This window comes from Kitasatospora sp. NPDC085879, from assembly GCF_040686255.1.
Taxonomy (GTDB): Bacteria; Actinomycetota; Actinomycetes; order Streptomycetales; family Streptomycetaceae; genus Kitasatospora.
In genome coordinates this window covers 1-114468 of sequence record NZ_JBFBJZ010000021.1, presented here as the reverse complement: position 1 = coordinate 114468, position 114468 = coordinate 1, and the positions used below count along the sequence as shown (strand labels likewise).

Here is a 114468-nt window from a genome sequence, read left to right as displayed (position 1 = left end):
CGGAGAGCGACTCGCTGCCGACGTAGCCGCCGGTGTCCGCGGCGGCCCTGCGGATCTCGGCCGCGGTGCCGCCCCGGTCGTCGGCCTTCAGCTCCAGCACCAGGCGGCCGGAGTAGGCGATGTACCGGTGGTCGGCCGCGTTCCCCGCGGGGGCGCCGGACGGGCTGCCGGTGGCCGCCGCGGTGGGCTGCCCGGCCGGCCGGTCCGCCGCACCGGCGCCGGCCGCAGGCCCGCCCGCGGTCGGCGCGGCCTTCGGCGCCACCGCCTCGGCGGGCGCCGCCGCCGCGTCCGAGGACGACCGGCCGCCGTCGGCGCCGCACCCGCTCAGCAGTAGGACCGCCGCCAGCGCGGTGCCCGCCAGCACCCGTCTGCCCGTGCTCCTCATGTGTCCGTCCTCCCCTGTCCGCTCCGGCGGGTCGTCCGCGCCGGTCGCACCATTGGACGCGCGATCGGCCCCGCCGGACCCGTCCCGGCGATCCCGAACCGGTCACGGTCCGGCCTCGCCCCGGTGTACACCGGCCGTCCGCCGTAACGGAGTTGACGGGCCGCCGACAGCCCGGGCGACCCGGCCGGGGTGCGGGGCGAGCGGGGCAGCCCCGGGCCCGCGGGTAAGGAGTGCGAGACTGCCGGACATGGCAGAACCTCATGTCGTGGTGATCGGCGGCGGCATCGCCGGACTCGCCGCAGCGGTGTCCCTGGCCGACGGCCCGTACCGGGTCACCGTGCTGGAGGCGTCCGACCGCTTCGGCGGGAAGCTGATGGCGGGGGAGGTCGGCGGCGTCCGGGTCGACCTCGGCGCCGAGTCGATGCTCGCCCGCCGCCCCGAGGCGGTGGAGTTGGCCCGCGCCGTCGGCCTGGCCGAGCAGCTGGAGCCGCCCACCGGGGCGAAGGCCGCGATCTGGACCCGCGGCGCGCTGCGCCCGCTGCCCGGCGGCCAGCTGATGGGCGTGCCCGGCGACCTCGACGCGCTGGCCGCCTCCGAGGTGCTCACCGCGGCCGGCCTCGACCGCGCCCGGCACGAGCGGCCCATTCAGGTCGGCGAGGACGTCCCGATCGGCGCCTACGTCGCGGCCCGGCTCGGCCGCGAGGTCGTCGACCGGCTCGTCGAACCGCTGCTCGGCGGCGTCTACGCCGGCCACGCCGACGAGATCTCGCTGCGCGCCGCCGTCCCGCAGCTGCTGCCGCTCGCCCGCGGCGGCGGCAGCCTGGTCGAGGGCGTCCGCGACCTCACCGGCCGGGCCCGACCCGACGGCGGGCCGGTCTTCCAGGGCATCCGCGGCGGGATCGGCACCCTGCCGGAGGCCGCCGAGGCCCACCTGCGCCGGGCCGACGCCGAGCTGCGCACCGCGAGCCCGGCCGACGAGCTGCGCCGCACCGCCGAGGGCTGGCGGGTGACCGTCCGCGGCGAGGTGCTGCACGCCGACGCGGTGGTGCTGGCCGTGCCCGCCCCGCGGGCGGCCGCGCTGCTGCGCGCCGACGTCCCGGCCGCCGCCGCGGAGTTGGACACCGTCGAGTACGCCGGCATGGCCCTGGTCACCATGGCCTTCGACCGCGCCGACACGGCCGCCCTCCCCTACGGCAGCGGCTTCCTGGTGCCGCCGGTGGACGGCCGCTCGATCAAGGCCTCCACCTTCTCCTCGCACAAGTGGGGCTGGCTGGACCGCGCCGCCCCCGACGCCTTCCTGCTGCGCACCTCGCTCGGCCGGCACCGCGAGGAGGCCGCCCTCGACCTGCCGGACGAGGAGCTCGTCGCCCGCTCGCTGGCCGACCTGGAGCAGGCCACCGGACTGCGCGCGACGCCCTACGCCACCGCGGTCACCCGCTGGCGGGCCGGCCTGCCGCAGTACCCGGTGGGCCACCTGGACCGGATGGCCCGGGTCCGCCGGCTGGTCGCGGACGCCGGACGGCTGGCGGTCTGCGGCGCCGCGTACGACGGCGTGGGCATCCCGGCCTGCATCGGCAGCGCCCGCCGCGCCGTCAACGAGTTGTTGACCCCGGCGGACGGCGCCGGCGGCCCGGAAGGGACAATGAGGACATGACTGAGAGCACTGAGCAGCAGCCCGCGAAGAAGAAGGCCCGCGACCTCAACCAGGTCATCCGCTACACCATGTGGTCGGTGTTCAAGCTCAAGGGCGAGCTGCCCGAGGACCGCGCCGCCCTCGCCGCCGAGGTGGACGAGCTCTTCGCCCAGCTCGCGGCCAAGGACGTCACCGTGCGCGGCACCTACGACGTGTCCGGCCTGCGCGCCGACGCCGACGTCATGATCTGGTGGCACGCCGAGAACTCGGACGACCTGCAGGAGGCGTACAACCGCTTCCGCCGCACCGCCGTCGGCCGCGCCCTGGAGCCGGTCTGGTCGAACATGGCGCTGCACCGCCCGGCCGAGTTCAACAAGTCGCACATCCCGGCCTTCCTCGCCGACGAGCGCGCCCGCGACTACGTGTGCGTCTACCCGTTCGTCCGCTCCTACGAGTGGTACCTGCTGCCCGACGAGGAGCGCCGCGCCATGCTCGCCGAGCACGGCAAGATGGCCCGCGGCTACCCGGACGTCCGGGCCAACACGGTCGCCTCCTTCGCCCTCGGCGACTACGAGTGGCTGCTCGCCTTCGAGGCCGACGAACTGCACCGGATCGTCGACCTGATGCGCGACCTGCGCCCGTCCCGGGCCCGGCTGCACGTCCGCGAGGAGGTGCCGTTCTTCACCGGCCGCCGCAAGCCGGTCGCCGAGCTGCTCGCCGGCCTGGTCTGAGCCCGCGCACGGCGCACCGGCACGGGCGGCGCGGCGGGCTCAGGTCCGCAGCGCCGCCCGCAGCCGTTCGTCGGTGAGGGCCGCCGGGCCCACCATGGCGACGGCGGTGAGCAGCGCCTGCTCAGGGTCGCGGGTGTGGCCGAGCTGGCGCGGCACCCGGGCCGTGCGCAGCACCTCCAGGCCGGCCGGGGCGGCGAAGCGGGTGTAGGTGTGCACGTCCACCCGGGCCATCAGCAGGGTGCCGCAGGTGAGGATCAGCGGCAGCGAGAACCAGGCGATCGCCGCGCCCGCGTCCCCGGTGCCGGGGGCCGCCAGGGCCAGGGAGGCGGCCAGCAGCAGCACGCACAGCAGCAGGGCCTGCCGCACGTGCCGCACCGCGCGCGAGGTGTCCCGCCGGACGCGCTCCGGTGTCGCCAGCCCGGCCAGGGCGAGGCGCTCGCCGATCTCCCGGACGGTCGGGTGCGCCGCCAGCGAGGCCCGCAGCGGTGCCGTCCGGCACTGGCCCTCCGGCCCTATCTGCGCGATCAGCGCCCGCTCCAGCCGGCTGCGGCCGCGCGGGTCGACCACGGTGGTCCAGCCGGTGTGCGCCAGGTGCAGCCGGCCGCGGCCGGCCATCAGGACCAGCGCCAGCTCCACCACCCGGGCCGGGCCGCCGGCCAGGTAGGCGGTCTCGTACAGGCCGATCCCCACCGCCTCGGAGGGCCGGGAGGGGCCGAGGCCGTCGAGGACGTCGGCCCTCGTGGCGACCCGGACCAGCTGCAGACAGGTGAGCGCGGCAGTCGCGCAGGCCGGGATGAGGAGGAGCACCCACATGGGCTTGTTCTAGCCCCGGCAGGGGCGGGCGGGGAACACGTGCCCCGCCCGCGATACGAAACTGTGACAAGCCGGGTCAGGACCCGCCGCACCCGCCGCCGCCGCAACTGGAGCCGCACGAGCTGCCGCCGCCGCAGGAGCTGCCGGAGGAGCAGGAGCTCCCCGAGGAGCCGCAGGAGCCGCTGGACGAGCCGCAGCTGGACGAACCGCAGGACGACGAGGAGCCGCCGTCCGAGGACGAGCCGCACCAGACCGCCGTGGAGCCGCTCGCCGAGTTGAGCGCGTAGGTGGCGGCGAGCTGCCGGGCCATCAGGGCCGCCCGCGTCTCCTCGTCCAGGATCTCGGTGCCGTCCAAGGCCAGTGCGCCGAGCACCGCCAGTGCCGCCGCCGGCGCCGCCACGTCCCACGGCCGCCAGGCGCCGCCCTCCTTCATCATCGACAGCTGCCGGCGGCCGGCCGGGGTGACCCGGCCCTTGTCCGGCCGGGTCGCCACCAGGAAGATCACGCCGACGATCAGCAGGATCGCGAACGGCAGGACCGGCGGCGCGCCGGTGTAGCGGTCCTCGAAGCTGCGGCCGGCCCAGTCCACCATCGCGAACACGCCGAGCACCACGGTGGCCAGCAGCGCCAGCCCGAACACGATGCGGGCCCGCACCAGGGCCCGGTGGCGGTCCGGGCGGCGCATCAGACCGCGCTCCGCCAGCCGGTCGCCGATCTCCTGGACGGCGGCGCTGCGGGCGACCGCCAGGCGCAGCACGTGCGCGTCCTGCTGCCGGCCGGGGCCGGCCGCCTCGATCAGGGCCGCCTCGACGGCGTCCCTCGGCTGCGGTTCGGTGACGGTGACCGTGCCGGCCCGCGACACGATCACCCGGCCCTCCTGCTGCATCCGGATCAGCGCGGTGACCGCGACCCGGGTCGGGCCGCCGGCCAGGAAGGCCGTCTCCAGCAGCTCCAGTCCGCGACCGGACAGGCCCCGCGGGTGCGGCACCCGGCGCAGCCGCGTGTTGGTGACGCTCACCGCCGCCCCGGTGGCCAGCACCAGGACGAGGGCCACAGTGAACTCGGTACTCCACATCGTCGTCTCCCCCGTGGATCGAACGGGTCCGAGGACCCGGGTGGTGCCGCCTCAGCCCCGGGACGGGACAGGGCGGTCGTGGGTGCCCGCGCCGCGGCGGCGCAGGCGGTCGGGCAGCGTGCGGGCGAGCACCGTCCGGGCCGTCCGCAGCGGGTTCGACGGCCGCGGCGCGCCCTCGGGCCGCAGCCAGTGCTCCAGCTCCGCCCGCCAGGGCGCGGCCGGCTCCGCGGTCAGCGCCCAGACGGCGAACTCCCGGGCGTCGGCCCGGTACCCGCCGCGCTGCGGGCCCTGCCGGGCGTACCGCTCGAACAGCGGCCGCCAGTCGGCGCCGAGGATGCGGGCCGGCTCCGGTGCGACCCTGGCAGTGGTGTCCCGCCGCTTGGCGAGCAGCCCGCGGGCCTGGGTGGCGACCTGCGCCGGGTCGAAGCCCTCCGGGACGGGGCCGCCCGCGACCAGCGCGGCCATCAGCGCGGTCTGCCGCCGGGCGAGCCGGGCCCGCGCCACGGCCAGCTCGGCGTCCTCCGCGCGCAGCAGGTACTCGTCGGGTTCAGCCACCGAGTGCCACCTCCTCCCGGGCGGGTGCGCGCTCCAGGACGACCCGGATCGCGTCGAGTTCGCCGGCCAGTTCGGCCGGCGGCGGGAAGGCGTCGTCCCGCTCCAGCAGGACGCCGGGCGGCACGGCGCGGCCGCAGAGCTCGGCGAGCACCTCCAGCACCGGCGCGGTGACCGGGTGGGCGTGCGTGTCGTGCCACACCCCGTCCCGCTCCACGCCGCCCGCGACGTGCACGTACGCCAGCGCCTCCAGCGGCAGCCGGGCGAGCTCCGCGGTGACGTCCAGGCCCAGGTTGACCCGGTTGGTGTGCAGGTTCGCGACGTCCACCAGCAGCCGCACCCCCGTGCGCTCCACCAGCTCGGCCAGGAACTCGCCCTCGGTCAGCTCGTCGTCCGGCCAGCGCAGATGCGCCGCGATGTTCTCCAGGGCGAGCGGCACCGGCAGCTGGTCCTGGGCGATCCGGACGTTCTCCGCGACCACCCGCAGCGCGTCCCGCGAGCGCGGCACCGGCAGCAGGTGGCCGGACTCCATCCCACCGGCCCGGACGAACGCGAGGTGCTCGGTGACCAGCGGCGCGTCCAGCGCCTCGGCCACCTCGGCCAACCGCGCCAGCCGGTGCGCGGCCGGCGGTTCGGCGCCGCCGAGGCCGAGCGAGACACCGTGCGGGACGACGGTCACGCCGCGCCCGCGCAGCACCTCCAGCGACCGGGGCAGGTGGCCGGCGCACACGTTCTCCGCGACCACCTCCACCCAGTCCACGCCGGACAGCCGCTCGACCGCGGTGTCGATCTCCGCCCGCCAGCCGATCCCCACCCCCAGCCGGGGCGGCTCCGTCGAGTGCGCCATGCGTGCTCCCCCCTCTCCACTTCCCGTGCTCAGGTCTTCCCGTGCTGAGGGTGTACCGGCCGGACACGGCTGCCAACCACCGGCAGCCGAACTCAGAGCTGAACTTGAGCTTTCTCCGCGGCGCCGCCCGCCGGGCAGGCAACTCCAGTCCCAGGGACCGATATTCGGCGGCGCCGGGGCGGCCGAGTCGTTAACGTGACGTGTCTATGACGCTCACGATCCGTGCCTTCCGGCCCGACGACGCGCCCGCGGCCTGCGCCGCGCTGCGCGCCGGCCGCCCGTATCTTGTCACCACCCCCGAGGCGGTCGCCTGGCAGGCCGCCGCCCAGCCCCACCTGCGGACCCTGCTCGCCGAGGCGGACGGCGAACTCCTCGGCGTCTCCCGGTTCGGCGCCTACCCGGACAGCGAGGAGCCCGGCCACGGCTTCGCCCGGGTCCACGTCGCCCCCGGGCACCGAGGCCGCGGCGCCGGCACCGCGCTGCTGGCCGCCACCGAGGAGGCGCTCGCCGCCGAGGACGTCCGGCACGCGCACTGCTGGGTGGACGACGAACCGGCGGCACACGCCTTCGCCGCCGCCCACGGCTACACCCGCGGCCGGATCGCCTACTTCGGCGCACGCGACCTCACCGCCCCGGTGCCGCCGCGGCCGGCCGGCCCGCCCGGCATCGAACTGCGCACCGGCGCCGACTACCTGGACGACCCGCACCCGCTCTACCTGGTGGACGTCGAGGGCACCCGGGACGAGCCCGGTGACGTCGACCTCGCCGACCAGGGCTACGCCTCCTGGCTCGACGAGATCTGGCACCGGCCCGACCTCGACCGCGAGCTCACCACCGTGGTGGTCGCCGACGGCCGGCCGGTCGGCTTCTCCGCCGCCCAGACCGACGGCGAGGGCCGCTACTGGTCCTCCTTCACCACCACCGTCCGCGCCCACCGCGGCCGGGGCCTCGCCAAACTCGCCAAGGCCGACTCGCTGCACCGCGCCCGGGCCGCCGGCATCACCGCGGCCTACACCCACAACGACGGCGACAACGCCCCGATGCTCGCGGTCAACGACTGGCTCGGCTACCGGCGCTTCGCCGCCGAATGGAAGTACAGCCGCGAGCTGGACTGCTGACGCACACGGGAGACTCATTCAGGGGCGCTGGGGCCCCTGATGCCCGTCCGAGAGCCTTCAGCCGACGTCGACGCCGTGGGCGCGGGCCAGCCCGGCCAGGCCGTCCGCCCAGCCCTGGCCGACCGCCCGGACCTTCCACACCTCCGGGCCGCCGGCCGGCCGGTGCCGGTACACCTCGGCGACCAGCATCGCCGAGACCGCAGGGTCGGACGGCGGGCGGAACGACCAGGCGGTGCCGTCCTCGGCGTGCAGCAGCAGTTCCGCGTCCGTGAGGTGGGCGCAGCTCAGCCCGGCGTCGGCGTCCATGTTGACGGAGACCGCGACCCGCCGGACGTCCGCCGGGAGGCCGGCCGGCCGCAGCACCGCGGACTCCGAGCGCCGCCCGTCCGCGGCGGCCGACTTGTCGCCGAGCAGCACCGCCCCGCCGGCCGCGCTCCGCTGGTGGTAGAAGACGAAGTCCGCGTCCGAGCGGACCAGGCCCTCGTCGGTGAGCAGCAGCAGCGTCAGATCCGCCTCCGCGCCCGCGGAGGAGAAGCGCACGGTCAGGCCGTCGAGGGCGCCCGGTGGCAGTACCGCGTTCTGCCCGGGCCCGAGCACCGCGGGCTCAGGGTCCGGTCGGCGGGCACCGCCGCCCCGGGCCTTCGGCCGCCCGTCGGCCGGGCCGAGCCGCCCCGCCAGGCCGTGTTCGCGCAGCAGCGCCACCAGCATCGGCCCGTCCACCAGCGTCAGCGGCCGGCCCTCCACCCAGCGCCGGGAGCCCGGGCCGAAGCCGGAGGTGGTGACGAGGATGCCGCGGTTCGCCCCGCAGCGGGCCATCGTCGCGTCCAGGTCGCGGACGGCCGTGGGCGGCACGGTGTGCCGGTAGCGCTTGGCCTGGATGACGATCTGCCCGCCGGTGATCGGGTCCGGGTCCTCCGCCAGCACGTCCACGCCCTCGTCGCCGCTGCGCGCGGTCGTCCGGGTGCGCAGGCCGCGGCGGCGGAACAGCTCGGCGATCAGCTCCTCGAAGGCGATCGGGTCCATGGTGAACAGGTCCGGGCCCTCGTCGTCCGCCGGCGCCGCCGCGGCCGGTGCGCCCGTCGCGTGCGGCCGGACGGCCTCCGGCCTGTCCGGGCGCGCCGACAGCCGGCCGTGCAGCGCCTCCTCCAGGCAGTCCACCGCGGCGACCCGTTCCAGGTCCAGCGCCAGGAAGTCCGCCTGCTCGGTGGCCACCGACACCAGGCAGCGGCTCTCCTCCCGCCCGGTCGCCGGATCGACCGCCTCCACCACGCCGTTCACCACCACCGAGGCGAGCAGGCCCTCGGTGTCCGCCCGGAACGCCTCCGCCAGCACCCGTAGCGCGCACTGCGCCACGACCTCCCGGTAGAGCGCGCGCCGTTCGCCGACCGGCCGGGCCACCTCGGCGTCCCGGTCGTCGGTCTTCACGTACCGGTGCCGGGCGACCGCCGGCACCACCGAGAAGTCCGGCAGCGGCCACTCCACCACCAGCTGCCGGGCGCCCGCGTCCCAGACCGCCTCCGCCGTGTGCGGGAAGCCCTCCGGCCAGTCGTCCCGCCAGCCGAGCGCCGTTTCGAAGTACTCCTCGACCGCCTCCGGCACGCCTGCCCGGAGCCCCGCCGCCAGCTGTGCCGCATTGGCCGCGAGCTGCCGGCGGGAGGCCAGCCAGGTATCGAACTCGGCCCGGTACTCGTCGAGTTGGCGCAGCCGCTGCTGTTCGGCGGCCTGCGCCGCGTACCAGTCCTGCTCGAACCGGGCGCGGGCCTGCGCCGCCTGCTCGTCCCACTGCCGGCGGGCCGCCGGGTCGAACGCCTGCGCGCCCGTCAGCGGCGGTATCAGGTACCAGGACTGGTCCGGCATCGGCACCGGCACCCCGAGCTGCCCCGGGTCGAAGGCGGCCGCCGGCGCCGCCAGGTCGGCGGGGGAGAAGCCCCGCCCGCGCAGGCCCGCGGTGAGTGTGTCGCGCAGCGCCGCGACCCGCTCCTCCAGCTCGGCCGTCCGCCGGGCCGCGTCCGCCTCCCGGCCCTGCCGGTACGCCCGCAGCGCCTCCCGCTGCCCCTGCGCCGCCGCCCGCTCGGCGTCCCGGCGGGCCCGCTCGTACTGCCGCTGCGCGGCGGCGTCGGCGCGCCGCTGCGCCTCCTCCCGGCGGTGCTGTTGGCGCTGTGCCTCCGCCAGCATGGCCAGTACTCCGGAAGTGCGACGCCCTGCCACCGTGGTCCTCTCGTGCCGTTCGACTGATGATCAGTCTGGCACGGTGTGGCGCCGTGGTGACAGGGCGTGCGGGAGTGCGCTGCTGGGGCCCCGGCCTACTCGGCGGGCCGGAGAGTCAGCGAGATGCTGTTGATGCAGTAGCGCTGGTCGGTCGGGGTGTCGTAGCCCTCGCCCTCGAAGACGTGCCCGAGGTGGCTGCCGCAGCTGGCGCAGCGGACCTCCACCCGGCGCATCCCGAAGGACGTGTCCTGGATGTACTCGACGCTGTCCCCGGCCAGCGGGGCGTAGTACGAGGGCCAGCCGCAGTGGCTCTCGAACTTCGTCTCACTGCTGAAGAGCTCGGCCCCGCAGGCCCGGCAGCCGTACACGCCGACCGTCTTGGTGTCGGTGTACTCGCCGGTGAAGGCGCGCTCGGTGCCGGCCTCGCGGAGCACGTGGTACTCCTCCGGGGACAGCTGGGCCCGCCACTCGGCGTCGGTCTTCTGGATCTCGTGGGTCACGACAGTCCTCCCATCAGGCACCGGGTGCAACGTCCGCGAGGCGGGCGAGAATTTCCGGGCCGAGGTTGGTCACGTCGCCGGCGCCCATGGTCAGCACCAGGTCGCCCGGCTTCGCCAGGGCGGCCAGCCGGTCGGGGGCGGCGGCGAACTCGTGCTCCGCGGCGACGTCGGCGCCGGCCCGGCGGGCGGCGTCGACGATCAGGGCGCTGGTGACGCCGGGGATCGGGTCCTCGCGGGCCGGGTAGATGTCGAGCACCACCGAGGCATCGGCGAGTGCCAGCGCACCGCCCATCTCCTCGGCGAGCTGCTGGGTGCGGCTGAACAGGTGCGGCTGGAAGACCACCAGCACCCGGCCGCCGCCCGCGGCCTCGCGGATCGCGTCCAGGTCGGCGGCCATCTCCGTCGGGTGGTGCGCGTAGGAGTCGATCACCTGCACCCCGGCGGCCTCGCCCTTGAGCTGCAGCCGGCGGCGCACGCCGGTGTAGCTGCCGAGCGCCTTCGCCAGGTCCGCGGCGGGCACGCCGAGCGCCACACCGGCGGCCAGCGCGGCGACCGCGTTGTGCGCGTAGTGGCGGCCGGGCACGGAGACCGTGAAGGACAGCTCCTCGCCGCCGAGCTCCACGGTGACCTCACTGGTCATGCCGCGCGCGGCGACCGAGAGCACCCGCACGTCGGCGTCCTCGGCGGCGCCGACCGTCACCACGTTCAGGCCCACCCGGCCGGACACCCGGCGGGTCAGCTCCCGGGCGCCCTCGTGGTCGGCGGAGACCACCAGGGTGCCGCCCGGCACGATCCGGCCGACGAAGGTCTCGAAGGACTGGTGGATCTCCTCGATCGAGGCGTAGTTGGCGTGGTGGTCCAGCTCCACGTTGAGCACGATCGCCACCTCGGGCGCGTACTTGTGGAAGCTGCGGTCGCTCTCGTCCGCCTCCGCGACGAAGATGTCGCCGGTGCCGTGGTGCGCGTTGGAGCCCGGCGCGTCCAGGTCGCCGCCGATCGCGTACGAGGGGTCGAGGCCGAGCTCGCCGAGGCTGACCGCGAGCATGCTGGTGGTGGTGGTCTTGCCGTGGGTGCCCGCGACGGCCAGCGCCCGGCGGCCGCCCATCAGCGCGGCGAGTGCGTCGGAGCGGTGCACGATCGAGATCCCGCGCTCCCGGGCCGCCACGAGCTCCGGGTTGTCCGCGCGGATCGCGCTGGAGACCACCACGCTGCTGGTGCCGGCCGGCAGGTTCTCCGCGGCGTGGCCGACCGCGACCGTGGCGCCGAGCGCGCGCAGCGCCAGGACCGTCTCCGACTCCTTCGCGTCGCTGCCCGAGACCTGGGCGCCCCGCACCGCGAGGATCTTCGCCAGTCCGGACATCCCGGCGCCGCCGATGCCGATGAAGTGCGGGGCGTGCAGGTCGTGCGCGGCGTCGTTCAAGGGATGCTCCGTACAGCCGGGGACTGGGAGGACGAGAATCGCCCTCGCGGTGGTTCCGCAAGGACGATTCTGCACCACCGGCGGGCCGGCCCCGCCCGCCCGAGGGCGGGCGGGGAGGGCGGCTCAGGAGTCGCTGGCGAACAGCTTCAGCACCGGCACGCCCACCTTGTGCCGCGCCCGGGACGCCCAGTCCCGGTGGAAGAACTCCTCGACGAAGTGCGGCGAGGTCAGCACCAGCACCTCGTCCGAGCCGTGCTCCTCGACCACGCTCCGCAGGCCGTCGAGCGGGTTCTCCTCCACCACCCGGCCGGTCGCCTCGGCACCGGCCTCGCGCAGGTGGCGCAGGCTGTACTCCAGGGACTCCTCGGCCACCGTGGGCACCGACTCGTCGTCGTGCTCGTGCACCGCCTTGTCGAGATGGCCCAGTGCGACGTCGTCGAGCGCTCTCAACAGCTCGTCCTGTTTTCCCCGCGGCTGCATCAGCACCACGAACGACACCTTCTCGTCGCCGTGCAGCGTGGTGACCAGCTCGACGTCCGCGTCGGACAGCGCCTTTTCGATCATCAGTACGGTCTTGAACACGTGAGTCCCTTCGACGGTGCAGGCCCCCGAGTCCGCTTGCCCTCATCTTGCCCGGCGGAAGCTTTCCTCACGCTGCACACGCACCACACAGGCCCCAGCGGTCCTTGCGGTCACTCCCCGCCCGGTCCGTCCTCCGCCCGCACGTAGCGGGTGAACAGGAAGCCGCCCTCCTCGATCAGCGACACCAGCCGCATCGGCCGCAGCCCCTCGACCGGTGCGCCGTGCGCGATCCTCGGCGCGTCGCCGGAGGTCAGCAGCGGCGCCAGCGACAGGCACAGCTCGTCCAGCAGGCCCGCCGCCGCCAGCCCGCCCAGCAGCCGCGGGCCGCCCTCCGTCAGCTGCCGGGTCCAGCCGCGGGCGGCCAGCGCCGCCACCGCCGCCGCCAGGTCCACCGACCGCTCGCCGGCCACCACCACGTCCGCCACCTCGGCCACCGCCCGGCGCGCCTCGGCCGGGGAGTCCTCCGTGGTCACCACCACCGTCCGCACCAGCGGCTCGGTGAACAGCGGCGCCGACAGGTCCAGCGTCAGCCGCCGGCTGACCACCGCGATCGCCGGCGCCGGGGCCTGGCCCGCCGCCGCGCGGGCCGCCGCGAACTCCTTCCGCGCCCGGCCCGGCCGGTACCCCTCCGCGCGGACCGTCTCCGCGCCCACCAGCACCACGTCCGCCAGCGCCCGCAGCACCCCGAAGATCCGCTTGTCGGCCACCCCCGACAGGCCCTCCGACAGGCCCGCCACCCGGGCCGAGCCGTCCAGACTGGACACCATGTTGCCGCGCAGCCACGGCCTCCCCTCCGCCACCTGCGCCGGGTAGGCGTAGAGGGCGGCCAGTGCCTCCAGCGAGGCCGGGTCGGCGACGGCGGCTGTGAGCGGATTCATCAAGAGCTGCATGGCTGCGAGTCTTCCACGGGGCGTACCCTCTACTACCGTGCCCGCAGCCCCCCACGCCGACGCGACCGCTTCCGAGACGGCCTCCGTGACAGCCCTCACCGACCGCCGACCGGTCGTCCCCGCCGAGCGCCTGGTGGCCGAGATGGTCCCGCCGCCGCGGTTCGCCGGCGTCAGCTTCGGCAGCTACATCCCGGACAGCACCCAGCCCAGCCAGTACGAGGCCGTCCAGGTCCTGGAGCAGTTCGCGGCCTCCCTCAACGGCAGCGGCGCAGCCCCGAAGCGCAGCTGGTTCCGCCGCGGCCCGGCCGCCCCGGCCGCACCCGCCGGCATCTACCTCGACGGCGGCTACGGCGTCGGCAAGACCCACCTGCTCGCCTCGCTCTGGCACGCCACCCCCGGCCCCAAGGCCTTCGGCACCTTCGTCGAACTGACCAACCTGGTCGGCGCACTCACCTTCAAGGGGGCCGTCGAGACCCTCTCCGGCCACCGGCTGCTCTGCATCGACGAATTCGAACTCGACGACCCGGGCGACACCGTCCTGGTCTCCACCCTGCTCAGCCGCCTCGTCGAGAACGGCGTCAAGCTCGCCGCCACCTCCAACACCCTCCCCGACAAGCTCGGCGAGGGGCGCTTCGCGGCCGCCGACTTCCTCCGCGAGATCCAGGGCCTCTCCGCGCACTTCCGGCCGGTCCGCATCGACGGCCAGGACTACCGCCACCGCGGCCTGCCCGAGGCCCCGCCGCCGTACACCGACGACGAGGTCACCGCCCGGGCGGCCGGCGCCCCCGGCGCCTCGCTGGACGACTTCGACGCGCTGCTCGACCACCTCAAGAACGTCCACCCCAGCCGCTACGGCGCCCTCCTCGACGACGTCCACGGCGTCTTCCTGCGGGGAGTGCGGCCGGTCGACGACCAGTCCACCGCCCTGCGGCTGGTCGTCCTCGCCGACCGCATGTACGACCGGGAACTCCCCGTCACCGCCTCCGGCGTGCCCTTCGACCAGGTCTTCCCCGAGGAGATGCTCCGCGGCGGCTACCGCAAGAAGTACCTCCGCGCGGTCTCCCGCCTCGTCGCCCTCGCCCGCGACAGCGCCCGCTAACCGGCCCCGGTGCGGATGCGCTGCGGATCCGGCCTCGGTTGTCGGTGGGGGGTCGTACGGTGGACCCGTGCGACCCATCACGAGTATCGAGCGGTCAGTGGCGCCCTTCGAGGTCGTCAGCCCCTACCAGCCGAACGGTGACCAGCCGGCGGCCATTGCCGAGCTGGAGCGCCGGATCCGGGCGGGCGAGAAGGACGTCGTCCTGCTCGGCGCCACCGGCACCGGCAAGTCCGCGACGACCGCGTGGATGATCGAGAAGCTCCAGCGCCCCACCTTGGTGATGGCGCCGAACAAGACGCTGGCCGCCCAGCTCGCCAACGAGTTCCGCGAGCTGCTGCCCAACAACGCGGTCGAGTACTTCGTCTCGTACTACGACTACTACCAGCCCGAGGCGTACGTCCCGCAGACGGACACCTACATCGAGAAGGACTCCTCGATCAACGAGGAGGTCGAGCGGCTGCGCCACTCCGCGACCAACTCGCTGCTCACCCGCCGCGACGTGATCGTGGTCGCCTCGGTCTCCTGCATCTACGGTCTCGGCACCCCGCAGGAGTACGTGGACCGGATGGTCCCGCTCAAGGTCGGCGAGGAGATCGACCGTGACGCGCTGCTGCGCCGCTTCGTCGACATCCAGTACACCCGCAACGACGTCGCCTTCAGCCGCGGCACCTTCCGCGTCCGCGGCGACACCATCGAGATCTTCCCGGTGTACGAGGAGCTCGCCGTCCGGATCGAGATGTTCGGCGACGAGATCGAGGCGCTGTACACGCTGCACCCGCTGACCGGCGAGATCATCAGCCAGGACGACTCGATCTACGTCTTCCCGGCCTCGCACTACGTGGCCGGCCCGGAGCGCATGGAGCGCGCCGTCAACGACATCGAGAAGGAGCTCGGCGAGCGCCTCGCGGTGCTGGAGAAGCAGGGCAAGCTGCTGGAGGCCCAGCGGCTGCGCATGCGCACCACCTACGACATCGAGATGCTCCGCCAGATCGGCACCTGCTCCGGCGTGGAGAACTACTCGATGCACTTCGACGGCCGCGAGCCCGGCACCGCGCCGAACACCCTGCTCGACTACTTCCCGGAGGACTTCCTCCTGGTCATCGACGAGTCGCACGTGACGGTGCCGCAGATCGGCGCGATGTACGAGGGCGACGCCTCCCGCAAGCGGACCTTGGTCGACCACGGCTTCCGGCTGCCGTCCGCGATGGACAACCGCCCGTTGAAGTGGGAGGAGTTCCTGGGGCGGGTCGGGCAGACGGTGTACCTGTCGGCGACCCCCGGCAAGTACGAGCTGTCCCGCGGTGACGGCGCCGTCGAGCAGATCATCCGTCCGACCGGCCTGATCGACCCCGAGGTGATCGTCAAGCCGACGGAGGGCCAGATCGACGACCTGGTGCACGAGGTCCGCACCCGGGTCGAGCGGAACGAGCGCGTCCTGGTCACCACCCTCACCAAGAAGATGGCGGAGGACCTCACCGACTACATGCTCGGCCTGGACATCCGGGTCCGGTACCTGCACAGCGACATCGACACGCTGCGCCGGGTCGAGCTGCTGCGCGAGCTGCGGGCCGGCGAGTACGACGTGCTGGTCGGCATCAACCTGCTCCGCGAGGGCCTCGACCTGCCCGAGGTGTCGCTGGTGGCGATCCTCGACGCGGACAAGGAGGGCTTCCTGCGGTCGGGCACCTCGCTGATCCAGACGATCGGCCGTGCGGCGCGCAACGTCTCCGGCCAGGTCCACATGTACGCGGACCGGATCACCCCGGCGATGGAGCTGGCGATCGAGGAGACCAACCGCCGCCGGGTGGTGCAGCAGGCGTACAACGAGGCGAACGGCATCGACCCGCAGCCGCTGCGCAAGAAGATCGGCGACATCCTGGACACCCTGGCCCGGGAGGACGTGGACACCGAGGAGCTGCTCTCCACCGGCTACCGGGGGGCGGGCGGCAAGACCCGCACACCGGTGCCGGCGCTCGGGGCCGACCGCAAGCCGGCCAAGAGCCTGCCCGCGGCCGAGCTGGCCCAGCTCATCCAGGACCTCACCGACCGGATGCACGCGGCCGCCGCCGAGCTGCAGTTCGAGGTGGCGGCGCGGCTGCGGGACGAGGTAGGCGAGCTGAAGAAGGAGCTCCGGCAGATGCGCGAGGCCGGAATGGCCTGAGCCCGGCCCGGCCGGGTGCGCTCCCACCGGGAGCGCCCTGCATGACGTGTGCCCGCAGGCCCTAGGCTGGCCTGCGGGCACCGTTCGTCGTTCGAATCCGGCCGCAGGACATGCGGCCGGGCGGCGGCGGTGCGGCCGCAGGGCACTGGGGGCCTCAGCCGGGGGACGGCAACGGGGTGTTCCGTCGGAGCGCGGTGGGACCGCTCCCGCCGGGCTGAGGAGAGAGAGGGAAGCACCGTGTCGGTGAATCTGGCCAAGGGGCAGAGCGTCAGCCTGCAGAAGAGCTCGGGGGAGTCGCTGACGGTCGTGCGGATGGGCCTCGGCTGGCGGGCCGCCGTCCGCAAGGGGCTGTTCGGCAGCCGCAGCCGCCAGGTCGACCTGGACGCCTCGGCCCTGCTGTACGCCGAGCGCACCCCCTCCGACGTGGTGTTCTTCCAGCACCTGGCGAGCAATGACGGCTCGGTGCAGCACACCGGGGACAACGTGACCGGCGGGGCCGGCCGCGGCGGCGACGACGAGGTGATCCTGGTGGACCTGCTGCGGGTGCCGGCGCACATCACCCAGATCGTGTTCACCGTCAGCTCGTACACCGGCCAGAGCTTCGCCGAGGTGCAGGACGCGCACTGCCGGCTGGTCGACGAGTCCACCGGGCAGGAACTGGCCCGCTACGAGCTGGCGGCCGGCGGCCGGCACACCGGGCAGATCATGGCCAAGGTCTACCGCGAGCCGGAGGGCGGCTGGGCGATGCAGGCGATCGGCGCACCGGCCCGGGCCAGGACCTTCCAGGACATGCTGCCGGCGATCGAGCCCTTCCTCTGAGCCCGGCGGCGCACCCCAGGCACACCCGTTGAGTGCCCCCGGTCGCCCCGGCACCTGACGTTTCTTTACCTTCTTTACCTTGTCTTGGGGATTCTGTTAGCCTCGGCGTAGAGCGGAGGGGAGTACTCCCCAGCGGCAGCCCCGTCATCACGGACACCCGCCCATCGGGTGTCCCGGGGTGCCGGCCCGCGTGCTCCTTCGGTGAGCCGCAGGGTGGAGGAGACCTCCGGCAGTGACGATGCCTGTTCGCCTACCTGCCGGAGGAGCAGACGTGGACGTTTCCCTGAGCCTGTGGATCGGCACGATCGGGGTGCTGATCGCCCTGATCACGGCCGACTTCTTCATCGGCGGCCGCAAACCGCACGAGGTCTCGATCAAGGAGGCCGGGATCTGGACGACCGTCTGGATCATCCTGGCGATCGGCTTCGGCGCCTTCCTGTGGAAGCAGTACGGATCGCAGCCGGCGAGCGAGTTCTTCGCCGGCTACATCACCGAGAAGTCGCTGAGCGTCGACAACCTCTTCGTCTTCATCCTGATCATGGGCAAGTTCGCCGTGCCGCGGATCTACCAGCAGCGCGTGCTGATGTTCGGCGTGATCATCGCGCTGGTGCTGCGGGCGGTCTTCATCGCCGGCGGCGCGGCCCTGGTCTCCACCTTCTCGTGGGTGTTCTACATCTTCGGCGCCTTCCTCATCTGGACGGCCTGGAAGCTCATCCAGGACGCCCGCTCCGACGAGGAGGAGGAGTTCGAGGAGAACCGCCTGCTCAAGTCGATCGAGCGGCGCTTCCCGGCGACCGACAAGTACCACGGCACCAAGCTCTTCATCGTGGAGAACGGCCGCCGGCTGATGACGCCGATGCTGATCGTCATGCTGGCGATCGGCACCACCGACGTGCTGTTCGCGCTGGACTCCATCCCGGCGATCTTCGGCCTGACCCAGGACCCGTACATCGTCTTCACCGCGAACGCCTTCGCGCTGATGGGTCTGCGCCAGCTGTACTTCCTGATCGGCGGCCTGCTGAAGAAGCTGGTCCACCTCGCCTACGGCCTGTCGGTGATCCTCGGTTTCATCGGCGTGAAGCTCGTGCTGCACGCGCTGCACGAGAGCGGCGTGCACGTGCCGGAGATCAGCATCGCCGCCTCGCTGGGCTTCATCGTGGTGGTCCTCGCCGTCACCACCGTCACCAGCCTGATCGCCTCGCGCCGCCAGGAGCGCGCGGCGCTGGAAGCGGCGGACGAGCGCGACGGCGCGGACGTCTGACCCACCCGATCCCGCAGCGGCGGGGTGCGACCGCGGGGACCGGTCACACCCCGCCGCTGCGTCGGCGCGCGGCGGCCACCGCGTCGGTGTACGCCTCGTCGGTGAGGTCCGCCGGCGGCACGCCGAGCTCGGCCAGCACGGCGCGGACGGCCGCCAGCGCCCCCGCCAGGTCCTCCTCGCCGCAGACCGTCTCCACCTCCAGGAAGACCCCGGCGAGCTCCGGGACCTCGACCAGGGTGGCCAGCAGCTCCCGGCCGGCCCGGTGCAGGGCGTGGTTGCGGCAGTGCTTCTCGAAGGCCAGCACCGGCCGGTAGCCGAGCCCGTGCAGCACGGCGGCGGCCGCGGCGGGGTCGGCGACGGCGGTCTCGGCCTCCGGCTTGGCGCCGGAGACCGGGTCGACGCGGGCGTCCTTGTACGTCAGCAGGGTGCGGGTGCCGGCCGGGCCGGCGACGGTGCGCAGCCGCAGCTCGCGGTCGCCGCGGGCCAGCGGGCCGTCCGCCAGGTCGTAGTAGGTGTCCCGGTACACCTCGGCCCGGCCGGGGCCGGCCAGCGCGTCCAGCCGGGCCCGGACGGCGGCCGGGTCGCGGACCACGGCCTTCAGCTCGGCCTCGACCGCGCGGCCCGGCCGCGCACCGTCACTCATCTGCGGCTCACCGGCCGGTCACCAGCCGCGCTCGCGCCACTCGTCGAGGTGCGGGCGCTCGGCGCCGAGCGTGGTGTCGTTGCCGTGGCCGGGGTACACCCAGGCCTCGTCCGGCAGCACGTCGAAGATCTTCTCGTTGACGTCGCGGAAGAGGCTGGCGAAGGCCTCCGGGTTCTTCCAGGTGTTGCCGACGCCGCCGGGGAAGAGGCAGTCGCCGGTGAACACGTGCGGGTGGCCCTGCGGGTCGTCGTAGATCAGCACGATCGCGCCGGGGGTGTGGCCGACCAGCGTGCGGACGGTGAGCTCGACCTGGCCGACCCGCAGCACGTCGCCGTCGTCGAGCAGCAGCTCGGTGGGGACGTCGACGGCCTCGGCGTCGATCCGGCCGGCCGCCGTCCGGGCGCCGGTGGCGGCCACCACCTCGGCCAGCGCCGCCCAGTGGTCGTGGTGCCGGTGGGTGGTGACGACCGTGGCCAGACGGTCGCCGACGGTCTCCATCAGGGTGGGGGCGTCGGCGGCCGCGTCGATCAGCAGCTGCTCGTCGGTGGCGCGGCAGCGCAGTAGATAGGCGTTGTTGTCGTACGGGCCGACCGCCACCTTGGTGACGATCAGGTGGGCGAGCTCCCGTACGTCCGGCGGGCCGCCGACCTTGACCGCTCCGTGGTAGGTCATCGCACTGCTCCTCGGTCGTCGTGGCCGGACACCGCGGCGGGGCCGGGTGCCGGCTGAAAGTCCGTCACCTGCATCATCGCCTGTTCAGTTCAGCGGCGGAAGCGGGGGCAGCGCGGTGCGCGGGTCGGGCAGCAGCACGCCGGACCGGTGCACCTGCAGGCCGTCGCCGTCGGAGCGGCCGGAGAGCCAGGCCGTGAGCGCCCGGACGGGGCCCTCCACGGCCAGCTCGGGGCCGGCCGTCCCGGGGTCGGCCGGCTCGCCGAGCCGCACCCGGGCGCCGGTGTCCTCGGCGGTGAGCACGACGGCGGGCAGGCCCTCGGCGCCGTCCAGCCGGGCGGCGAGCCGGGCCAGTTCGGCGCCCGCGAAGGCCTCCGGCCAGTGTGCGGGGGTGTACCCGGCGTCCAGGTCGACGTGGTGGTACTCGACCTCCATCAGCCGCTTCCACGGCACCTCGTACGCGGGGAAGACGTAGCCGGTGCGGTGCCGCAGCGGCACCGTCCAGGCGGCGTCCGGCAGGCTCTCGGCGGTGCGGGCGAGCCGCTCGGCGGTGTGCCGCAGGTCGGCGAGCTGCTCGTCGAGCGGGCGGCCGGCGCCGTCCCGGATGCCCTGCTCGCGGGCCTCCGGGCTCGCGTACTGCGGGATGTCGACCCCGGTGAGGGCGGTCTCCAGCAGGTTGACCAGCGAGTCGGCGTTGCGCGCCAGGTGGGCCAGCACGTGGCCGCGGGTCCAGCCGGGCAGTGCGGAGGGCCCGGCGACGGCCTCCGGATCGAGCTCGGCGACGGTGCGCAGCAGGTGCTCGGTGGCCCCGGCGACCGCCTTGAGGCTCTCGGCGGCCCTGGCAGCGGCCTCCTCGGACGTGACGCCGGACGGGATGCCGGTGGGGGTGCCGGTGGGCGCGGGGTCGGTCATGGCGGTCTCCCGGGTGGGCCGTGGTGCGGACCGGCGTTTCCCGCGGGGGCCGCCGGTCGTTGTCACGGCGACGCTATCGCCCGGCGACGGCGCCGAGCTGCCGGTTCTCCCGTCCTGGTGATCAACGTGTCGGGACCGCGTCACTCATTCGGGTGGTCTCCACTGGACAAGCTCGATATTCGAACGCCTGAGCTATAGGCTGGCAGTCCCGAGTCGGAAGAAATCGCCCATCCCGCTGGTTGCCTTCCCTGGGGCATGCTTGCGGTCGCCGCCGACGCGGCCGTGTGCCGCCAGGGGCCGGGCCGCGGTGGATCCGAGGACGCACCGATTCGCCTGTCGTAGCCCCGAAGCCGCCCCGAAGCCGCCCCGGAACCGTCCGAGGCCGGCCCTCAAGCCCCCGAAGCCCACCTCCCCGGAGAAAGGCGCCAGAAGCAGTGGCCGACCGCCTGATCGTCCGCGGTGCTCGCGAGCACAACCTCAAGAACGTCTCGCTCGACCTGCCCCGCGACTCCCTCATCGTCTTCACCGGCCTCTCCGGGTCCGGCAAGTCCTCGCTGGCCTTCGACACGATCTTCGCCGAGGGCCAGCGCCGCTACGTCGAGTCGCTGTCCTCCTACGCCCGGCAGTTCCTGGGCCAGATGGACAAGCCGGACGTGGACTTCATCGAGGGCCTCTCGCCCGCGGTCTCCATCGACCAGAAGTCCACCAGCCGCAACCCGCGGTCGACGGTCGGCACCATCACCGAGGTCTACGACTACCTCCGCCTGCTCTTCGCCCGGGTCGGCAAGCCGCACTGCCCGCACTGCTCCCGCCCGATCGCCAGGCAGTCCCCGCAGGCCATCGTCGACCGGGTGCTGGAGCTCGCCGAGGGCACCCGCTTCCAGGTGCTCAGCCCGGTGGTGCGCGAGCGCAAGGGCGAGTTCGTCGACCTCTTCGCCGACCTGCAGTCGAAGGGCTACGCCCGTGCCCGGGTGGACGGCGCGACCGTCCAGCTCACCGAGCCGCCCACGCTCAAGAAGCAGGAGAAGCACACCGTCGAGGTGGTCGTCGACCGCCTGACGGTCAAGGAGAGCGCCAAGCGCCGGCTGACCGACTCGGTCGAGACGGCCCTCAAGCTCTCCGGCGGCATGGTGGTGCTCGACTTCGTCGACCTCCCGGAGGACGACCCCGAGCGCGAGCGGATGTACTCCGAGCACCTCTACTGCCCGTACGACGACGTCTCCTTCGAGGAGCTGGAGCCCCGCTCCTTCTCCTTCAACTCGCCGTTCGGCGCCTGCCCGGAGTGCTCCGGCCTCGGCAACCGGATGGAGGTCGACCCGGAGCTGGTGATCCCGGACGAGGAGAAGTCGCTCGACGAGGGCGCCATCCACCCGTGGTCCCAGGGCCACACCAAGGAGTACTTCCAGCGCCTGATCGACGCGCTCGCCGGCGAGCTCGGCTTCCGCACCGACATCCCGTGGGCCGGGCTGCCCGCCCGGGCCCGCAAGGCCCTGCTGTACGGCCACCGCACCCAGGTCGAGGTCAAGTACCGCAACCGCTACGGCCGCGACCGCTCGTACACCACCTCCTTCGAGGGCGCGGTGCCGTTCGTGCAGCGCCGCCACTCCGAGGCCGAGAGCGACTCCAGCCGCGAGCGCTTCGAGGGGTACATGCGCGAGGTGCACTGCCCCGCCTGCAACGGCACGCGGCTCAAGCCCGTGGTGCTCGCCGTGACGATCCAGGACAGGTCGATCGCCGACATCGCCGCGATGTCGATCAGCGACTGCGCCGAGTTCCTGGGCGCGATGAAGCTCAGCGCCCGCGACAAGAAGATCGCCGAGCGGGTGCTCAAGGAGGTCAACGAGCGGCTGCGCTTCCTGGTCGACGTCGGCCTGGACTACCTCTCGCTCAACCGCGCCGCGGGCACCCTCTCCGGCGGCGAGGCCCAGCGCATCCGGCTCGCCACCCAGATCGGCTCCGGCCTGGTCGGCGTGCTCTACGTCCTCGACGAGCCCTCCATCGGCCTGCACCAGCGGGACAACCACCGGCTGATCGAGACGCTGGTGCGGCTGCGCGACATCGGCAACACCCTGATCGTCGTCGAGCACGACGAGGACACCATCAAGACCGCGGACTGGGTCGTCGACATCGGCCCCGGCGCCGGCGAGCACGGCGGCAGGGTGGTGCACTCCGGCTCGCTGAAGGAGCTGCTCGGCAACGAGGAGTCGCTGACCGGCCAGTACCTCTCCGGCCGGCGGTCCATCCCCACCCCGGCCGTCCGCCGACCGCGCGACAAGAAGCGCCAGCTCGTCGTGCACGGCGCCCGCGAGCACAACCTGCAGGACGTCACGGTCGGCTTCCCGCTGGGCACCTTCACCTCGGTCACCGGCGTCTCCGGCTCCGGCAAGTCCACGCTGGTCAACGACATCCTCTACACCCACCTGGCACGCGAGCTGAACGGCGCCCGCAGCGTGCCCGGCCGGCACACCCGGATCACCGGCACCGACCTGGTCGACAAGGTGGTGCACGTCGACCAGTCGCCGATCGGCCGCACCCCGCGCTCCAACCCGGCCACCTACACCGGCGTCTTCGACCACGTCCGGCGGCTCTTCGCGGAGACCCAGGAGGCGAAGGTCCGCGGCTACCTGCCCGGCCGGTTCTCCTTCAACGTCAAGGGCGGCCGCTGCGAGAACTGCTCCGGCGACGGCACCATCAAGATCGAGATGAACTTCCTGCCGGACGTCTACGTCCCCTGCGAGGTCTGCCACGGCGCCCGCTACAACCGGGAGACGCTGGAGGTCCACTACAAGGGCAAGTCCATCGCCGAGGTGCTGGACATGCCGATCGAGGAGGCGCTGGCCTTCTTCGAGGCCGTCCCCGCCATCGCCCGCCACCTGCGCACCCTCAACGACGTCGGCCTCGGCTACGTCCGGCTCGGCCAGTCCGCGCCGACCCTCTCCGGCGGCGAGGCCCAGCGCGTCAAGCTCGCCTCCGAGCTGCAGAAGCGCTCCACCGGCCGCACCGTGTACGTCCTCGACGAGCCGACCACCGGCCTGCACTTCGAGGACATCAGCAAGCTGATCAAGGTGCTGGAGGGCCTGGTCGACAAGGGCAACACGGTGATCGTCATCGAGCACAACCTCGATGTCATCAAGACCGCCGACTGGATCGTCGACATGGGCCCCGAGGGCGGCAGCGGGGGCGGCATGGTGGTCGCCGAGGGCACCCCGGAGGAGATCGCCGCGGTCCCCGCCAGCCACACCGGCAAGTTCCTGCGGGACATCCTCGGCGGGGTCTCCGACGCGGCCGTCCCCGCCGCCCGGCGCGGCGGCAGCCGCACCACCGCCGCCAAGGCGGCCTCGGGCACCGCCGCCAAGGCGTCGACCGGCACCGCCCGCAAGCGGGCCGCCGCCAAGAAGTAGCGAGGCGCACGCTCACCGAACCTCCCCGGCCCCGGGCCGGCCGGGGAGGTGGTGTGTCAGTACCGCTCGGCCGACCGGCATGCTCGGCTTCGAGACATAAACTGCGGTCGGTCCGCCCGTACCAGCGTCCGAGGAGCCGCCCGCATGATCGAGCCCGCCGTCACCGCGCCCGTCACCGAGCCCGTCACCGCCGAGCCCGGCCAGGGCCCCGCCGCCTCCCGCCGCACGCTGCTCTGCGGCGCCGCGGCCGTGCTCGCCGCGGGCGGGGCCGTCGCGGTCTCCGGCTGTTCCTCGTCGTCCTCCTCCGGCTCGGGCTCGTCCGGCTCGGGGTCCTCGGGCGGCTCCGGCGGCACCCAGGCGCAGACCGCCGCCCCGGTCGACCTCGGCCCGGCCGCGGACATCCCGGTCGGCGGCGGCAAGGTCTTCCGTGAGCAGAAGATCGTCGTCACCCAGCCCGCCGCGGGCGAGTACAAGGCCTTCAGCGCCAAGTGCACCCACGCCGGCTGCATCGTCGACGAGGTCAAGGACAAGCAGATCGACTGCCCCTGCCACGGCAGCCGGTTCTCGATCTCCGACGGCGCCGTCGAGGCCGGCCCGGCCCCCAAGCCGCTGCCCGCCTACAAGGTGGCCGTCGTCAACAACAACGTCCAGGTCACAACGGTCTGACCGGTTCCCGGCAGCACCCCGGGAAACGGCCACGGACGGTCATCGGCAGTCGGTACGGTAGGGGCATGGCAGACCCGTCCACCTACCGTCCGGCGCCCGGTGCGATCCCGCTCTCACCCGGGGTGTACCGGTTCCGCGACGAGCACGGCCGGGTCATCTACGTCGGCAAGGCGAAGAGCCTGCGCCCCCGCCTCTCCTCGTACTTCCAGGACCTCGCCGGCCTGCACCCGCGCACCGCCACGATGGTCACCACCGCCGCCTCCGTCGAGTGGACGGTGGTCGGCACCGAGGTCGAGGCGCTGCAGCTGGAGTACTCCTGGATCAAGGAGTTCGACCCGCGGTTCAACGTCAAGTACCGCGACGACAAGAGCTACCCCGAGCTCGCCGTCACCCTCAACGAGGAGTTCCCCCGCGTGCAGGTCATGCGGGGGGCGCACAAGAAGGGCGTGCGCTACTTCGGCCCGTACGGCCACGCCTGGGCCATCCGCGAGACGGTCGACCTGCTCCTGCGGGTCTTCCCCGTCCGCACCTGCTCCAACGGCGTCTTCAAGCGCGCGCAGCAGGTCGGCCGCCCCTGCCTGCTCGGCTACATCGGCAAGTGCGCCGCGCCCTGCGTCGGCAAGGTCTCCGCCGACGAGCACCGCGCCCTCGCCGAGGAGTTCTGCGACTTCATGGCCGGCCGCACCGGCGGGTACCTGCGCCGCCTGGAGCAGCAGATGCAGGACGCCGCCGCCGCCATGGAGTACGAGAAGGCGGCCCGGCTGCGCGACGACATCGGCGCCCTCAAGCGCGCCATGGAGAAGAACGCGGTCGTCCTCGCCGACGGCACCGACGCCGACGTGCTCGCCCTCGCCGAGGACGAGCTGGAGGCCGCCGTCCAGATCTTCCACGTCCGCGGCGGCCGGGTCCGCGGCCAGCGCGGCTGGGTCACCGACCGGGTCGAGGACGTCGACACCGCCTCCCTGGTCGAGCACGCCCTGCAGCAGCTCTACGGCTCCGGCACCGAGTCCGTGCCCCGCGAGGTGCTCGTCCCCGCCCTGCCGGAGCCGGCCGAGCCCGCCCGCGAGTGGCTCACCGGCCTGCGCGGCGCCCAGGTCGACCTGCGCGTCCCGCAGCGCGGCGACAAGAAGGACCTGATGGCCACCGTGCAGCGCAACGCCCAGCAGGCGCTCGCGCTGCACAAGACCAAGCGCGCCTCCGACCTCACCACCCGCAGCCGCGCACTCCAGGAGATCGCCGAGGCGCTGGAACTCGACTCCGTCCCGCTGCGCATCGAGTGCTTCGACATCTCCCACCTGCAGGGCGAGGACGTGGTCGCCTCCATGGTCGTCTTCGAGGACGGCCTGGCCCGCAAGAGCGAGTACCGGCGCTTCCAGATCAAGGGCTTCGCCGGGCAGGACGACGTCCGCTCGATGCACGAGGTGATCGGCCGCCGCTTCCGCCGCTACCTCCAGGAGCGCGAGCAGACCGGCGAGTGGGCCGTCCCCGAGGACACCACGGCCGACGGCACGGTCGACGGTGCCCTCGACGGGGCCGACTACGGCGCCGACGACCCGGCCGCCGCCGGCCCGGTCGACCCGGAGACCGGCCGCCCCCGCCGCTTCGCCTACCCGCCGCAGCTGCTGGTCGTCGACGGCGGCCAGCCGCAGGTCGCCGCCGCCCGCCGCGCCCTCGACGAGCTCGGCATCGACGACGTCGCGCTCTGCGGCCTCGCCAAGCGCCTGGAGGAGGTCTGGCTGCCCGGCCAGGACGACCCGGTCGTGCTGCCGCGCACCAGCGAGGGCCTCTACCTGCTGCAGCGCGTGCGCGACGAGGCGCACCGCTTCGCCATCACCTACCAGCGCGCCAAGCGCTCCAAGCGGCTCACCGCCGGTGGGCTGGACGCGGTGCCAGGCCTCGGCGAGACCCGCCGCCAGGCACTGCTCAAGCACTTCGGCTCCCTCAAGCGGCTGCGGGCCGCCACCGTGGACGAGCTGTGCTCGGTGCCCGGGATCGGCCGCCGCACCGCGGAGACTGTTGCGGCGGCGTTGGCCTCCCGGCCATCCGCCGCACCCGCGGTGAACACCGCCACCGGCGAGATCATTGATGACAGCGCCGACCCGGCCGGGGCCGGCGCGCCCCGGGAGACGCCATGACGGCCGATGACGCCCGTCGCTGCACGGCCCCCGGCACCGCCCTCGCCGGCGGCGCCGGGAAGCACCGCAGGGCCCGGGGCGTTCTTCCGAAGCGAACCAGCGAGAGCGGGGAACCGAAGTGACTGTGTCCGACGTGGGCGACAACGTACCGGAGCTGGTGATCATCTCCGGCATGTCCGGCGCCGGCCGGAGCACCGCGGCCAAGTGCCTGGAGGACCTGGGCTGGTTCGTGGTGGACAACCTGCCGCCCGCGCTGATCCCCACCATGGTGGACCTCGGCGCCCGCTCCCAGGGCTCGGTGCCGCGGATCGGCGCGGTGGTCGACGTCCGCGGCCGCAGCTTCTTCGACGACCTGCTCACCTCGCTGGAGGAGCTGGAGAAGCGCGGCGTGCGGCTGCGCGTCGTTTTCCTGGACTCCTCCGACGAGGCGCTCGTCCGCCGCTTCGAGTCCGTCCGCCGCCCGCACCCGCTGCAGGGCGACGGCCGCATCGTCGACGGCATCGCCCAGGAGCGCGAGCTGCTGCGCGACCTGCGCGGCGAGGCCGACCTGGTGATCGACACCTCCAACCTCAACGTCCACCAGCTCCGGGCCAAGCTCGACGCCCAGTTCGCCGACCACGACGAGCCCGAGCTGCGCGCCACCGTGATGTCCTTCGGCTTCAAGTACGGCCTGCCCGTCGACGCGGACCTCGTGGTGGACTGCCGCTTCCTGCCGAACCCGCACTGGGTGCCCGAGCTGCGGGCCCACACCGGCACGGACAGCGACGTCGCCGACTACGTCTTCAGGCAGCCCGGTGCCCAGGAGTTCCTGGACGGTTACGCAGAGCTGCTGCGGATCGTGACCGAAGGGTATCGCCGGGAGGGCAAGCGCTACATGACTCTTGCCGTAGGCTGCACCGGTGGCAAGCACCGGAGCGTCGCCATGTCCGAGCGGCTGACCAGGCGTCTGATCGCGGACGGCGTCGAAACGGTGCTCGTCCACCGCGACATGGGCAGGGAGTGACCGTCCGGGGCTGACCCGGCCGGCGGCCCCCGGCCCGCCCTAGGAGCACGAGACAGGAACATGGGGTCGGTGTGACGGGATACTCGCCAGCACGGCAGTTCCAGCAGAGGTCTGGCGAGCGAGCCCCGGCCGGAAGCAGTCCGGCTGCCCAGAAGTCGCGCCCCGGCGCCCCCAAGATCACAGCGCTCGGGGGCGGCCAGGGGCTGTCCGCCTCGCTGTCCGCGCTGCGCCGGCTCACCAACGAGCTCACCGCCGTGGTCACCGTGGCCGACGACGGCGGCTCCAGCGGGCGGCTGCGCGCCGAACTCGGCGTGCTGCCCCCCGGTGACCTGCGCAAGGCGCTGGCCGCGCTCTGCGGCGACGACGACTGGGGCCGCACCTGGTCCGAGGTCATCCAGCAGCGCTTCACCGGGGACGGCGACCTCGGCGGCCACGCCGTCGGCAACCTCCTGATCGTCGCCCTGTGGGAGAAGCTCCGCGACCCGGTCGAGGCGCTCAACTGGGTCGGCCGGCTGCTCAACGTCCAGGGCCGGGTGCTGCCGATGTCGGCCGTCCCACTGGACATCGAGGCCGAGGTCCGGGGGCACGACCCGGCCCGGCCGCACGAGCTCACCGCCGTCCGCGGCCAGGCCAGCGTCGCCGTCACCCCGGGCACCGTGCAGTCGGTGCGGCTGCTCCCCGAGGAGCCGCCCGCCGTGCCCGAGGCGGTCGCCGCCGTGCTGGAGGCGGACTGGGTGGTGCTCGGCCCCGGCTCCTGGTTCACCAGCGTGCTGCCGCACCTGCTGGTGCCCGAGCTCGCCAACGCGCTGGTGGACACCCGCGCGCGCCGGCTGCTCACCCTCAACCTCGCGCCGCAGCCCGGCGAGACCGAGGGCTTCAGCCCGCAGCGGCACCTCGACGTGATCGCCGACCACGCGCCCGACCTCGCCGTCGACGCGGTGCTGGTCGACGAGCGTGCGGTCACCGGCGGCGCGTTCGGCCTCGCCGACCTGGCCGGACTGGAGAAGGCCGCCGAGCGGATGGGCGCAGCCCTGGTGCTCGGCCGGGTCGCCCGCGCGGACGGTACTCCGCGACACGACCCGGAGCTCCTGGCGGCTGCGTACGACCGGATTTTCCGGACACATGGAAGGATCGGCCCATGGCGATGACTCCTGCGGTGAAGGACGAAATCTCCCGGCTCCCGGTCACCCGGGCCTGCTGCCGGAAGGCCGAGGTCTCGGCGATCCTCCGGTTCGCCGGCGGTCTGCACATCGTGAGCGGCCGGATCGTGATCGAGGCGGAGCTGGACACGGCCATCGCGGCCCGGCGTCTGCGCAAGGACCTGCTGGAGATCTTCGGGCACTCCTCCGACCTCGTGGTGATGGCTCCCGGCGGGCTGCGCCGCGGCAGCCGGTACGTGGTCCGGGTGGTCAAGGACGGCGAGCTGCTGGCCCGGCAGACCGGTCTGGTGGACGGCCGCGGTCGGCCCATCCGCGGCCTGCCGCCGGCGGTGGTGTCCGGGGCGACCTGCGATGCCGAGGCCGCCTGGCGCGGTGCCTTCCTGGCGCACGGTTCGCTCACCGAGCCCGGCCGGTCCTCCTCGCTGGAGATCACCTGCCCCGGTTCGGAGGCGGCGCTCGCCCTGGTCGGCGCGGCGCGCCGGCTCGGCATCCCGGCCAAGGCCCGCGAGGTGCGCGGCGTCGACCGGGTGGTCATCCGGGACGGTGACGCGATCGGCGCCCTGTTGACCCGGCTCGGTGCGCACGAGGCGGTGCTCGCCTGGGAGGAGCGCCGGATGCGGCGCGAGGTCCGGGCCACCGCCAACCGGCTCGCCAACTTCGACGACGCCAATCTGCGCCGGTCGGCGCGCGCGGCGGTCGCGGCGGGCGCGCGCGTGCAGCGCGCGCTGGAAATTCTCGGCGAGGAGGTGCCCGAGCACCTGGCGGCCGCCGGCCAGCTGCGGATGCAGCACAAGCAGGCCTCGCTGGAGGAACTCGGCGCGCTCGCCGACCCGCCGCTCACCAAGGACGCGGTCGCCGGCCGGATCCGCCGCCTGCTGGCGATGGCCGACAAGCGGGCCGCCGAACTGGGCCTGCCAAGCACGGAGGCCAACCTGACCGACGAGATGGCGCTCAGCTAGAGACGGCCGCCCCGGACACGGGCGGTTCACCGGCTTTTTCGCCGGACGGCGCGGGCGGGCAGAGGTGCACGGAGCACCTCTGCCCGCCCGCGCCGTCGTGTGCCCGGAGGCCGTGTGCGCCAAGGGTCGCCCGGAGAGGCGATGTGCCCAGCGGAGCCGCTGGGAGGTAGGGTCATGGGTGGTCGGGGACATCCCATTTCAACCCCCGTCGGAATCCTCAGTCCGGCGTACCTAAGAGGAGATCGGTTCGTGACGATCCGGGTAGGCATCAACGGATTCGGCCGCATCGGCCGCAACTTCTTCCGTGCGGTTCAGGCTCAGGGAGCGGACATCGACATCGTCGGTGTCAACGACCTGACCGACACGAAGACCCTCGCGCACCTGCTCAAGTACGACTCGATCCTCGGCACCCTGCAGTCCGAGGTCTCTCACACTGCCGACAGCATCACCGTGGACGGCAAGACCTTCAAGGTCATCGCCGAGCGCGACCCGGCCAACCTCCCCTGGGGCGAGCTGGGCGTGGACATCGTCATCGAGTCCACCGGCATCTTCACCAAGGCCGAGCTTGCAAAGAAGCACGTCACGGCCGGCGCGAAGAAGGTCATCATCTCGGCGCCCGCGACCGACGAAGACGTCACCATCGTCATGGGTGTCAACGACGACAAGTACGACGCCGCCAAGCACACCGTCATCTCCAACGCCTCCTGCACCACCAACTGCGTGGCGCCGCTGGCGAAGGTGCTGAACGAGAACTTCGGCATCGTCAAGGGTCTGATGACCACGGTGCACGCGTTCACCAACGACCAGGTCACGCTGGACTTCCCGCACAAGGACCTGCGCCGTGCCCGTGCCGCGTCGCTGAACATCATCCCGACCTCGACCGGTGCCGCCAAGGCCACCGCCCTGGTCCTCCCCGAGCTCAAGGGCAAGCTGGACGGCACCTCCCTGCGCGTGCCCGTCCCGACCGGCTCGATCACCGACCTGGTCGTCACCCTGGAGCGCGAGGTCACCGTCGAGGAGGTCAACGCGGCCTTCCAGAAGGCGGCCGAGGGCGACCTCAAGGGCATCCTGCAGTACACCGAGGACCCGATCGTCTCCTCCGACATCGTCAACTCGCCGTTCTCCACGATCTTCGACTCCCTGATGACCATGGCCCAGGGCAACCAGGTCAAGATCTTCGGCTGGTACGACAACGAGTGGGGCTACTCGAACCGTCTCGTCAACCTGACGACGCTCGTCGGCGGCCAGCTCTGACCTGCGCGGGAGCTGACGTGATGTGAGGTGCGGGGCCCGGAAGGCTGCGGCCGTCCGGGCCCCCGCTTCGCGTCTCCAACCCTCGCCCGTCGTGTTCCTGGTGGCCCGCCGCCGTGCCGCCGACACGCACCACCTCCTCGGGAGACCCAAGACCGTGAAGACGATCGAAGACCTCCAGGTCGCCGGCCAGCGGGTGTTCGTCCGCGCCGACCTGAACGTGCCGCTGTCCGGCGGCGAGATCACCGACGACGGCCGGATCCGTGCCGTCGCCCCGACCATCGCCAAGCTGGTGCAGGCCGGCGCCAAGGTGGTCGTCGCCTCCCACCTGGGCCGTCCGAAGGGCGAGCCCGACCCGCAGTTCTCCCTCGCGCCGGTGGCCGTCCGCCTCGGCGAGATCCTGGGCGTCCCGGTGGCCTTCGCCACCGACACCGTGGGCGAGAGCGCGAAGGCCACCGTCGCCGCCCTGGCCGACGGCGAGGTCACGCTGCTGGAGAACCTGCGCTTCAACGCCGGCGAGACCGCCAAGGACGACGCCGAGCGCGGCGCCTTCGCGGACGAGCTGGCCGCCCTGGCGGACCTGTACGTGGGCGACGGCTTCGGTGCGGTGCACCGCAAGCACGCCTCGGTGTACGACCTGCCGGCCCGGCTGCCGCACGCGGTCGGCGACCTGATCGCGACCGAGGTGGGCGTGCTCAAGCGCCTCACCGAGGAGGTCGCCCGCCCGTACGTGGTGGTGCTCGGCGGTTCGAAGGTCTCCGACAAGGTCGGCGTGATCGACAACCTGCTCGGCAAGGCCGACCGGATCCTCATCGGCGGCGGCATGGCGTTCACCTTCCTTGCGGCCCAGGGCCACGAGGTCGGCACCTCGCTGCTGCAGAAGGACCAGATCCCGACCGTGCTGGAGTACCTCGAGCGCGCGAAGGCGAACGGCGTCGAGTTCGTGATCCCGGTGGACGCCGTGGTCTCCGGGGGCTTCCCCGACCTGAAGACCAAGGCCCCGGTCGAGGACCGCCGGGTCGTCGACGCGGACAAGATCCCCGCCGACACCCTGGGTCTGGACATCGGCCCGAAGTCCGGGGAGCTGTTCGCATCCAAGATCGCGGACGCTGCGACGGTCTTCTGGAACGGCCCCATGGGCGTCTTCGAGCACCCGGCCTTCGCCGACGGCACCAAGGCCGTCGCCGCGGCGCTGCTCGACAGCGACGCGTTCACCGTGGTCGGTGGCGGCGACTCCGCCGCGGCCGTCCGCATCCTGGGCTTCGACGAGACGAAGTTCGGGCACATCTCGACCGGCGGTGGCGCAAGCCTGGAGTACCTGGAGGGCAAGACCCTCCCCGGACTCGACGCCCTGGAAGGCTGAGGAAGATGACTGAGCGCCTCCCGCTGATGGCGGGCAACTGGAAGATGAACCTCAACCACCTCGAGGCCATCCAGCACACCCAGAAGCTGGCCTTCGCGCTGGCCGACAAGGACTACGAGGCCGTCGAGGTCGCCGTCCTCGTCCCCTTCACCGACCTCCGCTCGGTGCAGACCCTGGTCGACGGCGACAAGCTGAAGATCAAGTACGGCTCGCAGGACATCTCGCAGTACGACTCCGGTGCCTACACCGGCGAGATCTCCGGCCCGATGCTGTCGAAGCTCAAGTGCACCTTCGCGGTGATCGGCCACTCGGAGCGCCGCCAGTACCACGGCGAGAACGAGGAGATCGTCAACGCCAAGGTGAAGGCCGCCTATCGCAGCGGGATCACCCCGATCCTGTGCATCGGCGAGCCGCTGGACATCCGCAAGGCGGGCACCCACGTCGAGTACACCCTGGCGCAGCTGGACGGCGCACTGGAGGGTGTGCCGGCCTCGGACGCGGAGACGGTCGTCGTCGCGTACGAGCCGGTCTGGGCGATCGGCACCGGCGAGGTGGCGACCCCGGAGGACGCGCAGGAGGTCTGCGGTGCGATCCGTGCCCGCCTGGCCGAGCTGTACGACGCCGAGCTGGCCGGCAAGGTCCGCATCCTGTACGGCGGTTCGGTGAAGTCCTCCAGCGCGGCAGGCCTGATGGCCAAGCCGGACGTCGACGGCGGTCTGATCGGCGGCGCCTCGCTGGACGCCGAGGAGTTCGTCAAGATCGTGCGCTACCGCGAGCAGGCAGTAGGCTAACGCCGCCGCAGCAACGTAGGCTTTGGGGCCGGACCGCTTTCACGCGGCCCGGCCCCTTCGCCGAAGATACGAGAGAGTTGGTCCCGCCGTGGTTCTCGGGTTCTCGATTGCCCTGATCATCTTCAGTCTGCTGATGGTCCTCCTGGTGCTGCTGCACAAGGGCAAGGGCGGCGGCCTGTCCGACATGTTCGGCGGTGGCGCGATGTCGACCGGCGGCGGTTCGGCGGTGGCCGAGCGGAACCTGGACCGCATCACGATCATCGTGGGCATCGCCTGGTTCGCCTGCATCATCGTGCTGAGCCTGCTGCTCAAGTACAACACCTGACGTCCCGTCCGGGGCCGGTCCTGGCCGGTCTGGGGCCGGTCCGGCAGGCGGTGGTGGCAGAGCCTTAACTGCCGCTTACACTAGGACGACTTCGCCACCGTCCGCACTGCCGCGGCCGGGCGGCACCAGCACGCAGGGAGTCCAACCGTGGCAAGTGGCAACGCCATCCGAGGAAGCAGAGTCGGCGCAGGCCCCATGGGCGAGGCGGAGCGCGGCGAGTCCGCCCCCCGTAACCGGATCTCCTTCTGGTGCGCGAACAAGCACGAGACGCGCCCCAGCTTCGCTGCCGAGGCGGCGATCCCGGAGACCTGGGACTGTCCGCGCTGCGGGTTTCCGGCCGGTCAGGACGAGCACAATCCCCCGGCCCCGGCCCGCAACGAGCCGTACAAGACCCACCTCGCGTACGTGCGCGAGCGCCGCACCGACGCGGACGGCGAGGCGATCCTCGCCGAGGCGCTGGCCAAGCTCCGCGGCGAGATCTGAGCGGTGCCGGGGCGCCGCGGGGGCATCCGTCCCCGCGGCGCCCCCGGCGTCTGCGGCACCATGCGTGAGGCCCGGCCCCCGAGCGGGGGCCGGGCCTCGTGCGCGTCCGTCTCAGGCCGAGGCGGGCGGGTACAGCTGGGGCGGAAGCTCGGCCGCCGCGGAGCGGTCGAGCAGCCAGAGGGTCCGCGCGGTGCCGTACGCGCCGGAGGCGGGCGCCTGGAGCTCCCCGGGGCCGCTCAGCGCGAGGGCGACGGCCCCGGCCTTGTCCTCGCCGGCGGCGAGCAGCCAGACCTCGCGGGCCGCCCGGATCGCCGGGAGGGTGAGCGAGATCCGGGTGGGCGGCGGCTTCGGCGCCCCGCGGACGCCGATCACGGTGCGCTCGGCCTCCCGGACACCGGGGTGCTCCGGGAAGAGCGAGGCGACGTGGGTGTCCGGGCCGACGCCGAGCAGCAGCACGTCGAAGGCGGGCACCCCGGCGTGCTCGCCGGGCCCGGCGGCCTTGGCGAGCTCCTCGGCGTACCGGTCGGCGGCCGCCTCGACGTCCGAGCCGTCCACGCCGTCCGAGGCCGGCATCTCGTGCACCCGGGCCGGGTCCACCGGGACCCGGTCGAGCAGCTCGGCGCGGGCCTGGACGGCGTTGCGCTCCGGGTCGTCCGCCGGGACGAAGCGCTCGTCGCCCCACCAGAGGTCGAGCCGCGCCCAGTCCACCGCGTCGCGCGCCGGGGAGGCGGCGATCGCGGCGAGCAGGGCGTTGCCGTTCCGCCCGCCCGTCAGCACCACCGAGGCGGTGCCGCGGGCGGACTGGGCGTCCACGATGCGGGTGATCAGCCGGGCCGCCGCGGCCTGCGCCATCAGCTCCTTGTCCCGGTGGACCACCAGCTGCGGGGTGGCCGCGGTCACGAGGCACTCCGCTTGCGCGGGGCGGCCTTCTTGGCGGTCGCCTTCTTCGTCGGCGGCTCCGCCTCGGCCGGCGCAGTGTCCGCCGGCGCAGTGTCCGCCGGTTCGGCGGCCGGCAGCTTGGCGGTGACCCGCGCCGGTGCGGCGACCTCGGCCGGGACGGCGTCGGCCGACGGGGCGGCGGGCTCCTCGGGCTGCGGCTCGCGCAGCCGGTCGACCGGGGTGCGGACGGCCGTCGCGTAGATGTCGTCCGGGTCGAGCCGGCGCAGCTCCTCCGCGATGAGCTCCGCGGTGTCGCGGCGCTTGAGCGCGACCATCCGGTCCGGCGAGCCGGGCATGGACAGCGTGCCCATCAGGCCGTCCGGGCGGTCGAGGACGATCTCGCCCTCCTTGGTGCGCAGCCGGACGGCGGTGATGCCGGGGCCGCCGGTGACGATCCGCTCGACCGGCACCCGCAGCCGGTTGGTCAGCCACAGGCCGAGCAGCTCGACGCTGGGGTTGTACGACTCGCCCTCGACGACCGCGCCGGTGATGGCGGTGGGCCGCTGGTCGAGGGCGGCGGCCAGCATGGAGCGCCAGCCGGTGATGCGGGTCCAGGCGAGGTCGGTGTCGCCGGGGGTGTAGCTGGCGGCCCGCTGGGCGAGCTGGCCGACCGGGGACTCGGCGGTGACCGCGTCGGTGATGCGGCGCTGGGCGAGCGCGCCGAGCGGGTCGTTGGCCGGGTGCAGCGGGGCGTTCTCCGGCCACCAGACCACCACCGGGGCGTCCGGCAGCAGCAGCGGCAGGACGACCGACTGGGCGTGCGCGGCGAGCTCGCCGTGCATGCGCAGGACGACCGTCTCGCCGGAGCCCGCGTCGCTGCCGACCAGGATCTCGGCGTCCAGCCGGGTCTCGGCGCGGGCGCGCGGCGAGCGCCCGGCCCGCTTGATGACCGCCAGGGTGCGCGACGGGTGCTCGCGGGAGGCGTCGTTGGCGGCCTTGAGGGCGTCGTACGCGCTGCCCTCGTCGGTCACGATCACCAGGGTGAGCACCATGCCGGCCGCGGTGGAGCCGCTGGCCCGGCGGGCGTCCATCAGCGCCGCGTTGATCCTGCTGGAGGTGGTGTGGGTCAGGTCGATCTTCATGGCCGGCGCCAGCTCCTGCCGTCTCGTGCGAGCATCTCGTCGGCCTCGATGGGCCCCCACGTCCCGGCCGCGTACTGGGCGGGCTTGCCGTGGGTGTCCCAGTACTGCTCGACCGGGTCGAGGATCTGCCAGGAGAGCTCGACCTCCTGGTGGCGGGGGAAGAGGTTGGCGTCGCCGAGCAGCACGTCGAGGATGAGCCGCTCGTACGCCTCCGGGCTGGACTCGGTGAAGGACTCGCCGTAGGCGAAGTCCATCGTGACGTCCCGGACCTCCAGTGCGGTGCCGGGCACCTTGGAGCCGAATCGCACGGTGACGCCCTCGTCCGGCTGCACCCGGATGACCAGGGCGTTCTGCCCCAGCTCCTCGGTGGCGTAGGAGTCGAACGGCAGGTACGGGGCGCGCTGGAAGACCACCGCGATCTCGGTCACCCGGCGGCCGAGGCGCTTGCCCGTCCGCAGGTAGAACGGGACGCCCGCCCAGCGGCGGTTGTTGATCTCCAGCTTGAGGGCCGCGTAGGTGTCGGTCTTGGAGTCGGGGTTGATGCCGTCCTCGTCCAGGTAGCCGACGACCTCCTCGCCGCCCTGCCAGCCGGACGCGTACTGGCCGCGGACGGTGTGGCTGCCGAGGTCGGCGGGCAGCCGGACGGCGCTGAACACCTTGAGCTTCTCGGCGACCAGGGCCTTGGGGTGGAAGGACGCGGGCTCCTCGATGGCGGTGAGCGCCATCAGCTGGAGCAGGTGGTTCTGGATGACGTCGCGGGCCGAGCCGATGCCGTCGTAGTAGCCGGCGCGGCCGCCGATGCCGATGTCCTCGGCCATGGTGATCTGCACGTGGTCGACGTACGACCGGTTCCAGATCGGCTCGAACATCTGGTTGGCGAAGCGGAGCGCCAGGATGTTCTGGACGGTCTCCTTGCCGAGGTAGTGGTCGATCCGGAAGACCTCGTCCCGCGGGAAGACCTCGTGGACGATCCGGTTCAGCTCCTGGGCGCTCTCCAGGTTGTGGCCGAACGGCTTCTCGATGACCGCGCGACGCCAGGAGCCCTTCGGCGGGTCGGTCAGACCGTGCTTCTTGAGCTGCTGGACGACGGTGGGGAAGAACTTCGGCGGCACCGAGAGGTAGAAGGCGAAGTTCCCGCCGGTGCCCTGGGCCTGGTCGAGATCCTCGATGGTCTTGCGCAGGGTGTCGAAGGCCTCGTCGTCGCCGAAGTCGCCCTGGACGAACCGCATGCCCTTGGCGAGCTGCTGCCAGACCTCTTCGCGGAACGGCGTACGCGCGTGCTCCTTGACCGCGTCGTGCACCTCGCGGGCGAAGTCCTCGTCCTCCCACTCCCTGCGGGCGAAGCCGACGAGCGAGAAGCCCGGCGGGAGCAGTCCGCGGTTGGCGAGGTCGTAGACGGCCGGCATCAGCTTCTTGCGCGACAGATCGCCGGTCACGCCGAAGATCACCAGGCCGGACGGCCCGGCGATCCTCGGCAGCCGGCGGTCGGCCGGATCGCGCAGCGGGTTGGAGGGCTGCAGGGGGTCACCCTGCCCGACCTCGGCCCCCTCGACATCGGGAAAAGCAGGGGTGTTGCTCACTGGTGTTGGCTCCGCTCTCCGTGCGCTTCGGTCGTGAGCAGTGATGTCAGTTCTGGTCGCCGTGCGCGGCGAGCGAGGCCGCGACCGTGTCCAGCAGTTCCTTCCAGGACACCTCGAACTTCTCGACGCCCTCGTCCTCGAGCACCTGGACGACGTCGTCGTAGTCGACGCCGGCCGCGGCGACGGCGTCCATCACGGCCTTGGCGTCGCCGTAGTTCGGGGTGATGGTGTCGCCGGTGACCACGCCGTGGTCGTCGGTGGCGTCGAGGGTGCCCTCGGGCATGGTGTTGACGGTGCCCGGGGCGACCAGCTCGGTCACGTACAGGGTGTCCGGCAGGTTCGGGTCCTTGACGCCGGTCGAGGCCCACAGCGGGCGCTGGGCCTTGGCGCCGGCGGCCTCCAGGGCCTTCCAGCGGTCCGAGGCGAAGACCCCCTCGTAGGCCTCGTAGGCGAGGCGGGCGTTGGCCACGCCGGCCTTGGAGCGGAGCTCCTTGGCGTCGCCGCCGATCTTGTCGAGGCGCTTGTCGATCTCGGTGTCCACGCGGGAGACGAAGAACGAGGCGACCGACTCGATCTGGGAGAGGTCGAGGCCGGCGGCCTTGGCCTTCTCCAGGCCGGACAGGAAGGCGTCCATCACGGCGCGGTACCGCTCGAGGGAGAAGATCAGCGTGACGTTGACGCTGATGCCCCTGCCGATGACCTCGGTGATCGCGGGCAGGCCGGCCTTGGTGGCGGGGATCTTGATGAACACGTTCGGGCGGTCCACCAGCCACCACAGCTGCTTGGCCTCGGCGATCGTGGCGGCGGTCTCGTGCGCCAGACGGGGGTCGACCTCGATGGAGACCCGGCCGTCGCGGCCGTTGGACGCGTCGTAGACCGGGCGCAGCACGTCGGCGGCGTCGCGCACGTCGGAGGTGGTGATCATGCGGACGGCCTCGTCCACGGTGACCTTGCGGACGGCCAGGTCGTTCAGCTGGCCGTCGTAGGCGACGCTGCCGGAGCCGATCGCCTTCTGGAAGATGGTCGGGTTGGTCGTGACACCGACGACGTGCTTCTCCTGCACCAGCTCGGCCAGGTTGCCGCTGTTGAGCCGCTCGCGGCTGAGGTCGTCCAGCCAGATCGCCACGCCTTCGTCGCTGAGGCGCTTCAGTGCGTCAGTCATGGTGCTACATCCTCTGTGTTTCGTACGTCTGCTGTGGGGTCGTCAGACAGGCCGGGTACCCGGTGTGCGGCCGAGTACCCGGCGGGGCTGCTGTCAGCGGGAGACGGCCTCGACCGTGCGGAGCGAGGCGCGGGCGGCGTTGGCCACGGCGTCGGCGGTCAGGCCGAACTCCTGGAACAGCACCTTGTAGTCGGCGGAGGCACCGAAGTGCTCCAGGCTGATGATCCGGCCGGCGTCGCCGACCAGCTCGCGCCAGCCCTGGGCGATGCCCGCCTCGACCGAGACCCGGGCACGGACGTTCGGCGGCAGCACGCTGTCGCGGTACGCCTGGTCCTGCTCGTTGAACCACTCGATCGACGGCATCGAGACGACGCGGGTCGGGATGCCGTCCGCCTCCAGGGCCGCGCGGGCCTGGACGGCCAGCTGGACCTCGGAGCCGGTGCCGATCAGGATGACCTTCGGCGAGGCGCCCTCGGCCTCGGCCAGCACGTAGCCGCCCTTGGCCGCACCCTCGGCGGAGGCGAACACCTCGCGGTCGTAGGTGGGCACGCCCTGACGGGTGAGCGCCAGGCCGACCGGCCCGGGGTGGCTGGTCTGCCGCTCCAGGATGGTGCGCCAGACGACGGCCGTCTCGTTGGCGTCGCCGGGGCGGACCACCGCGAGGCCGGGGATGGCGCGCAGCGCGGCCAGGTGCTCGACCGGCTGGTGGGTCGGGCCGTCCTCGCCGAGGCCGATGGAGTCGTGCGTCCACACGTAGGTGACGGGGATCTTCATCAGGGCGGCGAGGCGGACGGCCGGGCGCATGTAGTCGGAGAACACCAGGAAGGTGCCGCCGTAGATGCGGGTGCGGCCGTGCAGCGCGATGCCGTTCATGATCGCGCCCATGGCGTGCTCGCGGATGCCGAAGTGGATCGTCCGGCCGTACGGCGAGGCGGTCTTCAGCGGGTTGCTCGCCGGGAGGAAGGACGACTCCTCGTCGATGGTGGTGAGGTTGGACTCGGCGAGGTCCGCCGAACCGCCCCACAGCTCCGGGATGTGCTTGCCGACGGCCTTCAGCGTGTCGCCGGAGGCCTTGCGGGTCGCGACGTCCTTGCCGGCGGGGAAGACCGGGATCGCCTTCTCCCAGCCGTCGGGCAGCTCGCCGATCTGGATGCGGTCGAACTCGGCGGCGCGCTCCGGGTTGGCGGCACGCCACGCGTGGAACGTGGCCTCCCACTCGGCGCGGGCGGCCTTGCCGCGGTGCACGACCTGGCGGGCGTGCTCGACGACCTGCTCCGTCACCTCGAAGGTCTTCTCCGGCGAGAAGCCGAGGACCTTCTTGGTGGCGGCGATCTCGGCGTCGCCGAGCGCGGAGCCGTGCGCCTTCGCGGTGTCCTGGGCGTTCGGCGCCGGCCAGGCGATGATGGTGCGCATCGCGATCATGGACGGGCGCTCGGTCTCCGCCTTGGCGGCGGCGAGCGCGGTGGCCAGCGCGTGCACGTCGACGTCGCCGTCGGACTTCGGCGTGATCCGCTGGACGTGCCAGCCGTACGCCTCGTAACGGGCGAGGACGTCCTCGGAGAAGGCCGTCTCGGTGTCGCCCTCGATGGAGATGTGGTTGTCGTCGTACAGTGCGACCAGGTTGCCGAGCTTCTGGTGGCCGGCCAGCGAGGACGCCTCGGCGGAGATGCCCTCCTCCAGGTCGCCGTCGGAGACGATGGCCCAGACGGTGTGGTCGAAGGGGGACTCGCCCGCCGCGGCCTCCGGGTCGAACAGGCCGCGCTCGTAGCGGGCGGCCATCGCCATGCCCACCGCGTTGGCGATGCCCTGGCCGAGCGGACCGGTGGTGGTCTCGACACCGGCCGTGTGGCCGTGCTCCGGGTGGCCGGGGGTACGGCTGCCGGCGACCCGGAAGGCCTTCAGGTCGTCCAGTGACAGGCCGTAGCCGGAGAGGTAGAGCTGGGTGTAGAGAGTCAGCGACGTGTGGCCGGGGGAGAGGACGAAGCGGTCGCGGCCGACCCACGCGGGGTCGGTCGGGTCGTGCCGCAGGAAGCGCTGGAAGATCACATACGCGGCCGGGGCCAGCGACATCGCGGTGCCGGGGTGTCCGTTGCCCACCTTCTGCACGGCGTCCATCGCGAGGACGCGGGCCGTGTCGACGGTCCGCTGGTCCAGTTCGGTCCATTCGAAAGCGTTCGTCGGCGTGGTGCTCACCCTGTCTCAGGGCTCCTTCCTGGTGGTGAAGAGTGACCCCGTGAAGGGGACCGGGTCGGCCACGTCGCTGTGGTCCAGACGTTCGCTGGTGCCGGTCACGGAGGGTTGATCCCGCTTCTCTGTGCGAGCCTACCGCTCACAAGGGGCCTCACCTTGCGTGCCGAGGCATCCGGGGTGGCGCTATCGGCATTCCCGAAGGGCTCCCCGGCCACTGTCCTACCCTCACCCGGACGCGAACGGTCCGCTCGTCCGAGGGGCAAGACGCGCCGGGCGGCCGCGCGGTGCGCCAACTGCGGCGATTCACCCGCGGGTGTGCGGCTCCGGCTCGCCGGGGCACCCCGGGGCGGGACGGGACATATGGAGCGTCTAAGGTGGCGTGGTACGCGCAGAGCGGACGCACCTGAGCCCACGGGCCCAGGGGACGCCTGTGGAAGTTCATCGTGAGTTGGGGTGTTCGTGACCGCCGTCGAATCCCGCCCTGCCGGGGCGGTCGGGGCGACGCCTGCGCACCGGCCGTTCGGGGCCCGTGTCGGCGCATTCGTCGCACTGACAAAGCCGCGGATCATCGAGCTGCTGCTGATCACCACCGTCCCGGTGATGTTCCTGGCGCAGCACGGTGTACCCGACCCGTGGCTTGTCGTCAAGGTGGTGGTCGGCGGATACCTCTCCGCGGGCGGCGCCAACGCGCTCAACATGTACATCGACCGCGACATCGACGCGGTGATGTCCCGCACCGAGCGCCGGCCGATCGTCACCGGCATGGTGTCGCCGCGCGAGGCGCTGGTCTTCGGCATCGCGCTCGCGATCGGCTCCACGCTCTGGCTGGGGCTGCTGGTCAACGCGCTGTCCTCGGCGCTGGCCCTCGGCGCACTGCTCTTCTACGTCTTCGTCTACACCCTGGGCCTCAAGCGCCGCACGACCCAGAACATCGTCTGGGGCGGCATCGCCGGCTGCATGCCGGTGTTCGTCGGCTGGGCCGCGGTGACGAACTCGCTGTCCTGGTCCGCGCTGGTGCTCTTCCTGGTGATCTTCTTCTGGACGCCGCCGCACTACTGGCCGCTCTCCATGAAGGTCCGCGACGACTACGTCAAGGCCGGCGTGCCGATGCTCCCGGTCATCAAGGGCAACCTGGCCGTCGCCCGGCAGATCGTCGTCTACTCCTGGGTGATGGTCGCCGTCTCGCTGGCGCTCTGGCCGCTCGGCGACACCAGCTGGCTGTACCCCGTCTCGGCGGTGCTGCTCGGCGCGTTCTGGCTGAAGGAGGCGCACGGCCTGCACGCCCGCGCCAAGGCCGGGGTCGTCGGCGCCAAGCTCAAGGAGATGCGCCTCTTCCACTGGTCCATCACCTACCTGACCCTCCTCTTCGTGGTCATCGCGGTGGACCCCTTCGTCAAGTGACGGCCCACGCGCCGAACGACGGAGCCCCGAGGCCTGCGCCCCGGGGCTCCGTCGTTCCCGCCACCGACAGCTAGCGGCCGAGGACGGCCATCGCCGCGTTGTGGCCGGGGATGCCGCTGACGCCGCCGCCCCGGACGGCGCCGGCGCCGCAGAGCAGCACGTTCGGGTGGGCGGTGGCCACACCCCAGCGGTCGGCGGGGTCCTCGCCCCAGGGGAAGGCCAGCTCCCGGTGGAAGATGTTGCCGCCGGGCAGGCCGAGGTCGGCCTCCAGGTCCAGCGGGCTCTTCGCCTCGATGCAGGGCCGGCCCTCGCCGTCCACGGCCAGGCAGTCGGCCAGCGGCTCGTCCAGGCACTCCTGCAGCGGGGCGAGCACCGCCTCCAGCGCCGCCGCCCGGGCCTTCTCCGGGTCCTCGGCGAACAGCCGGGCCGGCTGGTGCACCCCGAACAGGGTCAGGGTGTGGTAGCCCTGCGCGGCGAGCTCCGGCCCGAGGATCGACGGGTCGGTCAGCGAGTGGCAGTAGATCTCGGACGGCGCCGGCGCCGGCACCCGGCCCTCGGCGGCCTGCCGGTAGGCCGTCTCCAGCTCGGTGTAGGACTCGGCCAGGTGCAGGGTGCCGGCGAAGGCGTCCCGCGGGTCGACCGCACCGTCCCGCAGCCGGGGCAGCCGGCGCAGCAGCATGTTCACCTTCAGCTGGGAGCCCTCCGGGGCGGGCTCCGGCGGCGCCTCGCCGAGCAGCCGGGCGAGCACCTGCGGGGCCGCGTTGCACAGCACCGTCCCGGCGCCCACCCGCTGCTCCCGGCCCCCGTGCCGGAAGGCGACCTCGGCGGTGCCGCCGGCGGCGCCCGGGTCGATCGCGGTGACCTCACAGCCGGTGCGGATCTCGGCGCCCGCCGCCCGGGCCGCGTCGGCCAGCGCGTCGGTGAGCGCGCCCATGCCGCCGACCGGGACGTTCCAGTCGCCGGTGCCGCCGCCGATCACGTGGTAGAGGAAGCAGCGGTTCTGCGGCAGCGCCGGGTCGTGGGCGTGGGTGAAGGTGCCGATCAGGGCGTCCGTGAGCACGACGCCGCGCACCAGGTCGTCGGCGAACGCGCCCTCCACGGCCTCGCCGATCGGCCGCTCGAACAGCGCCTCCCAGACGACCGGGTCGTCGAGCCGCCGGCGCAGCTCCGCGCGGGTCGGCAGCGGCTCGGTCAACGACGGGAAGACCCGCTCGGCCACCAGGCCGGTCGCCGCGTAGAACTCCTGCCAGGCCGCGTACTCCCGGTCCGAGCCGGTCAGGGCGCGGAACGAGTCGGCGGTGCGGGCCGGGTCCGCCTGGTCCACCAGCAGCCCGGTGGGCCGCCCGCCGCGCACGGCCGGCGTGTACGAGGAGATCCGCCGGCGCCGGACCGCGAACCGCAGCCCCAGCTCGTCGACGATCTTCTGCGGCAGCAGGCTCACCAGGTACGAGTAGCGCGACAGCCGGGCCGCGACCCCCGGGAACGCCTCGGTGGAGACCGCCGCACCGCCGGTGCGGCCGAGCCGCTCCAGCACCAGCACACTGCGGCCGGCCCGGGCCAGGTAGGCGGCGGCCACCAGGCCGTTGTGGCCGCCGCCGACCACGACCGCGTCGTAGCGGCCGCGGAGGGGGGAGTCGGGCGTGCTCGCGTCACCTCGGGAGGGCTGCATGCGGCAGGTCTACCAGAGGCCGCGCGGGGCGGCCAGAGTGCGGACGGGAGTGTCGTACGGGAGGGCCGATGTCAGCGCGGCGGGAGCTCGCTGGGGCCGACGTGGCCGTCCAGCCAGTCCTTGAGCGGACGGGAGGAGCGCAGGAAGCCGGTGATCCGTTCGTACGCCTCGGCGGTGCCCAGCCACGCCGCGGGCTCCCACTCCTGCCAGGCGATCAGGCCCTTGTTGCGCAGCAGTTCGATCCGCGGATGGTCCTTGGGGTAGCCGCGGGGCGCCGACTTCAGCGGGTCCCGGCCGACCACCGACGGGCCCTCCTCCTCCACACCGGCGATCACCCGCTCCAGTTCGGCGCCGGTGACGTCCTCCGCGACCGCCTCCCGGTAGCGCGCCAGCTGGTCCGGGGCGAGCTGGTACATGCCGTTGCCGCAGGCCAGGCCGTCCGCCGACAGCTGGATGTAGCCGCCCGCCTCCAGGAAGGCGCCGATGTGCGTCTTGTACGGCGACTTGTCGGCGCTGAACCGGACGTCGCGGTTGGGCCGGAAGATCTTCCCCGGGCCGAACTCGTCCTCCAGGGCGTCCAGCAGGTCGGCCATCGGCGCGCGGACGGACTGCTCGTAGCGGTCCTTGTGCGCCGTCCAGAAGGTCTTGGAGTTGTCGGCCTCCAGCTGCTCGTAGAACTCGAGCGCCTCGGCCGGCCAGCCATCGAAGGTCATTGCGCCAGCCTAGGGGGCGAGGTGGTGACGGTGTGGCCCGCCGCACACCGTGCCGCCGTCGCCACCGTCTCTACCGCTCGGTAGCATGCGGGCATGACCAGCGCAGAGACCGCCACCCCCACCGCGCAGGACGCCCGCGCCGAGCGGCGCGCCAAGCGCATCGCCAAGCACATCACCGCCTTCGCCGCAGAGCACGGCGGCAGCGCGGACGGCGTCGTCGAGTACGTCGGCCGCACCGCCACCCGGATCGTGCTCGTCGGCGCGGACGGCGCGTGGGGCGACCAGGTCGCCCCGACCTACGCCATCGGGCAGCGCGCCGCCCAGCTGGCCGGCGTCACCCTCCACGACACCTTCGAGGGCGAACTCGGCCTCAAGGTGAAGACGAGCGCCTACGAGTGGAAGCGCATGGCCGGCATCCAGATCTGACGGGCCGCTCCCTACGCTCAGGGGCAACCAAAGGCAGGGGCGCGGGGAACTGCGCGAGACGGAAGAGACGGCGCCGTAGCCTTCCGATTCGCGCAGTTCCCCGCGCCCCTGTCTTTGGGTGAGCCTTGTTCAGTAGGGCGAGCCCCATCCGGATTGCGCAGTTCTCCCCCGGCCTTCGGCCGGGAGGTGCCCCCAAGCGCCCCTGCTTTGGGCCCCGCGTTCGCGTCAGCTCGCCGGGACCAGCTGGGCCGGGACGGCGGCCTGGTCCGTGACGGGGCGGGCCCGCAGGGCGAGCGGCACGCGGAGGGCGGCGGCCCAGGTGAGGGCGGCGCCCACCATGTGCAGGCCGACCATGAGCTCCGGGGCGTCGGTGAAGTACTGGACGAAGCCCAGGACGCCCTGCAGCAGCAGCACGACGAGCAGGTCCCGCACCCGCGCCCGGGCCGTCCGCGGCGCCTTCACCGCGGCGAGCACGAACACCGCCGCGAGCGTCAGCCCGACCGAGAGGAAGGCCAGGTCGGCGTGGGCCTGGGCGAGGCGGTCGTAGTCGACCGGGATGCGCCAGACGTCGCTGGAGGAGCCGGGGTGGTGGCCCGCGCCGGTGACCAGGGTGCCGGCGGTGACCAGCAGGCCGACCACGCCGGCGAGGACGTACGAGAGCTGCACCAGCGGCCCGGGCACCAGGAGCTCGGGCGTGCCGTCGCCCTCCTTGGTGCGCTCCCACATCAGCACGGCGACCCAGACCAGGCCCATCGCGGCGACCATGTGCAGCGCCACCACGTACGGGTTCAGTCCGGTGAGCACGGTGATGCCGCCGATCACGGCGTTGCTCATGACCAGCCAGAACTGGGCCCAGCCGAGCCGGGTGAGCGAGCGCCGCCACGGCGTGGCGCAGCGGGCGGCCAGGGTGGCCCAGGCGATCGCCGCGCAGAGCACGTAGGTGAGCATCCGGTTGGTGAACTCGATGACACCGTGGACGCCCATCTCGGGCGTCGGCGTGATGCTCTCGCCGGTGCAGCGGGGCCACGTGGTGCAGCCGAGGCCGGAGGCGGTGAGCCGGACGGCGCCGCCGGTGAGCACGATGACCACGCTCATCACCAGGGCGGACAGCGCCGCCCGGCGGACGGTCGCGGCCGTCGGGTGCCAGCGGTCGGCGAGGAGGGCGGTGGGGGTGAACACCGCTTCATCCTAGATTGCCCTTATCCGATCAATGACTGCGGCCCGGCCGCGGGCCGCCCCGTGCGGGGAGGTCCGCGGCCGGGCCGGGTTGGTCAGGCGGCGGCCCGTCGTTTTCCGCGGGCCTTGCGGGGATACGGGAAGAGCCGTGGCGAGCGTTTCGCCGCGACGTCCTCGATCCAGCCGAAGGTGAGGACGAACAGTCCGATCAGCGGGATCGCCGCGAGGAGCTGCGGATAGGGGCTGCCGAGCACCGAGCCCCAGTTGTCGGCGAGGTAGTCGACCCGCCAGAGCTGGTCGATCACCGGGACGGACAGCTCCAGGGCGAGCGTGTGCCAGAGGTAGACGCTGACGGCGCGGGCGTTCAGCAGGCTGATGATGCCGTTGAACGGTTCCAGGCGCCGCGGCCAGCGCTCCCACGAGGGGCTGAGGTGGAGCAGCAGCAGGACGAAGCCGAAGGACCAGACGGCCTGGGCGATCGGGACGCCCTCCAGGTCGCCGATCTCCGTCGGGTCGAGCTCCGGCCGGCTGACGTACCACCAGTACCCGGCGACCATGATCATTGGTGCCACCGAGGGGGCGACGTACTGTGGGAGCTTCTTGAGCAGGCCCTCGTTGTGGGCCATGCCGAGGATCCAGCAGGAGCCGAAGACCGTGAAGTCGGAGTAGGTCTCCCAGATCCGGCCGTCCTGCGGGAGCAGGCCGGAGAAGAAGGTCAGCACCAGCGGGGTGAGCACCGTCACCAGCGGGAAGCGGCGCAGGGCACGCAGCAGCAGCGGCGACAGCAGCACGTACCAGAGGTAGGCGCGCAGGTACCAGAGCGGGACGCCGACCTGGGTGCCCCAGCTGTCCTCCATGAGTCCGAAGCCCGGCAGGTCGCCCTGGGGGTAGGGCGGGGTGCTCACCGGCAGGATCCAGAAGGCGAGCTTGCCCCACCACCAGCCGGGGTGGCCCTCGGCGTCCGGGCCCCAGCCGTCCAGGATCCACAGCGTCATCACCACGACGCCGAACAGCCACATCGGCGGCAGCAGGCGGCGCAGTCGGCCGCGGATGACGGTCATCGCGGGCCGCTTCAGCGAACGGGCCATCAGCGAGCCGGCCAGCGCGAACATCACGCCCATGGACGGGAAGACCAGCGGCAGCCAGGCCCAGCTGAAGTTGTGGTAGAGCACGACGCGGACGAGGGCCAGGCCGCGCAGCAGGTCGAGGTAGCGGTCGCGGCCGCCGCCGGACCGGGCGGGCTTCGCCTCGGGGGCGGCAGCCTGCTCCTCCTCCTCGTCCGGGACGCCCGGCGGGCGGGCGTACTGGGCGTCGAAGGCCTTCGCGAGCGCGGCGAGCTCGTCCGGGACGCGGAGCTTGAGGGTCTCCTCGTGCCGGGGCAGCGTGCTGCGGGCCGCGGCGGGAGACGCGGCCCAGTCGTCCTCGGCGGGCCCGTCGTACGCGGGCTTGTCGAAGGACGGGCGTTCGGCGGTGCGCTGTCCGGCCGCCGGGGCGGGACGCTGCCCCGCGCTCTCGGGGGCGGGCCGGGAACGGTCCGGCGCGGCGGACTCGGGCGAGCGGCGCTGCGGCGGCAGGCCGGCGCGGCCGCCGGGCGGCGGCGGGACGCGCAGGGCCATGGTCTCGTCGGGGGAGAACCCGCTCCGGGGCGCCGGGGCGGGGCGCTCGCCGCCGCCCGGGCGCTCCGGGGTGCGGTGCGGCGGGGTCTGCGGGCGCGGTGCCCCGACTGTGCCGGGCCCCTGCTGGGGTCGCGGCCGGTCGGCGGCGTCCGGTCCCTGCGGACGGCCGGGTGCACCCTGTCCCTGCGGTCGCCGGTCGCCGCCCGGTGCCTGCGGACGACCCGGTGCACCCTGTCCCTGAGGACGGCCCGGTGCACCCGGTCCCTGCGGCCCGGACGGCGCGGCGGGGCGGCCCGGGGCGGCCGGGCGGTCGGTGCCCTCGGCGGACGGGGGCCGCTTGCGCGGGGTGAAGAAGCTGTCGGCGGGCTCGGGTCGCTCGGTCGGCTCGGACACGGTCAGACCTCCAGGATCGGGGCGGAGACCTCGCCGGTGCGCCGCAGTTTCTGCCAGCGCAGCCGGCCGCCGGTGAGTGCGGTGATCGACGACTGCAGTAGCACGAGGTACATGAGCTGCCGGTAGACCAGTTGCTGGACCGGCAGGGTGATCAGGTGCCAGGACCTCTCGCGGTCCAGCCGGAAGGCGTAGTACGCGAGCAGGCCCTGCACGGCCAGCACGCCCGACCAGGCGGCCAGCGTCCTGGGCGCGTCGACGAAGAGCACGCCGTAGAGCAGGAAGAGGTCGATGACCGGCGCGAGCAGCGGGGCGAGCACGCCGAAGAGCACCACCATCGGCAGCCCGAGCCGGCCGAACCGGCCGCCCGGGCCCTTCTCGACCAGTGCGTGCCGGTGCTTCCACATCGCCTGCATGGTGCCGTAGCTCCAGCGGTAGCGCTGGGACCACAGCTGGCTCATGCTCGCCGGGGCCTCCGTCCAGGCGCGGGCCTTCTCGGCGTAGACGATCCGCCAGCCGTCGCGCAGCAGCGCCATGGTGACGTCGGTGTCCTCGGCGAGGGTGTCCTCGCTCATGCCGCCGACCCGCTCCAGGGCGGAGCGGCGGAAGGCGCCGACCGCGCCGGGGATGGTCGGCATGATGTTGAGGACGTCGTACATCCGGCGGTCCAGGTTGAAGCCCATCACGTACTCGATGTGCTGCCAGGCGCCGATCAGGGTGTCGCGGTTGCCGACCTTGGCGTTGCCGGCGACGGCGCCGACGGTGGGGTCGCCGAAGGGCTGGACGAGCTCGCGGACGGTGGAGGGCTCGAAGACGGTGTCGCCGTCCATCATCACGACGATGTCGTGCGAGGCGGCGGCGATGCCGGTGTTGAGGGCCTGCGGCTTGCCGCCGTTGGGCTTGGTGATCAGGCGGACGCCGGGCAGGTCGAGCTCGCGGACGATCTTCGAGGTGTCGTCGGTGGAGCCGTCGTCGACGACGATCACTTCGATCGGGTGCTCACCGGCCGTCAGCGAGTGCAGGGTGTTGGCGATGCACTCCTGCTCGTTGTAGGCGGGCACCAGGACGGTGACCGGCTCCGTGATCGGCGGTCCCCAGCCGAAGCCCGGCCTGCGGGTGCGCCGGACGTGGACGGTGGCGAGGACGAGCATCAGCGCGAACCGGGCGAAGACCAGCACGCCGACGACCGCCAGCAGCGAGATCATCCACGGCAGCAGCCCGACGGAGAGCTGGGTGGCCCAGATGTACGCCTTGCCGGTCCACAGCTGGTAGCCGTGCACCTCGACCATGGTGTCGGAGCTGCCGAGCGCCTCGCCGATGGTCCGGAAGCGGTAGTGGCGCTCCTCCAGGGTGTCGATCAGCTTGCCGACCGCGTGCACGGTCTGCGAGCGGTCGCCACCGGCGTCGTGCATCAGCACCATCGCGCCCTCGCCGGGCGTCTTCGGGATCGCGGCCTTGACGATGTTGTCCACACCGGGGCGCTGCCAGTCCTCGGTGTCGGTGTCGATGAAGGTGGTGAGGTAGCCGCGCTTGCCGACCTCCTTGACCACCGGCCAGGTCCAGTCGTCCAGGGCGGAGGCGGTGGAGGAGTACGGCGGCCGGAAGAGCGAGCTGTGGACGCCGGCCACGCCCGCCAGGGCGAGCTGGGTCTGGCTGAGCTCGAAGGTCAGCCGGGCCTTGGACTGCAGCGAGAGGTCGGGGTGGGTGAAGGTGTGCAGGCCGATCTCGTGGCCCTCGTCGACCATGCGCCGGACGATGTCCGGGTGCTGGGCGGCCATCGAGCCGGTGATGAAGAAGCTGGCGTGCACCCCGCGGTCCTTGAGGACATCGAGGAGCTTCGGGGTCCAGGTCGGGTCCGGGCCGTCGTCGAAGCTGAGCACGATGGTGCGGTCGGGGATCCGGTGGCTGACCGGTGCGTCGTTCCGGTCGCCGCGGGCATCGACGATCGGGCCGCCGGTGAGCAGGTTCGGCGGGACGGTGCCGGTGTCGGTCGACTCCGTGGTGCGCTCGTCGTGGAACACCTCGTTGGTCGCCATGCCGCGCAGCACCATCAGACCGAGCAGGCAGACCAGGAGGGTCACCGGCAGGAGGAACCTCAGCGGCGGGGCGGCGAGGCGGCGGGAGCGGAGGACCGACTGCCGGCGGTGCTGGCTGCGGGACATGGATGGCGTTCCTGGTGGACCGGTACTGGGCGGCTGGCGGCGGTGGGGCGGTTCAGCGGCCGGCGGTGGCGGAGGAGAAGGCGACGGCGGTGCCCTGGACGGTCGTCCTGGCCGTGGACGTACCGGTGGTCGTGCCGGTCCTGGTGGTGCCGGTCTTCACCGTGGTGCCCGGCTTGGCGGTGGTCGTGGTCTTCGTGCCCGCGGAGTGCGTGGCGGTGGCCTTGGCGGCGCCGGACTTGGACGCGGAGCCGCTCGGCTTGCCGGAGGCGCCGGGGTGGCCGATCTGGGTCGCCTTGGAGGCCGTGGGCGAGGGGGTCGCCGATGCGGAGGGCTCGGGCTGCGGGCTCGGCACCGCTGTGGACGAGGGGAGCGAGTCGGGCAGCTCCAGCGGAGGGGCCTGGGCGACGGCGCCGAAGAGGCTGACCACCATGCCGACGGTGAAGAGGAGGCCGCCGCCACCGACCAGCCACCCCAGGTGCCGCAGGCGCCGACCGCGGGTCCCGGACTGGTCGACGAAGACCGGCGCAGGCTCGGCGCCGGCGGGTATGGCACTCCGGTCGTCGGTCCGGGGTTGGGAGATGGACATCGAGATCCGGGCCCTCCAGGGTCAGGGCGGGCAGGCAGAAGCGCCGCGTGCCCAGACCGTAGTGCACCCGGTCGACCTGAATCAGTGTCAATGTCCGATGTGGGGAGATATGCGGTGAGCTTGTGACCGGATCGAGACGTGGGGTGGGCGCCTTCGGTACGGACCGGACCGCCTCGTAGGATGCCCGGACACGCCGACCGGTCCCGCCTGGTCGGCCCCGCACGGCATCGGCACAGGAGCGGACGGCCCCGTGATCAGACCACTTCCGGCGCCCGGCGGCGCCGCCCGGGTGCTCGTCGCGCTGCTCCTGCTGCTGCTGCTCGCCACCGGCTGCTCGGGCGAGCGCCTGGTGCCCGACGCGGTGCCGGCGGGCGCCGGCGGCCACGACGAGGACGGGGGCGACGCGGCGAGCGCCTCGCCGGGGGCCGGCCTGGAGCCGTACGACGCCGCCCTGCTGCGCACCCCGCAGGGGCGGATGCTCGGCGTCGCCTCCGAGGGCGGCCCGGCCGACCTCGGGCCGGTGGCCGCGTTCACGGCGAAGGCCGGCAGGAAGCCCGACCTGCGCGAGTACTACCTGCTCTGGGGTGCGCCCTTCGACACCGCGGGCAACGCCGCGCTCTGGGCCAACGGCCAGGTGCCGGTGGTCTCCTGGGTGCCGGGAGAGACCCCGCTCGCCTCGATCGCCGGCGGCGACCAGGACGAGTACCTCTCGACCTTCGCCGACCAGGTGGCCGGCTACCACGGCCCGGTGGCCATCGTCCTCGCGCCGGAGATGAACAGCGGCTGGAACCCGTGGGGGCCGGGCAGGGCCACCGCGGAGGACTTCGTCCGGGCCTGGAAGCACGTGCACGGTGTGTTCGAGGAGCAGGGCGTCACCAATGCGCTCTGGGTGTGGGCCCCGCACGTCTCCGACCAGCACTCCTCGGTGGCGCCGCGCCCGTACTACCCGGGCGACGGCTACGTGGACTGGGTCGGCATGGTCGGCTACTACGGCCCGGAGGACGGCAGCTCCTGGAGCGGTATGTTCGCGCCGACGGTGAGGACCGTCCGCGCGTTCACCAAGAAGCCGCTGCTGATCTCGGAGACCGGCGTGGCCGAGGGGGCGGGCAAGGCCCGGCAGGTCGACGACCTGTTCGGCGGGGCGGCCGGCACCGAGGGGCTGATCGGGCTGGTCTGGTTCGACCTGCAGAAGAGCTGGCCGGGCAGCACCTACCGGACCGACTGGCGGGTCGACAGCTCGCCGGGCGCCGCCGCCGCGGTGAAGAAGGGCGTGGCCGCGCTCGGCTTCGGGCATCCGGCGCCGCGCGACTGACGGTCCGCAGGCCGACCGCCGACCGCCCGCAGAACCGGGGCAATCGGGGCACTGCGCCCATTGGTCTTGACCAATGTGCCGGCGGCTCGGGAGAGTGCGCAGTGATCACTCCCACTCTCTCCGCGGAGCCCCTCTTCCCATGCGCATATCCCGACCCGCCGCCGCCCTGGCGCTCGGCGGATCCCTCGCCCTCGGCGTCCTCGCCGCCCCGGCCGCGCACGCCGCCCCGTCCGGCGACGGCTGCCGCAGCCTCGGCACGGCCACCCTCTACGGCGAGTTCGTCGAGGGCGACGACACCCACTCGCCGGACGCCGAGGGCGCGGTCGCGGTCGGCGGCAACGCCGACTTCCGCGGCGGCTTCTCGGTCGGCACCGAGCTGACGGACGCCCAGGTCGCCGCCCTGCCCGGCGGCAACGCCCTGGTCGTGGCCGGCGGCATCAGGGGCGGCGTCCAGGTCATGAAGGGCAACGGCGTCTACGGCGGCACCCTCGCCGGCACCGCCGAGGCCCACCACGGCAAGGTGGTGCACGGCGCCTCGCCGATCGACTTCTCCGCCGAGTTCGCGAAGCTGCGCGCGGTCTCCACCGACCTGGCGAAGCAGACCACCCCTGGCACCGCGATCAAGGCCTCCGGCGACACCCTGACCCTCACCGGCACCGACACCGGCCTCAACGCCTTCGCCGTGACGGCGGCGCAGCTCCAGGGCGCCAAGGAGGTCTACCTGCACGTGCCCGCGGGCGCGGTCACCGTCGTCAGCGTCACCGGCGACGGCTACGACCAGGCGGCGGCGCACACCAGCGGCTTCTTCCTGTGGGACGCGGCCGCGAAGAAGTACGTCCTGGACGACAAGACGCAGTCCGCCGCCGGCGGCGCCGTCCGGGCCCGCCTGCTGTGGAACCTCCCGACCGCCGCCAAGGTGGTCAAGAACAGCGGCAACGCCTGGCCGGGCAGCGTGCTCGCCCCGAACGCCGCCTTCGACCTGGGCTCCGGCGGCCCGGTCAACGGCTCCGTGATCGCCAAGTCGCTCAAGGGCAGCGGCGGCGCCGAGACCCACCACTACCCCTTCGAGGGCTGCCTGCCCGGCACCGACACCCCGAAGCCCACCCCCTCCGGCTCCACCCCGGGCACCACCTCCGGCGGCAGCACCGGCACCACGACGACCGGCGGCACCAGCGGCGGCAGCACCTCCGGGGGCAGCACCGGCTCCCCGTCGCCCACGCCGTCCGGCTCCGCCCCGGCCTCGACCCCGCCAGCCACCACCACCGGCGGTACCACCACCGGCGGCCTCGCCTTCACCGGCGCCGACGGCGTGATCCCGCTGGCGATCGGCGGCGCCCTGGTGCTCGCCGCGGGCGGCGGCATCGTCCTCGCCGTGCGGCGCCGCCGCGCCTGACCCGGCCCCGGACACGACGATGCCCCGTACCCGCCGGGTACGGGGCACCGTCGCGCCGGGACTCACTCCCAGCGGAAGAAGCGCGCCGCCGCGCCCAGCCCCAGCACCGACCAGACGGCCAGCACCCCGAGGTCCGACCAGGGCGCCCCGGCGCCGTCCTGCAGCACCGAGCGCAGCCCGTCCGAGAGCGCGCTGATCGGCAGCAGCTCCAGCACCGGCCGGACGGTCTCCGGGAACCGCGACAGCGGCACCACCACGCCGCCGACCAGCAGCAGCAGGACGAAGACCAGGTTCGCGCCGGCCAGCGTGGCCTCCGCCTTCAGCGTGCCCGCCATCAGCAGGCCGAGGCCCGAGAACGCGGCGGTGCCGAGCACCAGCAGCCCGGCGACCGCGAGCGGGTCGCCCTGCGGCGACCAGCCCAGCGCCAGCGCGATCACCGTCAGCAGCGCCACCTGCAGCGCCTCGGTCACCAGCACGCAGCCGGTCTTCGCGGTCAGCAGCGCCCAGCGCGGCAGCGGGGTCGCGCCGAGCCGCTTCAGCACGCCGTAGCGGCGCTCGAAGCCGGTGGCGATCGCCTGCCCGGTGAACGCGGTGGACATCACCGCGAGCGCCAGCAGGCCGGGCGCCAGGAAGTCGACCCGCTTGCCGGGGCCGTCCACGGCGACGATGTCCACGGCGCTGAACAGCACCAGCAGCACGGTCGGGATGATCACGGTCAGCAGCAGCTGCTCGCCGTTGCGCAGCAGCATCCGGGTCTCCAGCGCGGTCTGTGCCAGCAGCATCCGGCCGACCGGGGCGGCGCCCGGCCGCGGCGAGTAGTCGGTCACGAGCGCAGCTCCCGTCCGGTCAGCTCCAGGAAGACGTCCTCCAGGCTGCGCCGCTGCACGGCCAGCCCCTCCGGCATCACACCGGCCTCGGCGCACCAGGCGGTGACGGCGGCCAGCAGCTGCGGGTCGACCGGGGCGTCCACCCGGTACGCGCCGGGGGCGGCCTCGACGGCCACCGCGCCAGCCGGCAGCACGGCCCGCAGCCCGGTGAGGTCCAGGCCGCCGGGCGCGCCGAAGCGGACCCCGTCCTCGGCCCGGCAGAGCTCGGCGGGGGAGCCGGTGGCGACGACCCGGCCGTGGTCGACGATGACGACCTCGTCGGCGAGCTGCTCGGCCTCGTCCATGTGGTGGGTGGTGACCGCCACGGTCACCCCGTCGGCGCGCAGCTCGCGGACCAGCTCCCAGGTGGCGCGGCGGGCCTGCGGGTCGAGGCCGGCCGTGGGCTCGTCCAGGAAGACCAGTTCGGGGCGGCCGACCACGGCCATGGCGAGTGCGAGGCGCTGCTGCTGGCCGCCGGAGAGCCGGCGGTAGGCGGTGCGCCCGCAGGAGCCGAGGCCGAGGCGCTCGACCAGCCCGGGCACGTCCAGCGGGTCGGCGTACAGCTTCGCGGTGTGCTGCAGCATCTCGATCGCGCGGGCGCCCGGGTAGACGCCACCCGACTGGAGCATCACGCCGATCCGCGGGCGCAGTGCGGCGCCGTCGGCGACCGGGTCGAGGCCGAGCACCCGGACGGTGCCGGCGTCGGGCCGGCGGTAGCCCTCGCACATCTCGATCGTGGTGGTCTTGCCGGCGCCGTTCGGGCCGAGGACGGCGGTGACGGTGCCGCGGGCCATGGTGAGGTCGAGGCCGTCGACGGCCGTCTTCTCGCCGTAGCGCTTGACCAGCCCGGCCACCTCTACGGCGGGTTCGAGTCGCATACCGGCGAGTGTAAGAGGGCTGCCGACCAGCTCCGGACACCGCCCCGGACCTCTCGCCGCCCCAGGCCAGGTAAGGCTTACCTGCGTGATTGAGGACACCGTTGAGGCGTGGATCACGGCTTGTTCCATCGGAACGAATTACGCAACAATGGTGTTGTGAAAAACATGCGCGAGCACTCCGCACAGGACGGGGCGGCCGAGACGGCCCCCGGCTGCGCCGTGCCCGCGACAGCGACGGAGGTCCTGCTGGAGGGCCATCGGGCGACCCGGGACCGGGTCGCCCGCTCGGTCCTGGACCACGGTCCGTCCTCCGCCGCCGACCTGGCCAGCCGCCTCGGGCTGACCGCGGCCGCCGTCCGCCGCCACCTGGACTCGCTGGCCGCCGCCGGCCTGGTCGAGTCCCGTGAGCAGCGGGTGTACGGCAGCCGTGGCCGCGGCCGGCCGGCCAAGGTCTTCGCTCTCACCGAGTCCGGCCGGGACGCCTTCTACCAGGCGTACGACCAGCTCGCCGCCGACGCGCTGCGCTGGATCTCGGAGTCGGTGGGCGGCGGCACGGCGGGCGAGGAGGCGGTCGCCGCCTTCGCCCGGGCCCGCTTCGCCAAGCAGGGCCAGAAGTACCTGAGCAGCCTGGAGCGGGCCGCTGCGGGCCACCGCGCCGAGGCGCTCGCGGAGGCGCTGAGCGCCGACGGGTACGCTGCCACGGTGCGGCGGGTGCCGTCCGCGGCCGCCGCCAAGGCCCCCGCGGGAGCCCAGCTCTGCCAGCACCACTGCCCGGTCGCGCACATCGCCGAGCAGTTCCCGCAGCTCTGCGAGGCCGAGACCGAGGTCTTCTCGCAGCTCCTGGGCACCCATGTGCAAAGGCTGGCCACGATCGCCCACGGCGACGGGGTCTGCACCACCTATGTGCCGGCATCCGGTGCCGCACCGTCGTCCGCCGAGCGGGCGCCCGGTGCCGTGCCGACTGCCGGTACGTCCCCCAATGAAACGGCTCGTCCGCGCGGAGGAACCTCGCATGACTGACATCGCACACCCCGAGCTCGAAGGCCTGGGCACCTACGAGTACGGCTGGGCCGACTCCGACGAGGCCGGCGCGGTTGCCAAGCGCGGTCTCAGCGAGGAGGTCGTGCGCGACATCTCGGCGAAGAAGAACGAGTCCGAGTGGATGCTGAACCTGCGTCTCAAGGGCCTGAAGCTCTTCGGCAAGAAGCCCATGCCGACCTGGGGCTCCGACCTGTCGGGCATCGACTTCGACAACATCAAGTACTTCGTGCGCTCCACCGAGAAGCAGGCCGAGTCCTGGGAGGACCTGCCCGCCGACATCAAGGCGACGTACGACAAGCTGGGCATCCCGGAGGCGGAGAAGCAGCGCCTGGTCGCCGGTGTCGCCGCCCAGTACGAGTCCGAGGTCGTCTACCACCAGATCCGCGAGGACCTGGAGCAGCAGGGCGTCATCTTCCTGGACACCGACACGGCGCTGCGCGAGCACCCGGAGCTCTTCAAGGAGTACTTCGGCACCGTCATTCCGGTGGGTGACAACAAGTTCGCCTCGCTGAACACGGCCGTGTGGTCGGGCGGCTCGTTCATCTACGTGCCGAAGGGCGTGCACGTCGACATCCCGCTGCAGGCCTACTTCCGGATCAACACCGAGAACATGGGCCAGTTCGAGCGGACGCTGATCATCGTCGACGAGGACGCCTACGTCCACTACGTCGAGGGCTGCACCGCGCCGATCTACTCCTCCGACTCGCTGCACTCCGCGGTCGTGGAGATCATCGTCAAGAAGGGCGGCCGCTGCCGCTACACGACCATCCAGAACTGGTCGAACAACGTCTACAACCTGGTCACCAAGCGCGCCGTGGCGTACGAGGGCGCGACCATGGAGTGGGTCGACGGCAACATCGGCTCCAAGGTGACCATGAAGTACCCGGCGGTCTACCTGATGGGCGAGCACGCCAAGGGCGAGACGCTCTCCATCGCCTTCGCCGGCGAGGGCCAGCACCAGGACGCGGGCGCCAAGATGGTGCACATGGCGCCGCACACCTCGTCGTCCATCGTCTCCAAGTCGGTGGCCCGCGGCGGCGGCCGCACCTCGTACCGCGGCCTGATCGAGATCGGCGAGGGCTCGCACGGCGCCAAGTCCAACGTGCTCTGCGACGCGCTGCTGGTCGACACGATCTCCCGCTCGGACACCTACCCGTACGTCGACGTCCGCGAGGACGACGTCTCCATGGGCCACGAGGCGACGGTCTCCAAGGTCAGCGAGGACCAGCTCTTCTACCTGATGAGCCGCGGCATGACCGAGCAGGAGGCCATGGCGATGATCGTCCGGGGCTTCGTCGAGCCCATCGCGCGCGAGCTGCCGATGGAGTACGCGCTGGAGCTCAACCGGCTGATCGAGCTGCAGATGGAGGGCGCGGTCGGCTGACGCCCCACCGCCCCCGTCCGTCCCGTATCCCAGGAAGAGAGCACTACGACAGCCATGGCTGACGTCAACACCCCTAGCGGTGCCACCACCGCCGGTTCGATCGAGGTCGGCACCGCCGGCACCGGCGCGCAGCTGGCCGGCCCCGGTACCGGCCGCACCGCCGTGCAGCAGCCGATCGACGCCCGCGTCGCGGTCAAGCCGTCCTACGACGTGAACGACTTCCCCGTGCCGACCGGGCGCGAGGAGGACTGGCGGTTCACCCCGCTGCACCGCCTGAACGGCCTGCACGACGGCACCGCCGCCGAGGGTGCCACCGGCCAGGACAAGCTGGAGCTGGCGCTGCCGGACGGCGTCACCGCCGAGACCGTCGGCCGGGACGACGCCCGTCTGGGCGCCGCCGGCAAGCCGGTCGACCGGGTCGCCGCCCAGGCGTTCAGCGCCTTCGAGCAGGCCCTGGTGGTCACCGTCGCCAAGGAGCAGGTGCTCACCGAGCCGGTGAGGATCGACGTGCACGGCGAGGGCGGCGTCCGCTTCGCCCACGTGGTCGTCGACGTCAAGCCGTTCGCCGAGGCCGTCGTGGTGATCAACCACACCGGCACCGGCACCCGCGCCGCCAACGTCGAGCTGCTCGTCGGCGAGGGCGCCAAGCTGACCTTCGTCTCCGTCCAGGACTGGGAGCGCGACGCGGTGCACGCCGCCCAGCACTCCGCCCTGGTCGGCCGCGACGCCACCTTCAAGTCCGTCGTGGTCACCTTCGGCGGCGACCTGGTCCGCATCCACCCGCGGGTGGTCTACGCCGCCTCCGGCGGCGAGGCCGAGCTGTTCGGCCTGTACTTCGCCGACGCCGGCCAGCACCTGGAGCACCGTCTGGTCATCGACCACGACACCCCGCACTGCCGCTCCAACGTGGTCTACAAGGGCGCCCTGCAGGGCCAGGACGCGCACGCGGTCTGGGTCGGCGACGTGCTGATCCGCGCCGCCGCCGTCGGCACCGACACCTACGAGCACAACCGCAACCTGGTGCTCACCGACGGCGCCCGGGTCGACTCGATCCCGAACCTGGAGATCGAGACCGGCGAGATCGTCGGCGCCGGCCACGCCTCCGCGACCGGCCGCTTCGACGACGAGCAGCTGTTCTACCTGCAGGCCCGCGGCATCCCGGCCGACGAGGCCCGCCGCCTGGTGGTCCGCGGCTTCTTCGCCGAGCTCGTCCAGCAGATCGGCGTCGCCGAGATCCAGGACCACCTCATGGAGAAGATCGAGGCCGAGCTGGAAGCGACGGTCGCATGAGTTTCCTCCGTGCGTGCTCGCTGAGCGACCTGGCCGAGGACGTCCCTCGCCGGGTCGAGCTCAACGGTGTCGCCGTGTCGGTGGTCCGCACCGACGAGGGCGTGTTCGCCGTCAACGACACCTGCTCGCACGCCAACGTCTCGCTGTCCGAGGGCGAGGTCGAGGACTGCATGATCGAGTGCTGGCTGCACGGATCGAGCTTCGACCTGCGCACCGGCAAGCCGTCCGGGCTGCCCGCCACCAAGCCGGTCGCCGTCTACCCCGTAAAGATCGAAGGGGACGATGTGCTCGTCTCCGTCAACCAGGAGTCCTGAGTACACATGGCAACGCTTGAAATCCGCGACCTGCACGTCTCCGTCGAGGCCGAGTCGGGCCCCCGCGAGATCCTCCGCGGCGTCGACCTGACCGTGAAGCAGGGCGAGACCCACGCCATCATGGGCCCCAACGGCTCCGGCAAGTCCACCCTCGCCTACTCGCTGGCCGGGCACCCGAAGTACACCGTGACCAGCGGCTCGGTGCTGCTGGACGGCGAGGACGTGCTGGCGATGTCCGTCGACGAGCGGGCCCGCGCGGGCGTCTTCCTGGCCATGCAGTACCCGGTCGAGGTCCCCGGCGTCTCCGTCTCCAACTTCCTGCGCACCGCCGCCACCGCCGTCCGCGGCGAGGCCCCCAAGCTGCGCCTCTGGGTGAAGGAGGTCAAGGAGGCCATGGCCGCGCTCCAGATGGACCCGTCCTTCGCCGAGCGCAACGTCAACGAGGGCTTCTCCGGCGGTGAGAAGAAGCGGCACGAGATCCTCCAGCTGGAGCTCCTCAAGCCGAGGATCGCGATCCTCGACGAGACCGACTCGGGCCTGGACGTCGACGCGCTGCGCGTCGTCTCCGAGGGCATCAACCGGGTCCGCTCGACCGGCGAGGTCGGCACCCTGCTGGTCACCCACTACACCCGCATCCTGCGGTACATCAAGCCCGACTACGTCCACGTCTTCGCGGCCGGTCGCATCGTCGAGTCCGGCGGTGCCGAGCTGGCCGACAAGCTGGAGGAAGAGGGCTACGAGAGCTACGTGAAGGGCGGCGCTTCCGAGTGACGACGACTCATACCGGCTCGGCGCTGACCGGGCTCCTCGACACCGACGCGATCCGCAAGGACTTCCCCGTCCTGCAGCGCCTGCTGCACGACGACAAGCCGCTGGTCTACCTGGACAACGCGGCCACCTCGCAGAAGCCGCGTCAGGTGCTGGAGGCGCTGAACGCGTACTACGAGCAGCACAACGCCAACGTGCACCGCGGTGTGCACGTGCTGGCCGAGGAGGCCACGGCGCTGTACGAGGGCGCCCGCGACAAGGTCGCGGCCTTCGTCAACGCGCCGAGCCGGGACGAGGTGATCTTCACCAAGAACGCCTCGGAGTCGCTCAACCTGGTCGCCAACATGCTCGGCTGGGCGGACGAGCCCTACCGCGTCGACGCGGACGCCGAGATCGTGATCACCGAGATGGAGCACCACTCCAACATCGTGCCGTGGCAGCTGCTCTCGCAGCGCACCGGCGCGAAGCTGAAGTGGTTCGGGCTGACCGACGAGGGCCGGCTCGACCTGTCGAACATCGACGAGCTGATCACCGAGAAGACCAAGGTGGTCTCCTTCACCCTGGTCTCCAATCTGCTGGGCACGTTCAACCCGGTCGAGACGATCGTCCGCAAGGCCCAGTCGGTCGGCGCCCTGGTCGTGATCGACGCCTCGCAGGCCGCCCCGCACATGGTGCTGGACGTGCAGGCGCTGGAGGCCGACTTCGTCGCCTTCACCGGCCACAAGATGCTGGCCCCGACCGGCATCGGCGTGCTGTGGGGCCGTCAGGAGCTGCTGGAGGACCTCCCGCCGTTCCTGGGCGGCGGCGAGATGATCGAGACCGTCACGATGGGCTCGTCCACCTACGCCCCGGCGCCGCACAAGTTCGAGGCCGGCACCCCGCCGATCGCCCAGGCCGTCGGCCTCGGCGCGGCCGTCGACTACCTGTCGGCCATCGGCATGGCGAAGATCGCCGCGCACGAGCACGCGATCACCGAGTACGCGATCGAGCGCCTGCTGGAGGTCCCGGACCTGCGGATCATCGGCCCGCGCACGGCCGTGGACCGCGGTGCCGCGATCTCCTTCACGCTCGGCGACATCCACCCGCACGACGTCGGCCAGGTGCTCGACGAGCAGGGCATCGCCGTGCGCGTCGGCCACCACTGCGCGCGGCCGGTCTGCCTGCGGTACGGAGTTCCGGCGACCACCAGGGCGTCGTTCTACCTGTACTCGACGCCGGCCGAGGTCGATGCGCTGATCGACGGCCTGCACCACGTCCGCAACTTCTTCGCCTGAGGTGACGGGATGAAGCTCGACTCGATGTACCAGGAGATCATCCTGGACCACTACCGCAACCCCCACGGCAAGGGGCTGCGGGCAGGCGACGCCGAGGTCCACCACGTCAACCCGACCTGCGGCGACGAGATCACCCTGCGGGTGAAGCTCGACGGCGCCACCGTGGCGGACGTCAGCTACGAGTCGCAGGGCTGCTCGATCAGCCAGGCCAGCGCCTCGGTGCTGAACGACCTGGTGGTCGGCAAGACCGTCGGCGAGGCCCAGGCCGTCCAGGAGGCCTTCCTGGCACTGATGCAGAGCAAGGGCCAGGGCGAGGGCGACGAGGAGGTGCTGGAGGACGCGGTCGCGTTCGCCGGCGTCTCCAAGTACCCGGCCCGGGTCAAGTGCGCCCTGCTCAGCTGGATGGCCTGGAAGGACGCCACCGCCAAGGCCCTGGGCGAGCAGCCCGCCATCAACGACTGAAACGGACGGACTCTCCCATGAGTGACAGCGAGACCCCGGCCGAGCAGGCCGCCGAGCCGACGGCCGAGGCCACCGAGGGCATGGTGGGCTTCACCAGCGTCGGTACGGTGTCCGTCGAGGACCTCCACGAGGCCCTGATGGACGTCGTCGACCCCGAGCTCGGCATCGACGTGGTCAACCTCGGCCTGATCTACGGTCTCCACATCGACGAGGACGACGTGGCGACCGTCGACATGACGCTCACCTCGGCGGCCTGCCCGCTGACCGACGTCATCGAGGACCAGGCGAAGACCGCCACCGACGGCCTGGTCAAGGACCTGCGGATCAACTGGGTCTGGATGCCGCCGTGGGGCCCCGACAAGATCACCGACGAGGGCCGCGACCAGCTCCGCGCTCTCGGCTTCAACGTCTGAGCCCCGCCCGGACGCCTTCCGCCGCCCCCGTCCCGCTCGCCGGGCCGGGGGCGGCGTCCGTGTCCCGGCGGACCCGGCACCCCCCGGCTTTGCGCCGTACGGGTCCCGGCAGGTGTCGGCGACCGTTCGGACCGGGAATGTCATCCCCTCGTCCGCACCGGTCGAGGTCAGGGAGCACAGCGTGGCGACGGACGGTTGGCAGGTCCCCCAGGGCAGCATGCCGCTGGAATTCCTTCCCGAGCTGGACGTCCCGGAGGCCGCACAGCAGCGCCGCTGGACGATCCTGTTGCGCTGGCTGCTGCTGATCCCGCAGTTCATCGTGGTGTGGGTGCTGTCGGTGCTGGCGATCCCGGCCGTCATCGTGGGCTGGTTCGGCGCCCTGTTCATGGGCCGGCTGCCCGAGCCGATCGAGGAGTACCTCTCCGGCTTCGTCGCCTGGGACACCCGGGTGCGGGCCTCCGCGATGCTGCTGGTCGACGACTACCCGCCGTTCGCGTGGCGGCCCGAGGACTACCCCGTCCGGGTGGAACTGCGGCCCGGCGAACTGAACCGGCTCGCCGTGTTCTTCCGCCTGATCCTGATGATCCCCGCGGCGATCGTGCAGGGCCTGGTCGTCACCGGCTGGTACGCCGTCTCCTTCATCGTCTGGCTGATCGCGCTGATCCTCGGCCGGATGCCCGATCCGCTGTTCGGCGCGACCGCCGCGACCCTGCGCTACGCGATGCGCTTCAGCGCCTACGTGCTGATGCTCACCTCGGCCTACCCCAAGCGCCTCTTCGGCGACGACGGGCTGCCGCCGGTGGCGGCAGCCCGTTCCGCGACCCGCCCGCTGATCCTCTCGGGCGGCGGCAAGGCGCTGGTCGTGGTCTTCCTCGTGCTCGGCCTGATCGGCGGGATCTCCCGGACCTTCGTGGACTACGACGACGACAACGGCTACTCGCTGCGCCCGCCCGGCCGCACCAGCACGGCCGCCGCCAGCCCCAGGCAGACCGTCGCCGCCACCGCCGCGAACCCGCTCACCGCGGGCAGCAGGCCGTAGCGCTGGGTCAGCCAACCGACCACCACGATCGGCAGCGAGCTGCCCAGGTAGACGATCACCCACAGCGCGGACAGCTCGCTGCCCCGGCGCTCCGGGTCCATCGCCGCGACCGCGGAGGTGAACAGCGACCGGAACGCCACACCCTGGCAGGCCCCGCCCAGCACACTGCCGATGAACAGCAGCGCCGGCGTGCCGGAGTAGCCCGCGGCCACCACCAGCGCCAGGCCCGCCGCCAGACCGGCCAGACCCGCCGCGATCACCGGTCGGTCGGCGGTCGGCGGCACCAGCAGCTGCGCCGCGGCGGAGGAGCCCAGCAGCAGCGCGGCCACCACCGCGCCGGTCAGGTGCGAGTCCGAGTGCAGCAGCCGGGCCGCGAAGGCCGGCGCCAGCGACAGGTACACCCCGAACACCGCGTACGAGACGAAGCCCGCGCCGGCCGCCAGCAGGAAGGTCCGGCGGCCCCGGCGCGGCAGGCGCAGCCGCTGCGGCCGCAGGTGGGCCGGCGTGGTGATGCGCGGCGGCGCGGCCGGCGGGCGCTCCCGGCCGGGCATCCGCGGGTGCACCACCGCCAGCGGCACGCACAGCGCGAGCAGCGCCAGCGCGTGCAGCACGAAGGGCGTCAGCAGCGGGTGCGCGCCGGTGGACAGGCTCGCCCCGACCACCGGGCCGATCGCCACGCCGCCCGCCGAACAGGCCAGGGTCAGCTTCGCGGCCAGCGAGGGGCGGTCCGGCAGCAGGTCGCCGAGGGCCGCCCCGGCGGCGCCGGTCGACAGGCCGACCGCCACACCCTGGACGGCGCGGCCCGCCACCAGCAGGGCGAAACCGTGTGCGTTGGCGAACATCAGGTCGCCGACCGCGGCCAGGCCCACCGCCGGCAGGATCAGCGCCCGCCGGCCCAGGTGGTCCGACCAGTGGCCGACCACCGCGAGCACCGGGACGAGCGCGAACACGTACACCGTGAACAGCACGGTGGTGTGCAGCGGCGTCAGACCGAGCTGCCGCTGCAGCACGGGGTAGATCGGCGTGGCCAGATTGGCGCCGATCAGCAGGAGGAGCAGGGCGCCGGCCACCAAGCCGACGCGGATGCCGCGCAGCGCGTTCCAGCGGCTGATCGCGGCGAGCCGGAGCTGCGCGCGCGGCGCGAGTTCCGGGGAGAGCAGGGCCTCCGACAGTCGGCGCCCGGGAAACTGCGTGGAGCGCAGGCCGGGGCCGGCGGGGGAGAGGTCCGCCATGGCAGGGGTCTCCTGTGGCCGGGCACCACCGGGGCCGACGGGGCCAGGGGTGGCGGCCGCGGTGCGGAGCCCGGGTGGCGCGGTGTGCGTGCGGGGTCCTCCGACCCGTGGTCGGGAGCGGAGGGGGGAGGGCTTCGTTGCCCGAGGGGCCGGCGCGGGGTGTGCGCGGCGCCCGCAGCAGTTTACGCGCCCGGGCGGGCCCGCCTTGCCGCCCGGACCCCCGGCGACCCGCTGTTTTCCGTCACACCCCGGACGGCGCGCGCCGCGCGGGCACAGCGGCGGGGCGCCCCGCCCGATACGCTGAGTGGATGGGCCGACACGCGACGGCCCGGGCCCACCACAGCCACCACGGGAGATCGCCAACGATGGCCGGACGACGCCGCAACACCCCTGACCACTCGGCCGGTGCCGGGCAGGCGGCACCCGCCGAGAGCCTGCTGCCCGCCGACTACGACCTGGCCGAGCTGTACGGGGCGGGCGGCCGCGACGAGGACGACGAGGACCTCGATGACACCGCGGTGCTCGTCCCGCCGATCGCGCTGCCCCCCGAGGAGGAGCTTGCCGCCGCCGCGCTGGCCGTCCCGCTGATCGGCCGGGCGGTCAAGCTCGCACGGTGGGCCGCCCCGCACCGGGTCGTCGACGAGTTCGGCGACCTCGTGGAGGACGACCGCGGGCCGGCCGCCCGGCTGCTCGGCCTCGCCCCGGAGGAGGGCGAGGTGCCCGAGGAGTCGGTGGTCGAGGTGCTGCGTGCCTGGTCGCTGGCGTGCGACCTGGATCTGGTCGAACTCGGCACCACCCAGGCCGGCGAGCACGTCGCCGTGCCCATGGAGGAGGTGGCCGACGCCGAGGCCGGCGACCCGTCCACCGTCCTCGACCTGTGGCTCACCGCGGCCGGCATCGTCCGCGAGCTCGCCGTCGACACCGACCTGCTCGACGTCGAGGGCGAGGCCCCCGAGGGCGGGGAGGAGGACACGGAGGCCGTGGAGAGCGGGCTCGCCGAGGTCGAGGAGGCCAGCGAGGCCGCCGCCGAGCTGCTCGACGAGGCGCTGCAGGTGCTGTACGAGCTGACGGCCTTCGCCGAGCCCGGCGAGGAGACCGTGCCGCTCGGCGTCCTCGCCGCGCTGCTGGTCGTCCCCGAGGGGGAGGAGCCGGACGAGGAGATGCTCGGCCAGATCACCGACCTCATGGTCGAACTCGACCCGATGCTCGCCGACCTGGCCGAGCTCGGTCTGGTCGAGCACCGGCCGATCGACCCGGAACTCTTCGAGGAGGAAGAGGAAGCGGAGGAGGGCGCCGAGGCCGCCGCCGAGCCCGGCGCCGAACCCACCGATGAGGACGCCGCCCGCTTCGGCCTCGTCCGGCTCACCCCGCTCGGCCAGTACGGCGTCCGCGAGTGGCTGCTCGCCGACGGCTACGACGCGCCGCTGATCGGCGACCTCGCCCAGGGCGACGCCGCCGCGCTGCTGCGCGGCCTCTCCGAGTCCCCGAACGTCCTGCCCGAGCGGGAGATCCACGTCTGGCTGGCCCGCCGCGAGGCGACCGCCGCCGCCCGGGAACTGCTCGTCGCCTCGCGCGGCCTCGACGCGTACAGCCCGGTGCGGCGGATGTACACCGCGGCGGCCCTCGCCGGACTGGGCGAGGAAGGCGACACCGCCCTCGCCGAGGTCGTCGACGACCCCGAGCTCGGCGGGCTCGCCCGGGAGCTGCTGCGCGTCCACGGCCACGACATCGCCGCCCCCGAGCGGTCGGTCTCCCTCTGGCGGACCGTCGACCACTTCTCCGCGGTGCTGCTCGCCGGGCGCGGCGACGCCGCCCAGCTGCGCGAGCTGGTCGCCTCGCTGCCGGTGACCGACAACCCGGCCTCCTACTTCGGCGAGCTCTGGCGGGTGCCGCACCCCTACACCGCGCAGGTCCTCGACACCGTCGGCGAACTCCACACCGACCGCCAGGTCGCCAAGGAGGCCCGCAAGGCCGCCTTCAAGGCCAAGTCCCAGCAGGGCCACGGCTGACGGCACCGGCGGGCGCCCCCGGCCTACGGCAGGTCGAGGCTGCCGTCCTCGGTGAAGGGGAAGAAGGGGTTGTGGGCCAGCTCCCAGAGGTGGCCGTCCGGGTCCTCGAAGTAGCCGGAGTAGCCGCCCCAGGAGGTGGCGGCCGGGGGCTTGACCACGGTGGCGCCGGCGGCGACGGCGGTGGCCAGCGCGGCGTCCACCTTGGCCGGGGACTCCAGGTTGACGGCCAGCGTCACACCGCGGAAGGACGGCTCGCCGGCCGCCGGCACCCCGGCGTCGGCGGCCAGTTCCTCGGTGGGGAAGAGCCCGAGGACCGAGTCGGCGGTGCGGAACCAGACGATCTCCGGGCTGGACGCGGCCGAACGGCGCCAGCCGAGCGCCTCGTAGAAGGCGGTGGACCGGCCCAGGTCGGTGACCCCGAGCGTGACGATGCTGATCCGGGCCGGGAAGTCGGTGGTCGAGTCGGTGGTCGATGTCATGCCGCTCAGGGTAGGCAGCCCCGCCGACAAACGCCCCGGGTCCGCGTGCGGTCGGCGGGTCGTGCGGCCTGATGGCCTGCCAGGCGGGCCGACCCGTATCGTGGGGCGGACGCGGTGCGGTGGTCGGGTCGGCGCCCGGCGGCCGCCGCGGACGGCGCGGCGAGGACCGGGGGTGCGGCCAGCATGACGAGACAGGGTCCGATCGGGCCCCACGGCCCCGAGGACGCCCCGGCCGACCCCGCCGCGGCCGAGCAGGCCGGGCAGGCGGCGCAGGGCCGGCACGCCGGGCCCGCCGAGCACGAGGCGAACGACCGGCGGGTGCTGGCCGCCGCGGACTTCCCGCTGTACGCCGCCGGCCCGGCGGGCGGCCGCGACTGTCTGGCGGGCTACGAGGTGCTCGACGGCCGGCTCCGCTGGGTCGAGCTGCGCTCCGGGGACTGGAGCCGCCCGCAGGGCCCGTACGTCTCGGTGCGCACCCACCTCACCGCGGATCCGGCCGGGCGGCCGCTGCCCGACCCGGAGGACCTGGTCGAGGACGAACGCGACCGCCTCTACGACCAGTTGGAGATCGACGAGGGCGACGGGCCGGGGCTGACCAGGGCGCTGCGCGGCTGGATCTCCGTCGACGGCGAGCCCTGCCCGGTGGAGATCCACGAGGACCGCCGGCCGGTCGGCCCGGACGGCGCGGAGGTCGGCGCTCCGGTGTGGGTCGGGCGGCTTCAGCTGGACGGCGTCGCCGTCGCCGTCACCGCGCGGGGGCTGCCGCCGGCCGGGGTCGAGCTGCGCCGGGTCGCGGACGTCGAGCCCTTCGTCCGCGGCCGCACCGCCCTGGCCCGTGAACTGACGGAGCGTCAGTGGCGACGCTCCGTGCCGGTGGAGGATCGCGAGCTGCCGCGGGCGGTCGGAATGGAGGCGCACCGGGCGGTCGTCGAGCACAGCATCCAGGAGGCGATCGCCATGGAGGCGCAGCTGTGCTCGCGGCGCGCCGGCCGGATCCCGCGCCGACTGCGCGGCGAGGCCGGGGCGGAGCGCTGGGAGGCGGCGGTGCGGCAGCAGATGCGGCTGGCGTCGGAGAGCCGCCACGAGGCGGTCGAGGCGGTCTCCGCGATGGTCAATCAGCTGACCAGACTGGCGCAGCGGACGGACTGGCTGGTGGGGACGGCGGAGGGGGAGGCGGCGGTCGGGGAGTCCGTCCGCTACACCGTCTTCGCGAGCGAGGTGCCGAGCCTGTCGGCGCAGCGGGCCTGGGAACGGCTGTGGGCGGGCGGCGTCCCGGGCGGCGCGGACGGCGCCGAGGAGGCGTGGCTGGAGGCCTGGGAGGACTGGCGGCTGCTGCGCCGCGGCTGAGGGCGTGGACGAAGGACGCACGTGCCGGAAGGGCCTGACGGCACGGAAGGTGAAGAGCAGGTCATGGGTTCGCATGAGGACGGCAAAACACCACCCGGCCGCAGCCCCTGATTCATGCCGGGTTCACCCGCCGCGAAGAGTCTGGCGCGCGTTGCCCGCCCCACCCCAGCTCGCACCCTCAGGAGTGACGCCATGTCGCTGTCCCGCCGGGACTTCGTGAACCGCTCGACCATGCTCGGGGCCGGTGTCCTCATCGCCGGCAGCGCCGAGGTGCTGGCCACCGCCCCCGGCGCGATCGCGGCCCCGCTCGGCGGCGACGCCCCTGCGGCCGAGAAGGGTGCGCACACCGCGCTCGGCTACGGCCCGCTGGTCTCCGACCCGGAGGGCGTCCTGGCCCTGCCCAAGGGCTTCAAGTACCGGGTCATCACCTACACCGGGAAGACCACCCTGGTCACCGGCGAGTCGACGCCCAGCAACCACGACGGCACGGCGGCCTTCCCCGGCCGGCACGGCGCCACCCTGCTGGTGAACAACCACGAGCTGAAGGGCAAGCGCAGCAGCTGGCCGCACCCGGTGCCGCTGCTGGAGGGCCACGTCTACGACCCGGGCGCGGCCGGCGGCTGCACCGTCGTCGAGGTCGCCAAGCACGGCAAGCAGGTCCGCGAGTGGGTCGGTATCGCCGGCACCTCCACCAACTGCGCGGGCGGCGCCACCCCGTGGGGCACCTGGCTGTCCGGCGAGGAGACCGAGGACCGGGCCGGCCAGAACGGCATGACCAAGGACCACGGCTACATCTTCGAGGTCGACCCGTACGACCAGGACGCCAACCGCGACCCGAAGCCGATCAAGGCGTTCGGCCGCTACCCGCACGAGGCGGTCGTGGTCGACCCCCGGCGCGGCCACGTCTACCTGACCGAGGACGCCTCCGGCCCGAACGGCCTGCTCTACCGCTGGACCCCGCCGGCCGGCTTCCACCACGGCCGCGGCAAGCTGCGCACCCTGGCCGACGACGCCGGTGTGCTGGAGGCCTTCAAGTGCTTCGACTCGCACGGCAAGCTGGTCGACGACCTGTCCCGCGCGACGACGATCGGCACCACCTACGGCGTGGACTGGGTGAAGGTGCCGGACCGCGACGCGAAGACGGTCTCCGTCCGCAAGCAGTTCAAGGACGGCGAGGTCACCCGCTCCCGCAAGCTGGAGGGCATGTGGTGGGGTGACGGCGGCACCTACTTCGTGGCGAGCTACGCCCGCGAGGAGAGCCCGGTGCAGCACGACGGCCAGGTGTGGTTCTACAACCCGGCCCGCCGCACCGTCACCCTGAAGGTGCTGCTCGGCGTCAACAAGGACGTCTGGGCGGACAACGGCAACTTCGACGGCCCGGACAACATCACCGTCTCCCCGCACGGCGGCCTGGTGATCGCCGAGGACGGCGAGGGCCAGCAGCACCTGTTCGGCACGACGGACGAGGGCCGGACCTTCCCGATCGCCCGCAACGAGCTGAACCTCGGCACCGCGGAGAAGCCGGAGTACAGCGAGTTCACCGGTGTCACCTTCTCGGCCGACGGTGAGACGCTGTTCGCCAACATCCAGGAGCCGGGCATCATGCTCGCCATCACCGGTCCGTGGCACCGCCTGCGCCGCCACTGACCGCCCCCGGCCCCGGACGGACCGGGGAGCCGGCCAGCCCCCTGTGCGCTTCCCGTCCGTGCGCTGCCCGTCGTCGACGCCCGTCAGGTGTCCTCGGCGGGCAGCCGCAGTTGCAGCATCGCCAGCAGCCGCTGCTGCGGCTGGGCGAGGTCGAGACCGGTGAGCTGCTCGGCCCGGCGGACCCGGTAGCGCAGGGTGTTCGGGTGGATGTGCAGGGCGTCCGCGGCGACCCGTACCTCGCCGAGCGCGTCCAGCCAGGCGAGCACCGACTCGGCGAGCCGGGTGCCGTGCTTCCGGTCGTACTCGGCCAGCTCGGTGAGCCGCGGGTCGCGCAGATGGGCGTGCTCCAGCAGCAGCGCCAGCACCTCGCTGACCAGCACCTCCGCCTGGACGTCGGCGAGTGCCGCGACCTGGTGCGCCACCCCGCCGCGGACCATCGCGTCCAGGATGCGGTCGGCCTGCGCCCGGGACTCGGTCACCCGGGCGAGCCCGTCCACGGTGGAGCCGATCGCCGCCCGCAGCCGCACCCCGAGGTGCTCGTGGGCCGCGTCGACGACCTCCTGGGCCCAGCCGCGCAGGGTGGCCGCGGGCAGGGCGGGCGGCAGCTCGGGCAGCAGCACGTACACCCGGGACTCGATCGGGGCGAGCAGCGCCCCGCGGTGCCGTGCCGCGGCGTGCACCGAGATCAGACCGGTCACCTCGGCCCGGGTGAGTTCGAGGTCGGTGCCGTCGTCGGCGGAGTCGGCGGCGTACGCGAGGACGGTCGCCGGGCGGCGCAGGCCGAGGCCGAGATGGGTGGCCAGCGACTGCGGGCCGGTGGAGCCCTCCAGCAGGCCGGTCAGCAGGGTGCGGGTCAGCCGGACGTCCGCGGACAGCTCGCGGCGCCGCCGGACCAGCTGCCCGGCCGCCACCCGGGCGGCGCCGACCAGCGCCTGCCCGGCCTGCTCGGCCAGCGGCCGGCCGCTCTCCTGCACCCAGATGGTGCCCAGCGGCTGGGCGCCGGCCCGGATGCCGATGGCGAGGCGGCGGCGGATGCCGAGGTCCGCGTGGGCCTCGATCTCGAGCACCGCGTCGGAGCCGCGCAGATGCTGGAAGACGCCCCACTCGCGGAGCTTGGACAGGTACGGCTCCGGGCCCTGCCAGCCGAGGATGGACAGCCGCCGCAGGTCGTCCAGCTCGTCGGAGTCGGAGGAACGGGAGTAGGCGAGCACCCGGCTGGAGGTGTCCTCGATGGTGACCACGCCGTGGGTCAGCACGGCCACCGTCTGGGCGAGCGAGAACAGGTCGCCGACGTTCGGCTCGGCGGACTCCGGGGTGTCCGGGCCCGCGATCAGCATCCGGGCGAGCCCGTCCAGGTGCTCCCAGCGGGTCTCCGGACGGACCGACAGCAGCGCCACCCCGGCCTCGGCGGCGGCCTCGCGCAGCGCGTCGGGGACACCGCCCGCGTCGAGCTTGACGGCGACCGCGGCGGCCCCGCCCCGGCCGGCCGCGCGCAGCACCGGCAGCGCGGCCCGGCCGCGCACCCCGATCGCCAGCACCAGCTCGCCGGGGCCGGCCGCGGGCGGCTCCTCCGGGTCGAGGATCGCCACGTCGCGCACCGGCACGTCCAGGCCGGCCGGGGCGGCCTGCAGCTCGACCAGCGGCTCGCCCAGCGACATCAGCAGCTGCCGCAGCGGCAGGCCGGGGGCTGCGGTCATCGGGCGGCGGCCTTCGGCCGGTCGGCGGGTCTGTTCACACGTACAAGGGTATCGGCCGCACTTTGGCGGCCTGGCCAATCAAGCGGCCCCCGGCCGCGGCATAGCGTGTGTACATGGCCGACGTGCGACCCCCGCCGGCCGACCCATGACGAGAAGGAGAGCGTGCGCGCCATGGATGCTGTGACCCAGGTCCCCGCGCCGGTGAACGAGCCGGTCCACAGCTACGCCCCCGGCAGCCCGGAACGGGCCCGCCTGGAGGCCAAGCTGAAGGAGCTGGGTGGCCAGGAGCCGCTCCAGCTCACCATGACGATCGGCGGCGAGCACCGGATGGGCGGCGGCGACGAGATCCACGTCGTCCAGCCGCACAACCACGCCGCCCGCCTCGGCACCCTGCGCAACGCGACCCGCGAGGACGCGCAGGACGCCGTCGAGGCCGCCCTCGCCGCTGCCCCCGCGTGGCAGGCGCTCTCCTTCGACTCCCGCGCCGCGATCTTCCTGCGGGCCGCCGACCTGCTGGCCGGCCCCTGGCGCGAGACCCTGGCCGCCGCCACCATGCTCGGCCAGTCCAAGACCGCCCAGCAGGCCGAGATCGACACCCCCTGCGAGCTGGTCGACTTCCTGCGCTTCAACGTGCACTTCGCCCGGCAGATCATCTCCGAGCAGCCGATCTCCTCGGACGGCGTGTGGAACCGCAGCGACCACCGCCCGCTGGAGGGCTTCGTCTACGCGATCACCCCGTTCAACTTCACCGCGATCGCCGGCAACCTGCCGACCGCGCCCGCGCTGATGGGCAACGTGGTGATCTGGAAGCCGTCCCCGACCCAGCAGTTCGCCGCGCACTACCTGATGCAGCTGCTGGAGGCCGCCGGCCTGCCCAAGGGCGTCATCAACATGGTCACCGGCGACGGCCTGGCCGTCTCCGAGGTCGCCCTCAAGCACCCGGCGCTCGCCGGCATCCACTTCACCGGCTCCACCGCGACCTTCCAGCACCTGTGGCGTGAGGTCGGCACCAACATCGCCGGCTACCGCACCTACCCGCGGATCGTCGGCGAGACCGGCGGCAAGGACTTCCTGGTCGCCCACCCGTCCGCCGACAAGGCCGTGCTGAAGACCGCGATGACCCGCGGCGCCTTCGAGTTCCAGGGCCAGAAGTGCTCCGCCCTGTCGCGTGCCTACGTCCCGGCCTCGCTCTGGGCGCAGATCAAGGACGACTTCCGCGACGAGGTCGAGTGGCTCACCATGGGCGACGTCAGCGACCTGTCCAACTTCATGGGCGCCGTCATCGACGACCGGTCCTTCGCCAAGAACAAGGCCGCCATCGACCGCGCCAAGGCCGACCCGACGGTCGAGGTCCTGGCCGGCGGCAGCTACGACGACTCGGTCGGCTACTTCGTCCGCCCGACCGTCCTGGTCTGCCAGGACCCGGCGAGCGAGTACTTCCGCGACGAGTACTTCGGCCCGATCCTCGCCGTGCACGTCTACGAGGACGACACGTACGACGAGATGCTCGCGCAGATGGAGTCCGTCGCCGCGTACGCCCTGACCGGCTCGATCATCTCCCAGGACCGCGAGGCCGTGCAGCACGCCATGGGCGTCCTGCGGCACGCCGCCGGCAACTTCTACATCAACGACAAGCCGACCGGCGCCGTCGTCGGCCAGCAGCCCTTCGGCGGCGGCCGCGCCTCCGGCACCAACGACAAGGCCGGCGCCAAGCAGAACCTGATGCGCTGGACGTCCACCCGCTCCATCAAGGAGACGTTCGTCCCGCCGACGGACTACCGCTACCCGCACATGGGCTGACACCCCGTCGCACCCCGGTGCGGCGGCCCCCACCCCGGGCCGCCGCACCACCCTCTCCACCACTCCGGAAGAAAGCCCAGGAGTCACCGATGCTCCGTTCCGCCCTCCTCGCAGCGTCCCGCTCCCCGCAGGTGCGCACCGTCGTCGAGAAGTTCCCGCCGACCCAGGCCATCGTCAAGCGCTTCGTCGCCGGCGAGACCCTGCAGCAGGGCATCGACGCCACCACCGAACTCGTGGCCAGCGGCCGCAAGGTGACCCTGGACCACCTCGGCGAGGACACCCGGGACGCCACCCAGGCGGCGGGCACCGCGGAGGCGTACGAGCACCTGCTGGCCGCCCTCAAGGAGACCGGCCTCGCCGCGAACGCCGAGGTCTCGGTCAAGCTCTCGGCGGTCGGCCAGTTCCTCCCGGCGGACGGCGAGAAGATCGCGCTGGAGAACGCCCGGCGGATCTGCGAGGCCGCGGCCGCGGCCGGCACCACGGTGACCCTCGACATGGAGGACCACACCACCACCGACTCCACGCTGGAGATCGCCCGCGAGCTGCGCGCCGACTTCCCGTGGCTCGGCGTCGTCCTCCAGGCGTACCTGCGCCGCACCGAGGCCGACTGCCGCGACCTCGCGCACGCCGGCTCACGCGTCCGCCTCTGCAAGGGTGCCTACAAGGAGCCCGAGTCGGTCGCCTTCCAGGGCAAGGAGCAGGTCGACCTCGCCTACGTCCGCGCGCTCAAGATCCTCATGGGCGGCGAGGGCTACCCGATGATCGCCAGCCACGACCCGCGCATGGTCCGCATCGCAGGCCAGCTCGCCGAGTGGAACAAGCGCGACACCGACAGCTTCGAGTACCAGATGCTGCTCGGCATCCGCCCCGAGGAGCAGCTGCGCCTCGCGGAGGAGGGCAACACCATGCGCGTCTACCTGCCCTACGGCCAGGAGTGGTACGGCTACTTCATGCGCCGCCTGGCCGAGCGCCCGGCCAACCTGACCTTCTTCCTGCGCGCCATGGCCACCCGCGGCTGATCGCACCGTCTGCCGCGGGGATGCAGGACCGACCGGCAATCGGGGGGTGGGTGGAGCAGCCGCTCAGGCGAGAGCCACGGCGGCGCGACGCCCGGCCCGATCGCCGGTCGGTCCAAGGAGGGGACGGGCGTGTGGGCGCCCGTCCCCTCCGTCGTCGTTCCGGGCCCGGGCCTAGAGCATCCGGGCGGCCGGGTCGACCATGCCGCGGGCGGTCTTGGAGTCGACGTACTCGCCGAGGGCGGTCATCACCCACTCGCCGGAGAACTGGCGGACCAGCTTGCACATGGCGACACCGGTGCGCGCCTCGGCGTGGGTCAGGTCGAAGCGGACCAGCTCCTGGCCGCTGCCGGCGTCCAGCAGGCGGCAGTAGGCGTTCTTGACGTCGGTGAACTTCTGGCCGGAGAAGGAGTTGACGACGAAGACCAGGCCGCACACCTCGGGCGGCAGGCCGTCCAGGTGGACGGTGATGGACTCGTCGTCGCCCGCGCCGGCGCCGGTCAGGTTGTCGCCGGAGTGCGCGATCGCGCCGTTGAAGATCGAGAGCTTCATGAACCAGGCGGTCTCGATCTTCTTGCGCTGGGCGTCGAAGGCGATGCACGAGGCGTCCAGGTCGACGTTGCGGCCGCGCCCGGCCGGCTCCCAGCCGAGGCCCATCCGGACGGCGGACAGGAACGGCTTGCCACCCTTCTCCAGCGAGACCGAGCCGCCCTTGGCGAGGCTGACCCGGCCCTTGTCCAAGGTCACCTTGGTCATCGAAGGAACGGAGGGGGCGGCGGCCGGGGGAGCGGGCGGGGCGGCCGGCGGCGGGGGCACGTCCGACTTCTGCATCGCCTGGACGGGCGGCGCCGCGGGCACCGGCGGGGCGGCCGCGGCCGGCCCCGGATCCTCGACCGAGACGCCGAAGTCGGTGGCGATGCCGGCCAGCCCGTTGGCGTAGCCCTGGCCCACCGCACGGACCTTCCACGCGCCGCCGCGGCGGTACACCTCGACGACGACCAGCGCCGTCTCGCTGCTCAGCTGCGGCGGGGTGAAGGTGACCAGCACCTCGCCGCTGCCGGCGTCCCGCACGGTGGCGGTGGGCTCGGTGCCGGCGAAGGTCGCCCCGGCCTCGTCCAGGCTGGCGGTCACCACGATCTTCTCGATGCCGGCCGGCACCGCCGAGGTGTCCACGGTGATCGCGTCCGGCGTGCCGGCGGAGGCCGGGCGGTGCGTCACCCCGGGCCCGTTCGGGGCGTTGAAGAAGACGAAGTCGTCGTCCGAACGGACCTTGCCGGCCTCGGTCAGCAGCAGGCCGGAGACGTCCAGCGCCTTGGGCGCCGTCACCTCGACCGTCACCCGGGCGGCGTTGAGTGGGGCGTTGCCGCCCTGGGTCAGGACCGTGGTCACGGTGCTCCTCCTCGCTGCTCGCGGCGTCCGGGGCTCTCCCCGGACACCCTAGGGCACCCCGGCCGCCGGACCGCGGGTGACCCGCTGTCAGCCGCGTCCCGCTGTCGGAGAACAAGGCTTGTGGTGCCCGCCCGGCTGGGAAAGCATGCTGGAATGCCAGCTCTGCAACGTTCCGAGGCCGCCTACCGTGCCCAGCTGCTCGACGTGCGGTCGTACTCCGTCGACCTCGACCTCACCCGCGGCGAGAATCTGTTCCGCAGCACCACCGTGATCCGGTTCGGCTGCGCCGAGCCCGGGGCCGGCTCCTTCGTCGACCTCGCCCCCGCCGCGCTGCTGCGCGCCGAGCTCAACGGGCGGACGCTCGACCCCGCCGCCCTCGACGGCGGCCGCCTCGCGCTGCCCGGGCTGGCCGCCGAGAACGAGCTGCTGATCGAGGCCGACATGCACTACTCGCGGACCTGCGAGGGCCTGCACCGCTTCACCGACCCGGCCGACGGTGCCGGATACGTCTTCGCCAGCTGCGGCCCCGACCTGGCACCGCGGATGTTCGCCTGCTTCGACCAGCCCGACCTCAAGGCGCCGTTCACCTTCACCGTGACCGCCCCCGAGGACTGGACGGTGATCGGCAACGGCACCGCCGTACGGCTGCCCGACGGCCGCTGGGAGGTCGCCCCGGTCGGCCCGATCTCCACCTACCTGGTCACCGTGGTCGGCGGCCCGCTGCACGCGGTCCGCACCGAGCACGACGGGATCCCGCTCGGCCTGTACGCCCGCCGCTCGCTCGCCGCCGAGCTGGAACGGGAGGCCGAGGAGCTCTTCGAGGTCACCCGGGCCTCCTTCGACCGGCTGCACGGACTCTTCGACGAGCGCTACCCCTTCGGGAAGTACGACCAGGCGTTCGTCCCCGAGTTCAACTGGGGCGCCATGGAGAACCCGGGCTGCGTGGTCTTCCGCGACGAGATGCTGTTCCGCTCCGCGCCGACCGAGGCGCAGCGGGAGATGCGGGCCATGGTGGTCTGCCACGAGATGGCGCACATGTGGTTCGGCGACCTGGTCACCATGGCCTGGTGGGACGACCTGTGGCTGAACGAGTCCTTCGCGGAGATGCTCGGCTACCGGACGGCCGCCGACTCCACCCGCTTCACCGGTGCCTGGACCTCCTTCGCGGTCAAGCGCAAGGGCTGGGGCTACGACGCGGACCTGCGCGGCTCCACCCACCCGGTCGCGGCCACCGCGATGGGCTCGGTCGCCGAGGCGCTGGTCAACTTCGACGGCATCTCCTACGCCAAGGGCGCCTCCGCGCTGCGCCAGCTGGTGCACTGGCTCGGCGACGAGGCGTTCTTCGCCGGCCTCAACGCCTACTTCGCCAAGCACCGCCGGGGCAACGCCGACCTCGCCGACTTCCTGGCCGCGCTCGGCGCCGCCACCGACCGGGACGTGGCCGGCTGGGCCGAGGCCTGGCTGCGCACCAGCGGTGTCGACACCCTGCGCCTGGAGGTCGAGGCCGAGGGCGACACCCTCGCCTCCGTGGTGCTGGTCAACGACGGCACCCGCCCGCACCGGATCCGGGTCGGCGTGTACGACCGGGCCGGCGAGGCGGTGGTGCTGCGCGAGCGGATCGACGCGGACGTCGCCCCCGGCGGCCGCACCGTGCTGCCGGAGCTCGCAGGCGCGCCCCGCCCGGCCCTGCTGCTGCCCAACGACGGCGACCTCACCTGGGCGCTGATCCGCCTCGACGAGCACTCCGCCGCGACCGTCGGCGCCTCGCTCTCCCTGATCGAGGACGAGCAGGCCCGCGCGGTGCTCTGGGAGCACGCCCGCGACCTGGTGCGCTCCGCCGAGCTGCCGGCCGCCGGTTACCTGCGGCTGGTCGCCGACCACCTGCCCGCCGAGACGGCGGTGACGATCGTCGAGGCGGTGCTGAGGTTCGCCGCCGACCACGTCGTCGCCCGCTACCTCGGCCCGGCCGAGCGGGCCGCCGCGCTGGCCCTGCTCGGCGACACCGCCCGCGCCCTGCTGGCCCGGCCGGACGCCGGGGAGAGCCTGCGGATCGCCGCGCTGCGCGCCGTCGTCGCCACCGCCGCCGGCGAGGAGCGGCTCGCCGAGCTGGCCGACTGGCTGGACGGCCGCGACCTGCCCGGCGGGGTGCCCTTCGACGCCGACCTGCGCTGGTCGGCGCTGCTGCAGCTGGCCGCGGCCGGCGCGGTGGACGAGGAGCGGATCGCCGCGGAACTCGCCGCCGACCCCAGCAACACCGGCGAGCAGGGCGCCGCCAGGGCCCGGGCCGCACTGCCCGACCCGGCCGCCAAGGAGCGTGCCTGGCGGGCGCTGTTCACCCCGGACGGCCTCTCCAACCACCTGCTCGCCGCCACCGCGGAGGGCTTCTGGCGCTCCGGCCGTCCGGACCTCCAGCAGGCCTACGTGCGGCGGTACTTCGAGCAGATCCCGGCGGTGGGCGAGCGCGGCGGCGCGGTCGCCAAGGCGCTCGGCCTCTCGCTCTTCCCTGCGGGCCTGGCGCTGCCCGGCACCGTCCGGGCCGCCGAGGCCTGCCTGGCCCGTACCGACCTCACACCCACGCTGCGCCGGGTGCTCTCCGACGAGCTGGACGACCTGCGGCGGGCGCTCGCCCACCGGGCCTGACGGCCGGTGCCCGCGCATCGCGCACCTCGGTGCGCGGGGTGCGCGGGCACCGGACGGCGACGGTCAGGAGCCGCGCGGCCACTCGAAGACGCCGCGGACGGCGACCGCGTGCGGGTCGCGGCCGAGCGGGACGAAGGCGGACGCCGTCCAGGTCTCCTGGGACGTGCCCGACGGCCGGCCGGTGCCGGGCAGCCGGGCGCCCAGCACCTCGAAGGTGTAGGTGCCGGGCTCGATGTCCAGGCCGGCCGGCAGCGTGTACCGGTAGACCAGGGTGCCGTGCTCCTGGGAGACCGTGGTGACCGCGCCGGGCAGGCTGGTCGACGGCACCGTGCCGGGCAGCACGTCGGGGCGCATCAGCCGCAGTTCCACCTGGAGCGCGGTCATCGGCTCGCGCACCTCCAGCAGCACGGTGTGCCGGGTGCCGGCCGGGCCGATCAGTTCGACGCTCGCCCGGCCGGAGAGCGGTTCGAGGCCGGTCGGCTTGCCCGGGCCCGGGGTGCCGGTCGGCGCGGTGGGCGTGGGCCGCACCGGCTCCGGGCCGACCGGGCGTGCGGTGGGCGGGGCGCCGGTGGTGGCGGAGCCGGACGGCGACGGCGAGGGCGAGCCGCTCGGTGCCCCCGCGGACGGCGTGGCGCTGCCGGACGGCGCGGTGGAGGGGCGCCCGGAGGCGGGCGCGGGCGCGGTGCCGGTGTGCGAGCTGCGGGCCGGCGCGGTGGGCGCGGTGTGCAGGGTCTCCGAGGCGGGGACGGCGGTCGCGCTGCCGTGGCCGTCCGAGCTGGGCAGCGGCGGGCTGGCGCCGACGTTGGACATCCCCGGTCGACGCCCGACGCCCTGCTGCTCGTTCAGCAACCAGGTGGTCGCGACGCTGATGCCGACCACGGTCGACATGGCCACCGCCGCGCCCGAGAAGCGGATGGTGGGCAGCCGAAACCTGCCCCCGATCGGCTTGGGCCGGCTGTGCCGTCCGTACCGGACGGCCGTGCGGACCGGCCCGGTGTCCTCGCGGAGCGCCACCGGCTCCCCTCCTCCCCACCCGATGCCGTTGCCCCCGGACTCGTCACGGGCCCCCGGCCGCAGTGACAAGGGCACGAATGTACCAGCGGTGACCGCGGTCGCCGCCAGACCCGGAACGCAACGGATGTGTTAACCGTAATGACGTACTGTGGCGGATATCTGACGCACCGTCCAATCGTACGGTTCCCGCGGCCGCTGCAACCTTTTGCAACCGTTGCCGCGCGCGCCCGCGTGTCGCAGGCTGGAGCGAACCCCAGCCGCCTCGGAGAGACCGTCATGCCGCGCGACCCGCTGTCCGTACCCTCCGACCCGATCGCCGCCACCCCCACGGGCGACGACCCGGGCCGATTCACCACCGCGCGAGCGGTGTTGGACGAGGTGATGACCCTGCGGATCGCGCTCGACGACGACCAGGTGGGAGAGGTGCGTACCCGGTTCCGGTACGACACCGAGCGGCCCTGCGAGGTGCTGCTCACCTTCCACCTGGGCCGTCCCGACGAGGCGGACTGGGTGTTCTCCCGCGAGCTGCTGCGCGACGGGCTGGACGCGCTCAGCGGACAGGGCGACATCAAACTGTGGCCCGCCTACTGCCCCTGCCACGGCTCCACGCTGCACATCGCGCTGGACTCCCCGCACGGCAGCGCCATGCTGGAGGCCTCCCGGCCGCGGGTCCGGGCCTGGCTGGACCGCACCTACGCGCTGATCTCCGCCGACGAGGAGCTGGGCGCCGGCCCGACCGACGCCGAGCTCGCCGAACTGCTCGCCACCGGCTGACCGTGGCGCCCCGCACCGGGCGGTCCGCTACGCCGGGTCCGGCAGCCGGGCGGTGCCGGCGTGCAGGGCCGCGCGCAGGTCGCGGACGGCCGGGGCCGAGGAGGTCGCCAGCAGGTCCAGCGGCTCGGCCGGGCCGTCCACCGAGACGGCGGCCGTGGCGGTCAGCCGGTACGGCCGGTGGTCCAGCAGGGCGCCCAGGTAGCGGCGCAGCCGGGACAGCTCGGCGCGGACGGTGACGGTGCGCGCCGGGTCGCCGAACAGCGCCTCGGCGAGCTGCGCGGCACTCATCCCGGTACGGCGCACCGCGAGCAGCAGCAGCACCTCGGCGTGCCGCGGGCTCAGCACGTGCGACCAGCTGCCGGCACCGCCGGACACGTGCAGCTCGGGCCGGCCGGGCCGCCGCAGGTCGAGCCGGACGCGGGCTCCGGTGCTCTGCTCGGCCACCGAGGCCGGCGAGGCGCCGAGCGGGCGGACCAGCCAGCCGCCGCCGAGCGGCTCCACCGCGCACTCGCCGAGCGTCGGCAGCCACTCCACCGGGCGGCTTCCCCAGCCCTCGGCGGGCAGCCGCAGCCGCTGCACGGGCGGGACGCCGACCGCGGCGGCCGTCCAGCCGGCGCCGTCCACCACCAGCGCGGGGCCGCTGACCCGGGCGAGCAGCCCGGTGGCGAGGGTGCGCAGGCGGTGCAGGGACTCCAGCTGGGCGGCCCGCAGTTCGGTCTCGGCGAGCCGGGCGGCGGTGGCGGTGAGCCGCATCAGGTGCGGCTGCACCTGGTGGGCGGGGCCGCTGAGGTCGAGGATGCCGAGCAGCCGGCCGGTGCGCGGGTCGCGGACGGGCGCGGCGACGCAGGTCCAGGCGTGGTGACTGCGCAGGTAGTGCTCGGCGGAGTGCACCGCGACCGGCCGCTCGGTGCGCAGTGCCATGCCGATGCCGTTGGTGCCGACCTCGTCCTCCGTCCAGCGGGCACCGGTCTCGAAGCCGATGCCGTCGGCGTTGCGGCGCAGGTGGCGGGCGCCGTCGAGCCAGAGCAGGTGGCCCTCGGGGTCGGTGACGGCGAGCAGGACAGGCGCGTCGTCGGGGGCCAGCAGGGTGGTGCGGAGCATCGGCAGGACGGTGTCGAGCTGCGACTGGTGGCGCCGGTGCTGGACGTCGGCGACGCCGATCCGGCGGACGTTGCGGCCGGCGTCCGGGTCGAGCCCGAGGCGGCGCAGCCGCTCCCAGGAGTCGGTGATCTCGGGTCTGGGGGCGGCGCCGGGCAGGTCGGGATCGGGCAGGCCGTCGCCGAGGACGAGGTCGTAGGTGGTGGTGAGGGCGGCGGCGGAGAGCGGTGGGCGGTGGCCGCGGAAGGCCCGGTGTGTGCTGCGCATTCCCGTCCCCCGCCCCGTCGTTGAGTCTCCCCGGTCCGCTGACAGGGTAAGGCTGCTCGATCTGGACATGCCGAGGGAGCCGGAATTCTCATCATTCCCGTCCAGGATCGGCCATGATGGCCGGTTCGCGTGGTTTCCGGGCGGCGGCTGAGCGCGAATGTTCCTTCCGTGCACGACTGGTGACGCTGCGTCAGATCGATGGTGACGTTCGGGGCGCGGTGTCCCGTTCGGAGCCCGGGGCCGGGTGTGGCGGCGGGCGGCCCGGCGGTCGTCTACAGTCGTGTCAACCGTCTACATCTATGTAGACGGTTGCGGGGTCCCGCGGGGCGCCGCCGCACGCCGCACCGGAGGTCCGCCGATGACACCTGCACTGCTCGCCTACGACGGCAGCGGGATCGACGGCGGCCTCTACACCCGGGTGGTCGGCTGGGCCGGCACCGCCCCGCACTGGCTGGACCGGCTGATCGCCGACTGGTCGGCCCTCGGGCTCGGCGTGTTCGCCCTGCTCATGCTGGGCGGCTGGTGGCAGGCGCGCGGCGCCGCCCCCGCGGTGATGGCCCGGGCGCTCGCCGCACCGCTGATCGTGGTCGCCGCGTACGCCGCCGACACGGTGGTCAAGTCGGCCGTCGCGGAAGTCCGGCCGTGCCGGCAGCTCGCGGTCGGCGCCACCCTGGAGGGCTGCCCGGCCGCCGGCGACTGGTCCTTCCCCAGCAACCACACGGTGATCGCCTTCGCGGCGGCCGCCGCCCTGTGGACGGCGAACCGCCGGCTCGGCGCGCTCGCCCTGATCGCCGCGGCGCTGATGGGCGCCTCCCGGGTCTGGGTCGGCGTGCACTACCCGCACGACGTGCTGGCCGGCGCACTGGTCGGGCTGCTCGCCGGGGCGCTGCTCGCGGCGGCCGCCGGACGGGCCGCACCGCTGGTGGAGCGGGCCCGCACCGGGCGGCTCGGCGGGTTCCTGGGCGAGGGCGTCCCGGCCTGACCGCGCTCCCGAGCGCCGTACGTCAGCGTGCCCGGCGACCGGTCCGCTCCGGGTCAGCGCCGGATCAGGCCGCGGGCGGTGGCGGCGGCCACGGCGGCGGTACGCGAGTCGACGCCCAGCTTGGCGTAGATGTGCACCAGGTGGGACTTCACGGTGGCCTGACTGATGTGCAGCTCGCGGGCCACCTCCAGGTTGGCCAGGCCGCGTGCGACCAGCTCCAGCACCTGGACCTCGCGCAGGCTGAGCGCCGTCGCCGGGGTGCGCATCCGGTGCAGCAGCCGGTCCGCCACCGCCGGGGCGAGCGCGGTGCGGCCCGCCGCCGCGTCCCGGACGGCCGCGGCCAGCTCGGCCGGCGGCGCGTCCTTCAACAGGTAGCCGGTCGCGCCGGCCTCGATCGCGCTCAGCGTGTCGGCGTCGCTGTCGTAGGTGGTCACCACGAGCACCCGCGGTGCGCCCGGCCGCGCCGTGATCGCCGCGGTGGCCTGCGAGCCGTTCATCCCGGCGCCGAACTGCAGGTCCATCAGCACGACGTCGACCGGGTGCTCGGCCGCCAGCCGGACGGCCTCCTCGGCGGTGGCCGCCTCGGCAACGATCACCAGGTCCGGTTCGGTCTCCAGGACGGCGCGCAGCCCGGCCCGCACCACCGGGTGGTCGTCCGCCAGCAGCAGCCGGATCGGGGCGGTCACACCCGCTCCCGGCAGGCCTCGCGCGCCGCCGGCTCCGCGTCCGCGCCCGGCTCCGCATCCGCCGCGGGCTCCCCGCCCCGGGACGGGGCGGGGAGCGGCAGCTGGGCCGCGACCGCGGTGCCCTGGCCCGGCGCGGACTCCACCGCCAGGCTGCCGCCGAGGGCGTGCACCCGGTGCCGCATCCCGGCGATCCCGAAGCCGCCCGCCGGGCCGCCTTCGACGAGCGCCGCCGGGTCGAAACCGCAGCCGTCGTCGACCACGTCCAGCGCCACCTCGGCGCCCATGTAGCTGAGGGTCACCTCGACCTGCCGGGCGCCGGCGTGCCGGCCGGCGTTGGCCAGTGCGGACTGCGCCACCCGCACCAGCGCGGGCTCGTACGGGCCGGGCAGCGGCACCGGGGAGCCGGAGAGCGTGAAGTGCACCGGCAGCCCGTACCGGTCGGCGGAGGTCGCGCAGAGCTGCTCCAGGGCGCCGGCCAGTGGCAGGCCGTCCAGCACCGGCGGCGCCAGCTCCCGGACGAACCGGCGGGCCTCCGCCAGGTTGTCCTGGGCGGCCTCCCGGGCCACCCGGACGTGCCGCTCGGCGGCCGTCGGGTCCCCCGGCAGGGCGCGTTCGGCGGCCCGCAGCAGCAGCTGGATCGAGGAGAGGCCCTGCGCCAGGGTGTCGTGGATCTCGCGGGCGAGCCGCTCGCGCTCGGCGAGCACCCCGGCGGCGTGGTCGGCCGCGGCCAGGTCGGCCCGGGTCGCCCGCAGCTCGTCGATCAGCCGCCGCCGCTGCTCGCTCTCCCGGTACAGGGCCTGGTAGCCGAGGACCGTCGCGGTGGCGACCGCCGCGCCGAGCACCGGTCCGATGAAGGCGGCGGCCTCCAGCATGCCCTGGTGCAGGGCGAAGCCGCCGGCCGCGGCCAGCGCGGTGACGAGCACCGCGGCCAGCCCGGCCCGGCGCGGCAGCAGGTGCAACTGCACGAAGTACAGCGGGAAGGCAAGCCAGACACCGTCCCGGCTGACCGCCAGCAGCGCCAGCCAGGCGGCGCCCAGGGCGGTCAGCCACAGCACGGTGGCCGCCCGTCGTCGGCCCACCGCGGGGGTGAGCGGGCCCGCCGCGTACACCGCGCCCGCGGCCAGTGCGGCGAGCACCGCACGTGGCGCGTCCGGCCCGCCGCCGTGCACCGCCCGGGCCGCGGCCAGCGCCAGCAGCCCGGCCACCAGCAGGTGCAGACACCAGTTGACGGCACGCAGCACGGGGGTCAGGGCACGGGGGTTCATGGTGCCTCCACGGTACCGGGCCGCCCCCGGCCGACCGATCGATCAAAAGGTTGATTCCGGTCACCACCCTTCGATTCCGGAGGATCGAACCCCGGCGCGATGTGAAGGCAAGGCGCGCAGCCGAGAGTGGAGGACGTCCACCGACACCACCGCAGAAGGAGCCCGCGCCGCCATGTTCGTCGCCTGGAGGGACCTCCGGTTCGCCAAGGGCCGGTTCGCCCTGATGGGGGCGGTGGTCGTACTGATCACCGTGCTGGTCGGACTGCTGTCCGGCCTCACTGCCGGCCTCGCCCGGGGCAACATCTCCGCCGTCACCGGCCTGAACGCCGACCACCTGGCCTTCGCCGCCCCCGCCGACGGCCGCAGACCCTCCTTCGCCGACTCCGCCCTCCCCGAGCCGACCTGGCAGGAGTGGGCGCGCACCCCCGGCGTCACCGCCGCCGAACCGCTCGGCATCACCACCGCGAAGGCCGCCGCAGGCAGCCGCGCCACCGCGGTCTCCGCCTTCGGCAGCCGCCCCGCCGCCGGCCTCGCCCCGCAGCCCGTCCAGGACGGCACCGCCGTGCTCTCCACCACCGCCGCCGAGGAACTCGGGGCACAGGTCGGTGACACCGTCACCCTCGCCCGCCGCGCCCTCACCGTCGCCGCGGTCGCCGGGGACGCCGCCTACAACCACACCCCGGTCGTCTGGACGAGCCTCGACGACTGGCAGCGGATCGCCCCCGGCGCGGCCGACGGCGGCCCGCACGCCACCGTCGTCGCCCTGCGCACCGGCCCCGGCGCCGACCTCGCCGCCGCCGACACCAGGCTCGGCACCCGCACCCTGAGCCGCGCCGACTCGCTCGCCGCGATCGGCGCCTACACCTCCGAGAACGGCTCGCTGCAGCTGATGCGCGGCTTCCTGTTCGCCATCTCCGCCCTGGTGATCGGCGCCTTCTTCACCGTCTGGACGATCCAGCGGACCGGCGACATCGCCGTCCTCAAAGCACTCGGCGCCTCCACCCGCCGCCTCACCGCCGACGCGCTCGGCCAGGCCGCCGTGCTGCTCGTGCTCGGCACCGCGATCGGCAGCGGCATCGCGGCCGCGGCCGGCGCCGCCGTGTCCGGCACGGTGCCCTTCGTCCTCGACGCGCCGACCCTGCTGCTGCCCGCCCTCGTGATGATCGGGCTCGGCTCCGCCGGCGCCGCCCTCGCGGTGCGCCGCATCACCTCCGTCGACCCGCTGACCGCCCTGGGGAGCACCCGATGAGCCTCCGCCTCGCCGACATCACCCTCAGCTACCCCGACGGCGACAGCCGCCTCACCGCCCTCGACCGGGTCGGCCTGGACGTGCCGCGCGGCTCCCTCACCGCGGTCGTCGGCCCGTCCGGCTCCGGCAAGTCCAGCCTGCTCGCCGTCGCCGCCACCCTGATCACCCCCGACAGCGGGCAGGTCGTCGTGGCCGGCACCGACACCGCGGAGCTCACCGCCGCCGAACGGGCACGGCTGCGCCGGGACCGGATCGGCATCGTCTTCCAGCAGCCCAACCTGCTGCCCTCGCTCACCGCCGCCGAACAGCTCCAGCTGATGGCCCACCTGGCCGGCCGTCCGGCCCGGGCGGCCCGCGCCCTGGAACTCCTGGACGCGGTCGGCCTCGCCGACCTCGCCGACCGCCGCCCCGGCCGGCTCTCCGGCGGCCAGCGACAGCGCGTCAACATCGCCCGGGCCCTGATGAACGAGCCGACCGTCCTGCTGGTCGACGAGCCCACCAGCGCCCTCGACCACGAGCGCGGCGCCGCCGTCGTCGACCTCCTCACCACCCTCACCCGCGAACGCTCCACCGCCACCGTGCTCGTCACCCACGACCGCACCCACCTCGCCGCCGCCGACCAGGTCGCCGAGGTCCGGGACGGCCGCCTCAGGGTCCTCGCCGAGGCGTCCTAGGGTCGGCCCGGTTCCGGACGGCGGTACGGGCGGGGCGCCAACGGTGACGGTGAAGTCCGCATGGAGGACATGAACCAGGCCTCGTCCTTTCCGTCCGACCTGATCGACATGCAGGTCGAACGCTCGGGGGCGCTCAGCGCCGTTGAACCCCGGTGGCCGGTAGGGCCATCTTGTCTGTACAACTTTGCGGCTGGTTCATCTGCGGGCCGCCGACCGGACGACCCGTGGACACCCGGGCGCCCGAGGCTGGCCGCATGAGAGTCATCGTCGTAGGAGCCGGGGTGCTCGGCACCATGCACGCCTGGCAGGCCGTCGAGCGCGGTCACGAGGTCGTCCACCTGGAGCGGGAGGCGGAGGCACGGGGTGCCTCCGTCCGCAACTTCGGTCTGGTCTGGGTCGGCGGGCGGGCCTCGGGGGAGGAGCTCGTCGTCGCGCAGCGCGCCCGTGAGCTGTGGCAGCGGCTCGGCGAGCGCGTCCCCGGCCTGCACTTCCGGCCCAACGGCTCGCTCACCGCGCTGCGCACCGAGGCCGAACTCGCCGTCGCCGAAGAGGTGGTGAAGGGCGAGGAGGCCGCCGAGCGCGGCTACCGGCTGCTCGACGCCGCCGAGACCCGGGCCGTCAACCCGGCCCTGCGCGGCAACCACCTCGGCGCCCTGCACTGCACCCGGGACGCCGCCGTCGAACCCCGCACCGCCCAGCCCGCGCTGCGCGCCGCCCTGGAGGCCAGTGGCCGGTACACCTTCCTGCCCGGGCGGGAGGTCCGCGAGGTCGTCGGCAGCTCCGCCGTCCGCGACGACCACGGCCGGGTGCACCGCGGTGACCTCGTCGTGCTCTGCACCGGCGCCTGGACGGGCGGCCTCGTCCGCGAACTCGCCCCCGAGCTGCCCGTCCGCCGGGTCCGGCTGCAGATGATGCAGACCGACCCGCTCGGCGAGCCGCTCACCACCTCCGTCGCCGACGGGGACAGCTTCCGCTACTACCCCGCCTACGCCGGCACCGCCCTCGACGCCCTGCGGGCCGTCCAGCCGCAGACCGAGACCGCCGCTGAGCACCGCATGCAGCTGCTCATGGTCCAGCGCGTCGACGGCGGCCTCACCATCGGCGACACCCACGAGTACGAGCAGCCCTTCGGCTTCGACACCGTCGAGGAGCCGTACGAGCACCTCACCGCCGTCGCCGAGGACCTGCTCGGCCGGCCGCTGCCCCGGATCCGGCGCCGCTGGGCCGGCGTCTACGCCCAGTGCCTCGACACCGCCCGCGTCGTCCACCGCGAGCGGATCCGCGACGGCGTCTGGCTGGTCACCGGGCCCGGCGGCCGCGGCATGACCTGTTCCCCGGCCATCGCCGAGACCACCGCCGACCTCGCCGACCTGTAAGGAACACCCCGCATGAGCACCGACATCCGCCTCGTCGTCCTCGACATGGCCGGCACCACCGTCGCCGACGGCGGCCTCGTCGAGCAGGCCTTCCGGGCCGCCGCCGCCGACCTCGGCGTCGCCGACGGCAGCGACGAGCACGCCCGCATGCTCGACCACGTCCGCGCCACCATGGGCGAGTCCAAGATCTCCGTCTTCCGTCACCTCTTCGGCACCGAGGACCGCGCCCGGCAGGCCAACCGCGCCTTCGAGGCCGCCTATCACGACCTCGTCGACGCCGGGCACTGCACCGCGCTGCCCGGCGCCGCCGAGGCGATCGGGCGGCTGCGCGGCGCCGGCCTCACGACCGTCCTGACCACCGGCTTCTCCCGCGCCACCCAGGACCGCATCCTGCGGGCCCTCGGCTGGCAGGACGTCGCCGACCTCACCCTCTGCCCCGCCGACGCCGGCCGCGGCCGCCCCTACCCGGACATGGTGCTCACCGCGCTGCTGCGCACCGGCACCGACTCCGTCCGGCAGATCGCGGTGGCCGGCGACACCGGCTACGACATGGTCACCGGCACCCGGGCCGGCGCCGCCGTCGTCGCCGGCGTCCTGACCGGCGCCCACGAGGGGCAGCGACTGCGCGCCGACGGCGCGACGCACGTGCTGGCCTCGGTCGCCGACCTGCCGGAGCTGCTGGGCGTCTGATCCGTCGCCGGGCGGGCCTCAGGCGGCCTTCAGCCGGGCCACCTCGCGGGCCCGCTGGTCGAGGTGGGCGACGGTCCGGTTGCCCAGGTGCGGGCGCAGGCCGCTGCGCAGCGCGCCGAAGTGCTCGTCGCCGCGGACGCTGCTGATCCCGGCGTAGTCGTCCAGGAAGGACGTCCAGGTCGCGGTGGCCGCCTCGATGTGGCCGTACTCCATCTGGCGGCGGGCCAGCAGGCCGAGGCCGTGCACCCGGCCCTGCCGCTCGGTCCGCGGCCGGACCCGGTTGGAGGTCTGCAGTGCCGTGATCGAACCGGGCAGGTCGCCCAGCTCGTACAGCACGTGCGAGAGGTGGAACTGGTACGCCGCCAGGTCGTAGCCGCCGACGGCGTCGTTGCGGCCGTCGGCCCTGGAGAGCGCGGCCTCGGTCTCCGCGAGCCGGGTGAAGGCCTGCCGCCGGTCCTTCACCATCGCCGCCCCGTGTGCCTGCTGGCCGCGCAGGAAGGCGGTGAGCCGGGGGCCGGCGGCGGGCGCGGCCTGCGCGGCCGAGTCGGCGTACTCCAGGGCGCGCGGGCCGTGGCCCAGGCTGGAGGCCTGCAGTGACATGCCGCGCAGCGTGCGGCAGTAGGTGACGTGGTCGTCGGCCTGGTCGGCGAGCCGCAGCGCCTGTACGTAGTACGACTGGCCGAGGCCCTGGGCGAGTTCGTAGACCGCGGACCAGCCGGCCAGGTAGGTCAGGTCGGCGGCGGCGGAGAGCATCTCGCTCTTCGACCGGTCGCTGCCGGCGGCCTGCAGCCACGGGCCGACGCTGTTCACCAGGAAACTCGCCATCATCGGACGGGCGTGCGCCGCACCGAGCTCGTCCAGGATGCCGGCCAGCCGGTCGGTCATCGTCCGGACGGTGGCGACCTCGCCGTCGCCGATCCGCACGGTGCGGCCGGCCGCCGCCCGGTCGATCCGCTCCGCGGCCTCGCCGAAGCCGGGCACGGCGAGCGCCGCCGAGTACAGCCCGGCGGCGAGGACGCTCCGGCGGGACGGGTCCATGTCGGCCCGGCCGAGCGCCACCAGGCCGGACACCGCGTCCTTGGCCTCACGGTCGCCGAGACCGGTCTCCTCCGCCGCCACCGGCCGGCCCAGCCGCCGCGCGAACGCCTCCCGCACCACCCCGGCGACCTCCGCCCGCGGCCGCGACCCGGCCAGCCAGTGCGACACCGTGGTCTTGTCGTAGGTGAGGCGCAGGCCGGCCTCGGCGCCGGTTCTGCGGACCGCCCGCGCGAGCTGGTCGTTGCCCCAGTCCGCCTCGCGCATCAGCGCGGCGAGAGCGGCGTTCGGTGTACGCGTGCGTCGTCCCATGTCGGCCTCGACTCGTGTTCAACCGGTTCAACCCTGTCCACAGCATGGACTGTTCTCCTCTGTGGAGTAAACGAGTTGACTGAACGTGAGCCGTTGGAGGGACTGGATCCGGCGGCTTCCAGCGGCCTGCCCCGGTTTCCCCCCACCGGCGGCGGGCCGCGTCCCCCGCCGTCCCGGGAGAGCAGGAGCGAGCCCATGACGACCGCCGCGAGGTCATCGACCGCCGTGACGCGCCAGGCGCCGCCCGCCGCCGCCGAACTGCCGTGCGAGGAGCGTTCGGCGCAGCTCGCCCGGGGGCTCGTCCGCCTCCGCCTCGACCACCTCGGGCTGGCCGGGCTCGTCGAGGACGCCGAACTGGTGGTCTCCGAACTGGTCGGCAACAGTGTCCGGCACTGCGGGGGGCGGCGGATCCGGGTCGCCGTCCGGCGCCGCCTGGACGGCCGGGTCCGGATCAGCGTCGAGGACGCGTGCCGCACCCCGCCGACCCTGCTGACCGCCGCCGAGGACGACGAGTGCCACCGCGGCCTCGCGCTGGTCGACACGCTGGCCGACCGGTGGGGTTCGGCGCCCACCACCTACGGCAAGGTGACCTGGGCGGACCTCTGCGGGGGCTGAGCCCCCGGCGGGCCGCCCCGTGGCCGTGACGGTGCCGGTGGAGTGTCGCCCGGACGGCGGGTGTGGCCCGGGGGTGGAACCGGGGCGGGGCGGTCTAGCGTGAAGGGGTCGGTCCCGGTCACGGCTGAGGAGGGCGCCCGTGTCGTCGCATGCCCGCTGGTTGGTCGTCTCCCTGGTGATGCTGATGGCCGCCTGTGCGACCGCGCCGCAGACCAGCGCCGGACAGCCGTCCGCCGGACGGTCCTCGCCGACCCCGTCGTCCGCCTCCGCCTCCGGGAGTACCGCCGTGAGTCCGACCCAGCCGCCGCCCTCGTCCGTACCGGCCGGTTCCGCCGAGCCGTCCCGGCGGCCCCTGACGCCGCCGGCCGCCGAGCCGGCGAGTGACGAGCAACTGGCCGGGCAGCGGATCGTCTGGTCCTACCCCGGGGCCGCCGTGCCGGAGCCGCTGCTGGCAGCGGTGCGGGCCGGCCGGGCGGCCGGGGTGATCTTCTTCAAGGACAACATCCCGGACGTGGCGACCCTCCGTTCGGCGGTCGAGCAGCTGCGCGAGGCACAGCGGCAGAGCCCGGTGGCGGCGCCGCTGCTGCTGATGACCGACCAGGAGGGCGGCCGGGTACGGCGGCTGCCGGGGGCGCCGGAGATGTCGGCGCGCCAGGTCGGCGAGTCCGCGGACGCGGTGGCGGTGGCCGCCCGGACCGGAACCGAGGCGGGGAAGAACCTGGCGGCGTCCGGCCTGAACGTCAACCTCGCCCCGGTGCTCGACGTCTACGACACCCCGGACAACTTCATCGATTCCAAGCAGCGCTCGTACGGCAAGGACCCGGCGGTGGTGGCGGACCTGGCGGCGGCCTTCGCGGTCGCGCAACGGCAGGAGGGCGTGGCGGCCACCGCCAAGCACTTCCCGGGGCTGGGCACGGCGCCGGCCGGGCAGAACACGGACACCGGGCCGGTGACCCTGCCGGTGCCGCTGGAGCGGCTGCGCGCGGAGGAGGAGGCGCCGTACCGGGCGGCGCTGGCGGTCGGGGTGCCGCTGGTGATGCTGTCCTGGGCGGTGTACCCGGCGCTGGACGCGGGGCGGCCGGCCGGGCTGTCGCAGGCCGTGGTCCGCGGTGAGCTGCGGGAGCGGCTGGGCTTCCGCGGGGTGACGGTGACGGACGCGCTGGAGGCCGGGGCGCTGAACGGCTTCGGCGACACGGGGCAGCGGGCGGTGGCGGCCGCGGCGGCCGGGATGGACCTGATGCTCTGCTCGGCGCGGGACGTCGCGCAGGGCGAGCAGGCGGCGCAGGCGCTGGCCCGGGCACTCTCCGACGGCACGCTGGACCGGGTCGGCTTCACCGCGGCGACCACCCGGATCGCCGCGCTGCGGGGCGCCCTGCACTGATCGGCCGGGCGCCCCGCCGGAGGTCAGTGCAGGGTGCCCGCGTACCGCTGGAGGAAGCGGGTGCCGGTGCCGGCGGTGACGACCACGTCGTAGCGGCCCTGGTCGAGCGGCCAGTCGACGGTGGTCGTGGTGCCGGGGGCGACCCAGACCGTCCGGGCGGTGCCGGCGTAGTCGTTCGGGGTCAGCGTGAACGAGCACTCGGTGCGGCCGTCGTTGGCGAGCCGCAGGGTGATGCTGCCGGGGCCGGCGGTGGCGGTCACCGAGGGCACGGCCACGTCGTCCTGCGGGGCGCGCATGACGGTGCCGGCGAAGCGGCGGACGAAGCCGTCCGGGCCGTGCACGGTGAAGTCGTAGCGGCCGTCGGTCGCGGCGGCGTCCCAGGTGTACGTGCGGCTCGCGCCGGCCGGCACGGTGAACGGGGTGCCGGCGAACGGCAGCACGATGTTCGGGTAGACGGTGTACGGGAAGGCCACCGCACCGGAGTTGGCGAGCGTGCAGGTGACGGCGCCGGTGCCGCGGTCGACCGCGACGTCGGCCCACGGGCGGTACGGGAGCCGGCGGTGCGGGCGGGTGCCCGGCTCCTGGGCGGGCATCGCCTGGGCTCCGGTGGCGGGCAGCTTGACCGCGGGCAGCTTGGCGCCGGCGTCGGCCTTGGCCATCAGGGCGACGGTGTCGGGCAGCGCCGGGACGCCGAAGTCCGGTGCGGTGAAGTCGAAGCAGCTGGTGAGGTCGCCGCAGACGGCGCGCCGCCAGGCGGAGATGTTCGGCTCCTGGACGCCGGTCACCAGCTCCAGGAACCGCAGCACCGACGTGTGGTCGAAGACCTGCGAGTTCACCCAGCCGCCGCGCGACCACGGCGAGGCGACCCAGAGCGGCACCCGGTTGCCGAGGCCGATCGCCCGGCCCTGGGTGTACTCCTCCGGGGTGCCCGGCTCGGGGGTGGGCGGGACGACGTGGTCGAAGTAGCCGTCGTTCTCGTCGTACATCACCAGGAAGACGGTGTGCTGCCAGACCGCCGGGTTCGACATCAGCGACTGCAGTGCGGTGTTCACCCAGTGCGCGCCGTAGTCCGGGCTGGCGCTGGGGTGTTCGCAGAACAGGTAGGGCGCGACCAGCCAGGAGACGGTCGGCAGGGTGCCGTCCTTGCAGTGCTGGTCGAAGGTGGTCGGGTCCCACTTGGTCATCGCGTTGACGTACCGCGGGTCCGTGGCGGGGAAGGCGTGGAACTGCTTGAAGTAGGAGAGCGCGTTGTCGTCGTAGTCGCCGGTGCGGTCGTCCTTGCTCGGGTTGTGGTAGACCCGCCAGCTCACGCCGGCGGCCTGCAGCCGCTCGGCGTAGGTCGTCCAGTCCGCCACCGGGTTGTCGGTGACCGGCGTGTTGTCGATCCACGGGCCGGTGGTGCCGTCCCGGCCGGGGCCGGCCGTGCCCGTCCAGAGGTAGAGCCGGTTGGGGTCGGTCGGGCCGGCCATCGAGCAGAAGTACGCGTCGCAGAGCGTGAAGGCGTCGGCCAGCGCGTACTGGTAGGGGATGTCCTCGCGGGTGAAGTAGCCCATGGTGCGCTCGCCCTTGGCGGCGATCCACTTGTTCATCGCGCCGCCGTTGATGGCCTGGTGGCCGGTGGCCCAGTCGTGGGCGAGGCCGCCGGCGTTCTGCGCGTTGTACTTCGTGGTGTCCATCCGGAACGGCAGCATGGCGCCGCCGTCGCTGCGGCCCGCGTCGGGCTGGCGGAAGACGTCGGTGCCGTCGGGGAACTGCAGCGCCTGCCGGTCGGCGAAGCCGCGGACGCCGTTCAGGGCACCGAAGTAGTGGTCGAAGGAGCGGTTCTCCTGCATGAGGATCACCACGTGCTTGACGTCGGCGATCGAGCCGGTGGCGCCGGCCGCGCGGGCGGCGGCCGCGGGCAGGCCGACGGCGGCGGCCGCGCCGGTGGCCGCCGTCGCGGCGACGAAGCTGCGGCGGCTGAGCTGGGGGGTCATGGCGGGGCCTCTCAGAGCGTGAAGGTGGCGACGGCGGCGGCGGTGTCGCTCGGCCAGCCGTTGGCGGCGGCGTCCGGTTCGGCCTGCGGCCAGCCGGTGGCGAGGGTGTGCGCCTCGACGAGGGTCAGCGCGCCCGCGAACTGGACCTGGTCGATCCGGTCCTGCGGCTCGGGCTTGCCGCCGCGCAGCGTCCGGGTCGGCGACCAGGTGCTGCCGGGGGAGGCCACCGGGTCGGGGTGCGCGCTGCGGTACGCGTCGGTCAGGCCGGCGTCCCGCAGGGCGGTGGTGACCGGCCAGGCGAGGGCGGGGCGGCCGTCCTGGCCCGTCCAGTCCAGGTGCGAGGGCGAGGCGAGGTCGGCGGCCAGCACCACCCGCTGCCCGGCGGCGATGTCGGCCTGCACCGCGGCGGCCAGCGCCCGGGCCTGCTGCCCGCGGGTGGACGCCGCCTCGGCCGCCTGCACCTGCGCGGCGCTCTGCCCGTCCTGGATCGCGTACGGGCCGTAGTTCGCCTCGTCGAGGTGCGCGGCCCAGAAGCGGACGCTGCGGCCGCCCGGCAGCTGCACGGTGGCGCCGGCGGCGGGCAGTGAGGCGGTCGGCGCGGTGACCGCGGCGAGCGGCCAGCGGCTGAGGATGCCGACGCTGCCGGTGCTCTGGTAGGCGTACCAGCCGAGCGCGGTCGCCAGGGCCTGCGCGGCGGTGCCGGCGGTCTCCTGCAGCGCGACCACGTCCAGGCCCTGGGTCAGGACGGCCCGAAGCTGCTTCTCCGCCGCGTCGGTGAAGGCGCCGCCGGCGTTGGCGAGGTTCCAGGTCGCGGTCTTGAGGGTGAGCGGGCCGGCCGGGTCGCGGACCGGGACCTGCACGGTGACCGTGTCGGTGGCGCCCGCCGGGTCCTTGATGCCGACGGTGACCACCGCGGGGTGCGCCGTCACGCCGGGCGCGGTGCCGCTCACCGTGCCGTCGGCCGCCACCGACAGCCAGGTGTCGCCGGAGACCTTCCGGTACGCGGCGGTGCCGGTGCCCTTGACCCACAGACCGGCCAGCTTCACCGACACGGCCGCCCCGGGCGCGACCTGAGTGACCGTCAGTGCGTCCACCGCGGCGTGCGGCCGGGGCGCCGCCGGCTTGGGACGGAAGGTGAACGGCGCGGTCTGCGCGAGGATCCCGTACCCGTCCTTGGCCAGCAGGTACGCGGTGTACGGGCCGCCGGTCAGCGCCGAGGTGTCCAACTGGACGTCCCCCGAGCCGCCGGGCGTGTACTTCCACAGCAGCGAGGACCCGGTGCCGGGCTGCCGGGTGCCGTCGTAGATCCCCACCCAGTTCTTCGGGTCCGGGGAGCCGGTCGTCCAGTGGAAGGTGATCCGGTCGCCCTCGGTCGGGTTCACCGGCGTCGCGATGACGAGCGTCGAGCCTGTCGCCACGGAAGTCCTGTCCGCCGCACCGCCCTTGGCGCAGCTGATTCGAGTTGGCTGAACAACTCGCACCATTGACCCGGCCCCCGGCGGCGCCCGGGTGAACACGGCATGACGCCCCGTCGGAAGAACCGCGAACCCTCCCCGGACCGACGGGGTCGCCCGCCGCCCCCGGCCGAACGTCAGTGGCCGCCGCGGAGGTTGATGACGACGACGCCGGCGATGACCAGGGCGATGCCCAGCCACTGGAGGCGGCCCAGGGGTTCGGCGAAGAAGGTGGCGCCGATCGCGGCGACGGCGGCGGTGCCGGCGCCGGACCAGACGGCGTAGGCCACCGAGACCGGGATGTGCTTCAGGGCGCGGCCGAGCAGCAGGAAGGAGAGCACGTAGCCCAGGGCCACCCCGATGCTCGGCCACAACCGGCTGAAACCGTCGGTGAGTTTGAGCAGGCTGGTGGCGCAGACCTCGCTGGCGATGGCGAGGGCGAGCAGCAGGTACGGCATCAGGCCGGCCGGGCGGCGGCGAGGGTGTGCAGCAGGGCGACGTCGGCCTCTTCGAGGCTGTCGAGGAGGGTGATCCGGCCGTGCGCGGCGATCGGGACGGTCGAGGGCACGGCGAGCACCGCACAGCCCGCGGCGACCGCGGAGGCGACCCCGGCCGGGCTGTCCTCGACGGCCACGCACGTGGCCGGGTCGAGGCCGAGGCGCTCGGCGGCGGCGAGGTACGGGTCCGGGTCGGGCTTGGTGCGCTCGGTGTCCTCGACGGCGACGGTGGTGGTGAACCAGCGGTCGCCGATCGCGCCGAGCACCAGGTCGACGACGCGCCGCGGCGAGGCGGAGACCAGCGCGGTGGGCACCTCGGCGGTGCGCAGGGCGGCGAGCAGGTCGAGGGCGCCCGGCCGGGGGACGACCTCGGCGGCGACCTTGCCGGCGAAGGCCCGGTTGAGCCGCTCCACGAGTTCGGCCTCGGCCAGGTCGGTGCCGCTGGCCCGGTGCAGGTGGGCGGCGGTGTGCTCGGCGGCCCGGCCGAGCACCTCGGGCAGGTCGTCCTCGGTGAGGGTGAGGCCGAGTCCGGCCGCGGTCTCGGCGGCGGCCTGCCACCAGAGGGGCTCGGTGTCGACGAGCGTGCCGTCCATGTCGAACAGGACGGCGGCGGGGGTGTGGGGCATGGGTGCACCTTACGCAAGGCGGCCACCCCGGTGGCGTCGGGACGCATCCGGGGTGACCGCGGGGATCAGTGGGTCAGGACTGCCGGCGCCGGTCGACCAGGACGGGCCGGTCCGGCAGGACGATCTCGGCGCGGCTGCCGGGCGGCAGCGCGGCGGCGGCCTCGGTGGCCAGGTCGGCCTTGACCTCGGTGCCGTCGGCGAGCCGGACGGTGAGCCGGGTGACGGCGCCGAGGAAGGAGGCGCCGGTGACCTGGGCGGTGCCGCCCGCGGCGGGCCGCAGCGCGACGTTCTCCGGCCGGACGAGCACCTCCAGCGGGCCGTCGGCGGGCAGCGTGCCGTCGACCGGGTACGTCCGGCCGAGCAGGGCGACGCCCGACCCGGCGCGCTCGCAGGGGATGCGGCTCATGGTGCCGACGAACTCGGCGACGAAGGCGGTGGCCGGCCGGGCGTACAGCTCGGCGGGCGCCGCGCACTGCTCCAGGCGGCCGGCCCGCAGCACCGCGACCCGGTCGGCCATGGAGAGCGCCTCCTCCTGGTCGTGCGTCACGAACAGGGTGGTGATGCCGAGTTCGCGCTGCAGGCGGCGGATCTCCTCGCGCAGGGTGAGCCGGACCTTCGCGTCCAGGGCGGAGAGCGGCTCGTCCAGCAGCAGCACGCGGGGCTTGAGGGCGAGCGCGCGGGCGAGCGCGATCCGCTGCTGCTGGCCGCCGGAGAGCTGGTGCGGGTAGCGGCCGGCGTGCTGCGGCAGGCCGACGAGCTCCAGCAGTTCCTGGGCGCGGGCGCGCCGTTCGGCCTTGGCGGTGCCGCGCATCCGCAGTCCGAAGGCGACGTTGTCGAGCGCGGTCAGGTGCGGGAAGAGGCTGTACGACTGGAAGACCATGCCGGCGTCGCGTCGGTGCGCCGGGATGCCGGTGACGGGCTTGCCGTCGACCAGCACCTCGCCGGCGTCGTGGGTCTCGAAGCCGGCCAGGATGCGCAGCGCGGTGGTCTTGCCGCAGCCGGACGGGCCCAGCAGCGCGAGGAGTTCGCCGGGCCGGACGTCCAGGTCGAGGCCGTCGAGGGCGGTGGTGGCGCCGAACGAGCGGCGCAGGCCGCGGAATTCGACGGTGGCACCGCCCGCGGCGGCGGCCGGGGCCTGCGGGGCGGCGGGGGAGTGCGGTGCGGCGGTGCTCATGCGGGGTCTCCGGTCAGGATTGGGCGGGTGCGGGGCGGCGCTCGCGGCCGGCGGCGGCGAGCAGGAGCAGCAGCACCCAGGTGATCAGCAGGCTCAGCACGGACACCGCGACGGACATCTGGCCCTGGCTGTTGCCCACCGAGTACACCCAGACCGCGAAGGGCTGGTAGCCGAGGATGGAGGCGGCGGTGAACTCGCCGAGCACCAGCGCGAGGGTGAGGAAGGCGGCGTTCAGCAGGGCGCCGCGCAGGTTCGGCAGGACGACGGTGACGACGGCCCGCGGCCAGCTCGCGCCGCAGCTGCGGGCGGCCTCCACCAGGGTGCGGACGTCGACCGCGCGCAGCCCCGAGTCCAGGGCGCGGTAGGCGAGCGGCAGCGACATCAGCACGTAGGCGATCACCAGGACGATCGGGAACTCCGGCTGCTGGATGAAGACGATGGTCTGGAAGAACGGGGTGTCCATCAGGTGGTCCGGTCCCCACCGCAGCACGCCGATGACACCGGCGGTGAAGGCGACCGGAGGCACCACCAGCGGCAGGGTGCACACCACTTCGAGGACGGCGCGCATCCGGGACGTGCCGAGCCGGGCGGCGATCAGCGCCGGGACGAGCAGCGCCAGCAGCACCACCACGGTGACGGCCGCGAGTTCGAGGGTGAGCACCAGGGCGTCGGTGAAGCCGGGGGCGCTCAGCAGGCCGGTGTAGGCGTCGAACTGCACGCCGCCGGACCGGTCGTCGACGGAGAACCAGACCGAGGCGGCCATCGGGACGAGGAAGTACAGGCCGGCGACGAGCAGGACGGCGCCGCGCCACAGGCGCGGGCGTCGGCCGCCGCCGAGCCGCTGGGTCAGCTGAGCCATCGGGCGCTCCGGCGCTGGAGGGGCAGGTAGACGGCCATCACCAGGACGGCGACGACGATCATGTCGAGGCTGAGGGCGAGGGCGAGGTTGCCCTGGCCGACCAGGACGTTGCCGGAGAGCGCGTCGGCGATCGACCGGCTGATCAGCGGGACGGTCGCACCGACCATCGCCGCGGCGGTGGCGTACGCGGCGAACGCGCTGCCGAACAGCAGCACGTAGCCGCCGAGCAGCGAGGGCAGCAGGATCGGCAGCGCGACGTGCCGCCAGTACTGCAGCGCGGTGGCCCGGTTGTTGGCGGCCGCCTCGCGCCACTGGGTGCGCAGCCCGTCCAGGGCCGGGGTGATGGTGAGGACCATCAGCGGCACCAGGAAGTACAGGTAGGCGATGCTCAGGCCGGTGAAGCCGTAGAGCGTCCAGCCGTGGTCGGTGAGGTGGAACAGCTTGGTGATCTCGCCGGCGTTGCCGAGGGTGGCGACGAAGGCGAAGGCCAGCGGCAGTCCGCCGAAGTTGGCGAGCACGCCGGAGGCGGTCAGCACCGCCTCGCGGACGGCACGGAAGCGCGAGGTCACCACCGCCTGGGCGAGCGGCAGTCCGACGACGGTGCCGATCAGGGCGGTGAGCGCGGAGAGCTTGACGCTGCTCAGCAGGGCCGTCCAGTAGGCGCCCTGCACCGAGTCGGTGACATTGGCGGTGCTGAACGAGCCGGCGCCGGTGTCGGCGTCCGAGGAGAGCGTGAACGCGCCGGTGACGATGGCGATCGCGGGCAGGCCGAAGCCGATCGCGAAGAACGCCAGCAGCGGCAGCGCGGCCAGCCAGGACCCGCCGCGCAGGCGGCGGACCCGCGGGGCGGGCTTAGGAGCGGGGGACCCGGCGGCCACGGCGCCCGGGCCGCCGCTGGGGTCAGCGGCGGCCGGGGCCGGCACCGGGGTGGGAGCCGTGGTCATGGTGTCGATCAGCCCGCGATCGCCTTGGTCCAGTTCTCGGTCACGACCTTCTTGGCGGCCGTGATCTGGTCCTGGCTCGGGAAGGTGGTGAAGGGCTTCTCGACGGCCGGCAGCTTGGCGGCCGCGGCGGAGTCGAGGGTGCCGTCCTTCTTCAGGGCGTCGAACAGGGCCGGGGTGGCGTAGCCGCCCAGGTACAGGTTCTGGCCCTCGGCGCTGAAGAGGTACTCCTGCCACAGGCGGGCGGCCGCCGGGTGCGGGGCGAACTTGTTGACGCCCTGGTTGTAGTACTGGGCGTAGGAGCCGTCGGACGGGACGGCGACCTGCCAGTCGATGCCCTTGCCCTTGAACTCGTCGGTGTAGCCCGCGTTCAGGTACGACCAGTCGATCGAGATCGGGGTCTCGCCCTTCTCGACGGTGGCCGGAGTCGACTCGACCGGGTTGAAGTTGCCGGACTGCTTCAGCTTGGCGAAGAAGTCGATGCCGGGCTGGATGTTGTCCAGCGAGCCGCCGTTGGCCAGCGCCGCCGCGTACACGCCGCCGAAGGCCGAACCCGACTTGGTGGGGTTGCCGTTCAGCGCGACCTTGCCCTTGTACTCGGGCTTCAGCAGGTCGGCGAAGGTCTTCGGGCAGGTGCCGACGCGCTTGGCGTCGCAGCCGATCGAGATGTAGCCGCCGTAGTCGTTGACCCGCAGGCCGGCCGGGTCCTTCATGGTGTCCGCGATCTTGTCGAAGGCGGCGACCTTGTAGGGGGCGAGCAGCCCGTCCTTGGCGGCCTGCAGGGCGAAGGCGCTGCCCAGGTCGACCACGTCGGGAGCGCGGTCCTGGCCCTTGCGGGAGGTGATCGCGTTGATCTCGTCCTGGCTGGAGCCGTCCGGGTTCTCCTCCTCGATCTCGATGCCGTACTTGGCCTTGAAGCCCGAGAGGATCTTGCCGTAGTTCGCCCAGTCGTGGGGCAGCGTGATGACGTGCAGCTTCCCCTCCTTCTTGGCGGCGGCGACCAGGGCGTCCATGCCGCCCAGGTCGGCGGCGGAGGCGGCGTCCTTGGCGGCCTTGGCACCCGCCGCGGGCTTGCCGGCGTCGCCGGAGGCCGCGGAGGAGCCCGCGGAGCCGCAGGCGGACAGGGAGAGCGCTGCGGCGGTCAGCACGGCCGCGAAGGCGGCGGCACGGGCGCGGTGCACGGTCACGGATGGTTCTCCAGGGTGAGGGGCGCTGCTGCGGGAATTCGCTCGGGGAGGCGCCGATCGGACGGCCAAGTTGGCCAGCCAACTTTCGGCGACGCCGGTAAGTACGCCGGAGGGCGGTGACGGGAAGGTGAACGGACGCCCCAGGACAGGGGGCGGCTGCGGGAACGGTGGAGACCGGCCCGCCGATCGGTGATCGAAAACGGTTACAGTCGGTGCCGTCCGCCCCGCGCCGAATGCGCCGGACACCTGCCAGGAAGGACCACACCGCCGTGCCAGCAGACCCGGACCGCGCAACCGGCGCCCTCTACCGCACGGTGGCCGCCGACCTCCGCGAGGCGATCACCACCGGCCGCTACGGCGAGGCCGGCCGCCTCCCCGCCGAGGGCGCCCTCGCCGAGCGGTACGGCGTCTCCCGCGGCACCGTCCGGCAGGCCCTCGCGCTGCTGCGCGCCGACGGCCTGGTCACCTCCCGCCGCGGTACCCGCCGCGTGGTGCTCGGCAACGCCCGCGTGCAGAGCTTCTCCGAACTCCTCAGCTTCACCCACTGGGCGCGCTCCATGGGGGAGGAGCCCGGCGGCCGGCTGGAGTCGCTGGTGCGCCGCCCGGCCGACGCCACCGAGTGCGAGCTGCTCCGCCTGGAGCCGGGCACCGAGGTGTACGTGACGCTCCGCCTGCGCACCCTCTCCGGCACCCCGGTGATGGTCGAACGCACCGTCTACCCGCCGCGGGTCGGCGAGATCGTCGCCGAACTGCCCGCCGACGCGGTCTCGCACACCGAGCCGCTGCGCGAGCACGGGATCCTCTTCACCGACGCCGACCACACCATCGACGTGGTCGCCGCCAACACCGAGGACGCCCGCCTGCTCGGCTGCCGCCGCGGCAGCCCGCTGCTGCGCGAGAAGCGCCGCACCACCGACCCGACCGGCACCCCCGTGGAGTGGTCCCAGGACCGCTACCTGCCCGGCACGGTCGCCTTCTCCATCCACAACTCGCTGGCCTCCTCGGCCCTCTCCCGCCACGCGCGGGACGGCGACTGAGCCCGTCGCAACGCGACCGCTCAGGAGGGGAGTTCGGCTCCGTCCCGGGTGCGCGGGTCTGCGGGTGTGCCGGTGACCGGTCGGCTCGGGCCGCCCGGGTGTCCCGGGTGGCGGCGCTGTCGCGCGAGCGTGCGCGGCAGGCCGCTGAAACCTCGTCACCTGTCACCCGATCGGGTCGACTGTGCGGCGACTCGGCCCCTGTGGCTCGCCCCGCCGCCCGCGGGTTGGTGCACTCGTGCTGCACGGCCGGTACCGGCCGGTGCGCGAGGGAGGGAACCCCGATGGCACGGACCGCACCGATCGGACGGGCGGAGCGGCTGCTCCGCCGCGCGGCCACGCTGGTACTCGCCTGCGCGGCCGCCACCGCGGCGGCCCCGCCCGTCCCGGTCGCCGACCCGGCCGACGGCCCCGCCCCGCTGTCCGGCCCCGCCGGCTGGCACGCGGCGCGCATCCCGCCGGCCGTCCGCAACCAGGAGCTCCGCGCGGTCGCCGCACTCGGCCCGTCCGCCGCCTGGGCCGTCGGCTACGAGGAGAGCCCGGCCGGCGGCACCCCCCTGGTCGAGCGTTTCGACGGCCGTGTCTGGCGGCGCCTCCAGGTGCCCGGCCACCGCGGCACCGGCAGCCTGGAGGCCGTCCTGCCGTTCGGGCCCGCCGACGTCTGGGCCGTCGGCAGCCGCAACGACCCGGCCGCCGGAGAGGACCGCGCCCTCGCCCTGCACTGGGACGGCCGCGGCTGGCGCGAGACCCCGCTGCCCGCCGAACCGGACGACCGCTCGGCCCACCCGCTGGCCCTCGCCGCAACCGGCCCGCACGACCTGTGGGCCGTCGGCGCCACCGCCCAGGACCGCACCACCGCACCCCGCCCGCTCGCCCTCCACTGGAACGGCTCCGCCTGGGCCGCCGTGCCCACCCCGGGGACGGAGGGCGACGCCCTGCTGCTCGGCGCCGCCGCCGACCGGGCCGGCGGCCTCTGGGCGGTCGGCGTCGCCTACGACCCGGACGGCACCGGCCGCCCGCTCACCGAGCACTGGGACGGCCGCACCTGGCGGATCGTAGACGCCCCCGGCCCGGACGGCGGCAGCGCCACCCTGGAGTCCGTCGCCGCCGTCGCCCCGGACGACGTCTGGGCCGTCGGCTCCACCACCGACGAGGACGGCCCGGCCCGCCCCTACCTGCTGCACTGGGACGGCCGCGACTGGCAGAGCGCCGACCCGCCCGCCGAGGCCGACGGCCAGCTCCACGCGGTGGCCGCCGCCCCCGACGGCACCCTCTGGGCGGCCGGCGAACAGCCCGGCGCCGCCACCCCCGCCTTCACCCTCCGCCACCGCGACGGCACCTGGACGTACCTCCCCGCCGACCCCGCCGCGGCCGGAGCCTCCTTCTTCTCCGTCACCCCCGTCCCCGGCACCGGTGCCCTCTGGGCCGTCGGCTCCACCCAGCCCCAGCTCCAGGACACCTGGCATCCCGTCGTCGAGTCCTACACGCCGGACGACTGACAGCCGTCGTGACGCACCAGTGCGGAGCGCCCCACCCGGTCCTCGACACGGCGTGCGGGAGGACGGCCCGTCCGGCGTCCGTCCTGCGCTCCTTCCGGCCGAGCAGCGAGAGCCGTTACCGGTGAGGGATCCCACACGCGGATCACCCCCCTTGGCGCGTGGACGCCAGGGAGGTATGGTCGGTCGCTAGGTAGAGTGACCGGTCTACCTACCACCTGGGAATGGCATCTCGGCCTTCCCGGCGGGACTGCCTGGCAGGCAACTGTCGGCCGGTCCCGGTGCACGTCGAACAGAGGTGAAGTGCCATGAAGCCAATCCGCGCCCCGGCTCGCCCGGGATCCACCAGGGGGCCGGTGTCGCGCGCACCCTCGACGGGGTCAGCCGCCCGACCGGATCAGTCGGACCGCGTCCAGCAGGGTCGTGTGGGCGGCCGTCGCGTCGTCCAGGTAGCCGGCTGCCATCGCGCCGTCGTACAGCATCAGCAGCGCGCCGGCGGCCGACTCGGGGGCGGCGTGGCCGAGCCGGGTGAGCAGCTCCTGGAAGAGGGCGCGGAGCCAGTCCCGGTGAGATGCCACCAGGCCGCGTACCGGATGGCCGGCATCCGGGTACTCGGCGGCCGCGTTCAAGAACGGCGATCCGCGAAAGCCGCGCTCGCGGGCGTGCTCGGCGATCGCCTCGAAGATCAGGTCGATCGCCTCCCCGGGCGGGTGCCCGGCGGCCAGCGGCTCGGCCACCTCGCGGTAGTAGGCGTCCTTGGTCCGCAGATAGGCCACGACCAGGTCGTCCTTGGCGGCGAAGTGCCGGTAGAAGGTCACCTTCGTCACCCCGGCCTCGGCGATCAGCCGCTCCACGCCGATCGCTCGTACACCCTCGTAATAGAACAGCCGCGACGCGGCCAGGACCAGACGTTCGCGAGGCGGCAGGTCTCCCTCGATGGTGGTCTCCTGATGCTTGGCATTGATCGTCTTCCGCCCAGTGGTGCTCACTTCCCCATTCTGCCCTCGGCCCGGCCGTGAGCGGCCTCCCCCCGTACGGCCCTCGCCAGGAGGGCCGCCCTCTCCCCCATCCCGCACGGCCCGCAGCAAGGCGGCCGTGCCGCGCATCGAAAGGCTTGAACGATGACTCGTCGTCTCGAAGGAACCGTCGCCCTGGTCACCGGGGCATCCAGCGGCATCGGCCGCGCCACCGCCCTGGAGCTTGCCCGCGAGGGCGCCTCCGTGGCCGTGGTCGGCCGGCGTGAGGACCGGCTCACCGACCTCGCCGCGGAAATCTCCGACGCCGGCGGCAGGGCCCTGGTCGTGCCCGCCGACATCACCACCGCCCAGGCCGCCGCGGAAGCGGTCGAGCGGACCGTCGAGAACCTGGGCCGCCTGGACACGCTGGTCAACAACGCCGGCCTCATGCTGCTCGGACCCGCCCCCGCTGCGGACCTGGACGGCTGGCGGCGCATGATCGACATCAACCTCATGGGCCTGATGTACACCGCCCACGCGGCCGTCCCCCACCTTGTCAAGGCCGCCGCCGAGGAGCCGCGTCAGGTCGCCGACATCGTCAACATCGGCTCGCTCGCCGGCCGCAACGCCTACGCCATGTCCGCCGTGTACAGCGCCACCAAGTTCGGCGTCGGTGCCTTCAGCGAGGCGCTGCGCCAGGAACTCGCACGCCAGCACGTCCGCGTGTCCGTCATCGAGCCGGGCAGCGTCGACACCGAACTGCGCACGCACAACCCCGACGTCATCCAGCAGCACATCGTCGCTGCCCTGGGCGACATCGAACGGCTGCAGAGCCAGGACATCGCCGACACCGTCGGCTACATCGTCACCCGCCCCCGGCACGTGGCCGTCGCCGAACTGCTGGTACGCCCCACCGAGCAGGCCTGAGCGGCGAGCCCGGCCCCCGTCCGAGCCCGAATGCTCAGGTGGCCGGCAAAGGGAAGATGGGAAAGATGAGACAGAAGAAGATTCTCGCGGTGGTGACCAATCAGGCCACCTATGGGGCGAGTAGGCACCGGACCGGCCTGTGGCTGGGCGAACTCGTCCATTTCTACGACAAGGCGGTGAAGAGCGGCCGCACTGTGGATGTGGTGAGCCCGGCGGGCGGCGAGGTACCCCTCGACCCTCGAAGTCTCGGCCGGCTGTTCGCCGACCGGACGGTTCGCAGTTATCTCGCCGACCCGGCCTTCGTGACCGTCCTGAAAGGCACCGATTCTGTTGCCGACGTAGATCCGGACGACTACTCCACGATCTTCTTCACGGGTGGTCATGGAACAATGTGGGACTTTCCCGACAACGCCGACCTGCAGCGAACAGCTCGGGCCATCTACACCAGTGGCGGCATCGTCTCCTCGGTCTGCCACGGGGCGTGCGCCCTCATCAACCTCCAGGACGCCGACGGGAGCCCGCTCGTACAGAACCGCACCGTCACAGGCTTCGCGACGGTCGAGGAAAGTCTTGCCGGCGTGAAGCGAAGGGTGCCATTCCTCCTGGAGGACGAACTGCGCGCGAAGGGGGCCAAGTATGTGCGCTCCACCGTCCCCATGACGCCGCATGCAGTGCGTGACGGCCGCCTGATCACGGGCCAGAACCCGGTGTCCACCAAGGCCGTCAGCGCCTTGATTCTCGCTGCCCTGGCCGAAACCGAGTAACCGGTCGAAGCCGAGCAGCCCGTACGGAGACCGCGGCGCCGGCCCGAGGTGATGGACGCCGGCGGTGTGGGGAGCGCACCGGGATCGAGCGGGCGGCGGTCAGCGGCGGGAGGTCAGGAGGGCGCTCAGGCGGAGGCCTTTCGGGTACGGCGGGGTGTGTCGCCGGTCTGCCGCGGCGGCCCGGCCCGCCGGGCCGTGACCCGTCGGTAGAGTGCCGGCATGAGCGATGGCGCGGTGCTGCACATCAAGGGGCGGGTGCTGGTCGGGCCCGAGGACGTCCGGGACGAGCTGTGGGTGGTGGACGGCCGGGTCACCTTCGACCGGCCCGCGCACGCGGCCGAGGTGCGCACGGTCTCCGGCTGGGCGATGCCCGGCCTGGTCGACGCGCACTGCCACGTCGGGCTGGACGCGCACGGCGCCGTGGACGACGCCACCAGCGAGAAGCAGGCGCTCACCGACCGGGACGCGGGCACCCTGCTGATCCGGGACGCCGGCTCGGCTGCCGACACCCGCTGGATCGACGACCGCGAGGACCTGCCCCGGATCATCCGGGCCGGCCGGCACATCGCCCGCACCCGCCGCTACATCCGCAACTACGCGCACGAGATCGAGCCGGGCGACCTGGCCGCGTTCGTCCGGCACGAGGCCCGCCGCGGCGACGGCTGGGTGAAGCTGGTCGGTGACTGGATCGACCGCGAGGAGGGCGACCTGACCGCCTGCTGGCCCGGGGACGCGCTGCGTGAGGCGATCGCCGCCGCGCACGAGGAGGGCGCCCGGGTCACCGCGCACTGCTTCGCCGCCGCGTCGCTGCCGGACCTGCTGGCGGCGGGCATCGACTGCGTCGAGCACGCGACCGGGCTCACCGAGGAGCTGATCCCCCGGTTCGCCGAGCGCGGGGTCGCGATCGTGCCGACGCTGGTCAACATCGCGACCTTCCCGAGGCTCGCGGCGGGCGGCGAGCACAAGTTCCCGGCCTGGTCGGCGCACATGCGGCGGCTGCACGAGCGCCGCTACGACACGGTGGGCGCCGCGCACGACGCGGGCATCCCGGTGTTCGTCGGCACCGACGCGGGCGGCTCGCTCGCGCACGGCCTGGTGGCGGACGAGGTGGCCGAGCTGGTGAAGGCCGGCCTGTCGGCCACCGAGGCGCTGTCGGCGGCCAGTTGGGCGGCCCGCGAGTGGCTCGGCCGGGACGGTCTGACCGAGGGCGCGCCGGCGGACCTGGTGGTCTACGCGGAGGACCCGCGGGCGGACGTCCGGGTGCTGGCCGATCCGCGGGCCGTGGTGCTGCGCGGCAGTGTAGTGGCCTGAGCGGCCCGGCCTGAGCGCCGGGGCCGGCGAGTACGGGCACCGGCCGGGCGTCAAGCTCCCCGGCGGCGTGTCGGAGTGGGCCGCTAGGGTGATCACCATGGCACCCCGTCCTCTGCACGAGATCGTCGAACCCGGCTGGGCCCGCGCCCTGGAGCCCGTGGCGCCCCGCATCGCCGCCATGGGCGACTTCCTGCGCGCCGAGCTGGCGGCCGGCCGCACCTATCTGCCCTCCGGCCCGAACGTGCTGCGCGCCTTCCAGCAGCCCTTCGACCAGGTCCGCGTCCTGATCGTCGGTCAGGACCCGTACCCGACCCCGGGCCACGCGGTGGGCCTGAGCTTCTCCGTGGCGCCCGACGTCCGGCCGATCCCGCCGAGCCTGGTGAACATCTACCAGGAGTACGGGACGGACCTCGGCTTCCCGCCGCCGTCCACCGGCGATCTCACTCCGTGGACACAGCAGGGCGTGCTGCTGCTCAACCGCGTGCTGACGGTGACGCCGCGCAAGACCAACTCGCACCAGGGCAAGGGCTGGGAGGAGGTCACCGAGCAGGCGATCCGGGCGCTGGCGGCCCGCGGCGGTCCGCTGGTGGCGATCCTCTGGGGTCGGCCGGCCCGCAATGCGCGTCCGCTGCTCGGCGGGATCCCGGCGGTCGAGTCGCCGCACCCGAGCCCGTACTCCGCCGACAGCGGCTTCTTCGGCTCCCGCCCGTTCAGCCGGGCGAACGAGCTGCTGGTCGGGCAGGGCGCGCAGCCGGTGGACTGGCGCCTGCCGTAACGGAGTTGGACGAAGTCTCGGACGCCGCGGCCCGGGCGCGTCAGACCGCGGCGTCAACCTCACCCGAAGGAGTGAACTGACGCTCCGTGGTGCTCGGGTGACGGACGGTTCGAGTGAGACTGAGTGTCAGTCAGAGCACGAGCCCCTTCCCCCGGACCGGTGCGCGCCCCGCCTTGTCCGCGCCCGCGCGGGGGTGACGTCTCCGCGCCCCGCGCGGGTGACGTCGGTGGCGCGCTCTCCCGGTCCGTCTGTGGGGGTCACTCCGTCATGCCGTCCCGTTCTTCCGTCCGCGCCGTCGCCGCCTCGCTCGCCGCCTCCGCGCTCGCCGTCTCGCTCCCCGCCGCCGCCGCGCGGGCCGCCGAGCCCGGGCCCTCGGCGGGCAGCGCCCGGGCGGTCACCGCCGAGGTCGACCTGGAGGTGTCGCTGCTCGACAAGGCGGTGCGCATCCCCGTCGACGCCACCCTCAACAGGGTGCAGACGCCCGCCGAGCGGGACGCCTCGATGCTCACCGCCGCAGTGGACGGCGTCGACCGCGGCCGCCCGGTGACCCTGGTCAAGGCGGACGTGGGCCGCTCCGTCACGCACGCCGACGCCCGCGGCACCTCGGCCTCCGTCACGCTCGCCGACGCGAACGTGCACGCCCCCGGCCTGCCCGGCACCACCCTGCTCGGCCTGCAGGCGCTCTCCGCCGAGGTCACCTGCCCGGTGGACGGGCAGCCCACCGCCAAGGTGACCTCCCCGCTGAAGCTGACCGTGCTCGGCCGCCCGGTCAGCGTCGGGCTGAACAGCCCGAGCCGGGTCACCGTGCCCGCCGTCGGCACGGTGGAGGTGGAGTTCTCCAAGAAGACGGTCACCTCCACGACGGCCGCCGCCTCCGCGCTGGAGGTGTCGGTCGACGTCAACCCGCTGAACCTCAACGTCGCCCGTGTGACGGGCAGGGTCACGGTGGCCTCCGTCTCCTGCGAGAAGCCCGCGCCGGCGCCGGTGGTCCAGACCTCTGCGCCGGCCCCGAAGCCCACGAAGGCGAACCTCCCGGGGCCGGCGAAGCAGCCGCAGGCGCTCGCCACGACCGGCAGCAGCGGCACCGGCGCACTGCTCGGCGGAGCGGCGACGCTGCTGGTCACGGGCGGTGCGGCGCTCTGGGTCACCCGCCGCCGGCGGGCCCGCGCGCGCCACCGCTGACCGCCTCCGGTGGGCCAGCCGTCCCACGGGTGTGCCCGCATGATGAGACGTGCACTGTCCGACTGTGAGCGTGCCGCAGCGGACGGTTGGTTCACATGGGCGTTACATAGGAGGAACAACCGGGAAACGGCGACTTGCGACGCTACGCGGGCACCCACCACCCAAGCAGTGAGGTTCACCGCAATGGCAATCAAGGCCGAGTACATCTGGATCGACGGCACCAAGCCGACCGCCAAGCTCCGTTCCAAGACTCGGGTGCTGCCGAACGCGGACAAGATCCCCACCTGGGGCTTCGACGGTTCTTCGACCAACCAGGCCGAGGGTCACGCCTCGGACCGCGTGCTCGAGCCGGTGAAGGTCGTCAAGGACCCCATCCGCGGTGGTGACAACATCCTGGTGCTGTGCGAGGTCCTCGAGATCGACGGCACCCCGCACGAGTCCAACACCCGCGCCCTGCTGCGCGAGGTCGCCGAGAAGTACGCCTCCCAGGAGGCCATCTTCGGCATCGAGCAGGAGTACACCTTCTTCAAGGGCTCCCGCCCGCTCGGCTTCCCCGAGGGCGGCTTCCCGGCTCCGCAGGGCGGCTACTACTGCGGCGTGGGTGCCGAGGAGGTCTTCGGCCGCGAGATCGTCGAGCTGCACCTCGACCGCTGCCTGGACGCCGGCCTCGCCATCTGCGGCATCAACGCCGAGGTCATGCCCGGCCAGTGGGAGTTCCAGATCGGCCCGGTCGACGCGCTGACCGTCTCGGACGACATGTGGATCGCCCGCTACCTGCTCTACCGCACCGCCGAGGAGTTCGGCATCGACGCCACCCTCGACGCCAAGCCGGCCCGCGGTGACTGGAACGGTGCGGGTGCGCACACCAACTTCTCCACCCGGGCGATGCGCGAGGGCTACGAGGCGATCATCACCGCCTGCGAGTCCCTCGGTGCCTCGGAGGAGAAGGTCATGGAGCACGTCAGCCAGTACGGCGACGACATCCAGTCCCGTCTCACCGGCAAGCACGAGACCGCCCCGTGGAACGTCTACTCCTACGGCGTCTCGAACCGCGGTGCCTCCGTCCGCATCCCGTGGCAGGTCGAGGTGGAGCAGAAGGGCTACATCGAGGACCGCCGCCCGAACGCGAACGTCGACCCCTACGTCGTCACCCGCCTCCTGGTGAACACCTGCTGCGAGGCCCTGGAGAAGGCCGGCCAGGTCTGATCCGCGCTCTTCCCGGAGCTTGTGCCCGCCGTCCCCTCCGCACCGCGGAGAGGGCGGCGGGCCCTTTCACGTTCCGACCGGTCACGTTGGGACCGGTCACGTTCGGGCCCGTCACGTTCCGACGGGTCCGCATCCCGACGAGCGGCCTTCCGTAGGGTGGTGCCATGGCGGACGACCCCGACTTCACGCCCGAGCAGGTGGCCCGCGGCCGGGCCCTGCGGCGTTCCCAGGTGCCGTGGCTGCTCGGCGGCGCGCTCACCGCGCTCGCCCTCACCCTCGTGCTCGGCCTCACCCCGGCCGGCGCCGCGCTGGTGACCTGGGCGGGCGGCCTGTTCGGCGGCTCGCGCACCGCCGAGGTGCTGGGCGGCGCGGCGGCGCTGGCCGTCCTCGGCCAGGCCGTGCGGATGCCCTTCGGCGCCCGGATCAGGGTCGTCCGGGCGCGCTACGGCCTGGTCACCCAGGGCTGGGGCGGCTGGGCGCTGGACGCCCTGCGCGGCCTGGGCCTCGGCCTCGCGCTGCTGCTGCCCGCCGCGCTCGGCCTGTACGCCCTCACCGGCCGGTGGCCGGACGGCTGGTGGATCCCCGGAGCCGTCCTCGCCGCCCTGCTGGTGACCGCGCTGTCCTTCCTGCACCCGCTGCTGATCGAGCCGGTCTTCAACCGCTTCGACCCGATGCCGGACGGCCCGCTGCGCGACGCCCTGCTGGGCCTCGCCGACCGGGACGGCGTCCGGGTGCGGGACGTCCTCGTCGCGGACGCCTCGCGCCGCACCACCGCACTCAACGCCTATGTCTCGGGCCTCGGTTCGACCCGCCGCATCGTCGCCTACGACACCCTGCTGAGCACCGCCGCACCGCGCGAGGTGGAACTGGTCGTCGCCCACGAGCTCGGCCATGTGAAGCACCGGGACGTGCTGACCGGCACCCTGCTCGGCGCGGCCGGGGCCGCCGCCGCCGTCGTCCTGGTCGGGCTGGCGGCGGGCTGGCAGCCGCTGCTGGACGCGGCCGGCGCCGACAGCGCCGCAGACCCGCGCTCCCTGCCGCTGCTGGCCGCCCTGGTCGCGCTGATCGGCTCCGCGAGCGGCCCGCTGCAGGCCGCGGCGAGCCGCCGGATCGAGGCCAGGGCCGACCGGCACGCGCTCGAACTCACGTCGGACCCGGAGCAGTTCATCGCCATGCAGCGCCGTCTCGCGCTCGCCAACGTCTCCGACGTCGACCCGCCGCGCCTGCTGGTGCTGCTCTTCGGCACCCACCCCAGCGCCACCCGCCGGATCGCCGCCGCCCGGGCCTGGCGCCCGCGCGCCGCGCAGCCGGGCGCCTGACGCCCGGGGGTGGGAGACCGGCGTGCCGACGGCCCGGAGCCCGGTCGTAGACTCGCCGAAGACGTCACGGAACGTATCGAACAAGGGATCTGATTCATGGTGGACGCCTCCCCCAAGGTCGTCGTCGTCGTACCCACGTACAACGAGCGGGAGAACCTGCCGGTCATCGTCGGCCTGCTCGCCGACCTGGGGATGCCCAACCTGCACGTGCTGGTCGTCGACGACAACTCGCCCGACGGCACCGGCGAGGTCGCCGACAAGCTGGCCGCCGACTCGCCCGGCACCGTGGGCGTGCTGCACCGCACCGAGAAGGACGGCCTGGGCCGCGCCTACATCGCCGGCATGACCCGGGCGCTGGACGAGGGTGCCGATGTGGTCGTGCAGATGGACGCCGACCTGTCGCACCCCTCGTCCGTCGTCCCGGTCATGGTCGACACCCTGCTCTCCGGCGACGCCGCGGTGGTGCTCGGCTCCCGCTACGTGCCCGGCGGCTCGACCGCGTCGGAGTGGCCGTGGCACCGCAAGGCGCTCTCCGCCTGGGCCAACTTCTACGTCAACGCGATCCTGCGGCTGCACGTCAAGGACGCCACCGCCGGTTTCAAGGCGTGGAAGGCGGACACCCTGCGCGCGATCGACCCGCAGTCGATCCACAGCAACGGCTACTCGTTCCAGGTCGAGATGAACCACCGCACCGTCCGCCGCGGCCTGCGGATCGCCGAGGTGCCGATCCGTTTCGAGGAGCGCGTCAAGGGCGCCTCCAAGATGAGCTTCGGCGTCCAGGTCGAGTCGGCGCTCGCCCCGTGGAAGCTGCTGTTCGCCAAGCGCGGCTGACCTCCGGTCGGCGCCCCGGCGGGACCGTCCGCGGTCCGGCCGGGGCGCGGCCGATCGGACGAAACCGCTCAGCACTCGGGTGACACCACGTCACCGACCGGCGCTGTCGGCCGGTTCGCTCCGCCCGCGTTCCTATTCTCCGTCGGTAAGGCCCGGTTCGACCGGCCATCCGACTCCCGAATGGTTGAACACATGCGAGCGAAGACCCGGAGCTGGCGGGTGTGGGCCGGCATCGGCGCGGTGCTGATCGGCGTCACCGCGACGACCGGAGCGGCCGCCCCGGCCAAGGGGCACCAGGACCTCGGACCCGGGATCGACGCGATCCTGGCCAAGCCGGCCTACCAGCAATCCCAGTGGGGGATCCTGGAGCAGGACCCGGAGACCGGCCGGACCGTTCACGACCTGCAGGGCGGCAAGTTCTTGATCCCGGGCTCGGTGGCCAAGCTGTTCAGCGTCTCCGGCGCCTGGGACACCCTCGGCGGCGACCACCGCTTCACCACCCCGGTGAACGCCCTCGGCAGCCGCTCCGGCTCCGTCCTCAACGGCAACCTGGTGATGGTCGCGCAGGGCGACCTCACCATGGGCGGCCGGACCAAGCCGGACGGCACGGTCGACTTCACCCCGATCGACCGCACCTACGCCAACGACGTCCCGGGTGCCACCCTGACCCCCGAGGACCCGCTGGCGGGCCTGAACTCCATCGCCCAGCAGGTCCGTTCGGCCGGGATCAGCCAGGTCCGCGGCAACGTGGCGGTCGACCCGCGGCTGTTCACGGCCTAGCCCCCGCTCGACCCGCTGCCCACCCCGATGATCGTCAACGACAACGTCATCGACCTGCTGACCACCCCGACCGCCCCCGGGCAGACCGCCCAGCTGTTCTGGCGGCCGCAGGTCGCGCCGTACCAGGTCACCTCCACGGTGCGGACGGTGCCGGCCGGCGGCACCACCGACATCCAGGTCTCCATCAACCCGGACGGCACCCGGATCACGCTGTCCGGCACCATCGCCGCCGACGCCGACCCCGTCCTGCGGATCTCGCACATCCAGGACCCGAACGCCTTCGCCCGCACCGCCCTGATCGAGGCGCTCGCCCGGGCCGGCGTCACCGTCACCGCCCGCCCGGTCGGACCCAACCCGGTCGGCCTGCTGCCCGCCGACTACCCCGCGGGCTCCCGGGTCGCCGCCTACGTCTCCCCGCCGTTCGAGCAGTACACCCGCCTCATCCTCAAGGTCAGCCACAACCTCGGCGCCAACCTCGGGATCTGCCTGATGGCCGTCGCCGCCGGCAGCCACGACTGCGTGGACGGCTTCCCCGTCCTGCGGGCCTTCCTGGAGCGGGCCGGCGTCGACCTCACCCAGGTCCAGCTCGCGGACGGCCGCGGCGGCGACCCCGTCGACCGGGCGACACCGGTCGCCATCAACCAGATCCTCGCGTACTGGCTGCGCACCCCCGAGGCGGACACCTTCCGCAACGCCCTGCCGATCCTCGGCGTCGACGGCACCCTCGCCGACAACTGCACCGACTGCCCGGCCAAGGGCAAGGTCTGGGCCAAGACCGGCACGGTCGCCGGCTTCGACTACCTCAACCAGCAGCTCGCCGTCGGCGCCGAGACCATCGCCGGCTACCTGGACGCGGGCAACGGCCGCCTCCACACCTTCTTCGCCGGCGTCAACAACACCCAGGCCGCCGACTTCGACGGCTTCCTGGAGATCGACGACGACGTCGCGAACGTCGCCGCCCTGCTCCAGCAGCAGGCCGCCCGGCACCCGCAGCACTGACGGACCCGCCACCACCGGGGCGGGGGGGGGGCCCCCCCCGCCCCCCCCCCCGGGGGGGCGCGGGGAAGCCCGGGGGGGCGGGACGCGGCACAACCACACGCTGGGGGGGGGGGCCAGCC

General features: G+C 73.6%; 97 protein-coding genes and 2 pseudogenes (1 of these 99 only partly in view). 56 read left to right on the top strand and 43 right to left on the bottom strand.

Annotated features, from left to right (window positions below):
• Positions 1 to 385, bottom strand: partial view of a DUF4349 domain-containing protein gene (locus AB0P35_RS18245; RefSeq protein WP_363511746.1) — the 5' end (the start) only. The gene continues 659 nt to the left of window position 1, outside the view; 385 of the gene's 1044 nt are visible here — the first part of the coding sequence; it begins with the start codon at positions 383 to 385; its stop codon lies beyond the left edge, outside the window.
• Between the two features lie 247 nt (positions 386 to 632).
• On the opposite strand from AB0P35_RS18245, the gene hemG reads away from it, so the two are divergent.
• Together hemG and hemQ are read left to right on the top strand one after the other, a co-directional pair.
• Positions 633 to 2039 carry a protoporphyrinogen oxidase gene (gene hemG / locus AB0P35_RS18240; protein WP_363511744.1) on the top strand — a complete coding sequence of 469 codons (1407 nt, stop codon included), beginning with the start codon at positions 633 to 635 and terminating at the stop codon, positions 2037 to 2039.
• Positions 2036 to 2749 (top strand): hydrogen peroxide-dependent heme synthase, encoded by a 714-nt coding sequence (hemQ, locus tag AB0P35_RS18235; RefSeq protein WP_095872791.1) that lies wholly within the window; start codon positions 2036 to 2038, stop codon positions 2747 to 2749. Before hemG ends, hemQ begins: the two co-directional genes overlap by 4 nt.
• 39 nt (positions 2750 to 2788) lie before the next feature.
• Here the strand turns inward: hemQ and AB0P35_RS18230 are convergent, their stop codons facing one another.
• From AB0P35_RS18230 to AB0P35_RS18220, 3 genes and pseudogenes are all read right to left on the bottom strand, one after another.
• On the bottom strand, positions 2789 to 3562 hold the full coding sequence (locus AB0P35_RS18230) for a TIGR04222 domain-containing membrane protein (RefSeq protein ID WP_095872790.1): 774 nt from the start codon (positions 3560 to 3562) through the stop codon (positions 2789 to 2791).
• A 76-nt stretch (positions 3563 to 3638) separates the two neighbouring features.
• The gene (locus AB0P35_RS18225; RefSeq protein WP_363511741.1) at positions 3639 to 4637 is read right to left on the bottom strand and encodes a TIGR04222 domain-containing membrane protein; all 999 of its coding nucleotides are present in this window, start codon (positions 4635 to 4637) and stop codon (positions 3639 to 3641) included.
• Positions 4638 to 4688: 51 nt separating this feature from the next.
• A pseudogene (locus AB0P35_RS18220) lies at positions 4689 to 6036 on the bottom strand (DUF692 domain-containing protein).
• A 206-nt stretch (positions 6037 to 6242) separates the two neighbouring features.
• Here AB0P35_RS18220 and AB0P35_RS18215 point away from each other — a divergent pair.
• Positions 6243 to 7154 (top strand): GNAT family N-acetyltransferase, encoded by a 912-nt coding sequence (locus AB0P35_RS18215; protein ID WP_363511739.1) that lies wholly within the window; start codon positions 6243 to 6245, stop codon positions 7152 to 7154.
• A 57-nt stretch (positions 7155 to 7211) separates the two neighbouring features.
• On the opposite strand, the gene AB0P35_RS18210 is transcribed toward AB0P35_RS18215, so the two are convergent.
• The 5 genes from AB0P35_RS18210 to AB0P35_RS18190 form a co-directional block, all read right to left on the bottom strand.
• Positions 7212 to 9329, bottom strand: a complete 2118-nt coding sequence (locus tag AB0P35_RS18210; RefSeq protein WP_363511737.1) for a restriction endonuclease — start codon at positions 9327 to 9329, stop codon at positions 7212 to 7214.
• Between the two features lie 128 nt (positions 9330 to 9457).
• Positions 9458 to 9862 (bottom strand): peptide-methionine (R)-S-oxide reductase MsrB, encoded by a 405-nt coding sequence (msrB, locus tag AB0P35_RS18205; protein WP_095872784.1) that lies wholly within the window; start codon positions 9860 to 9862, stop codon positions 9458 to 9460.
• Positions 9863 to 9875: 13 nt separating this feature from the next.
• Entirely contained in the window at positions 9876 to 11282 is a 1407-nt protein-coding gene (gene murC / locus AB0P35_RS18200; protein WP_363511735.1) for a UDP-N-acetylmuramate--L-alanine ligase, read from the bottom strand.
• A 123-nt stretch (positions 11283 to 11405) separates the two neighbouring features.
• Positions 11406 to 11864 (bottom strand): indole-3-glycerol phosphate synthase, encoded by a 459-nt coding sequence (locus AB0P35_RS18195; RefSeq protein ID WP_095872782.1) that lies wholly within the window; start codon positions 11862 to 11864, stop codon positions 11406 to 11408.
• A 110-nt stretch (positions 11865 to 11974) separates the two neighbouring features.
• Complete coding sequence (locus AB0P35_RS18190; RefSeq protein ID WP_363511733.1) at positions 11975 to 12754, bottom strand: dihydrofolate reductase family protein; 780 nt, start codon at positions 12752 to 12754, stop codon at positions 11975 to 11977.
• A gap of 37 nt (positions 12755 to 12791) precedes the next feature.
• Between AB0P35_RS18190 and zapE the strand changes: the two genes are divergently transcribed.
• The 4 genes from zapE (at position 12792) to AB0P35_RS18170 (ending at position 18094) form a co-directional block, all read left to right on the top strand.
• A complete protein-coding gene (gene zapE, locus AB0P35_RS18185; RefSeq protein WP_363511731.1) occupies positions 12792 to 13853 on the top strand; it encodes a cell division protein ZapE in 1062 nt (353 codons plus the stop codon).
• A gap of 67 nt (positions 13854 to 13920) precedes the next feature.
• Positions 13921 to 16014, top strand: coding sequence for an excinuclease ABC subunit UvrB (gene uvrB, locus AB0P35_RS18180; protein ID WP_363511729.1), 2094 nt, complete (start codon positions 13921 to 13923; stop codon positions 16012 to 16014).
• A 237-nt stretch (positions 16015 to 16251) separates the two neighbouring features.
• Positions 16252 to 16833: a TerD family protein gene (locus AB0P35_RS18175; RefSeq protein ID WP_095872779.1), complete on the top strand. Its 582-nt coding sequence runs from the start codon at positions 16252 to 16254 to the stop codon at positions 16831 to 16833.
• Between the two features lie 271 nt (positions 16834 to 17104).
• Positions 17105 to 18094 carry a TerC family protein gene (locus tag AB0P35_RS18170; protein WP_363511727.1) on the top strand — a complete coding sequence of 330 codons (990 nt, stop codon included), beginning with the start codon at positions 17105 to 17107 and terminating at the stop codon, positions 18092 to 18094.
• Between the two features lie 43 nt (positions 18095 to 18137).
• On the opposite strand, the gene AB0P35_RS18165 is transcribed toward AB0P35_RS18170, so the two are convergent.
• The 3 genes from AB0P35_RS18165 to AB0P35_RS18155 form a co-directional block, all read right to left on the bottom strand.
• Entirely contained in the window at positions 18138 to 18737 is a 600-nt protein-coding gene (locus AB0P35_RS18165; RefSeq protein WP_363511725.1) for a class IV adenylate cyclase, read from the bottom strand.
• Between the two features lie 18 nt (positions 18738 to 18755).
• Positions 18756 to 19409 (bottom strand): MBL fold metallo-hydrolase, encoded by a 654-nt coding sequence (locus AB0P35_RS18160; RefSeq protein WP_095872776.1) that lies wholly within the window; start codon positions 19407 to 19409, stop codon positions 18756 to 18758.
• 84 nt (positions 19410 to 19493) lie between these two features.
• Positions 19494 to 20318 carry a maleylpyruvate isomerase family mycothiol-dependent enzyme gene (locus AB0P35_RS18155; RefSeq protein ID WP_363511723.1) on the bottom strand — a complete coding sequence of 275 codons (825 nt, stop codon included), beginning with the start codon at positions 20316 to 20318 and terminating at the stop codon, positions 19494 to 19496.
• Between the two features lie 434 nt (positions 20319 to 20752).
• Between AB0P35_RS18155 and uvrA the strand changes: the two genes are divergently transcribed.
• The 11 genes from uvrA to AB0P35_RS18100 all read left to right on the top strand — a co-directional run bounded on the left by uvrA (position 20753) and on the right by AB0P35_RS18100 (position 33855).
• Entirely contained in the window at positions 20753 to 23719 is a 2967-nt protein-coding gene (gene uvrA / locus AB0P35_RS18150; RefSeq protein ID WP_363511721.1) for an excinuclease ABC subunit UvrA, read from the top strand.
• A gap of 144 nt (positions 23720 to 23863) precedes the next feature.
• Entirely contained in the window at positions 23864 to 24385 is a 522-nt protein-coding gene (locus AB0P35_RS18145; RefSeq protein WP_363511719.1) for a Rieske (2Fe-2S) protein, read from the top strand.
• Between the two features lie 65 nt (positions 24386 to 24450).
• The gene (gene uvrC, locus AB0P35_RS18140) at positions 24451 to 26520 is read left to right on the top strand and encodes an excinuclease ABC subunit UvrC (RefSeq protein ID WP_363511717.1); all 2070 of its coding nucleotides are present in this window, start codon (positions 24451 to 24453) and stop codon (positions 26518 to 26520) included.
• 124 nt (positions 26521 to 26644) lie between these two features.
• Positions 26645 to 27523, top strand: coding sequence for an RNase adapter RapZ (rapZ, locus tag AB0P35_RS18135; RefSeq protein ID WP_363511771.1), 879 nt, complete (start codon positions 26645 to 26647; stop codon positions 27521 to 27523).
• Between the two features lie 71 nt (positions 27524 to 27594).
• Positions 27595 to 28671, top strand: a complete 1077-nt coding sequence (yvcK, locus tag AB0P35_RS18130) for a uridine diphosphate-N-acetylglucosamine-binding protein YvcK (protein WP_179419349.1) — start codon at positions 27595 to 27597, stop codon at positions 28669 to 28671.
• Positions 28662 to 29642 carry a DNA-binding protein WhiA gene (gene whiA, locus AB0P35_RS18125; RefSeq protein WP_363511715.1) on the top strand — a complete coding sequence of 327 codons (981 nt, stop codon included), beginning with the start codon at positions 28662 to 28664 and terminating at the stop codon, positions 29640 to 29642. The genes yvcK and whiA overlap by 10 nt, the downstream gene beginning before the upstream one ends.
• 249 nt (positions 29643 to 29891) lie before the next feature.
• A complete protein-coding gene (gene gap / locus AB0P35_RS18120; protein WP_095872768.1) occupies positions 29892 to 30896 on the top strand; it encodes a type I glyceraldehyde-3-phosphate dehydrogenase in 1005 nt (334 codons plus the stop codon).
• 154 nt (positions 30897 to 31050) lie between these two features.
• Positions 31051 to 32256 carry a phosphoglycerate kinase gene (locus tag AB0P35_RS18115; RefSeq protein WP_095875392.1) on the top strand — a complete coding sequence of 402 codons (1206 nt, stop codon included), beginning with the start codon at positions 31051 to 31053 and terminating at the stop codon, positions 32254 to 32256.
• A 5-nt stretch (positions 32257 to 32261) separates the two neighbouring features.
• Positions 32262 to 33047 (top strand): triose-phosphate isomerase, encoded by a 786-nt coding sequence (gene tpiA / locus AB0P35_RS18110; RefSeq protein WP_363511712.1) that lies wholly within the window; start codon positions 32262 to 32264, stop codon positions 33045 to 33047.
• 88 nt (positions 33048 to 33135) lie between these two features.
• The gene (gene secG, locus AB0P35_RS18105; RefSeq protein WP_095872766.1) at positions 33136 to 33372 is read left to right on the top strand and encodes a preprotein translocase subunit SecG; all 237 of its coding nucleotides are present in this window, start codon (positions 33136 to 33138) and stop codon (positions 33370 to 33372) included.
• Between the two features lie 195 nt (positions 33373 to 33567).
• Positions 33568 to 33855: an RNA polymerase-binding protein RbpA gene (locus tag AB0P35_RS18100; RefSeq protein ID WP_257019256.1), complete on the top strand. Its 288-nt coding sequence runs from the start codon at positions 33568 to 33570 to the stop codon at positions 33853 to 33855.
• 111 nt (positions 33856 to 33966) lie between these two features.
• Here AB0P35_RS18100 and pgl read toward each other — a convergent pair whose 3' ends face one another.
• The 5 genes from pgl to tkt all read right to left on the bottom strand — a co-directional run bounded on the left by pgl (position 33967) and on the right by tkt (position 40811).
• Complete coding sequence (gene pgl, locus AB0P35_RS18095; RefSeq protein WP_257019008.1) at positions 33967 to 34755, bottom strand: 6-phosphogluconolactonase; 789 nt, start codon at positions 34753 to 34755, stop codon at positions 33967 to 33969.
• Positions 34752 to 35876, bottom strand: coding sequence for a glucose-6-phosphate dehydrogenase assembly protein OpcA (gene opcA / locus AB0P35_RS18090; protein WP_363511709.1), 1125 nt, complete (start codon positions 35874 to 35876; stop codon positions 34752 to 34754). The genes pgl and opcA overlap by 4 nt, the downstream gene beginning before the upstream one ends.
• Complete coding sequence (zwf, locus tag AB0P35_RS18085; RefSeq protein ID WP_363511769.1) at positions 35873 to 37396, bottom strand: glucose-6-phosphate dehydrogenase; 1524 nt, start codon at positions 37394 to 37396, stop codon at positions 35873 to 35875. The genes opcA and zwf overlap by 4 nt, the downstream gene beginning before the upstream one ends.
• Before the next feature lie 106 nt (positions 37397 to 37502).
• Positions 37503 to 38618 carry a transaldolase gene (tal, locus tag AB0P35_RS18080; protein ID WP_363511707.1) on the bottom strand — a complete coding sequence of 372 codons (1116 nt, stop codon included), beginning with the start codon at positions 38616 to 38618 and terminating at the stop codon, positions 37503 to 37505.
• Positions 38619 to 38711: 93 nt separating this feature from the next.
• Entirely contained in the window at positions 38712 to 40811 is a 2100-nt protein-coding gene (gene tkt, locus AB0P35_RS18075) for a transketolase (protein ID WP_363511705.1), read from the bottom strand.
• 456 nt (positions 40812 to 41267) lie between these two features.
• On the opposite strand from tkt, the gene AB0P35_RS18070 reads away from it, so the two are divergent.
• Entirely contained in the window at positions 41268 to 42209 is a 942-nt protein-coding gene (locus AB0P35_RS18070; protein ID WP_095875389.1) for a heme o synthase, read from the top strand.
• Positions 42210 to 42279: 70 nt separating this feature from the next.
• Here the strand turns inward: AB0P35_RS18070 and AB0P35_RS18065 are convergent, their stop codons facing one another.
• Both AB0P35_RS18065 and AB0P35_RS18060 read right to left on the bottom strand, forming a co-directional pair.
• On the bottom strand, positions 42280 to 43878 hold the full coding sequence (locus AB0P35_RS18065) for an NAD(P)/FAD-dependent oxidoreductase (RefSeq protein WP_363511703.1): 1599 nt from the start codon (positions 43876 to 43878) through the stop codon (positions 42280 to 42282).
• A 71-nt stretch (positions 43879 to 43949) separates the two neighbouring features.
• On the bottom strand, positions 43950 to 44591 hold the full coding sequence (locus AB0P35_RS18060) for a DUF2461 domain-containing protein (RefSeq protein WP_363511701.1): 642 nt from the start codon (positions 44589 to 44591) through the stop codon (positions 43950 to 43952).
• A gap of 93 nt (positions 44592 to 44684) precedes the next feature.
• Here AB0P35_RS18060 and AB0P35_RS18055 point away from each other — a divergent pair, with 93 nt between their 5' ends.
• Positions 44685 to 45017 (top strand): hypothetical protein, encoded by a 333-nt coding sequence (locus AB0P35_RS18055; RefSeq protein ID WP_095872759.1) that lies wholly within the window; start codon positions 44685 to 44687, stop codon positions 45015 to 45017.
• Positions 45018 to 45242: 225 nt separating this feature from the next.
• Here the strand turns inward: AB0P35_RS18055 and AB0P35_RS18050 are convergent, their stop codons facing one another.
• The 4 genes from AB0P35_RS18050 to AB0P35_RS18035 form a co-directional block, all read right to left on the bottom strand.
• Positions 45243 to 46196: a COX15/CtaA family protein gene (locus AB0P35_RS18050; RefSeq protein ID WP_363511698.1), complete on the bottom strand. Its 954-nt coding sequence runs from the start codon at positions 46194 to 46196 to the stop codon at positions 45243 to 45245.
• A gap of 92 nt (positions 46197 to 46288) precedes the next feature.
• Positions 46289 to 48202 carry an acyltransferase family protein gene (locus tag AB0P35_RS18045; protein ID WP_363511696.1) on the bottom strand — a complete coding sequence of 638 codons (1914 nt, stop codon included), beginning with the start codon at positions 48200 to 48202 and terminating at the stop codon, positions 46289 to 46291.
• A gap of 2 nt (positions 48203 to 48204) precedes the next feature.
• Positions 48205 to 50361 (bottom strand): bifunctional polysaccharide deacetylase/glycosyltransferase family 2 protein, encoded by a 2157-nt coding sequence (locus AB0P35_RS18040; protein WP_363511694.1) that lies wholly within the window; start codon positions 50359 to 50361, stop codon positions 48205 to 48207.
• Positions 50362 to 50413: 52 nt separating this feature from the next.
• Positions 50414 to 50947 carry a hypothetical protein gene (locus tag AB0P35_RS18035; RefSeq protein WP_363511692.1) on the bottom strand — a complete coding sequence of 178 codons (534 nt, stop codon included), beginning with the start codon at positions 50945 to 50947 and terminating at the stop codon, positions 50414 to 50416.
• Between the two features lie 250 nt (positions 50948 to 51197).
• Here AB0P35_RS18035 and AB0P35_RS18030 point away from each other — a divergent pair, with 250 nt between their 5' ends.
• Complete coding sequence (locus AB0P35_RS18030) at positions 51198 to 52259, top strand: glycosyl hydrolase (RefSeq protein ID WP_363511690.1); 1062 nt, start codon at positions 51198 to 51200, stop codon at positions 52257 to 52259.
• Positions 52260 to 52398: 139 nt separating this feature from the next.
• The gene (locus AB0P35_RS18025; RefSeq protein WP_363511688.1) at positions 52399 to 53652 is read left to right on the top strand and encodes a choice-of-anchor A family protein; all 1254 of its coding nucleotides are present in this window, start codon (positions 52399 to 52401) and stop codon (positions 53650 to 53652) included.
• A gap of 62 nt (positions 53653 to 53714) precedes the next feature.
• Here the strand turns inward: AB0P35_RS18025 and AB0P35_RS18020 are convergent, their stop codons facing one another.
• Entirely contained in the window at positions 53715 to 54434 is a 720-nt protein-coding gene (locus AB0P35_RS18020) for an ABC transporter permease (protein WP_363511767.1), read from the bottom strand.
• A 41-nt stretch (positions 54435 to 54475) separates the two neighbouring features.
• Entirely contained in the window at positions 54476 to 55396 is a 921-nt protein-coding gene (locus AB0P35_RS18015; protein ID WP_363511686.1) for an ABC transporter ATP-binding protein, read from the bottom strand.
• A gap of 165 nt (positions 55397 to 55561) precedes the next feature.
• Here AB0P35_RS18015 and AB0P35_RS18010 point away from each other — a divergent pair, with 165 nt between their 5' ends.
• The 9 genes from AB0P35_RS18010 (at position 55562) to AB0P35_RS17970 (ending at position 63381) form a co-directional block, all read left to right on the top strand.
• On the top strand, positions 55562 to 56416 hold the full coding sequence (locus AB0P35_RS18010) for a helix-turn-helix domain-containing protein (RefSeq protein WP_095872754.1): 855 nt from the start codon (positions 55562 to 55564) through the stop codon (positions 56414 to 56416).
• On the top strand, positions 56409 to 57821 hold the full coding sequence (sufB, locus tag AB0P35_RS18005; RefSeq protein ID WP_095872753.1) for a Fe-S cluster assembly protein SufB: 1413 nt from the start codon (positions 56409 to 56411) through the stop codon (positions 57819 to 57821). Before AB0P35_RS18010 ends, sufB begins: the two co-directional genes overlap by 8 nt.
• A gap of 54 nt (positions 57822 to 57875) precedes the next feature.
• Positions 57876 to 59111, top strand: coding sequence for a Fe-S cluster assembly protein SufD (gene sufD, locus AB0P35_RS18000; RefSeq protein ID WP_363511683.1), 1236 nt, complete (start codon positions 57876 to 57878; stop codon positions 59109 to 59111).
• Complete coding sequence (locus AB0P35_RS17995; RefSeq protein ID WP_095872751.1) at positions 59108 to 59425, top strand: bifunctional 3-phenylpropionate/cinnamic acid dioxygenase ferredoxin subunit; 318 nt, start codon at positions 59108 to 59110, stop codon at positions 59423 to 59425. The genes sufD and AB0P35_RS17995 overlap by 4 nt, the downstream gene beginning before the upstream one ends.
• Before the next feature lie 6 nt (positions 59426 to 59431).
• Positions 59432 to 60196 carry a Fe-S cluster assembly ATPase SufC gene (gene sufC, locus AB0P35_RS17990; RefSeq protein WP_095872750.1) on the top strand — a complete coding sequence of 255 codons (765 nt, stop codon included), beginning with the start codon at positions 59432 to 59434 and terminating at the stop codon, positions 60194 to 60196.
• Positions 60193 to 61467: a cysteine desulfurase gene (locus AB0P35_RS17985; protein ID WP_363511681.1), complete on the top strand. Its 1275-nt coding sequence runs from the start codon at positions 60193 to 60195 to the stop codon at positions 61465 to 61467. Before sufC ends, AB0P35_RS17985 begins: the two co-directional genes overlap by 4 nt.
• Before the next feature lie 9 nt (positions 61468 to 61476).
• Entirely contained in the window at positions 61477 to 61929 is a 453-nt protein-coding gene (sufU, locus tag AB0P35_RS17980) for a Fe-S cluster assembly sulfur transfer protein SufU (protein WP_095872749.1), read from the top strand.
• Positions 61930 to 62009: 80 nt separating this feature from the next.
• Positions 62010 to 62342 carry a metal-sulfur cluster assembly factor gene (locus AB0P35_RS17975; protein WP_095875384.1) on the top strand — a complete coding sequence of 111 codons (333 nt, stop codon included), beginning with the start codon at positions 62010 to 62012 and terminating at the stop codon, positions 62340 to 62342.
• Between the two features lie 217 nt (positions 62343 to 62559).
• Entirely contained in the window at positions 62560 to 63381 is an 822-nt protein-coding gene (locus AB0P35_RS17970) for a DUF4389 domain-containing protein (protein WP_363511764.1), read from the top strand.
• Here the strand turns inward: AB0P35_RS17970 and AB0P35_RS17965 are convergent.
• Positions 63276 to 64613: an MFS transporter gene (locus AB0P35_RS17965; RefSeq protein WP_363511678.1), complete on the bottom strand. Its 1338-nt coding sequence runs from the start codon at positions 64611 to 64613 to the stop codon at positions 63276 to 63278. The genes AB0P35_RS17970 and AB0P35_RS17965 overlap by 106 nt on opposite strands.
• Before the next feature lie 365 nt (positions 64614 to 64978).
• Here AB0P35_RS17965 and AB0P35_RS17960 point away from each other — a divergent pair, with 365 nt between their 5' ends.
• Positions 64979 to 66622 carry a hypothetical protein gene (locus AB0P35_RS17960; RefSeq protein ID WP_363511676.1) on the top strand — a complete coding sequence of 548 codons (1644 nt, stop codon included), beginning with the start codon at positions 64979 to 64981 and terminating at the stop codon, positions 66620 to 66622.
• A gap of 23 nt (positions 66623 to 66645) precedes the next feature.
• Here AB0P35_RS17960 and AB0P35_RS17955 read toward each other — a convergent pair whose 3' ends face one another.
• Positions 66646 to 67101: a VOC family protein gene (locus tag AB0P35_RS17955; RefSeq protein WP_095872745.1), complete on the bottom strand. Its 456-nt coding sequence runs from the start codon at positions 67099 to 67101 to the stop codon at positions 66646 to 66648.
• Positions 67102 to 67284: 183 nt separating this feature from the next.
• Here AB0P35_RS17955 and AB0P35_RS17950 point away from each other — a divergent pair, with 183 nt between their 5' ends.
• Positions 67285 to 68448, top strand: coding sequence for a hypothetical protein (locus AB0P35_RS17950; protein WP_363511674.1), 1164 nt, complete (start codon positions 67285 to 67287; stop codon positions 68446 to 68448).
• Positions 68449 to 68640: 192 nt separating this feature from the next.
• Positions 68641 to 70095 carry an alkaline phosphatase PhoX gene (locus AB0P35_RS17945; RefSeq protein WP_363511672.1) on the top strand — a complete coding sequence of 485 codons (1455 nt, stop codon included), beginning with the start codon at positions 68641 to 68643 and terminating at the stop codon, positions 70093 to 70095.
• Between the two features lie 83 nt (positions 70096 to 70178).
• Here AB0P35_RS17945 and AB0P35_RS17940 read toward each other — a convergent pair whose 3' ends face one another.
• A complete protein-coding gene (locus AB0P35_RS17940) occupies positions 70179 to 71792 on the bottom strand; it encodes a helix-turn-helix domain-containing protein (protein WP_363511670.1) in 1614 nt (537 codons plus the stop codon).
• Positions 71793 to 71963: 171 nt separating this feature from the next.
• On the opposite strand from AB0P35_RS17940, the gene pruA reads away from it, so the two are divergent.
• Both pruA and AB0P35_RS17930 read left to right on the top strand, forming a co-directional pair.
• Complete coding sequence (pruA, locus tag AB0P35_RS17935) at positions 71964 to 73592, top strand: L-glutamate gamma-semialdehyde dehydrogenase (RefSeq protein WP_363511668.1); 1629 nt, start codon at positions 71964 to 71966, stop codon at positions 73590 to 73592.
• A gap of 89 nt (positions 73593 to 73681) precedes the next feature.
• A complete protein-coding gene (locus tag AB0P35_RS17930; protein WP_095872740.1) occupies positions 73682 to 74611 on the top strand; it encodes a proline dehydrogenase family protein in 930 nt (309 codons plus the stop codon).
• A 171-nt stretch (positions 74612 to 74782) separates the two neighbouring features.
• On the opposite strand, the gene AB0P35_RS17925 is transcribed toward AB0P35_RS17930, so the two are convergent.
• Positions 74783 to 75985 (bottom strand): TerD family protein, encoded by a 1203-nt coding sequence (locus AB0P35_RS17925; RefSeq protein ID WP_363511762.1) that lies wholly within the window; start codon positions 75983 to 75985, stop codon positions 74783 to 74785.
• A gap of 165 nt (positions 75986 to 76150) precedes the next feature.
• Between AB0P35_RS17925 and pepN the strand changes: the two genes are divergently transcribed.
• A complete protein-coding gene (pepN, locus tag AB0P35_RS17920) occupies positions 76151 to 78637 on the top strand; it encodes an aminopeptidase N (RefSeq protein WP_363511666.1) in 2487 nt (828 codons plus the stop codon).
• A 63-nt stretch (positions 78638 to 78700) separates the two neighbouring features.
• Here pepN and AB0P35_RS17915 read toward each other — a convergent pair whose 3' ends face one another.
• Complete coding sequence (locus AB0P35_RS17915; RefSeq protein WP_363511664.1) at positions 78701 to 79651, bottom strand: hypothetical protein; 951 nt, start codon at positions 79649 to 79651, stop codon at positions 78701 to 78703.
• Positions 79652 to 79927: 276 nt separating this feature from the next.
• Between AB0P35_RS17915 and AB0P35_RS17910 the strand changes: the two genes are divergently transcribed.
• Complete coding sequence (locus AB0P35_RS17910) at positions 79928 to 80425, top strand: SsgA family sporulation/cell division regulator (RefSeq protein WP_179419348.1); 498 nt, start codon at positions 79928 to 79930, stop codon at positions 80423 to 80425.
• Between the two features lie 27 nt (positions 80426 to 80452).
• Here AB0P35_RS17910 and AB0P35_RS17905 read toward each other — a convergent pair whose 3' ends face one another.
• Positions 80453 to 81790: a GAF domain-containing protein gene (locus AB0P35_RS17905; RefSeq protein WP_363511662.1), complete on the bottom strand. Its 1338-nt coding sequence runs from the start codon at positions 81788 to 81790 to the stop codon at positions 80453 to 80455.
• A gap of 358 nt (positions 81791 to 82148) precedes the next feature.
• Here AB0P35_RS17905 and AB0P35_RS17900 point away from each other — a divergent pair, with 358 nt between their 5' ends.
• On the top strand, positions 82149 to 82772 hold the full coding sequence (locus AB0P35_RS17900; RefSeq protein WP_363511660.1) for a phosphatase PAP2 family protein: 624 nt from the start codon (positions 82149 to 82151) through the stop codon (positions 82770 to 82772).
• Positions 82773 to 82825: 53 nt separating this feature from the next.
• On the opposite strand, the gene AB0P35_RS17895 is transcribed toward AB0P35_RS17900, so the two are convergent.
• Positions 82826 to 83458 (bottom strand): response regulator transcription factor, encoded by a 633-nt coding sequence (locus tag AB0P35_RS17895; protein ID WP_363511658.1) that lies wholly within the window; start codon positions 83456 to 83458, stop codon positions 82826 to 82828.
• A complete protein-coding gene (locus AB0P35_RS17890; protein ID WP_363511656.1) occupies positions 83455 to 84723 on the bottom strand; it encodes a sensor histidine kinase in 1269 nt (422 codons plus the stop codon). Before AB0P35_RS17890 ends, AB0P35_RS17895 begins: the two co-directional genes overlap by 4 nt.
• A 172-nt stretch (positions 84724 to 84895) precedes the next feature.
• Here AB0P35_RS17890 and AB0P35_RS17885 point away from each other — a divergent pair, with 172 nt between their 5' ends.
• The 4 genes from AB0P35_RS17885 (at position 84896) to AB0P35_RS17870 (ending at position 88712) form a co-directional block, all read left to right on the top strand.
• A complete protein-coding gene (locus AB0P35_RS17885; protein WP_363511654.1) occupies positions 84896 to 85972 on the top strand; it encodes an FtsX-like permease family protein in 1077 nt (358 codons plus the stop codon).
• The gene (locus AB0P35_RS17880) at positions 85969 to 86646 is read left to right on the top strand and encodes an ABC transporter ATP-binding protein (RefSeq protein WP_363511652.1); all 678 of its coding nucleotides are present in this window, start codon (positions 85969 to 85971) and stop codon (positions 86644 to 86646) included. Before AB0P35_RS17885 ends, AB0P35_RS17880 begins: the two co-directional genes overlap by 4 nt.
• Before the next feature lie 254 nt (positions 86647 to 86900).
• The gene (locus tag AB0P35_RS17875) at positions 86901 to 88022 is read left to right on the top strand and encodes a TIGR03364 family FAD-dependent oxidoreductase (RefSeq protein ID WP_363511650.1); all 1122 of its coding nucleotides are present in this window, start codon (positions 86901 to 86903) and stop codon (positions 88020 to 88022) included.
• 12 nt (positions 88023 to 88034) lie between these two features.
• Positions 88035 to 88712, top strand: coding sequence for a phosphonatase-like hydrolase (locus AB0P35_RS17870; RefSeq protein ID WP_363511648.1), 678 nt, complete (start codon positions 88035 to 88037; stop codon positions 88710 to 88712).
• A gap of 18 nt (positions 88713 to 88730) precedes the next feature.
• On the opposite strand, the gene AB0P35_RS17865 is transcribed toward AB0P35_RS17870, so the two are convergent.
• Entirely contained in the window at positions 88731 to 90059 is a 1329-nt protein-coding gene (locus tag AB0P35_RS17865; protein WP_095872728.1) for a hypothetical protein, read from the bottom strand.
• A gap of 195 nt (positions 90060 to 90254) precedes the next feature.
• On the opposite strand from AB0P35_RS17865, the gene AB0P35_RS17860 reads away from it, so the two are divergent.
• Positions 90255 to 90674: an ATP-binding protein gene (locus AB0P35_RS17860; protein ID WP_095872727.1), complete on the top strand. Its 420-nt coding sequence runs from the start codon at positions 90255 to 90257 to the stop codon at positions 90672 to 90674.
• 139 nt (positions 90675 to 90813) lie between these two features.
• Complete coding sequence (locus AB0P35_RS17855) at positions 90814 to 92055, top strand: glycoside hydrolase family 3 N-terminal domain-containing protein (RefSeq protein WP_363511646.1); 1242 nt, start codon at positions 90814 to 90816, stop codon at positions 92053 to 92055.
• Positions 92056 to 92078: 23 nt separating this feature from the next.
• Here AB0P35_RS17855 and AB0P35_RS17850 read toward each other — a convergent pair whose 3' ends face one another.
• The 8 genes from AB0P35_RS17850 to AB0P35_RS17815 all read right to left on the bottom strand — a co-directional run bounded on the left by AB0P35_RS17850 (position 92079) and on the right by AB0P35_RS17815 (position 100769).
• Positions 92079 to 94031 carry a phosphocholine-specific phospholipase C gene (locus AB0P35_RS17850; protein WP_363511644.1) on the bottom strand — a complete coding sequence of 651 codons (1953 nt, stop codon included), beginning with the start codon at positions 94029 to 94031 and terminating at the stop codon, positions 92079 to 92081.
• Between the two features lie 11 nt (positions 94032 to 94042).
• Positions 94043 to 95449: an endonuclease/exonuclease/phosphatase family protein gene (locus tag AB0P35_RS17845; RefSeq protein WP_363511642.1), complete on the bottom strand. Its 1407-nt coding sequence runs from the start codon at positions 95447 to 95449 to the stop codon at positions 94043 to 94045.
• A 173-nt stretch (positions 95450 to 95622) separates the two neighbouring features.
• Positions 95623 to 95943 carry a multidrug efflux SMR transporter gene (locus AB0P35_RS17840; protein WP_263103236.1) on the bottom strand — a complete coding sequence of 107 codons (321 nt, stop codon included), beginning with the start codon at positions 95941 to 95943 and terminating at the stop codon, positions 95623 to 95625.
• Complete coding sequence (locus AB0P35_RS17835; RefSeq protein ID WP_363511639.1) at positions 95943 to 96608, bottom strand: HAD family phosphatase; 666 nt, start codon at positions 96606 to 96608, stop codon at positions 95943 to 95945. Before AB0P35_RS17835 ends, AB0P35_RS17840 begins: the two co-directional genes overlap by 1 nt.
• A gap of 73 nt (positions 96609 to 96681) precedes the next feature.
• On the bottom strand, positions 96682 to 97782 hold the full coding sequence (locus AB0P35_RS17830; RefSeq protein WP_363511637.1) for an ABC transporter ATP-binding protein: 1101 nt from the start codon (positions 97780 to 97782) through the stop codon (positions 96682 to 96684).
• A 13-nt stretch (positions 97783 to 97795) separates the two neighbouring features.
• On the bottom strand, positions 97796 to 98641 hold the full coding sequence (locus tag AB0P35_RS17825) for an ABC transporter permease subunit (protein ID WP_363511635.1): 846 nt from the start codon (positions 98639 to 98641) through the stop codon (positions 97796 to 97798).
• Entirely contained in the window at positions 98629 to 99585 is a 957-nt protein-coding gene (locus tag AB0P35_RS17820) for an ABC transporter permease (RefSeq protein WP_363511633.1), read from the bottom strand. Before AB0P35_RS17820 ends, AB0P35_RS17825 begins: the two co-directional genes overlap by 13 nt.
• Positions 99586 to 99593: 8 nt before the next feature.
• Positions 99594 to 100769, bottom strand: a complete 1176-nt coding sequence (locus AB0P35_RS17815; RefSeq protein ID WP_363511631.1) for an extracellular solute-binding protein — start codon at positions 100767 to 100769, stop codon at positions 99594 to 99596.
• Between the two features lie 269 nt (positions 100770 to 101038).
• On the opposite strand from AB0P35_RS17815, the gene AB0P35_RS17810 reads away from it, so the two are divergent.
• Positions 101039 to 101806, top strand: coding sequence for a GntR family transcriptional regulator (locus AB0P35_RS17810; RefSeq protein WP_095872718.1), 768 nt, complete (start codon positions 101039 to 101041; stop codon positions 101804 to 101806).
• A gap of 281 nt (positions 101807 to 102087) precedes the next feature.
• A complete protein-coding gene (locus tag AB0P35_RS17805) occupies positions 102088 to 103302 on the top strand; it encodes a hypothetical protein (protein ID WP_363511628.1) in 1215 nt (404 codons plus the stop codon).
• Between the two features lie 377 nt (positions 103303 to 103679).
• Here the strand turns inward: AB0P35_RS17805 and AB0P35_RS17800 are convergent, their stop codons facing one another.
• Positions 103680 to 104288, bottom strand: coding sequence for a TetR/AcrR family transcriptional regulator (locus AB0P35_RS17800; RefSeq protein WP_363511626.1), 609 nt, complete (start codon positions 104286 to 104288; stop codon positions 103680 to 103682).
• A gap of 132 nt (positions 104289 to 104420) precedes the next feature.
• On the opposite strand from AB0P35_RS17800, the gene AB0P35_RS17795 reads away from it, so the two are divergent.
• The 9 genes and pseudogenes from AB0P35_RS17795 (at position 104421) to dacB (ending at position 114349) form a co-directional block, all read left to right on the top strand.
• Positions 104421 to 105182 carry an SDR family NAD(P)-dependent oxidoreductase gene (locus AB0P35_RS17795; protein WP_363511624.1) on the top strand — a complete coding sequence of 254 codons (762 nt, stop codon included), beginning with the start codon at positions 104421 to 104423 and terminating at the stop codon, positions 105180 to 105182.
• Between the two features lie 65 nt (positions 105183 to 105247).
• Entirely contained in the window at positions 105248 to 105946 is a 699-nt protein-coding gene (locus tag AB0P35_RS17790; RefSeq protein WP_363511622.1) for a type 1 glutamine amidotransferase domain-containing protein, read from the top strand.
• Between the two features lie 219 nt (positions 105947 to 106165).
• Positions 106166 to 107257: an amidohydrolase family protein gene (locus AB0P35_RS17785; RefSeq protein WP_363511620.1), complete on the top strand. Its 1092-nt coding sequence runs from the start codon at positions 106166 to 106168 to the stop codon at positions 107255 to 107257.
• Positions 107258 to 107354: 97 nt separating this feature from the next.
• Positions 107355 to 108032 (top strand): uracil-DNA glycosylase, encoded by a 678-nt coding sequence (locus tag AB0P35_RS17780; protein ID WP_095875379.1) that lies wholly within the window; start codon positions 107355 to 107357, stop codon positions 108030 to 108032.
• Positions 108033 to 108299: 267 nt separating this feature from the next.
• Positions 108300 to 109214, top strand: coding sequence for an SCO1860 family LAETG-anchored protein (locus AB0P35_RS17775; protein ID WP_363511618.1), 915 nt, complete (start codon positions 108300 to 108302; stop codon positions 109212 to 109214).
• Between the two features lie 183 nt (positions 109215 to 109397).
• Positions 109398 to 110420 (top strand): glutamine synthetase, encoded by a 1023-nt coding sequence (glnII, locus tag AB0P35_RS17770; RefSeq protein ID WP_095872711.1) that lies wholly within the window; start codon positions 109398 to 109400, stop codon positions 110418 to 110420.
• Positions 110421 to 110584: 164 nt separating this feature from the next.
• Positions 110585 to 111739 (top strand): M48 family metalloprotease, encoded by a 1155-nt coding sequence (locus AB0P35_RS17765; RefSeq protein WP_363511615.1) that lies wholly within the window; start codon positions 110585 to 110587, stop codon positions 111737 to 111739.
• Positions 111740 to 111835: 96 nt separating this feature from the next.
• Entirely contained in the window at positions 111836 to 112570 is a 735-nt protein-coding gene (locus tag AB0P35_RS17760; RefSeq protein ID WP_095872709.1) for a polyprenol monophosphomannose synthase, read from the top strand.
• A gap of 180 nt (positions 112571 to 112750) precedes the next feature.
• Positions 112751 to 114349, top strand: a pseudogene (gene dacB, locus AB0P35_RS17755) (D-alanyl-D-alanine carboxypeptidase/D-alanyl-D-alanine-endopeptidase).
• The last annotated feature ends 119 nt before the right edge of the window (positions 114350 to 114468 follow it).

Excerpts from the sequence above, each read along its gene's own strand:
- hemG (WP_363511744.1), top strand. The coding sequence starts at position 633 with ATGGCAGAACCTCATGTCGTGGTGATCGGCGGCGGCATCGCCGGACTC.
- hemQ (WP_095872791.1), top strand. The coding sequence starts at position 2,036 with ATGACTGAGAGCACTGAGCAGCAGCCCGCGAAGAAGAAGGCCCGCGAC.
- AB0P35_RS18230 (WP_095872790.1), bottom strand. The coding sequence starts at position 3,562 with ATGTGGGTGCTCCTCCTCATCCCGGCCTGCGCGACTGCCGCGCTCACC.
- AB0P35_RS18225 (WP_363511741.1), bottom strand. The coding sequence starts at position 4,637 with ATGTGGAGTACCGAGTTCACTGTGGCCCTCGTCCTGGTGCTGGCCACC.
- AB0P35_RS18215 (WP_363511739.1), top strand. The coding sequence starts at position 6,243 with ATGACGCTCACGATCCGTGCCTTCCGGCCCGACGACGCGCCCGCGGCC.
- AB0P35_RS18210 (WP_363511737.1), bottom strand. The coding sequence starts at position 9,329 with ATGCTGGCGGAGGCACAGCGCCAACAGCACCGCCGGGAGGAGGCGCAG.
- AB0P35_RS18190 (WP_363511733.1), bottom strand. The coding sequence starts at position 12,754 with ATGCAGCTCTTGATGAATCCGCTCACAGCCGCCGTCGCCGACCCGGCC.
- AB0P35_RS18165 (WP_363511725.1), bottom strand. The coding sequence starts at position 18,737 with ATGAGTGACGGTGCGCGGCCGGGCCGCGCGGTCGAGGCCGAGCTGAAG.
- AB0P35_RS18160 (WP_095872776.1), bottom strand. The coding sequence starts at position 19,409 with ATGACCTACCACGGAGCGGTCAAGGTCGGCGGCCCGCCGGACGTACGG.
- AB0P35_RS18155 (WP_363511723.1), bottom strand. The coding sequence starts at position 20,318 with ATGACCGACCCCGCGCCCACCGGCACCCCCACCGGCATCCCGTCCGGC.
- AB0P35_RS18145 (WP_363511719.1), top strand. The coding sequence starts at position 23,864 with ATGATCGAGCCCGCCGTCACCGCGCCCGTCACCGAGCCCGTCACCGCC.
- uvrC (WP_363511717.1), top strand. The coding sequence starts at position 24,451 with ATGGCAGACCCGTCCACCTACCGTCCGGCGCCCGGTGCGATCCCGCTC.
- whiA (WP_363511715.1), top strand. The coding sequence starts at position 28,662 with ATGGCGATGACTCCTGCGGTGAAGGACGAAATCTCCCGGCTCCCGGTC.
- tpiA (WP_363511712.1), top strand. The coding sequence starts at position 32,262 with ATGACTGAGCGCCTCCCGCTGATGGCGGGCAACTGGAAGATGAACCTC.
- AB0P35_RS18100 (WP_257019256.1), top strand. The coding sequence starts at position 33,568 with ATGGGCGAGGCGGAGCGCGGCGAGTCCGCCCCCCGTAACCGGATCTCC.
- opcA (WP_363511709.1), bottom strand. The coding sequence starts at position 35,876 with ATGAAGATCGACCTGACCCACACCACCTCCAGCAGGATCAACGCGGCG.
- tal (WP_363511707.1), bottom strand. The coding sequence starts at position 38,618 with ATGACTGACGCACTGAAGCGCCTCAGCGACGAAGGCGTGGCGATCTGG.
- AB0P35_RS18065 (WP_363511703.1), bottom strand. The coding sequence starts at position 43,878 with ATGCAGCCCTCCCGAGGTGACGCGAGCACGCCCGACTCCCCCCTCCGC.
- AB0P35_RS18060 (WP_363511701.1), bottom strand. The coding sequence starts at position 44,591 with ATGACCTTCGATGGCTGGCCGGCCGAGGCGCTCGAGTTCTACGAGCAG.
- AB0P35_RS18055 (WP_095872759.1), top strand. The coding sequence starts at position 44,685 with ATGACCAGCGCAGAGACCGCCACCCCCACCGCGCAGGACGCCCGCGCC.
- AB0P35_RS18040 (WP_363511694.1), bottom strand. The coding sequence starts at position 50,361 with ATGTCCCGCAGCCAGCACCGCCGGCAGTCGGTCCTCCGCTCCCGCCGC.
- AB0P35_RS18035 (WP_363511692.1), bottom strand. The coding sequence starts at position 50,947 with ATGTCCATCTCCCAACCCCGGACCGACGACCGGAGTGCCATACCCGCC.
- AB0P35_RS18025 (WP_363511688.1), top strand. The coding sequence starts at position 52,399 with ATGCGCATATCCCGACCCGCCGCCGCCCTGGCGCTCGGCGGATCCCTC.
- AB0P35_RS18020 (WP_363511767.1), bottom strand. The coding sequence starts at position 54,434 with ATGCTGCTGGCACAGACCGCGCTGGAGACCCGGATGCTGCTGCGCAAC.
- AB0P35_RS18015 (WP_363511686.1), bottom strand. The coding sequence starts at position 55,396 with ATGCGACTCGAACCCGCCGTAGAGGTGGCCGGGCTGGTCAAGCGCTAC.
- AB0P35_RS18010 (WP_095872754.1), top strand. The coding sequence starts at position 55,562 with ATGCGCGAGCACTCCGCACAGGACGGGGCGGCCGAGACGGCCCCCGGC.
- sufB (WP_095872753.1), top strand. The coding sequence starts at position 56,409 with ATGACTGACATCGCACACCCCGAGCTCGAAGGCCTGGGCACCTACGAG.
- sufD (WP_363511683.1), top strand. The coding sequence starts at position 57,876 with ATGGCTGACGTCAACACCCCTAGCGGTGCCACCACCGCCGGTTCGATC.
- AB0P35_RS17995 (WP_095872751.1), top strand. The coding sequence starts at position 59,108 with ATGAGTTTCCTCCGTGCGTGCTCGCTGAGCGACCTGGCCGAGGACGTC.
- sufC (WP_095872750.1), top strand. The coding sequence starts at position 59,432 with ATGGCAACGCTTGAAATCCGCGACCTGCACGTCTCCGTCGAGGCCGAG.
- sufU (WP_095872749.1), top strand. The coding sequence starts at position 61,477 with ATGAAGCTCGACTCGATGTACCAGGAGATCATCCTGGACCACTACCGC.
- AB0P35_RS17975 (WP_095875384.1), top strand. The coding sequence starts at position 62,010 with ATGGTGGGCTTCACCAGCGTCGGTACGGTGTCCGTCGAGGACCTCCAC.
- AB0P35_RS17970 (WP_363511764.1), top strand. The coding sequence starts at position 62,560 with ATGCCGCTGGAATTCCTTCCCGAGCTGGACGTCCCGGAGGCCGCACAG.
- AB0P35_RS17965 (WP_363511678.1), bottom strand. The coding sequence starts at position 64,613 with ATGGCGGACCTCTCCCCCGCCGGCCCCGGCCTGCGCTCCACGCAGTTT.
- AB0P35_RS17960 (WP_363511676.1), top strand. The coding sequence starts at position 64,979 with ATGGCCGGACGACGCCGCAACACCCCTGACCACTCGGCCGGTGCCGGG.
- AB0P35_RS17955 (WP_095872745.1), bottom strand. The coding sequence starts at position 67,101 with ATGACATCGACCACCGACTCGACCACCGACTTCCCGGCCCGGATCAGC.
- AB0P35_RS17950 (WP_363511674.1), top strand. The coding sequence starts at position 67,285 with ATGACGAGACAGGGTCCGATCGGGCCCCACGGCCCCGAGGACGCCCCG.
- AB0P35_RS17945 (WP_363511672.1), top strand. The coding sequence starts at position 68,641 with ATGTCGCTGTCCCGCCGGGACTTCGTGAACCGCTCGACCATGCTCGGG.
- AB0P35_RS17940 (WP_363511670.1), bottom strand. The coding sequence starts at position 71,792 with ATGACCGCAGCCCCCGGCCTGCCGCTGCGGCAGCTGCTGATGTCGCTG.
- pruA (WP_363511668.1), top strand. The coding sequence starts at position 71,964 with ATGGATGCTGTGACCCAGGTCCCCGCGCCGGTGAACGAGCCGGTCCAC.
- AB0P35_RS17930 (WP_095872740.1), top strand. The coding sequence starts at position 73,682 with ATGCTCCGTTCCGCCCTCCTCGCAGCGTCCCGCTCCCCGCAGGTGCGC.
- pepN (WP_363511666.1), top strand. The coding sequence starts at position 76,151 with ATGCCAGCTCTGCAACGTTCCGAGGCCGCCTACCGTGCCCAGCTGCTC.
- AB0P35_RS17910 (WP_179419348.1), top strand. The coding sequence starts at position 79,928 with ATGCCGCGCGACCCGCTGTCCGTACCCTCCGACCCGATCGCCGCCACC.
- AB0P35_RS17905 (WP_363511662.1), bottom strand. The coding sequence starts at position 81,790 with ATGCGCAGCACACACCGGGCCTTCCGCGGCCACCGCCCACCGCTCTCC.
- AB0P35_RS17900 (WP_363511660.1), top strand. The coding sequence starts at position 82,149 with ATGACACCTGCACTGCTCGCCTACGACGGCAGCGGGATCGACGGCGGC.
- AB0P35_RS17890 (WP_363511656.1), bottom strand. The coding sequence starts at position 84,723 with ATGAACCCCCGTGCCCTGACCCCCGTGCTGCGTGCCGTCAACTGGTGT.
- AB0P35_RS17885 (WP_363511654.1), top strand. The coding sequence starts at position 84,896 with ATGTTCGTCGCCTGGAGGGACCTCCGGTTCGCCAAGGGCCGGTTCGCC.
- AB0P35_RS17880 (WP_363511652.1), top strand. The coding sequence starts at position 85,969 with ATGAGCCTCCGCCTCGCCGACATCACCCTCAGCTACCCCGACGGCGAC.
- AB0P35_RS17875 (WP_363511650.1), top strand. The coding sequence starts at position 86,901 with ATGAGAGTCATCGTCGTAGGAGCCGGGGTGCTCGGCACCATGCACGCC.
- AB0P35_RS17870 (WP_363511648.1), top strand. The coding sequence starts at position 88,035 with ATGAGCACCGACATCCGCCTCGTCGTCCTCGACATGGCCGGCACCACC.
- AB0P35_RS17865 (WP_095872728.1), bottom strand. The coding sequence starts at position 90,059 with ATGGGACGACGCACGCGTACACCGAACGCCGCTCTCGCCGCGCTGATG.
- AB0P35_RS17860 (WP_095872727.1), top strand. The coding sequence starts at position 90,255 with ATGACGACCGCCGCGAGGTCATCGACCGCCGTGACGCGCCAGGCGCCG.
- AB0P35_RS17850 (WP_363511644.1), bottom strand. The coding sequence starts at position 94,031 with ATGACCCCCCAGCTCAGCCGCCGCAGCTTCGTCGCCGCGACGGCGGCC.
- AB0P35_RS17840 (WP_263103236.1), bottom strand. The coding sequence starts at position 95,943 with ATGCCGTACCTGCTGCTCGCCCTCGCCATCGCCAGCGAGGTCTGCGCC.
- AB0P35_RS17835 (WP_363511639.1), bottom strand. The coding sequence starts at position 96,608 with ATGCCCCACACCCCCGCCGCCGTCCTGTTCGACATGGACGGCACGCTC.
- AB0P35_RS17830 (WP_363511637.1), bottom strand. The coding sequence starts at position 97,782 with ATGAGCACCGCCGCACCGCACTCCCCCGCCGCCCCGCAGGCCCCGGCC.
- AB0P35_RS17825 (WP_363511635.1), bottom strand. The coding sequence starts at position 98,641 with ATGGCTCAGCTGACCCAGCGGCTCGGCGGCGGCCGACGCCCGCGCCTG.
- AB0P35_RS17820 (WP_363511633.1), bottom strand. The coding sequence starts at position 99,585 with ATGACCACGGCTCCCACCCCGGTGCCGGCCCCGGCCGCCGCTGACCCC.
- AB0P35_RS17805 (WP_363511628.1), top strand. The coding sequence starts at position 102,088 with ATGGCACGGACCGCACCGATCGGACGGGCGGAGCGGCTGCTCCGCCGC.
- AB0P35_RS17795 (WP_363511624.1), top strand. The coding sequence starts at position 104,421 with ATGACTCGTCGTCTCGAAGGAACCGTCGCCCTGGTCACCGGGGCATCC.
- AB0P35_RS17790 (WP_363511622.1), top strand. The coding sequence starts at position 105,248 with ATGAGACAGAAGAAGATTCTCGCGGTGGTGACCAATCAGGCCACCTAT.
- AB0P35_RS17785 (WP_363511620.1), top strand. The coding sequence starts at position 106,166 with ATGAGCGATGGCGCGGTGCTGCACATCAAGGGGCGGGTGCTGGTCGGG.
- AB0P35_RS17780 (WP_095875379.1), top strand. The coding sequence starts at position 107,355 with ATGGCACCCCGTCCTCTGCACGAGATCGTCGAACCCGGCTGGGCCCGC.
- AB0P35_RS17775 (WP_363511618.1), top strand. The coding sequence starts at position 108,300 with ATGCCGTCCCGTTCTTCCGTCCGCGCCGTCGCCGCCTCGCTCGCCGCC.
- glnII (WP_095872711.1), top strand. The coding sequence starts at position 109,398 with ATGGCAATCAAGGCCGAGTACATCTGGATCGACGGCACCAAGCCGACC.
- AB0P35_RS17765 (WP_363511615.1), top strand. The coding sequence starts at position 110,585 with ATGGCGGACGACCCCGACTTCACGCCCGAGCAGGTGGCCCGCGGCCGG.
- AB0P35_RS17760 (WP_095872709.1), top strand. The coding sequence starts at position 111,836 with ATGGTGGACGCCTCCCCCAAGGTCGTCGTCGTCGTACCCACGTACAAC.